This window comes from Streptomyces sp. NPDC001002 (assembly GCF_053599215.1).
In genome coordinates, this window is the sequence record NZ_JBSFLV010000008.1 from 57,315 (window position 1) to 142,682 (window position 85,368).

Annotated in this window: 70 protein-coding genes and 6 pseudogenes (1 of these 76 cut by a window edge); 50 read left to right on the forward strand and 26 right to left on the reverse strand. The window is 69.4% G+C overall.

Annotated elements, in window-relative coordinates; genetic code table 11:
• On the forward strand, window positions 1-905 hold the end of the coding sequence (locus ACWDR3_RS06540) for an AAA family ATPase (RefSeq protein ID WP_450351304.1). Its footprint begins 1,882 nt before the window's first position; only the last 905 of its 2,787 coding nucleotides appear in the window; its start codon lies beyond the left edge, outside the window; the stop codon is at window positions 903-905.
• Window positions 906-923: 18 nt separating this feature from the next.
• Here the strand turns inward: ACWDR3_RS06540 and ACWDR3_RS06545 are convergent, their stop codons facing one another.
• Window positions 924-1,724, reverse strand: a complete 801-nt coding sequence (locus ACWDR3_RS06545; protein WP_450351305.1) for an SDR family NAD(P)-dependent oxidoreductase — start codon at window positions 1,722-1,724, stop codon at window positions 924-926.
• Window positions 1,725-2,183: 459 nt separating this feature from the next.
• Here ACWDR3_RS06545 and ACWDR3_RS06550 point away from each other — a divergent pair, with 459 nt between their 5' ends.
• The 4 genes from ACWDR3_RS06550 (at window position 2,184) to ACWDR3_RS06565 (ending at window position 6,494) form a co-directional block, all read left to right on the forward strand.
• Complete coding sequence (locus ACWDR3_RS06550) at window positions 2,184-3,032, forward strand: alpha/beta fold hydrolase (RefSeq protein WP_450351307.1); 849 nt, start codon at window positions 2,184-2,186, stop codon at window positions 3,030-3,032.
• Between the two features lie 31 nt (window positions 3,033-3,063).
• Complete coding sequence (locus ACWDR3_RS06555; protein ID WP_450351309.1) at window positions 3,064-3,900, forward strand: alpha/beta fold hydrolase; 837 nt, start codon at window positions 3,064-3,066, stop codon at window positions 3,898-3,900.
• A 90-nt stretch (window positions 3,901-3,990) separates the two neighbouring features.
• Window positions 3,991-4,869 (forward strand): alpha/beta hydrolase, encoded by an 879-nt coding sequence (locus ACWDR3_RS06560; RefSeq protein ID WP_450351311.1) that lies wholly within the window; start codon window positions 3,991-3,993, stop codon window positions 4,867-4,869.
• A 113-nt stretch (window positions 4,870-4,982) separates the two neighbouring features.
• Window positions 4,983-6,494 (forward strand): GMC family oxidoreductase, encoded by a 1,512-nt coding sequence (locus ACWDR3_RS06565; protein ID WP_450351410.1) that lies wholly within the window; start codon window positions 4,983-4,985, stop codon window positions 6,492-6,494.
• 82 nt (window positions 6,495-6,576) lie between these two features.
• On the opposite strand, the gene ACWDR3_RS06570 is transcribed toward ACWDR3_RS06565, so the two are convergent.
• Window positions 6,577-8,022: an aldehyde dehydrogenase gene (locus ACWDR3_RS06570; protein ID WP_450351313.1), complete on the reverse strand. Its 1,446-nt coding sequence runs from the start codon at window positions 8,020-8,022 to the stop codon at window positions 6,577-6,579.
• 152 nt (window positions 8,023-8,174) lie between these two features.
• Between ACWDR3_RS06570 and ACWDR3_RS06575 the strand changes: the two genes are divergently transcribed.
• From ACWDR3_RS06575 to ACWDR3_RS06610, 8 genes are read left to right on the forward strand one after another with little or no spacing between them, the layout of a single operon-like run.
• Window positions 8,175-8,993, forward strand: coding sequence for a 2-keto-4-pentenoate hydratase (locus ACWDR3_RS06575; protein ID WP_450351315.1), 819 nt, complete (start codon window positions 8,175-8,177; stop codon window positions 8,991-8,993).
• Window positions 8,990-9,763: a 2-keto-4-pentenoate hydratase gene (locus tag ACWDR3_RS06580; RefSeq protein WP_450351316.1), complete on the forward strand. Its 774-nt coding sequence runs from the start codon at window positions 8,990-8,992 to the stop codon at window positions 9,761-9,763. Before ACWDR3_RS06575 ends, ACWDR3_RS06580 begins: the two co-directional genes overlap by 4 nt.
• Window positions 9,764-9,774: 11 nt before the next feature.
• Window positions 9,775-9,975, forward strand: a complete 201-nt coding sequence (locus tag ACWDR3_RS06585; RefSeq protein ID WP_450351317.1) for a tautomerase family protein — start codon at window positions 9,775-9,777, stop codon at window positions 9,973-9,975.
• On the forward strand, window positions 9,972-10,673 hold the full coding sequence (locus tag ACWDR3_RS06590) for an alpha/beta fold hydrolase (RefSeq protein WP_450351319.1): 702 nt from the start codon (window positions 9,972-9,974) through the stop codon (window positions 10,671-10,673). Before ACWDR3_RS06585 ends, ACWDR3_RS06590 begins: the two co-directional genes overlap by 4 nt.
• Window positions 10,674-10,687: 14 nt before the next feature.
• The gene (locus tag ACWDR3_RS06595) at window positions 10,688-11,194 is read left to right on the forward strand and encodes an aromatic-ring-hydroxylating dioxygenase subunit beta (protein WP_450351321.1); all 507 of its coding nucleotides are present in this window, start codon (window positions 10,688-10,690) and stop codon (window positions 11,192-11,194) included.
• Window positions 11,191-12,219, forward strand: a complete 1,029-nt coding sequence (locus ACWDR3_RS06600) for an amidohydrolase family protein (protein WP_450351322.1) — start codon at window positions 11,191-11,193, stop codon at window positions 12,217-12,219. Before ACWDR3_RS06595 ends, ACWDR3_RS06600 begins: the two co-directional genes overlap by 4 nt.
• On the forward strand, window positions 12,216-13,505 hold the full coding sequence (locus tag ACWDR3_RS06605; protein WP_450351324.1) for an aromatic ring-hydroxylating oxygenase subunit alpha: 1,290 nt from the start codon (window positions 12,216-12,218) through the stop codon (window positions 13,503-13,505). The genes ACWDR3_RS06600 and ACWDR3_RS06605 overlap by 4 nt, the downstream gene beginning before the upstream one ends.
• 9 nt (window positions 13,506-13,514) lie before the next feature.
• Entirely contained in the window at window positions 13,515-14,303 is a 789-nt protein-coding gene (locus ACWDR3_RS06610; RefSeq protein ID WP_450351326.1) for an IclR family transcriptional regulator, read from the forward strand.
• Here the strand turns inward: ACWDR3_RS06610 and ACWDR3_RS06615 are convergent.
• Window positions 14,269-15,153: a 2-keto-4-pentenoate hydratase gene (locus ACWDR3_RS06615; RefSeq protein ID WP_450351328.1), complete on the reverse strand. Its 885-nt coding sequence runs from the start codon at window positions 15,151-15,153 to the stop codon at window positions 14,269-14,271. The genes ACWDR3_RS06610 and ACWDR3_RS06615 overlap by 35 nt on opposite strands.
• A gap of 129 nt (window positions 15,154-15,282) precedes the next feature.
• Between ACWDR3_RS06615 and ACWDR3_RS06620 the strand changes: the two genes are divergently transcribed.
• The 4 genes from ACWDR3_RS06620 to ACWDR3_RS06635 are packed head-to-tail and all read left to right on the forward strand — an operon-like array spanning window position 15,283 to window position 19,231.
• Window positions 15,283-16,356 carry a DODA-type extradiol aromatic ring-opening family dioxygenase gene (locus tag ACWDR3_RS06620; protein WP_450351330.1) on the forward strand — a complete coding sequence of 358 codons (1,074 nt, stop codon included), beginning with the start codon at window positions 15,283-15,285 and terminating at the stop codon, window positions 16,354-16,356.
• Complete coding sequence (locus tag ACWDR3_RS06625) at window positions 16,353-17,342, forward strand: NAD(P)/FAD-dependent oxidoreductase (protein WP_450351332.1); 990 nt, start codon at window positions 16,353-16,355, stop codon at window positions 17,340-17,342. The genes ACWDR3_RS06620 and ACWDR3_RS06625 overlap by 4 nt, the downstream gene beginning before the upstream one ends.
• A gap of 16 nt (window positions 17,343-17,358) precedes the next feature.
• Window positions 17,359-17,700 carry a ferredoxin gene (fdxA, locus tag ACWDR3_RS06630; RefSeq protein ID WP_450351334.1) on the forward strand — a complete coding sequence of 114 codons (342 nt, stop codon included), beginning with the start codon at window positions 17,359-17,361 and terminating at the stop codon, window positions 17,698-17,700.
• Window positions 17,701-17,719: 19 nt separating this feature from the next.
• The gene (locus tag ACWDR3_RS06635) at window positions 17,720-19,231 is read left to right on the forward strand and encodes an aldehyde dehydrogenase (NADP(+)) (RefSeq protein ID WP_450351336.1); all 1,512 of its coding nucleotides are present in this window, start codon (window positions 17,720-17,722) and stop codon (window positions 19,229-19,231) included.
• Between the two features lie 455 nt (window positions 19,232-19,686).
• On the opposite strand, the gene ACWDR3_RS06640 is transcribed toward ACWDR3_RS06635, so the two are convergent.
• The 3 genes and pseudogenes from ACWDR3_RS06640 to ACWDR3_RS06650 form a co-directional block, all read right to left on the reverse strand.
• Complete coding sequence (locus ACWDR3_RS06640; RefSeq protein ID WP_450351338.1) at window positions 19,687-21,411, reverse strand: GMC family oxidoreductase; 1,725 nt, start codon at window positions 21,409-21,411, stop codon at window positions 19,687-19,689.
• Entirely contained in the window at window positions 21,399-22,091 is a 693-nt protein-coding gene (locus tag ACWDR3_RS06645; protein WP_450351340.1) for a transposase, read from the reverse strand. The genes ACWDR3_RS06640 and ACWDR3_RS06645 overlap by 13 nt, the downstream gene beginning before the upstream one ends.
• Window positions 22,088-22,618, reverse strand: a pseudogene (locus tag ACWDR3_RS06650) (IS110 family transposase). Before ACWDR3_RS06650 ends, ACWDR3_RS06645 begins: the two are co-directional and overlap by 4 nt.
• A 323-nt stretch (window positions 22,619-22,941) precedes the next feature.
• Here ACWDR3_RS06650 and ACWDR3_RS06655 point away from each other — a divergent pair.
• The 3 genes and pseudogenes from ACWDR3_RS06655 to ACWDR3_RS06665 form a co-directional block, all read left to right on the forward strand.
• Window positions 22,942-23,325, forward strand: a pseudogene (locus ACWDR3_RS06655) (helix-turn-helix domain-containing protein); the annotation flags it as partial.
• A 32-nt stretch (window positions 23,326-23,357) separates the two neighbouring features.
• Window positions 23,358-23,534, forward strand: a complete 177-nt coding sequence (locus ACWDR3_RS06660; protein ID WP_450351342.1) for a hypothetical protein — start codon at window positions 23,358-23,360, stop codon at window positions 23,532-23,534.
• A gap of 62 nt (window positions 23,535-23,596) precedes the next feature.
• Window positions 23,597-24,025 carry a hypothetical protein gene (locus tag ACWDR3_RS06665; RefSeq protein WP_450351344.1) on the forward strand — a complete coding sequence of 143 codons (429 nt, stop codon included), beginning with the start codon at window positions 23,597-23,599 and terminating at the stop codon, window positions 24,023-24,025.
• Here ACWDR3_RS06665 and ACWDR3_RS06670 read toward each other — a convergent pair.
• Both ACWDR3_RS06670 and ACWDR3_RS06675 read right to left on the reverse strand, forming a co-directional pair.
• Window positions 24,003-24,659 (reverse strand): hypothetical protein, encoded by a 657-nt coding sequence (locus ACWDR3_RS06670; protein ID WP_450351346.1) that lies wholly within the window; start codon window positions 24,657-24,659, stop codon window positions 24,003-24,005. The two genes, ACWDR3_RS06665 and ACWDR3_RS06670, sit on opposite strands and share 23 nt — an antisense overlap.
• Before the next feature lie 434 nt (window positions 24,660-25,093).
• Window positions 25,094-25,387, reverse strand: coding sequence for a hypothetical protein (locus ACWDR3_RS06675; protein ID WP_450351348.1), 294 nt, complete (start codon window positions 25,385-25,387; stop codon window positions 25,094-25,096).
• Between the two features lie 48 nt (window positions 25,388-25,435).
• Between ACWDR3_RS06675 and ACWDR3_RS06680 the strand changes: the two are divergent.
• Window positions 25,436-25,818 (forward strand): annotated as a pseudogene (locus ACWDR3_RS06680) (helix-turn-helix domain-containing protein); the annotation flags it as partial.
• Window positions 25,803-26,135 carry a hypothetical protein gene (locus ACWDR3_RS06685; protein ID WP_450351415.1) on the forward strand — a complete coding sequence of 111 codons (333 nt, stop codon included), beginning with the start codon at window positions 25,803-25,805 and terminating at the stop codon, window positions 26,133-26,135. The pseudogene ACWDR3_RS06680 and the gene ACWDR3_RS06685, both read left to right, overlap by 16 nt.
• A 461-nt stretch (window positions 26,136-26,596) precedes the next feature.
• Here the strand turns inward: ACWDR3_RS06685 and ACWDR3_RS06690 are convergent, their stop codons facing one another.
• Window positions 26,597-26,866, reverse strand: coding sequence for a phage capsid protein (locus ACWDR3_RS06690; RefSeq protein WP_450351350.1), 270 nt, complete (start codon window positions 26,864-26,866; stop codon window positions 26,597-26,599).
• 562 nt (window positions 26,867-27,428) lie between these two features.
• Between ACWDR3_RS06690 and ACWDR3_RS06695 the strand changes: the two genes are divergently transcribed.
• Complete coding sequence (locus ACWDR3_RS06695) at window positions 27,429-27,614, forward strand: hypothetical protein (protein ID WP_450351352.1); 186 nt, start codon at window positions 27,429-27,431, stop codon at window positions 27,612-27,614.
• A gap of 37 nt (window positions 27,615-27,651) precedes the next feature.
• Window positions 27,652-27,909 carry an acetyl-CoA synthetase gene (locus ACWDR3_RS06700; RefSeq protein ID WP_450351354.1) on the forward strand — a complete coding sequence of 86 codons (258 nt, stop codon included), beginning with the start codon at window positions 27,652-27,654 and terminating at the stop codon, window positions 27,907-27,909.
• 40 nt (window positions 27,910-27,949) lie between these two features.
• Here the strand turns inward: ACWDR3_RS06700 and ACWDR3_RS06705 are convergent, their stop codons facing one another.
• Window positions 27,950-30,598 carry a glycosyl hydrolase gene (locus ACWDR3_RS06705; protein ID WP_450351356.1) on the reverse strand — a complete coding sequence of 883 codons (2,649 nt, stop codon included), beginning with the start codon at window positions 30,596-30,598 and terminating at the stop codon, window positions 27,950-27,952.
• Window positions 30,599-30,803: 205 nt separating this feature from the next.
• Window positions 30,804-31,811, reverse strand: a complete 1,008-nt coding sequence (locus ACWDR3_RS06710; RefSeq protein WP_450351358.1) for a LacI family DNA-binding transcriptional regulator — start codon at window positions 31,809-31,811, stop codon at window positions 30,804-30,806.
• Window positions 31,812-32,335: 524 nt separating this feature from the next.
• Here ACWDR3_RS06710 and ACWDR3_RS06715 point away from each other — a divergent pair.
• The 4 genes from ACWDR3_RS06715 (at window position 32,336) to ACWDR3_RS06730 (ending at window position 37,959) form a co-directional block, all read left to right on the forward strand.
• Window positions 32,336-33,643: an extracellular solute-binding protein gene (locus tag ACWDR3_RS06715; protein WP_450351360.1), complete on the forward strand. Its 1,308-nt coding sequence runs from the start codon at window positions 32,336-32,338 to the stop codon at window positions 33,641-33,643.
• Window positions 33,640-34,542, forward strand: a complete 903-nt coding sequence (locus ACWDR3_RS06720) for a carbohydrate ABC transporter permease (protein ID WP_450351362.1) — start codon at window positions 33,640-33,642, stop codon at window positions 34,540-34,542. Before ACWDR3_RS06715 ends, ACWDR3_RS06720 begins: the two co-directional genes overlap by 4 nt.
• A gap of 1 nt (window position 34,543) precedes the next feature.
• The gene (locus tag ACWDR3_RS06725; RefSeq protein ID WP_450351364.1) at window positions 34,544-35,440 is read left to right on the forward strand and encodes a carbohydrate ABC transporter permease; all 897 of its coding nucleotides are present in this window, start codon (window positions 34,544-34,546) and stop codon (window positions 35,438-35,440) included.
• A gap of 137 nt (window positions 35,441-35,577) precedes the next feature.
• Complete coding sequence (locus ACWDR3_RS06730) at window positions 35,578-37,959, forward strand: beta-xylosidase/alpha-l-arabinosidase (RefSeq protein ID WP_450351366.1); 2,382 nt, start codon at window positions 35,578-35,580, stop codon at window positions 37,957-37,959.
• Window positions 37,960-38,052: 93 nt separating this feature from the next.
• On the opposite strand, the gene ACWDR3_RS06735 is transcribed toward ACWDR3_RS06730, so the two are convergent.
• The 4 genes from ACWDR3_RS06735 to ACWDR3_RS06750 all read right to left on the reverse strand — a co-directional run bounded on the left by ACWDR3_RS06735 (window position 38,053) and on the right by ACWDR3_RS06750 (window position 42,415).
• Window positions 38,053-39,240 (reverse strand): fumarylacetoacetate hydrolase family protein, encoded by a 1,188-nt coding sequence (locus tag ACWDR3_RS06735; protein ID WP_450351411.1) that lies wholly within the window; start codon window positions 39,238-39,240, stop codon window positions 38,053-38,055.
• A gap of 219 nt (window positions 39,241-39,459) precedes the next feature.
• On the reverse strand, window positions 39,460-40,233 hold the full coding sequence (locus ACWDR3_RS06740; protein ID WP_450351367.1) for an ATP-binding cassette domain-containing protein: 774 nt from the start codon (window positions 40,231-40,233) through the stop codon (window positions 39,460-39,462).
• A complete protein-coding gene (locus tag ACWDR3_RS06745) occupies window positions 40,230-41,279 on the reverse strand; it encodes an ABC transporter permease (protein WP_450351369.1) in 1,050 nt (349 codons plus the stop codon). The genes ACWDR3_RS06740 and ACWDR3_RS06745 overlap by 4 nt, the downstream gene beginning before the upstream one ends.
• A complete protein-coding gene (locus ACWDR3_RS06750) occupies window positions 41,276-42,415 on the reverse strand; it encodes a substrate-binding domain-containing protein (protein WP_450351371.1) in 1,140 nt (379 codons plus the stop codon). The genes ACWDR3_RS06745 and ACWDR3_RS06750 overlap by 4 nt, the downstream gene beginning before the upstream one ends.
• Before the next feature lie 292 nt (window positions 42,416-42,707).
• Between ACWDR3_RS06750 and ACWDR3_RS06755 the strand changes: the two genes are divergently transcribed.
• Window positions 42,708-43,403, forward strand: coding sequence for an alpha/beta fold hydrolase (locus tag ACWDR3_RS06755; RefSeq protein WP_450351373.1), 696 nt, complete (start codon window positions 42,708-42,710; stop codon window positions 43,401-43,403).
• Window positions 43,404-43,661: 258 nt separating this feature from the next.
• Here the strand turns inward: ACWDR3_RS06755 and ACWDR3_RS06760 are convergent, their stop codons facing one another.
• The gene (locus tag ACWDR3_RS06760; protein ID WP_450351375.1) at window positions 43,662-44,219 is read right to left on the reverse strand and encodes a TetR family transcriptional regulator; all 558 of its coding nucleotides are present in this window, start codon (window positions 44,217-44,219) and stop codon (window positions 43,662-43,664) included.
• 96 nt (window positions 44,220-44,315) lie between these two features.
• Between ACWDR3_RS06760 and ACWDR3_RS06765 the strand changes: the two genes are divergently transcribed.
• The 3 genes from ACWDR3_RS06765 to ACWDR3_RS06775 all read left to right on the forward strand — a co-directional run bounded on the left by ACWDR3_RS06765 (window position 44,316) and on the right by ACWDR3_RS06775 (window position 46,815).
• Window positions 44,316-45,224, forward strand: coding sequence for an oxidoreductase (locus ACWDR3_RS06765; protein ID WP_450351377.1), 909 nt, complete (start codon window positions 44,316-44,318; stop codon window positions 45,222-45,224).
• A 181-nt stretch (window positions 45,225-45,405) separates the two neighbouring features.
• On the forward strand, window positions 45,406-46,356 hold the full coding sequence (locus ACWDR3_RS06770; RefSeq protein ID WP_450351379.1) for an alpha/beta hydrolase: 951 nt from the start codon (window positions 45,406-45,408) through the stop codon (window positions 46,354-46,356).
• Between the two features lie 24 nt (window positions 46,357-46,380).
• Window positions 46,381-46,815: an ester cyclase gene (locus ACWDR3_RS06775; protein WP_450351381.1), complete on the forward strand. Its 435-nt coding sequence runs from the start codon at window positions 46,381-46,383 to the stop codon at window positions 46,813-46,815.
• 234 nt (window positions 46,816-47,049) lie between these two features.
• Here the strand turns inward: ACWDR3_RS06775 and ACWDR3_RS06780 are convergent, their stop codons facing one another.
• Both ACWDR3_RS06780 and ACWDR3_RS06785 read right to left on the reverse strand, forming a co-directional pair.
• Window positions 47,050-47,211 (reverse strand): hypothetical protein, encoded by a 162-nt coding sequence (locus ACWDR3_RS06780; protein WP_450351383.1) that lies wholly within the window; start codon window positions 47,209-47,211, stop codon window positions 47,050-47,052.
• A gap of 110 nt (window positions 47,212-47,321) precedes the next feature.
• Entirely contained in the window at window positions 47,322-48,314 is a 993-nt protein-coding gene (locus ACWDR3_RS06785; protein ID WP_450351385.1) for a LacI family DNA-binding transcriptional regulator, read from the reverse strand.
• Window positions 48,315-48,655: 341 nt separating this feature from the next.
• Here ACWDR3_RS06785 and ACWDR3_RS06790 point away from each other — a divergent pair, with 341 nt between their 5' ends.
• From ACWDR3_RS06790 to ACWDR3_RS06825, 8 genes and pseudogenes are all read left to right on the forward strand, one after another.
• Window positions 48,656-50,365 carry a discoidin domain-containing protein gene (locus ACWDR3_RS06790; protein WP_450351387.1) on the forward strand — a complete coding sequence of 570 codons (1,710 nt, stop codon included), beginning with the start codon at window positions 48,656-48,658 and terminating at the stop codon, window positions 50,363-50,365.
• Between the two features lie 80 nt (window positions 50,366-50,445).
• Window positions 50,446-51,678: pseudogene (locus tag ACWDR3_RS06795) on the forward strand (DUF1996 domain-containing protein); the annotation flags it as partial.
• Window positions 51,611-54,449: pseudogene (gene infB / locus ACWDR3_RS06800) on the forward strand (translation initiation factor IF-2); the annotation flags it as partial. The pseudogenes ACWDR3_RS06795 and infB, both read left to right, overlap by 68 nt.
• Before the next feature lie 137 nt (window positions 54,450-54,586).
• Window positions 54,587-54,880, forward strand: a complete 294-nt coding sequence (locus ACWDR3_RS06805; RefSeq protein ID WP_018531172.1) for a DUF503 domain-containing protein — start codon at window positions 54,587-54,589, stop codon at window positions 54,878-54,880.
• Window positions 54,881-54,918: 38 nt separating this feature from the next.
• Entirely contained in the window at window positions 54,919-55,368 is a 450-nt protein-coding gene (gene rbfA / locus ACWDR3_RS06810; RefSeq protein ID WP_123997352.1) for a 30S ribosome-binding factor RbfA, read from the forward strand.
• Window positions 55,365-56,270, forward strand: coding sequence for a tRNA pseudouridine(55) synthase TruB (gene truB / locus ACWDR3_RS06815; protein WP_450351389.1), 906 nt, complete (start codon window positions 55,365-55,367; stop codon window positions 56,268-56,270). Before rbfA ends, truB begins: the two co-directional genes overlap by 4 nt.
• 304 nt (window positions 56,271-56,574) lie before the next feature.
• A complete protein-coding gene (locus ACWDR3_RS06820) occupies window positions 56,575-60,171 on the forward strand; it encodes a trypsin-like peptidase domain-containing protein (protein WP_450351391.1) in 3,597 nt (1,198 codons plus the stop codon).
• Between the two features lie 127 nt (window positions 60,172-60,298).
• Complete coding sequence (locus ACWDR3_RS06825) at window positions 60,299-61,246, forward strand: bifunctional riboflavin kinase/FAD synthetase (protein WP_450351393.1); 948 nt, start codon at window positions 60,299-60,301, stop codon at window positions 61,244-61,246.
• 101 nt (window positions 61,247-61,347) lie between these two features.
• On the opposite strand, the gene ACWDR3_RS06830 is transcribed toward ACWDR3_RS06825, so the two are convergent.
• Entirely contained in the window at window positions 61,348-64,470 is a 3,123-nt protein-coding gene (locus ACWDR3_RS06830) for a nucleotide-binding protein (protein ID WP_450351412.1), read from the reverse strand.
• 846 nt (window positions 64,471-65,316) lie between these two features.
• Window positions 65,317-65,397: pseudogene (locus ACWDR3_RS06835) on the reverse strand (hypothetical protein); the annotation flags it as partial.
• A 458-nt stretch (window positions 65,398-65,855) separates the two neighbouring features.
• Here ACWDR3_RS06835 and ACWDR3_RS06840 point away from each other — a divergent pair.
• Window positions 65,856-67,352, forward strand: coding sequence for an outer membrane protein assembly factor BamB family protein (locus ACWDR3_RS06840; RefSeq protein ID WP_450351395.1), 1,497 nt, complete (start codon window positions 65,856-65,858; stop codon window positions 67,350-67,352).
• Between the two features lie 82 nt (window positions 67,353-67,434).
• Here ACWDR3_RS06840 and ACWDR3_RS06845 read toward each other — a convergent pair whose 3' ends face one another.
• Window positions 67,435-67,728, reverse strand: a complete 294-nt coding sequence (locus ACWDR3_RS06845) for a DUF397 domain-containing protein (protein ID WP_450351396.1) — start codon at window positions 67,726-67,728, stop codon at window positions 67,435-67,437.
• Window positions 67,729-67,947: 219 nt separating this feature from the next.
• On the opposite strand from ACWDR3_RS06845, the gene rpsO reads away from it, so the two are divergent.
• The 4 genes from rpsO (at window position 67,948) to ACWDR3_RS06865 (ending at window position 72,844) form a co-directional block, all read left to right on the forward strand.
• Window positions 67,948-68,235 (forward strand): 30S ribosomal protein S15, encoded by a 288-nt coding sequence (gene rpsO / locus ACWDR3_RS06850; protein ID WP_073494901.1) that lies wholly within the window; start codon window positions 67,948-67,950, stop codon window positions 68,233-68,235.
• 322 nt (window positions 68,236-68,557) lie between these two features.
• Window positions 68,558-70,777, forward strand: a complete 2,220-nt coding sequence (locus tag ACWDR3_RS06855) for a polyribonucleotide nucleotidyltransferase (protein WP_450351397.1) — start codon at window positions 68,558-68,560, stop codon at window positions 70,775-70,777.
• 175 nt (window positions 70,778-70,952) lie between these two features.
• Window positions 70,953-72,353, forward strand: coding sequence for a bifunctional transcriptional activator/DNA repair enzyme AdaA (locus ACWDR3_RS06860; protein ID WP_450351413.1), 1,401 nt, complete (start codon window positions 70,953-70,955; stop codon window positions 72,351-72,353).
• Window positions 72,353-72,844 carry a methylated-DNA--[protein]-cysteine S-methyltransferase gene (locus ACWDR3_RS06865; protein ID WP_450351398.1) on the forward strand — a complete coding sequence of 164 codons (492 nt, stop codon included), beginning with the start codon at window positions 72,353-72,355 and terminating at the stop codon, window positions 72,842-72,844. Before ACWDR3_RS06860 ends, ACWDR3_RS06865 begins: the two co-directional genes overlap by 1 nt.
• A 25-nt stretch (window positions 72,845-72,869) precedes the next feature.
• On the opposite strand, the gene ACWDR3_RS06870 is transcribed toward ACWDR3_RS06865, so the two are convergent.
• From ACWDR3_RS06870 to ACWDR3_RS06880, 3 genes are all read right to left on the reverse strand, one after another.
• Entirely contained in the window at window positions 72,870-73,253 is a 384-nt protein-coding gene (locus ACWDR3_RS06870) for a PPOX class F420-dependent oxidoreductase (RefSeq protein WP_450351399.1), read from the reverse strand.
• A 93-nt stretch (window positions 73,254-73,346) separates the two neighbouring features.
• Entirely contained in the window at window positions 73,347-73,829 is a 483-nt protein-coding gene (locus ACWDR3_RS06875) for a DUF456 domain-containing protein (RefSeq protein WP_450351400.1), read from the reverse strand.
• Between the two features lie 95 nt (window positions 73,830-73,924).
• A complete protein-coding gene (locus ACWDR3_RS06880; RefSeq protein ID WP_450351401.1) occupies window positions 73,925-74,914 on the reverse strand; it encodes a helix-turn-helix domain-containing protein in 990 nt (329 codons plus the stop codon).
• A gap of 452 nt (window positions 74,915-75,366) precedes the next feature.
• Here ACWDR3_RS06880 and ACWDR3_RS06885 point away from each other — a divergent pair, with 452 nt between their 5' ends.
• Together ACWDR3_RS06885 and ACWDR3_RS06890 are read left to right on the forward strand one after the other, a co-directional pair.
• Window positions 75,367-76,926, forward strand: a complete 1,560-nt coding sequence (locus tag ACWDR3_RS06885; protein WP_450351402.1) for a protein phosphatase 2C domain-containing protein — start codon at window positions 75,367-75,369, stop codon at window positions 76,924-76,926.
• Between the two features lie 84 nt (window positions 76,927-77,010).
• The gene (locus ACWDR3_RS06890) at window positions 77,011-78,753 is read left to right on the forward strand and encodes a pyruvate dehydrogenase (RefSeq protein ID WP_450351403.1); all 1,743 of its coding nucleotides are present in this window, start codon (window positions 77,011-77,013) and stop codon (window positions 78,751-78,753) included.
• Window positions 78,754-78,771: 18 nt separating this feature from the next.
• Here the strand turns inward: ACWDR3_RS06890 and ACWDR3_RS06895 are convergent, their stop codons facing one another.
• Window positions 78,772-80,070 (reverse strand): helix-turn-helix domain-containing protein, encoded by a 1,299-nt coding sequence (locus ACWDR3_RS06895; protein WP_450351404.1) that lies wholly within the window; start codon window positions 80,068-80,070, stop codon window positions 78,772-78,774.
• A 230-nt stretch (window positions 80,071-80,300) separates the two neighbouring features.
• Here ACWDR3_RS06895 and ACWDR3_RS06900 point away from each other — a divergent pair, with 230 nt between their 5' ends.
• Together ACWDR3_RS06900 and ACWDR3_RS06905 are read left to right on the forward strand one after the other, a co-directional pair.
• Window positions 80,301-80,915, forward strand: coding sequence for a hypothetical protein (locus tag ACWDR3_RS06900; RefSeq protein WP_450351405.1), 615 nt, complete (start codon window positions 80,301-80,303; stop codon window positions 80,913-80,915).
• A 128-nt stretch (window positions 80,916-81,043) separates the two neighbouring features.
• Window positions 81,044-81,514 carry a hypothetical protein gene (locus ACWDR3_RS06905; RefSeq protein WP_450351406.1) on the forward strand — a complete coding sequence of 157 codons (471 nt, stop codon included), beginning with the start codon at window positions 81,044-81,046 and terminating at the stop codon, window positions 81,512-81,514.
• Between the two features lie 12 nt (window positions 81,515-81,526).
• Here the strand turns inward: ACWDR3_RS06905 and ACWDR3_RS06910 are convergent, their stop codons facing one another.
• Window positions 81,527-84,562, reverse strand: coding sequence for an alpha-mannosidase (locus ACWDR3_RS06910; protein WP_450351407.1), 3,036 nt, complete (start codon window positions 84,560-84,562; stop codon window positions 81,527-81,529).
• Between the two features lie 271 nt (window positions 84,563-84,833).
• Between ACWDR3_RS06910 and ACWDR3_RS06915 the strand changes: the two genes are divergently transcribed.
• On the forward strand, window positions 84,834-85,235 hold the full coding sequence (locus tag ACWDR3_RS06915; RefSeq protein WP_450351414.1) for an ATP-binding protein: 402 nt from the start codon (window positions 84,834-84,836) through the stop codon (window positions 85,233-85,235).
• Window positions 85,236-85,368 lie beyond the last annotated feature (133 nt).

Consider the following 85,368-nt stretch of genomic DNA (forward strand, 5'->3'; position numbering starts at 1 on the left):
GCGTCGAACTGTCCGACGAGGGGGCCGAGTTGTGCCGCGTCTCCGGGTATCACTTCTTCACCTGGTACTTCTGGTATTGCCGGGCTGTGGTCGCGGCGGCGCGAGGTGATGGCGAGACGGTCGACCACCTGACGGACCAGATCGTCCACTGGGCCACCCCGAGAGGGGTCGGTACCGCCGTGCACTACGCACGTCAGGTGCGGGTCGTCGCGGCCGCCGGGCGTGGCGATTTCGAGCGCGCCTTCCACGACGCTTCGGCGATCAGCGCCGCGGGCACGCTCGCCTCCCATGTGCCGCATGCGTTGTGGGTGGCCTTCGACCTGGTCGAAGCCGCGGTGCGGACGGATCGGCACGCCGACGCGGTGGCGCACGTGCAGGCGATGAGGAAGGCGAACATCGCGGCGCTGTCACCAAGACTCGGTCTGCTCGTCGGAGGTGCGGCAGCGATCGCGACCGTGGCGGACGACGAAGCGGTGCGGTTGTTCGAAGCCGCTCTGGCGGTGCCGGGGTGTGAGCGGTGGCCCTTCGACCTGGCGCGCGTGCGCCTCGCCCACGGTGAACGACTTCGCCGAGCGCGTGCCAGTCACGACTCCAGAGAACCGCTGCGCCTGGCGCAGGACACGTTCGCGTGTCTGGGCGCGCTGCCCTGGGCCGAACGCGCCACGAAGGGGTTGCGTGCTACCGGATGGTCCGGGGACGGAGCCGGGTTCGAGACGAGTGTGTTGACACCGCAGGAAAGGGAAGTGGCGGATCTCGCTGCCACCGGGCTGAGCAACAAGCAGATCGCCGAGCGCCTCTACCTGTCGCATCGGACCGTGGGCGCGCACCTCTACCGGATCTTTCCGAAGTTGGGGATCACGTCGAGGGCCGCGCTTCGCGACGCGCTCGCGGCTCTTGACGTCTGACCCGGTGCCCGGTCCTGGTCAGAGCCAGGACCGGCTCGGGGTGATCCGCAGTGGCCGTGAACCCTTGGGGCTGCCCACCACGGCCGCGATGATCTCCGCGGTCAAGGTGATTTCCTCCTCAGTGAGAGCCTGATCGGCGAGAGTGGAGTCGACCTGATGGAACAGACCGGGATAGCGGCCTTCGTAGGCGTTTGCCGTGACCGTGTCATGTGGACGGACGGTGTTCCTGCGAGGCTCAACGGCCGGTATGTGCGAACCGGGGGTGACGATAGTGGTCTCGACGCCGAAGCCCGCCAACTCACGTGCGTAACTCGCTGCCAAGTGGTCGATGGTGATGACCGCTTCGGAATGCAGAGCCAGGTACGGGGCGATGGCAACGTTATCGGGCAGCGGTATCAGCCACACCAGCAGGCCGTCCCGTCGCGCGCGCATCTGCGGCAGCACCGAGCGGTTGATCCGTTGGGCGGAAAGCACGTGCGCGTCGTAGATCTGAGCCAGTTGAAAGGGAGTGAAGGACTCGACGGGGCCTCGGGGCACCGGACCCGAAGCGTGGACGACCGCGTCGATTCTCCCTGCCTCGGCGAGGATGCCATCGACCGCAGTGGAAACCGAGCGTTGGTCGGCCGTGTTCAGCAGGACGGTGTGCGCGCGCGTCTCGAGTTCATCAACCTGCGCTTGGCGCTCGGCGAAATCGCCCGCGGAACGGGCGGTGGGGGGAGCAACGCCGGCGTAGACGGTGTGGCCGTTGTCGGCCAACGCCTTCGCGGTGGCGGCTCCGAGGTCGCTGGAAGCCTCAGCGACAAGGATGATCCTCGACATGGCGCCCCTCGGCGGATGGTGGAAGCCGCATGACAAACGAGCACGGTGGGCTCTCGGTCCAGTCTCAATGACCGCTCGTCCGAACGCATAAGTCGAATGACTGCTCTCTACTCCCTGATCCGGACGCACTCCTGGCCGATGGGGACCGGCTGCCTGCCACGGAGGCGGGTCCAGGGAGCAGGAGGTCGCTCGCCGGGGTTGTGCGGTTACACGCGGCGAACCATCCGGCTCGTCCGGCTTGTGAGTTCAGGTGTCCTGTTGGCCCACCCCAAGGCCCCTGGCCTGCGGTGTCACCACAACGACGACGAAATGACTGCCCGGCGGAGTTCGCCTGTCCACACATGACCGGACATCTGACAGATGCGGCACACCATCAATCGCGGTCAGGCTTCGTCTGCCGCTCGCCGCCGGCTCAGCCTCCCGCTGGGCAGTCGGGCGGTCTCCCCGAAAGAGGTAGCAATGTCAAGACCGAGGCGCAGCACACTCAGAGCCGCGGTGCTCATCACGACCGGCATAGCCCTGACCGCCAGCATCGGTACGTTCGACTCAGCCGCGTCGTCCTCACCCACGACCCCGAAACCGACCGTGGTCCTTGTCAACGGGGCCTGGTCGGACTCCGCCAGCTGGAGCGGTGTCGTCAAGCGCCTGCGCAACGACGGCTACCCCGTCGTCGCGCCGCCGACCGGCTTGCGTGGCCTGACCGCCGACTCGGCCTACCTGTCGTCGTTCCTGAAGACCGTCCAGGGGCCGATCGTCCTGGTCGGACAGTCCTACGGCGGATCCGTCATCACCAATGCCGCTGCCGGCAACAGCGATGTCAAGGCACTGGTCTACATCTCCGCCTTCGCACCTGACCAGGGTGAGAGCGCCGCCGAGTTGACCGCGAAGTTCCCCGGCACTCACATCACCACCGACCCCACTGCCCCCGTTCCGACGGCGCTCACGCCTGTTCCCTTCACCCAGGCCGACGGCACCGTGGGAGTCGACCTCTACGCCAAGGCCAGCAACTACCGGGACGTCTTCCTCAGTGACCGGCTCAGCGAGAAAGAGTCCGCCGTCCTGGCAGCCACCCAGAGCCCGATCACCCCGCAGGCACTGGGCGAGCCGTCCGGTCCGCCGGCGTGGAAGTCCATCCCGTCCTGGTTCCTGGTCTCCAGGGCCGACCATGTGATTCCCGCGGAAGCCGAGCGTTTCATGGCCACCCGTGCGAAGGGGCGCGTCGTGGAGGCGAACACCCCGCACGCCGCTCAGGTGACCGACCCGGGCACCGTGACCAAGCTGATCGAACAGGCCGCGACCTCGCGTTGACGATGCGACCCTCACAAAGAAGGAACTGAACATGACCGTGCTCTTCAAGGACGCGCCGAACCAGACCATCGATGTCGACGGGACTCCGTTCGCGTATCGCGAGGTGGGCCCGAAGACCGGCGTCGCGCTGGTACTCCTGAACCACATCACCGCGGTGCTCGACGACTGGGACCCGGCGGTGATCGACGGGCTGGCGGCCGGGCGGCGTCTCGTCCTGGTGGACCTGCGCGGTGTCGGCGCCTCCGGTGGCACCACGCCCGACAACTTCGAGGCGATGGCCGTTGACGTCGCCGCTTTCGTCGCCGCGCTCGGTCTGGACACCGTCGACCTGCTTGGCTTCTCGCTGGGCGGCATGGTCGCTCAGGTCGTCGCGCAGCAGCAGCCCGACCTGGTCCGCCGGATCGTGCTGGCAGGCACCGGCCCCGCCGGTGACGAAGGTCCCGCGTCGTGGGGTGCGGGCCTGCAGACGGCCTTCGCCCGGGCCGACGCGGAGCAGAAGCACCCCAAGCACATCCTGTTCTTCTCGCAGACGGAGAACAGCCAGGCGGCCGCGAACGCGTTCCTTGCTCGCCTGGACGAGCGCGTCGACGACCGCGACACGCCCGTGACGAACGAGACGATCGGTGCTCAGCTGGCCGCGGCCGCGAAGTGGGAGCAGGGCACCTCGTCCGCCGGTCTGGCCACTGTGGACAAGCCCGTGCTGGTGGTCAACGGCGACAACGACATCATGGTGCCGACGATCAGCTCGTTCCACCTCGCGGAGCTGCTGCCCAATGCCCAGTTGGCGGTCTACCCGGACGCCGGCCACGGCGGCATCTTCCAGTACCACGAGCTCTTCGTGCGACAGGTGCTCGACTTCCTCGCCTGAGCACCCAGGCCAGTCGCCTGGCCGGCCGAACCGCCGGCTTGGCGACTGCCGGGGCAGTTCTCCCCGAATGCACAACAAAGGAACCAGGCAATGACACTCCCGCATCTCAGCGAGGAAATGAGCTTGGCGGTGCCGCGTGACATGAGCCGCCGGTCCTTCGCGGGCCTCGCGGCTCTGGGAACGGCCGGGCTCGCCCTGGCCGCGACCGGACCCGCGGTGGCTGCGGAGTCCTCCGCCGCAGAGCGCAGTTCCGCCGTACGGCGTTCCGTCGTCCTCGTCCACGGCGCCTACGCCGACGGCTCGTGCTGGTCCGACGTGATCCTGCGCCTTCAGGCCGCCGGTGTGACCGTGACGTCGGTCCAAAACCCGTTGACGTCGCTGAGCGACGACGTAGCCGCGACCCGGCGCGTGCTCGACCAGCAGACCGGCCCGTCCGTCCTGGTGGCGCACTCCTACGGCGGGGCGGTGATCAGCCAGGCCGGTGGACACCCGGCGGTCGACTCGCTGGTCTACCTCTCTGCGCGAGCCCCGCTGGCAGGTGAGGACTATCCAGCGCTCGCCGCGCGTTTTCCCACCGCGCCCGCCAACTCCGGCCTGTTCTTCGAAGGCGGCTTCGGCCGCCTGACCGAAGCCGCCTTCGTCAACGACTTCGCCAACGGCGTACCCATTGCCAGAGCGCGGGTTCTGTACGCCGCTCAAGGACGAGTCGCGCAGGACCTGTTCAGCACCAAGACAACTGCCGCCGCTTGGGAGACCAAGCCGAGCAGCTACGTCGTCACGACCAACGACCGCACGACGTCACCAGCGCTGCAGCGCTTCGTCGCGGCCCGGATGAAGGCCAGGACCACACTGGTGGACTCGGGGCATCTCTCGCTCATCACGCATCCGGACCTCATCGCACGGGTCATCTTGGACGCGGTCCACAGTGGACTGTCTCGCTCGTCGAACACCATCCCGCGGACATCCTGAGCCTTCCCGGCGGCGTGGGTCGACAGGAACCGCGACCGGCGGGATCGCTCTTCGATTGCTTGCCGCTCTTCACCGTGCCGCTCGTGCAGTGGCACCGAGTTAGGAAAACAAGTATGAGTGAATACGACTTCATCGTTGTCGGCGCGGGAACGGCAGGCAGCGTCCTGGCCGCTCGGCTGTCGGAGGACCCAAGCGCAAGCGTGCTCCTCCTCGAAGCGGGCAGCCGGGACGCCCACGACCTGTCGGCGGTCCCACCTGCCTGGCCGCTGCTCTTCGGCACCGAGGCCGACTGGGCCGACGTCACCGTGCCTCAGATCAACGGTGCGCCGATGCCTTTCCCTCATGGGCGCGCGCTCGGCGGTTCGTCCGCGATCAACGCCATGTTCTTCTTGCGGGGACACCGCTCCAGCTACGACGCGTGGGCGGCGGCCGGAGCGAAGGGGTGGGGCTTCGACGACCTGCTCCCGTACTTCCAGCGCAGTGAGGACATACCAGGCCGCGACCCGTCCGTCCGCGGCGTCGGGGGGCCGCTGACCCCCAGGCCCGCGGACCCCCTCCACCCGATCATCGCGGCAGGTCTCGCCGCCGCGCTCGAGGTCGGGCACCCGTCCGCCACCGACATCAGCGGTGGTCTGGAGGAAGGCTTCGGCCCGTCGGACCTCAGCATCGTCGACGGTAAGCGGCAGAGCGCGGCGGACGCCTACCTCCTGCCCGTCATGGCCCGTCCGAACCTGAGCGTGATCACGGGTGCGTTGGTGCACAAGGTCGTTATCCGCAACGGACGCGCCGTCGGTGTGGAGTACAGCGTCGCCGGCGAGGTGCTCACCGCCACGTCCCGCCAGGAGGTGGTGCTGAGCTCGGGCACGGTCGGATCCGCACACCTTCTCCTGCTGTCCGGTGTGGGGCCGAGGGCACACCTGAACGACATCGGCATCGACGTGGTTCGTGACCTGCCAGGAGTTGGGCTGAACCTGCACGACCACTCCCTGTCGCAGGTGGCCTACCGGCCGACGCGCCCGTTGCCTCCGATGGAGCACAACCACGGCGGGGTGATCGGCCTGACCCGTACCGAGGCCGGGCTCGACGGACCCGATCTGCAGTTCCTGTTCTCCGACATCCCGCTGTACGGTCCTGCTTTGCAAGGCCCGGAAGGGATGTACGCCGTCGTGTTCTCCGCGATGCTCCCGCGCAGCCGCGGCTCGCTGCGCCTGCTCTCGAGCGACCCGGCCGTCCGGCCCAGCATCGATCCCCGGTACTACGAGGACTCCCACGACCTGGACGTCATGGTCGAAGGAGTCCGGATGGCCCGCGAGATCGGGCGGGCAAAGGCCTTCGACGACTGGAGGGCCGAGGAGGTCCTGCCGGCTCCGGACATGACCAGCGCGGGCGAGATCCGCGACTACGTGAGGCAGAGCCTCCTGACCTACTTCCACCCGGTGGGTACCTGCCGGATCGGCGACGACGACACTGCTGTTGTGGACACCAATCTGCGCGTGCACGGCGTGGAGGGCCTTCGCGTGGCCGACGCTTCTGTGATGCCGTCGGTGCCGTCGGCCAACACCAATGCGACGGTCTACGCCATCGGTGAGCGGGCGGCGGACCTCATTCGCACAAGCCAGATATGACCCGCTGACTCAGTGCCCATGAATGAGGCGGGGGAGGGCCAAGTGCCCTCCCCCGCCTCATTGGTGGTGAGACCACGGCTCGTCACATGCGATAGATCGACTTGGATCGCTGGTAGGCGGCGAGACCGTCCGGTCCCAGTTCGCGACCGATTCCGCTGTACTTGACGCCACCGAAAGGAGCGTTGAGGTCGGGCAGGTAGCCGTTGATACCAACGCTTCCGGTGCGGATGCGGCGGGCCAGCGCCAGACCTCGTTCCGGCGAACTCGTCCACACACTGCCGGCGAGGCCGTAGTCGGAGTCGTTGGCCAGCGTCACCGCGTGCTCCTCGTCCTCGTACGGCGTGACCGTGATGACAGGGCCGAATACGTCCTCGCGGGCGATCGCCCAACTGTTGTCGACATCAGCGAGCACGGTCGGCTGGAAGTACCAGCCTTCGTCATGTCCTTCCGGTCGCCCACCGCCGACAACGAGCCGTGCGCCATCGGAGATGCCCTTCGCGACCGCGGCCTCGACCTCCTGCCGATGCCTTTCCGTCGCAAGTGGTCCGATCTGGGTGATCGGGTCCAGCGGGTCACCGACGGTGAGCGACTGGGCCAGTCCCGCTACCATGTCGACGACTTCCGCGTAGTGGCTCCTCGGGGCCAGCACGCGGTTGGAGAGAAAGCACGTTTGACCGTTGTTGATGAGCATCGCGCCGAACAGGGCTTCACCCATACGGCTCAGGTCGAGGTCCGCGTCGTCCAGGAAGACGGCGGCGGAGCGCCCGCCCAACTCCAGGATCGCTGGCCTCACCAAGGGGCCGCAGATCTGAGCGATGCGCTTCCCGATGGCGGTGGATCCCGTGAAGGCGACCATGTCGACACCGGGGTGGCCCACGAGGTAGGCGCTCGAGTCCGCTTCGGCCGGAACCACGTTGAGGACTCCTGGCGGAAGGCCAGCCTCCATCGCGGCCTCGGCGAACACGCCGGTGTCAAGGACCGTTTCCGGTGCAGGTTTCAGCACGACGGTGCAGCCCGCCGCGAGCGCGGCGGCGAACTTCTGCGCCGCCAGGGTCTGAGGGAAGTTCCACGGTGCGATCGCCGCGACGACACCGACCGGCTCGCGGTGGATTCGCGTCGTGCCGCCGAACATGCCGGGCTGACTGGTCTCGACGACCTGCTCGCGCACGAGGCCCGCGTAGTACCGCAGCAGGATCCCAGGAAACTGTCCCTCGATCTGGCCTGCCACCGCGATCGGCATGCCGTTCTGCTCACTCACGATCGGCACCGTCTGTTCGGATCGCTTGTCCAGCGCGTCGGCGAGGCGGTTGAGACAGGCCGCTCGGTCCTGCGGGGACCACGACGACCATCCGGCCGGATCGTCAAAGGCACGCCGGGCGGCTGTCACGGCCCGGTCGACGTCCTCGGTGGTCGCCGAGACCGTCGTACCCAGCGTTCTGCCGGTCCGCGCGGATCGCACGGTGATCTCCGCCGAGCCTGTCGACGCCGCCCAGCGGCCGTCGATGAATAGGGATTCACTGGTCGTCATTGTCCACTCCCTGAAGAACGGTTTGTCCGCGACTATTCGCCTGCGGTCGCGCCGGGTCCACGGGTCGGTCCACTGGGCGGCCTGCGATCCCGTCGGTCCACTGGCCGGACCGTTGTGCTGACCTCGCTGATTTGGAAGTTCACAGTGGCGGCATGGCACTCAGTGAAGAGGACGTCGACCGGCTGGCGGGTGAGCTGTGGAACGCCGAGCGGAGCTCAGCCCCGATCCAGCCCATCAGCGCCAGGCACCCTGACGCGGACATCGACGACGCTTACCGGATCCAGCTCGCGGGTGTCCGCCTCCGTGTGGACGGCGGGGATCGCGTACGCGGGCACAAGGTCGGGCTCACCGCTCGGGTGATGCGGCAGCAGTTCGGCGTCAGCCGGCCCGACTTCGGGCACCTGCTGGCATCGATGTTCCACGCCGAGGGAGAACCGCTCCCGATCGACGAGCTCATCGCACCGCGGGTCGAGCCCGAGGTCGCCTTCGTGCTCAACGCCCCGCTGCGCGGTCCCGGGGTCACAGTTGCGGACGTGCTCGCGGCCACGGCGTTCGTGCTGCCCGCATTGGAGATCATCGACTCGCGGATCGAGGACTGGCGCATCGGCATTGTCGACACCGTGGCCGACAACGCGTCCTCGGCGAGGGTGGTGCTCGGCGGCAAGCGGACCTCGGTGTCCGAAGTGGATCCCCGGCTCCTCGGAGTCGTGCTGCGGCGCAACGGTGAGGTCGTGGAGACGGGAGCGACTGGTGCTGTGCTCGGCAACCCGGCGCAGGCCGTCGCATGGCTCGCCAACACGATCGCGAGTCACGGCGGAGTCCTGAACGCCGGAGACCTGATCATGCCGGGCACCTGTACGCGCGCTGTGGCCATGGAGCCCGGCGACACCGTGCGGGCGGACTTCGAGCAGCTCGGTCATGTCGGCGTTTCCTTCAGCACCGCGGCGAGCACCGAGAAGGGAGCGGCATGAGCGACGAGGTGACCAAGTGGGCGGTGCGTCTCGACGAGGCGGCGAACGCCCGGACGCCCGTGAGCCCGCTGACCAGTGATGGGCTCGACGACCTCGAGACGGCGTACAGCGTGCAGACCGAGCTCGTCCGGCAGCGGACCAGCAGGGGCGAGCGGGTGATCGGCGGCAAACTCGGTCTGACGAGCAAGGCCAAGCAGCGTGCCATGGGCGTGGACAAGCCCCTCTACGGGCAGATCACCGCCGGCATGGCCCGCCAGTCGGGCACGCGCCTAGCGCTCGGGGAACTGATCCATCCGCGAGTCGAGCCAGAGATCGCGTTCGTGCTCGGTGAGGCCCTGGAGGGTCCCGGCGTGACGGTGGCCGACGTGCTCGCGGCGACCCGCTACGTCTGCCCGGCGCTCGATGTCATCGACAGCCGGTACGAGGGCTTCTCCTTCACTCACCTCGACGCGATCGCGGACAACGCGTCGTCGGCGTTCTTCGCGCTCGGAGACGACTTCACCGCGACACAGATGGATCTCACTCTCGCCGGCTGTGTGCTGGAGGTCGACGGACAGGTCGTCGAGTCGGCGGCAGGAGCGGCCGTGATGGGACATCCGGCGGCGGCAGTCGCCTTCATGGCGAACCAGGCGGCGCTGCGGGGACTGCGGCTGGAAGCGGGCTGGGTGGTGCTGTCGGGTGGCCTGACCGCACCGGTGCCGCTCAAGGCAGGCAGCACCGTGACCGCGACGATCAACGGACTCGGCAGCGTCACCCTCGGCGCGGAGTAGAAGGAGCAGCCATGCCGTTCATTCAGGTAAACCTCGGTGCCGGCCGGACCGCTGAGCAGAAGGACGCTCTGATCAAGGGCATCTCCGCCGCGGCGGCCACGGCGATCTCCGTGCCGGAGGCTTCGGTGCGAGTCTGGATCGTGGAGATCCCGGCGACGGAGGTCCTCGTCGGGGGACAGACGCTCGCCGAGCGACAGGCGCAGTCACGGTGACGCACTTCGTGCTGGTCCACGGCGGCTGGCACGACGCCTGGTGCTGGACGGACGCGATCGCGGCGCTGCAGCGGCAGGGGCACAGCGCCTCCGCAGTCAGCCTGCCGTCCGACGACCTGACCGCGGGCGCGTGGCGGTACGCGGAGGTGATCGCCGCCGCGGTGCGGGATCCTGGTACCGATGTCGTCGTGGGCCACTCACTCGCGGGCCTCGCCATTCCACTCGTGCCGCAGCTGGTTCCGGTGGGGGCGCTGGTCTTCCTGGCGTCACTGCTGCCGGAGCCGGGACGTTCGTGGCGGGAACAGCTCGCGGGTGGCCGTCCGATGGCGGACTGGTTCTACGACGAGGCGCTGCCGCATCAGGGACGGGACGAACTGGGCAGGTCGACCTGGCCGCCGTCGATCGCTGCCGGTCTGTTCTACCAGGACTGTCCACGTGAGACCGCTGAGGGCGCGGCCGCCCGGTTGCGCCCTCAGTCGCCGGCGCCGATCGCCGAGACGACGCCCCTGACAGCCTTCCCCGATGTTCCCCTGCACTACGTCGGATGCCGCGCCGACCGTGCGGTGTCCCAGGCGTGGGCCGAACGAACCGTTCGCGAGCGCCTCGGAACCGAAGTCACCTGGCTCGCCGGCTCGCACAGCCCGTTCCTGGCCCGCCCGGACGAGCTGGCCGATGTTCTTGTCACCTTCAGACCCTGAGTCCGGGAGGACTGATGACCGGCACCGTCGCCGTGTTCAGCACGGCAGCTGAAACTCAACATCAGGTGGAGCAGTTCCTCTACCGCGAGGCCGCGTTGCTGGACGAATGGCAGCTGGACGACTGGCTCGCCTTGATGCACCCCGACGTGGAGTACCGGGTGCCGGCCCCCGGCTCGGACCACCTCGATCCGCGGAACACCCTCCAAGTGATCCACGACAACCACCTCCGGATGCAGGGACGCGTCACCCGCCTGAAGAGCAAGCACGCCCACGCGGAGAGTCCTCATTCGCGCACGCGCCGGCTCATCACCAACGTCGTTGTGGAGAGCCTCGCAGAGGACCTCGTCGTGCAAGCCAACTTCCACGTGGTGCGCACCCGGCTCGGTCAGCTCGACCACTTTCTCGGCGCGTACCGGTACGTGCTGGTCCGGGTGGGGGAGAGCTTCCTCATCCGGGAACGGGTGGCGGTCCTGGACCACGGCATCGTCGAGGCCGGCGGCACCGTCTCCATCATTCTGTGACGGGAAGCAGCGCCGTGCTTGATCTGCACACCCACGTCGTGCCCGCCTCGACGCCGTTCCTGGAGAGGCTCTCCTCTACCGACCCCCGCTGGGCTCGGCTCGAGGAGGGTCCGGAAACCGGTGACGTGATGGTGGCCGGCAAGCTGTTCCGCACCGTCCGGCGGGTGGCGTGGGACCTCGACCACCGGCTGGAGACGGCGATCGAGGCGGGGGCGACCGGTCAGTTGCTGTCAGCCATGCCCGAACTCCTGGCTCCGTGGGCATCCCCCGCGCAGGGCCGTGACTTCGCCCGGGCGTTCAACGAATGGCTCGCTTCGGAGCTGCCGCGGCATGGTGGGTTCTACGAAGGACTGGGAGTTGTTCCCCTCGCCGACCCCGAGGCGGCGGCCGCCCTGCTCCAAGAGGTCGCGGACCTGGGCCTGGTCGGCGTGGAAGTGCCGTCCACTCCGCCAGGGGCCCCGCTGCACACGACGTCGTGGTCGAGTTTGCTGGACGAGGCCGAGCGGCTCGGACTGCTGCTGTTCGTGCACGCCGTCGGAGGACCTGAGGCCGCGTACTACCCGCATCCGATGGCGGCCAACGGAGTTCTGTTCCCGGCGAGCATCGGTGCGGCCGTGGCGGGACTGATCACGAGTGGTGCGCTGTCCGCTCGTCCGAGGCTTCAGGTGCTCGCCAGTCACGGAGGCGGCTCGCTGATCACGCAGCTACCGCGCATCGATTTCCTGCGGGACACCACGCCCGAACTGCGTGCCCTGATGCCTGAGGCCGCGGTGGCCTCTGCCCGACGGCTTTGGTACGACCCCCTGCTGTTCGACGCCGGACTGCTCAGACACCTGGCACGCACCGTCGGCACCGACCGGATCGTCCTCGGCACCGACTACCCGTTCATGCCGGCCGATCCGGTGCGATTCCTCGACGACCCGGACCTGCTGGATGGTCTGGCGCACTCGGTCAGGTTTACCAACCCGGCGGCGCTGCTCGCAGCGCTCGGCCGCACCCCCAGCAAAGGAGCTGAAGCACGATGACCGCCGAACCCCTCACGTCACCGATCCACGACCCGCACGGGAACGGAATGGTCGACGACCGGCCCGCTGACGGCCTCTTCCGAGTGAACCGCGCCGCGCTGGTGTCCGAGGATGTCTTCGCCCAGGAGCAGAGGGCCATCTTCGACCGCTGCTGGCTCTACGTCGGACACGCGTCCGAGGTGCCGAACGCGGGAGACTTCCGCGCCAGAACGGTGGCGGGCCGGCCGCTCGTGCTGTGGCGTGGTTCCGACGGGGAGGTCCGCGTCTTCCTCAACGCGTGCCGCCACCGCGGCGCCCAGTTGTGCCGGGTCCCCGAGGGTAACGCCCGAGGGATGTCGTGCTTCTACCACGCCTGGACGTACTCCAGCGACGGCACGCTCACAGGGCTGCCCGACGCCGACGGCTACGGACCGGACTTCGACCGCTCGCGGTTCGGCCTGAACACGCCGCCGCTCGTCGCCGAGTACCGCGGGTTCGTGTTCTGCTGCTTCGATCCGCACGCGGTGTCGTTGCCGGAGTACCTCGGCGAGGCGTGCGAGTACCTCGACCTGGTCGCGGACCAGTCCCCGGAGATGGAGGTGGTCGACGGTGTCCACGAGTACTCGATGGACGCGAACTGGAAGCTGTTCGTGGAGAACAGCCTCGACGGTTACCACCTCATTCCATTGCACCGGACCTACTTCGACTACCTGAAGTCCACCGAGGACTCCTACCTGGACCCCCGCAAGGCGACCCGGGCAGAGGACCTGGGCAACGGGCACGCGGTGATCACGGTGGAGGGGCCGTGGGCTCGCCCGGTGGCGCGGTGGACTCCTTCCCTGGGGGAGGAGAACCGCGCCTACGTGGACGAGCAGCGTGCCGTTTTGGAGCAACGCTTCGACGCCGATCGCGCCCGGCGCATCGCCACCACGGACCGCAACCTTCTCGTCTTCCCCAACCTGATAGTCAACGACATCATGGGCGTGGTGATCCGCACGATCACTCCGACCGCGGCGGGACGCACCCTGATCTCGCAGTGGACGCTGGCCACCAAGGGCGAACCGGAGTCGGTTCGTGCTCGCCGCCTGGACTCGTACGTGACGTTCCAGGGGCCGGGCGGGCTCGCGACTCCGGATGACATGGAAGCCTGCGAGTCCTGTCAGACGGGGTTGGCGGTCGTGGCCGAATCGCCGTGGTCCGACATCTCCCGGGGCATTCACAAGGAAGCGGCCGGCGGCCCGTTCGTGGCTTCGGACGAAGTACAGCAACGAGCTTTCTGGCGGCACTGGCAGAAGTTGCTCGGTTAGGCTGCCGTGGTGCGCATCAGTGCTGATGAGAATGCTGAGCACCGGTCGGTCGTCGACCGGATGCAGCTCATTCTCGACACGGTCGCGACCTCGGCCGGTGAGATAGGGCTCAGCGAGTTGGCCAGGCAGACCGGCCTGAAGAAGACCACTGTCCACCGGCTGGCCACGGACCTGGTCGCCCACCGGATGCTGGAACGCGGCGGTTACGGATACCGGCTCGGACTACACCTGTTCGAGCTGGGGCAGCGGGTGCCGGCCTCGCGGCGGTTGCGGGCGACGGCACTGCCGTTCATGGCGGACCTGCTGGCCGCCACGGGCGAGGTGGTGCAACTCGGCGTCCTGGACGGGACAGAGATCGTCTACGTCGAGAAGCTCGTGGGGAGGAACAGCGTGGCGGTGCCGTCATCGGTGGGCTCGCGGTTGCCCGCCTACTGCAGCGGGCTGGGCAAGGCCATCCTGGCCTTCGAGGACTCCTCCGCGGTCGACCTCGTGCTCGCTGCTCCGATGCCTGCCCGCACCAGCACCACCATCACGGACGGCCGGCGGTTCCTCCGCGAGCTGGAGACCATTGCGGACAGTGGTGTCGCCTATGACCGTGAGGAGGGCACGAAAGGGATCGTCTGCGTGGCGGCACCGATCGTCGTCGAGAGCTACGTCGGCCGGACCGGACACCGCGCTGTGGCGGGACTGTCCGTGACAGGGCCCGCACAGCGCCTGCAACCCGCGCGCCTGGCGGCGGCCGTGAGGACCGCCGCACTGAGCATCAGCCGTCTGCTCGGCCCGCCGTCGCTGCGCTGAAATCGAGCGCTGTTGTCTCTGGCCTGCCGTGATGGCTCGGCTGTGCGTCGGTCGCGTCGGCCGGCCTGCGGATCGACACCGTGGTGTCGCGGCCGAACCGTGCGGCGACGATCCCGCCGGGCCGCAGCGGCATGGCGGCGGTGAGCCCGCCGGTGATCACGAGTTCGCCCTTGCGCAGATGCTGTCCCCGCGCCGCGAGCGCGTCCGCGAGCCAGGCGATGCTGTACAGCGGATGCCCGCCGGCCGCAGCCGATGTGGCCGTTGCGAGCGATGTCCCGTCTCCGGTCAGTTCGACGGTGACACGATGGCTGTCGAGCGGTGCCACGTCGAGCTCAGGCCCGAGAACGACGCCCGCGGCGGACGAACCGTCCGCCGTGTTCTGCTCGGCGGTGAACTTGTAGTCGTGCCAGACGGAGTCGACGACCTCCAGGCACGCGTGAACGGCTGCGACCGCGTCGGCGATCTCCGGCAGCAGCAAGCCGGTTCCTGGCAGATCTTTCGAGAGGACGATGCCGATCTCCGGCTCGACGCGGGGGTGCAGGAAGTCCTTCACCCACGCGTTGTCACGCAGGATCATGTCGTCCAGGAGCGGTCCGTAGTTGGGGGACTGGACGCCCATCTGCTCACGCATCGCCGCCGACGTGTAGCCGAGTTTGTAGCCGACGTGACAGCGCCCTTCGGCCAGCCGCAGGGCAGTCAGCCGTTCCTGGACGTCGTAGGCGCGTTCCATGGTCAGCGTCGTCGCGATCCTGCTGCCGTCCAGGACCGTGCGTGCTACGCGGGCGTGGTGCAGCTCATGGGCGAGTTCGTCCGCACCCTGGCCGCTGGGAATGTGTTCGGTTTGCCTCACTCCCACATCCTGGCGCGGTCTCGAACACGAGGTGTGCCGACGGTTCACTGGGCGGTCCGCACGATGGCCCCTCCACCGTTCCGCTGGTGAAACTCATCTCGTCACCACTCAAGGACGAGGAGGTCTGTGATGGGCGAGGTTCTGGGTCTAGGAGTCACGCACTACCCGCCGCTCAGCGGCACAGACGACAACCTGACGCGGGTCTTCCGCGGTGCCCTGGCGGATCCGTCGCTGCCGCCCGAACTGCGCGACCCGGCGTCGTGGCCCGAGCGGGCCCGTCAGGAATGGGCAGAGGATTCCGGTGTGGCAGCGGGGAAAGCCCACCGCGAGATGCTGCGCGAGGGATTCCGGCGCACTCGTGAGGCGCTGGACGAGTTCCAGCCGGACGTCGTGCTCATCTGGGGCGACGACCAGTACGAGAACTTCCGCGAGGACATCGTGCCGCCCTACGCGGTTCTCGCCTACGAGGACACGGTGGTTCACCCCTGGCGGCACGCGGACGAGTCCTCCAACATGAAGGGCAAGCCGAACATCTGGGGTGAGGGTGAGAACACCGAACGGACGATCCGTGGGCACCGGCCTTTCGCCCTGCACCTGACCGAGCAATTGCTCGGCCGCGGCATCGACACCCCGTACGCCTACCGGCCGCTGCACCATCCCGGTTTCGCCCACGCGTTCCTGAACACCGTGCTGTACCTGGACTACGACCGTCGCGGGTTCGACTATCCGGTCGTCGCCTTCCCGATCAACTGCTACGGCCGCAAGGTGATCAGCTTCCAGGGCAACATCAGCCCGCTGGGTGTGGAGCGCGAGCTGGACCCGCCATCGCCGACCCCCGCGCGCATCATGGACGTCGGCGCCGCCGTCGCCCGGATCTGCGCGGACAGTCCTTACCGGGTCGCACTGGTCGCGAGCTCCAGCTGGTCGCACAGCTTCCTGGTCGACTCGACCTTCCGGCTCTTCCCGGACTCCGCTGCCGACACGCGGATGTACGACGCGCTGGTGGCCGGCGACTACTCGGTGTGGGAGAACACCTCCCTGGCCGAGGCGGAGAAGGCGGGCCAGCAGGAGCTGCTGAACTGGTGGGCTCTGCTCGGAGCCATGCGGGAGCTGGGACGCACGCCGAGTTGGACGTCCTTTGCCGCGTCGAACATCTTCGTGTCCAACAAGGTCTTCGCGATCTACGACGGGGACTCGCGGTGACCCGCTTCGACGTCGCGGTGATCGGTGCCGGGCCGGCAGGGCTGTTCGCCGCCTTCTACGCCGGTATGAGAGGTCTCTCTGTGGCGCTGGTCGACGCCCTGCCCGAGCCGGGTGGTCAGATCACCGCGCTGTACCCGGAGAAGTTCATCCGCGACGTGGCCGGGTTCCCGGCCATCCGCGGCCGCGAACTGGTGGCAGAGCTGGTGGCACAGGGAGAACCGTTCGCCCCCGAGGTCTTCCTGGGGCGCCAGGCCACCGAGCTCGACGACCTGCCGGGCGGCAGGTTCCGGTTGGGGCTCGCGGGCGGTCCCGATCTCGACGCGGGCGCCGTCGTGGTGACCGGCGGGGTCGGTACCTTCACGCCGAGGCGGTTGCCCTGCGGTGAAACGTTCCTGGGGCGCGGGCTGAGCTACTTCGTCCGTGCCCCGGAGGAACTGGCCGGCAAGCGGGTCCTCGTGGTGGGAGGCGGGGACTCCGCCTTCGACTGGGCTGACGCCCTGCAGGGCAGCGCCGATGTGACGCTGGTGCACCGGCGAGCGAGTTTCCGGGCACATCAGTACACAGTGGAGCGTGTGCTGGGCGGTCCCGCCTCGGTGCTGACCAACACCGTGGTCGAGCATCTCGCCGGCGACAGTCACCTTCGCCGGGCGACACTGCGCGACACCGTCTCGGACTCCCGCGTCGAGATCGAGTGCGACCACGTCGTCGCCGCTCTGGGTTTCGTCGCGAGCCCAGGGCCTCTGTTGCAGTGGCGACTCGAGATGCGCGATCGCAAGATCCTGGTGGACCACGCGATGCACACCAGCCGCCCCGGTGTCTTCGCCGCCGGAGACGTGTGCACGCACGACGGCCGGGTCCCGCTCATCGCGGTCGGGTTCGGCGAGGCGGCGACCGCCGTCAACCACGCGGCGGCATGGCTGGACCCCACAGTGTCGATCTTCCCAGGGCATTCGACCGACAGCACCCCAGTCGCCAGCCCCGCTTGAACCCAGGAGAACGTTCATGACTTTCGTCATCACCGAGGCGTGCGTCGACGTCCTCGATCGGTCCTGCATGGAGGAGTGCCCGGTCGACTGCATCTACGAGGGCGACCGCAAGCTGTACATCAACCCTGTGGAGTGCATCGACTGCGGGGCGTGCGAACAGGCTTGCCCCACAGCCGCAGCCATTTCGGACCGCGCACTGCAGGGCACCGACGCGGCGTGGAACACCCAGGACAACGCCACTTTCTTCAGTGAGCTCCTGCCGGGACGCGACACCGCCCTCGGTACCCCTGGAGGCGCTTCCCACCTGGGGCGGTTGGGCGTCGACACTCCCACCGTCGCCGCGTTGCCCCATGCCTGAGAGGACATCAGTGACTGTCATGAACGCCAGGACGGCGAGTTACGATCCGCGCACCGGCCAGGAGTTGCCTGGCGGAGAGGCCATGAGCGACAGCGACGACGTCGAAAGGATCGTCGCCGCGGCAGCCGCCGCCGCGCCTGGCCTGGAAGACCTCGGCCGGTCCGGTCGTGCCGGCCTGCTGCGCGACCTCGCCGGCGCGCTCGACGCCCGGCGTGAAGACGTGGTTGCCCATGCCAACAGTGAGACCGCCCTCGGCCGTCAGAGGCTTTCCGCGGAGCTCAACCGCACCGTCTACCAGCTTGGCTTCTTCGCTGACGTGATCGAGGAGGGCAGCTACCTCGAAGCGACCATCGACCGTCCCGGGCCGACCCCGATGGGCCCGCGTCCGGATCTCAGGCGCATGCTGGTGCCGCTCGGTCCGGTCGCTGTGTTCGGCGCGAGCAACTTCCCGCTCGCCTTCTCCGTGCCCGGTGGTGACACCGCTTCCGCGCTCGCGGCCGGCAATCCCGTTGTGGTCAAGGCACATGGCTCCCACCCCGGAACCTCCCGCCTCGTGTACGAGATCCTCCGTGAAGCGGCCGCATCCTCCGGTGCCCCGGACGGCACGATCGGAATCGTCTTCGGGCGAGAGGCGGGAGAACGCCTCGTGCGGCACCCAGCCGTGCGGGCAGTCGGCTTCACCGGCTCGTTGAGCGGCGGCCGTGCCCTGCTCGACGCGATCAACGGACGCGACGAGCCCATCCCGTTCTACGGCGAGCTGTCCAGTTTGAACGCGCTTGTCGTCACCGAGGGCGCGGCCCGCGAGCGGGCAGCCGAGATCGGAGCGGGACTCGTGAGCTCCGTTACGGGATCGGCGGGTCAGTTGTGCACCAAACCGGGTCTCGTCCTGATACCCGCAGGAGCGGCAGGTGATGAGGTAGTGACAGCAGCGGCAGCCGCCTTGCCCGGCGTGGACGTCATTCCCCTTCTCAGCCAGCGAATTCAGCAGTCCTACCTCGACGACACCCGGCAACTGCATGCTCAGGCGGGTGTGTCCACAGTGGCCGGCGGAGGACCCGTGCGCGAGGGATTCCGCGTGCCGTCGCTCTTGGTGACCGTGAACGCCGCCGGCGTCCCCGACGAGGCATTCGCCGAGTACTTCGGCCCGGCGGCGGTGATCGTGCGTTACTCGAGCGTCGCGGAGCTCACCGACGTGATCCGCCGGCTGCCGTCCTCGCTCACCGCGACCGTTCACCTCGGCGGCCAGGAAGCGGTTCCCCCCTGGCTGGAAGGGCTCCGGCGCAGCGCGGGACGGCTCGTGTTCAACGGGTATCCGACCGGCGTCGCGGTGAGCTGGGCTCAGCACCACGGTGGGCCGTGGCCGGCGACGAACAGTCTGTTCAGCTCCGTGGGAGCGACCGCGATTCGCAGATTCCTCCGTCCCGTCACCTGGCAGGACGCTCCGGCCGAGTACCTGCCGGAGGAACTGAAGGACAGCCCCGCGGACGCCGTGCCGCGCCGGGTCGACGGTGCTCTCGAACTACCGGCCTGACGTCGCGTCCCCGCGCCCGGACGCGACGAGCAGGAAGCGCCGCCAGCTCGTCGTCCTGGCGGCGCTTCTGCTTCTTCCCCTGCTGGTGCTTCAACTTCGTGTTGCGGAGCCGTTTCTGACGCCGAGCGTCGCGGCGACCGTCGCGACGGTGCTGCGGGACCCGTTCCGCTACGCCGGCACCCGGCGGAGGATCGCCCGGTCGTACGCGCTGGCCGTCGCTGTGGCCGTGCCCGTGTCAGCCCTGGGTGCCCTGTTGGCGCTGCCGACCGTGGTCACGGTCGCGGTCGCGGTGGTCGTCGCGTTGAGCAGCGGGCGGGTGAGGTTCCACCCGCCCGCCGTGGGCCTGCCGTTGTCGGTGCAGACCGGTCAGATCGTGTCGGTCGGCATCAGCTGGTCGGTGATCGTTCTGTCCACCGCGTACATCTTGCTGGCCCTGGTGCTGGTGTCCCGGTTGCTCAACCCTGCGACAACCACTCCGCCGCTCGTTCGGCGATGGCGACCACGGTGGCGTTGGTGTTGGCGGAGACGATGGTGGGCAGCACCGAGGCGTCGACCACACGCAGCCCGTCGATCCCGTTGACCCGCAGCTGGAGGTCGACGACGGCACCGTCGTCGGAACCGAGGCGGCAGGTGCCCACCGGGTGGAAGTACGTTCCGGTGGTGCTCCGGACGAAATCGCGCATCGCCGCGGGATCCTGGACAGCGGTACCCGGCAGAGCCTCCTCACCACGCCAGGACGTCAGTGCGGCCGTCTCGCCCACTCGTCTTGCGAGCGCCAGCGCGTCCACCATGGTGTCCAGGTCCCGCTCGTCACTGTAGAACGACGGATCGACGAGCGGAGGGGTGAACGGATCGTCGGAGCTCAACCGCACCTCTCCTTTGCTGTGGGGCCTCAGCAGGGCGTACCCGATCGTGTAGCCCGTCGCCGGTCCGCTCATGGTGGGCGGGTGAAACGGGATGTCCATGAACAGCAGCTGGACGTCGGGGCGGGCCAGCTCCGCCCGGGTCGGCAGCATCGCGACAGCGTCGGCGTGGTTGTTCACACCCGGTGGAAAGCCCGGCAGGGCCGAGTAGACCAGACCTGCGAGGGGGTGGTCCTGCAGGTTCTGTCCCACCTCTGGTGCGTCGAGCACGACGGGCACTCCCAGCCGGGCCAGTTCGGCCGCTGGTCCGACACCCGAAAGCATGAGCAGCTGCGGCGAACTGATCGCTCCCGCGGACAAGACGACCTGATCCGCGGTGACATGCTCGATGGCTCCGTCGCGCAGGTACTCGACGCCGACACAACGCCCATCGCGAATCGCGAGCGACCGCACGTGCGCGTCGGTGACCACGTGTAGGTTCTCGCGCCAGGTTGCCGGCGCCAGGTACGCCTCGTAGGCGGACCATCGGACACCGTCGATCGCGGACATCTCCAGCAGGCTGCCGCCAGTCTGGCACTGTCCGTTGAGATCTGCGGACAGCGGGTAGCCGAGCTCGGTGAGCGCGGAGAGGCCGGCGGTCGCCACTGGATGTGGCGTGCTTGCGGTCGCCACGTGCAGCGGTCCTCCTGACCCGCGGTAGCGGGGGTCGCCTTCCTTGGCGTGCTCGCTCCGCATGAAGTAGGGCAGCAGGTCCTCGTATGCCCAACCGGTCGCACCATTCGCGGCCCAGCCGTCGTAGTCGGCCCGGTGTCCACGCAGGTGGGCCATCGCGTTTATCCGGCCCGACCCGCCCAGGACCTTGCCCTGCGGGTACGGCACCACCCCGCCACCCAGCCCCGGTTGTGCTGTGGTGGCGTACTTCCAGTCCACCGGTCCACCCATCAGGGCGGGCCAGGCAGGAACCACCGACAATTCCGCCGGCCCGGAGGCCGGACCTGCCTCGATCAGCAGGACCTGAACGTCGTGCTGCTCTGACAATCGAGCCGCGAGAACGCATCCCGCGCTTCCTCCGCCAACGATCACCACGTTGTAACCGTTCAACGCCATCGGTTGCTCCTGTCGACATCCGTGGATCGACAACAAGTCAGTCAACCGGAGGCTGTTCAGTCCTCTATGGGCGGTTGTCTGACGATCGTGACCCGCACTGTGACATCGGCTTTGTGGCCTGCGCCACAGTCCGATCCACTGGGCGGTCCGACCCGTCCTGGCGTCATGCGGAGCGGTATTGCAGGCAGTGAGGGTTTTCAGGGCGGCCACTGATTCCTAATGCTGTCTGTCAAGCCGCGAGAGCGGTGGGCGGCACGAGTTCGTAGGTCCGTCCCTCGCGTAGGAGGGCCCAGAGGACGTTGACGCGGCGGCGGGCCAGGGCGAGGACGGCCTGGATGTGGCGCTTGCCCGGCACGTTTGCGGTCGTAGAACCGGCGGGAGCTCTCGCAGTACCGGATGCTGAACAGCGCCGAGATGTAGAAGACACGCTGGAGTCTGCGGTTGTAGCGCCGCGGTCGGCGCAGGTTGCCGCTGATCTTCCCGGAGTCGCGGGGAACCGGGGCGACGCCGCCGAAGCCAGCGAGGCGGTCGGCAGTGCCGAAGACGGTCATGTCGCCGCCGGTGGCGGCCAGGAACTCGGTGCCGAGGATGACACCCAGGCCGGGCATGCTGGTGACCACGTCGAAGGTGTGATGCTCTCGAAACCGGGCTTCGATGGCCTTGTCGAGCTCGGCGATCTGCTGGGTAAGGCTGATCACCTCCATCGCCAGCGTGCGTACCAGTTCGGCGGTCAGCCTCTCGCCGGGAAGGCTGGTGTGCTGGCGTTCGGCGGCCAGCAGGGCAGTCTCGGCGAGCTGGTTGGCACGGAGGACCTTGCCGTTGCGGAGCCAGGTGGTCAGGCGTTTCCCGCCGAGCCGGCGAAGGGCGGCCGGGGTCTGGTAGCCCGTCATAACGTGAGCGGGCCGGCGGTGGTTAGATCCAACGCCCGTTCCAGGCCGGGGAAGATGCCTGTGAGGTGAGCGCGGAGGCGGTAGACGGTGCGGGTGCGGTCGGCGACCAGGTCCATGCGGCGGCCAATGAGGAGCTTGAGGTCGGTGATCGTGTCGTCGCTGGTGCGTACGGGGTGCAAGTCGCGTCGGCCCCGGACCTGGTCGGCGATGACGGCGGCGTCCTTGGCGTCGGTCTTGCCTTCGCCGCCATAGCTCTCGGAGGCGCGATGGATGGCCCGGCCGGAGAGGTAAGTGCACCGGCTGGTCGTGATGGAGGAGGAGCGCGATGATCAGGGCGGCCCCACCGTCGGCCTGGTCGATGCCCAGGCCACCTCATCGCCCAGAACCAGGACGTCGGCGAGGAGTTCGAGCAGTTCGGGCTCGTCGTTGGCGACGCGACGTGACAGCAGCCGATGGCCGCTCTCGTCGATCGCGACGCATTGGTGGTGGGTTTTCCCTGCGTCGATGCCGGCCCAGATGGTGATCATGTGGTGCCTCCGTGCGGTGTAGTACTGATCCCTCCCACGGACGACCTCGCTGTCGGTTCCCTACTCAGCGATCATTCGCATTTCCTAATTGGCAGCCGAGTCGTCGTGGAGTGCCGGGCGGCCAATCATTGGGAGCCACGTCATCGGCTATCAGGTGACAGCCACACCCGGCACTCCTGGGTGGGTGAACCGTACGAAGGGCTCACCGCCTCCCACAGGGAAACGTAGGGATCGGGTGACGACGTCTGCGCCCGCAACGGACAAGGTTCCTGTGCCGTTAAGGGAGGTGTTCGACGTATCAACTCGTTGGCACAGGAGCCTTGTTGGTTCCCTGTTCTGCAGCACTCGCTCTGCCGCATACGCTGGTCGAGTGGGTCACGATGCTCATCGTCACCAGCGAGGGTGACCGTCGCGGCAAGCTCCCGCCGCACCAGCGTGCGCTGGTCGGCCTGGTGTACCTGCGCCGCCACGACACCCTCGCACAGATCGCGGCCGGCTTCGGCATCTCCGTCGGCACCGCCCACGCCTACACCACAGCCGTCGTCGACCTGCTCGCCGACCGCGCGCCCGGCCTGCTGCGGGCCCTGCGCGAGGCCGACCCGGACTACGTCCTCCTCGACGGCACCCTGGCGGAGTGCGACCGGGTTGGCGACAGCCGGGCCGACTTCTCCCACAAGCACCGTCGGCACGGGGTGAACGTGCAGGTGGCTCTCGAACAGCGCAGGCCATCAAGCCCATCATGAACCTCGGACTCACGCTGGTTGCCGAAGACGAAGGTCGGCCCATGGCGCTCTTCAAAGAAGTGCATCGTCCCTATCGACAGCGACACCGCCCGCGTGCGCTGCTCGCCGGGCGGGTCGCTCCCAAAGCCGCCTATTACGTAGAGGCTGACGTGGGCTCCGATGTGGATGGGTGAACTGCTGGTCACCCCAGGGTGGGGTTTCCGCTGGTGGGGATAGCAGTGGTGATTCGTGGGAGTTGTGGCCTGTCGGGCTGTCGCTCTCCGGGAGGTCATGGCTGCCGTCAGTCGTCGGGCTGCTGGAACAGTGCGAGCTCGCTGCTCGTCGCGAATCGAGGGGCTACGGAAGGAGGGCCGACTGTATCCAGGCCGAACTGGCCGCGGCCGAGGAGGAATGGCGAGAGCGGGCGATTGATCGCACGCAGGTCGACACGGTGCTGGCGCCGCACGACGGCAACATCGCCGCCACGGAGGTCACTGAGGATCCGCGGGATGCGGACGCATCGCCGGAACCCCGGCATGCGGCGACGCGGGAGTCGCAGGTGCCGGGGTGGCGGGAGGGGCTGGCCTGGCCGGCGCTGGCGGTGGTCTACCAGCGCATCCTTGCAACGCTCGCGGGCCGGCAGCGGCTCCGTCAAGGGGCGCTCACCCAGTCAGGCGCAACGTGATGGGGCTGACCTCGTGGGCCAGGGGATGCTTGGCGCGCAGCGTCCTGATCACGCTTTCGCCGCGGCGGGCGAAGTCCCATGTCCAGTCAGGGTCTATGTTGTCTGTGCGGCCGCCCAGGGCGCGGACCCGATCGACGAGATCGTTTCCCCCGAGCAGCAGAGCTTGCTCCTGGTTGAAATCCCGCGCCGCCTCGCGTAGTTGGTTCCGGGTGAAGCTAGCCTCCAAGTCTGGGTGTTCGGCGAAGCCGCCGTCGAGACTTGCACGATCCAGGATGGACACCGTCACAGACTGACCGTTGGCAAGGTTGTTCACGAAGGTCCGCTCGGACGTGGTCAGCGTGCACGGCACCACGAGCGTCCATTCCACCGGCTCGTGCTGCATGGCCCGCTTGAAGGACTTCTTGATCGCCGCCCTGCGGCTCTTGAGGGATCCGGGGAATCCGTCGGGAAAGTACTTCAGCTGGAAGATCCGCAGACCGGCGCCGGCGGTGACCTGCACATCGATGCCGCCGTCACCACCACGGCCGTTGACGGCGATCACGCGTCCACTGCTGCCGTCGAACATGCGGTACAGCAGCGCCTCGACGTGACGGTCGAAACTCGGCTGTCCGAGCCGGTCCCATTCGATTGCCATACCGGGCGCCTCCTGTCCCCACATGGAATCCTCACATGCGCGAGGACACCAATGCGCGCGACGGCTTCAGCTTCTCCTCCACGACATGGGGGCCTACGCTCCAGCCCCACCCGGAGCAGAGCAGGATGAGTTCTCCCCGGCCTGCCACCATTCGCCGTCACGAGTCGGTATCCCACGTCTCGGAAGTGGTCTGGCGGGGCGTCCCGCAGCGGTGTGTCTATCCTCCTGTATTCCTAGTCCAGGGCCGGACCGTTCACCGAGCTGATTCTGGCTCAGACGACTTACATGGCGGCGGAGCTCGCGGGGCCAAGGTTTGGCCCACTAAGAGTTTTCCCGCAACACCGGGCTCGACCTCAGCGACTGCTGTGCTGCCGATTCTCGTCTCTTCGTACTGGGCCTGTAGGAAGGTACGTTGGGCGGCGTGAGGGAGGCGCTCAGTCCAGAGCAGCGATCACCGCCTCAGACACCATCGCTCCTGCTTCCTGGATCCGCTGACGCTCGTCCCCTTCGTACAGCCAGGCGCAAGCCTCGATGGCTGGAAAGAGTTCGGCGAGGATCAACGCCGCACGCTTCGGTACATGGGTCCCCTCCCTCCATGCCGTCCCGCAGCGATCGATCTCCTCCTGTAGCTGAAGGAGCGCCTGCTCATCGAACCCCTCGTTCATACGCAGGGGGATCACGAAGCGATTCGCCGCCTCATCCAGACGACTGACCAGATCCGTCTCCATGTGTGCCTCCGTCTCGGGCAGTTCGCAGCGCGGTGGGACGATCTTCTCGTGGCTGGTGTGATCACGGCGTCGCAGCCGTCATGGATAGGCCCGTTCACCGGGCTGAGCCCGCGCTGCTTCGCGGCAAGCTGGTGACCGCCCTGCGCCGCGAGGGAGCGGACGCAGTCCGCCGAGGCCGGCCGTGGAGCCTGCTCCTGGAGGACCGCGTCCTGTTGGTTGCGGCGTACTGGCGCACCAACTTGACGCTGCGCCAGCTCGCGCCACTGTTCGGAATCTCGAAGTCTGCGGCCGACCGCATCATCAACCGCCTCGCACCCCTGCTCGCACTGCGGCCACGGCGACGATTCCGTAAGGACACCGTGCTCATCGTGGACGGCACCCTGCCCACACGTGACCACACGATGGCAGAGAAGTCGTGCAGCGCACGCTGCAGGTCGGCCACGCTCGGCGCTCCTTCGGCGCGCCCGTCCTGGCCCCGGTAAAGGCGACAGGAGACAGAGGCTTTAACCCCCGGGCGCGTCGACGACAGCCTGCGCGGCGCAGGGGGCTGAATGTCGCGCAGCTTGTTGACGCCCACCCCGGGAGCGTCGAACCCGTCGGCCAACTGTCGGGCGACGATGCCCAGCAGGCCATGCTCGGCATCGTCGTACAGGTCGCGAACGCCGACCGAGTGGTCCTCGACCGTTCCGGGGTGGATCGGCACGGCCCACCCCCGGCCGTGATCTGCGTCACGCTTTGCATCACGTGAGGCAAGGTTGACGCATGCGGCAACCCTTGGCATTCTCCCGGAGGCCAAGTGGTAAGCCTTCGAGAAGAAGGTTCATTAAAGGATAGTACCCCCCTAGGGGGCTACATTAGTGAATTCACGCCTGCGATTCAAAGGGTGTCGTCTGGCAGTATGGGGCTCGGAACGTGCGCACGTCTCCGAAACCCTTGACGCCAACTCCCTTAAGGAAAAGCTGAGTTGAAAAACGGCGAGGCGGTCAAACAAGGTGTGCGCAGAGGCGGCGATCTCGTCCTGCGAGTCCCACGGCTCGCGATCAGGTGGAGCGCGATAAGCGGCGGTGGAATTGCGGTGACCATCGCAACCGGACATTTACAAGACCCCGGAACCGTATGGGCTTTGGTGACCCTGGGCGCCGTCGGGCAGTGTTGCGACGCGGTCCTCGCGTGGTCCGACGCACGCCGGGCGCGCGAGACGTAGCCGGATCACGGCAAGAGGCCGGTCTGCATCGGGTCGGGCACGGTGGCGCCGGTCTCAATGAGGATGCGGTCGACCTCAGCCTGCACGGCGCTGTCGTCCCAATCGAGGTGCAGCCAACGCACCTTGGTGTCGATGCTGACCGCTTGCGCCTGCTGGAGCAGGGACAGGGTCTGTGCGGTGCTGGTCGGGTCCTCGCTGACGGAGTCGCCGAACGTGATCCGGGGCCGCTCGGGCACCGGGCCGGAGGTGAACAGGGCGCGGTCGAGCCGCAGCATGACGAACAAGATCTGCGAGAGGGAGGGTTGTGCGATGCCCCCGGATCAGCGGTGCTGCATAAACAGCATCTCCTTGCGGCTGACGCCCGACGAGGGATGAGCGGGACCGCAGGTTCGAACCCTGGGCGAGGCACCGACAGCATTTGTACGGTCGCGTGGTCGTCGTGAGCTGGTGCTTTCCGGGATGGTGGCTGTGCCGCGAGTGCGGCGGCGCCGTCGCAGGGGTGGTTCCCGGTGAGCGCCCGAGGCGAAACGGCGCACGGCGAGTCTGCGGGTCTTCGTGACGCTCCCTCAGCGCCTGTGGGTGGTGGTGCCGGGTTTGAGGTGTGGGCGAAGGGGTGCGTTGGTCATGAGTAGCCAGCAGATTCCCTGGCTCCGGTGCCCTTGTTGCGCTCCCCGTTGTGGCAACGCCTTTGCGCGGAGATGGGCGAAAGGAAACAGGCAGCATGTGTCGGCTTGCGTGCCGACGGGAGACGCTGTGGTGCACGCACACACCGGGAGGCGCTGGGATGCGATGGTGGGCCGGGGTGCCGACAGCCGTCGGAGTGGTCGTCCTTGCCGCGTGCAGCGGATCGACGGGCGGTGGGTCGGCGGGAGCGTCGTCCGGAAGCCCCGGCTCCGCACGGCCGTCGGCCTCTGCACAGACGCCTGCGCCGTCCTCGGCCTCGTCCGCATCGCCCTCCGCGTCCTCCTCTTCGACTGGGAGTTGCGCCGCTGGGCACACCGACATCACCGTCAGTCCTGGTGACGACGTCCAACGACGGCTGTGCGTACGGCCCGGGACCGTGGTGACCCTCGTCCTCGAACCCCGTATCGACGACAAGAGGTGGACGGCCGTGCGGACTTCCGCGCCGGTTTTCGTCCTGGCTTCCGGCTGGCGGGTGGACTCGGACGGTACGGCCCACGCCTCGCTGCGGTGCGCGGGGGCCCGGGCCGGTGCGTCCGTGGTCACCGTGTCGGCGAAGGCGCCGGATGTGGCGGGCGCGGCGAGCGTCGCCTTCACGCTGCATGTGACTGTGGTGCCGTACACGACGCGGGGGTGATCCCGGGAACCCCCGGGATCACCCCTCCGACGTCGCTGCGTCAGTCGCAATCACGCACCTTGATCGTGTAGATGCCACGTCCGTGTGTGGCCGCGTAGAGAGTGGTGCCGTCAGGGCTCAGCTTGAGCTGGAGCACGGCAACGGCGGGGAGATTCCCGACGCGCTTCCACGTGGATCGGCCCGGCGCGCGGTAGACGACGCCGAGATCGGTGGCGACGGCGAGGCCGCCGTTCGGTGTGGCGACCGCGGAGTCGGCCGGCACGTCGGGCAGGTTCTTCGAGATGTCCTTCCAGGTGGTGCCGCCGTCCTTGGACTCGAAGACGTGGCCGACGCCGGCGCCGGGGCCCTCGGTCCACTGGCGGGAGAAGCCGTTGACGGTCAGGTAGACGTGGTCGGCGTTCTTGGGATCGATGGCGAAGCCGCTGAGGTAGCGGTTGGGCACCGTACCGTCCACCGGCAGGGTGATGTCGTGCCAGCCGGTGCCGTCCGCGTTGCCGACCGAAATGCCGCGGGCGAAGCCCTGGTTGTTGCAGGGGCCGCACCAGGCCGCGTACACCTTGCCGCCGGAGGCCGCGACGGCGGTCGCGGTGCGGCCTTCACCGAGGTCGTACAGGTTGGTCCACTCGTCGCCGCTGCGGATGGCGTAGCCGTGGGTCTGCACCCACACGTGACGGCCGCCGGCGATCCACGTCGAGCTGTTCTTTGCGTCGGCGGCCAGTGGGGCGATGAAGCGGGCCTCTCCGGTGGCGTTGTCGGCCGGAGCGACGTTGTACGAAGTGATCTTGCTGGGGTCGGTGACCCAACTGCCGTCGTTCACCGCACAGTTCTGGGTCACCTGGATCGCCAGGTAGACGTACTCCTCGGCGATGTCGCAGCCGTTGGCAGGGTCGGTGAGGGTGTCGCCGCCGTCGCCGCCGAAGTTGGAACCCATGACCTTGTCGTTGCTGCGCAGGATGGACTGGCCGTTGTCCTGGAGGCCGCCGGTGACGGAGACGCCGCCATGGGCCAGGTCCTTGCCGACGCCGACCGAGTAGTACTGGAGGGTGTCGATGGTTCCGTCGTTGAGCGAGGTCCAGTCGGTGGCGTGCCCGGAGGCGTCCTGGGAGCCGTTGAGCGGGCGCTTGTAGACGCCGCCGTCGTTGCCGACGTAGACGAAGCTCTTGCCGTGGTAGCTGCCGATCGCGACGCCGTGCTGGTCGGAGTGGGTGGTCGGGCTGCAGTCGCCCGTCTGCTTGGTGGGGTCGATGCTCCAGCAGGGGAAGCCGAAGTTCCAATACGGGCCGACCGTCGACCAGTTGGTGCCGCCGTCCTTGGTCTCGTAGACCTCCTCCAGGCCCGCGTAGACGTGCTCCGCGTTGGCCGGGTCGACGGTCAGGAACTGGTTGTACCAAGCCTGCACGCCGGGCATGTAGCCGCTGGACGTGAGTGCCGAACCGTCGGCGGCCAGGCCCTGGTAGTCGGCGATCTTCGTCCAAGGGCCAGTGGGCGAACCGGACTTGGAGACGTAGATGCCCTCCAGGCCGCTGTCCGGGTTGGTGTTCAACTGCTCCGGGGACTGGTCGATGGCGTAATAGCGCGAGCCGTCGGCGGAGCGGGCGAAAGTGACGTTGCCGACGTCGTCCGCGTCGGCCGGCAGGTCGCCCAGGCCGGCCGTGATCCGGGTCCAGGTGCCGTTCACTTTGGTGTAGAAGCCGTTGTAGTCGTCGCCGCTGCGCCAGCCGACCGCGAGGACCACCCTGGAGGGGTTCTTCGGATCGATCGCGATGTCGTTCGCGATGTTCTTGTACGGCGCGGACGGGTCGCTCGCCAGTGAACCGTTCGGCAGATAGGCGGGGTTGGGCGCGAACTCCAGCTTCCAGGCGCCCTTCAGCGTCTTCGTCGAGTGGCTCCACACGCCCTCGCTGGTCGCCGCCCACACCTTGCCGCCGCCGAAGCGCAGTTCGTGGATGGTGGTGGACTCCAGTTCGTCGCCGCCGACCCGGCTGCGGGAGGAGAAGGTGCCGTGGTGCGGGTCGGACAGGACGTAGACACCGCTGCCGAGATAGGCGTCCGCGTTGGTCGTCGCCTCGCCGGTGCCCAGCCACAGCCGCCCGGCGGCGTCCAGCGCGAGCGCGCCGGTGGACTGCGAGGACAGCTTGTCGCTGATGGGTTGCCAGTGGCCGCCGCCGGACCTGGACCGCCAGACGCCGCCGCCCGCGCTGCCCGCGTACACGTATCCGTCGTCATCGGCCGCCATCGCCGCCATTCGGCCGGTCACGTTGCCCGAGCCACCACTGGAGTTGGAGTCGTAGTCGCGGTAGCGGGGGTCGTCGGAGTTGTATGGCAGGTTCGTGGCGTTGTGCCAACTGCCGCCGGTGCTCGGTAGGTTGGTCAGACTGGTCCAGGCGGCGCCGTACGCGCCCGGTGCGACGATGCCGGGTGAGGTGCGGGCCTCCGCGTACTGGTCCGCGCCCTCCGCTATCTCGTCGGCCTCGTTGCCGTCGTCACCGCCGTCGTCCTGGACTTTCGCCTTGGGGCTGACGACGCTTGCCGAATGGGTGCGTTCGGCGGCGAGTCGGGCGAGTGCGCGGGCGCCGAAGGGGCTGCTGTTGCCGCTCGGCGCGGCGCCGGCGGGTATCGCGACGAGTGCGACGGATGCGGTGATGGCGCAGATCGCGAACCATCGTCTCTTGCGGGTAGCTGCTGACACCAGGTCCTCCCAAACGGGTACAGATACAGCCGTCGCAGGGACCCGACCACGCGAGAGAGAAAGCGTCCGACACTTGGACAGTCTTTGACCAGAACCTGTCACTTCGTGTATGGGGCGTGACGATACGGCGCGGGAGACGTCTCCGACCGGTTCGCCAAGTCTGTCCGAAGGCCTCTCACTTGAGTTGCCCGCGCCCCGAAGTCCGTCAGCGGGGCGGCGCCGTCGAGGCCCGAACCACGAGTTCGGTGGCGAGTTCGATGTGGTGGGACTCGATCTTTTCGCCGTTGACCAGTCGGAGCGCGGTGCGGAGGGCGGCACCGCCCATCTCCCGTAGTGGCTGGCGCACGGTGGTCAGCGGCGGTGAGGCCATCTGGGCGAGGCTTGTGTCGTCGAAGCCGACCACGCTCAGGTCTTCGGGGGTGCGCAGACCTCGGGCGCGGGCGGTCTCGATGACGCCGAGGGCGATCTCGTCGTTGCCTGCGAAGATCGCGGTCGGTGACTCTTCCAGGCCCAGGAGCGCCGTGGCGCCGAGCAACCCCGTCTCGTAAGTGAATTCTCCCGGCCGGACATAGGCGTTGGGTACCTGTATTCCTTCCGCCTCCATGGAGGCGCGGTAGCCGTGCATGCGTGCCTGGTTGCACACGGCCATGGCCGGTCCGCCGAGATAGGCGATGCGGTGGTGGCCCAGCGAGAGCAGGTGCCGGGTCGCGGCCAGGCCGCCGGCGAAGTTGGTCGCCCCGACGCTGTTGACCCGGCTGTCCGGCAGGTGCAGTGGGTCCAGCACCACCAACGGCAGCCCGGCCCGGGCCAGTTCGTTGAGGTGCGTAGCGGTGTACACGCTGGTGACCGCGATGACGGCGCGCCGTCCGGCTGAGACCAGATCCCGGGCCCAGTGCGGGGCACGGGACGCCTTGCTGATCACCACCGAGGCCCCCAGTTCGGCGGCGGAGTCGATGATGCCTTCCAGGGTCTCGGCCACGTACGACTTGAGGCCGCCCTGGAACTGCACCTCGATGGTCGGGATTTCGACAGCCTCGGTGTGACGGAACACCGGCGCGAGGTAGTCGTGCTGATGCAGCAACTCCTGTACCCGCGTGCGGGTCTGAGGTGCCACGTCACCGCGGCCGTTGACCACTTTGGACACGGTCGCGACGGAAACCCCGGCCGCTTGGGCGATGTCCGCCAAGGTGGTGCGCCTGGCGTTCGGTCGCATCGGTTTCTCCCAGCTGTACGTCCACCGGTGTGGTGAGCCGCCGGTCGGACCGGCAACGCGGGTGGAACCGGTCAACCGTACGGTAGCCCGGCACCGAGATCGTCCGGGGAGGTGCTGACGGGCTCCTCGATCCGGACCCGTCCGACGATCTGCGTGAGACCGCGTCCGGTGACACCCGGCCGAGGCGACCGGGAGCATGCCGGGCAGCCCAGCGGCTGCCGAGCCGTGCGACTGTGCACCGCACGACCTGCACCGGCAGTGAGGCAGACGCAGCGATCGCATTGCCTCCCGCCATCCGTCAGACGATTTCGAAACAGTTTCGATCCCTGCCGAGGTCTCTCGGAGGTGGCTTCTGCTCGATGCTACGGGGCTGAATGCGGACCGACAATGCGTCGCTGCACATGTCTTGACAGGGCTTCAGGCCGAAACCTAGCTTGCACGGACAGAGCAACAAGAAGGTTCTTTCGAAAACCTTTCACCATGACTCACGAGAAGCCTGTGGCTCTCGAGTGCGGAGAAAAGACATGGCGCTCTCCCGACGTACCCTCCTAGGCCTGGCCGTCGGTGTGCCGGCCTCCGCGGCGCTGGCGGCCTGCGGCTCGTCCGGTCCCGGCAAGAGCGGCGGGGCCACGTACTGGTACCTGAACGGTCAGCCGCAGGAAGGCGTCAGGGCCGGCGCGGTGGACGCGTTCAACAAGGCCCACCCCAAGGAGCAGATCAAGGACACCACCTTTCAGAACGACGCGTACAAGACGAAGATCAAGACCTCCATCGGTGCCGGAACGGCGCCCACCATCATCTGGGGCTGGGGCGGCGGGACGCTGCGCACCTACGCGGAGGCGGACCAGGTCGAGGACCTCACCTCGTGGTTCGACGAGCACCCCGAGGTCAAGAAGGGGCTGTTCCCGTCCTCGTTCGGCGCGGCGACCGTGGACGGAAAGATCTACGCGATGCCGGTCGAGACCGTGCAGCCGATCATCCTCTACTACAACAAGAAGGTCTTCGACCAGGTCGGCGTGGAACCGCCCAAGTCCTGGGACGACATCATGGCGCTGGTGCCCAGGTTCAACGCGAAGGGCATAGCGCCGTTCTCCCTCGGGGGCCAGTCCCGGTGGACGAACATGATGTGGCTTGAGTTCCTGTTCGACCGCATCGGCGGTTCCGAGGTGTTCCAGGCCATCATCGAAGGTGAGAAGAACGCCTGGTCCAACCCGGACGCCATCACCGCGCTGACCAAGGTGCAGGAGCTCGTCAAGGCCCGCGGGTTCGTCAAGGGCTTCTCCTCGATCACCGCCGACTCCAACGCCGACCAGGCGCTGCTGTACACCGGCAGGGCCGCGATGATGCTGCACGGGGCCTGGTCGTACGGCATCCAGCAGGCGGACGGCGGGGACTTCGTCTCCAGCGGCTCGCTGGGCTACATGACCTTCCCGCCCGTGGAAGGCGGCAAGGGCGATCCGAGCGACACGGTCGGCAACCCGGCCCAGTACCTGTCGATCTCCTCGAAGGCCAGCGCCGAGCAGAAGAAGGTCGCCAAGGACTTCTTCGCCAAAGGCGTCCTCCAGGAAGAGGAGGTGAAGGCGTGGATCGACAACGGGTCGGTCCCGATCCGGATGGGCACGGAGAAGCTGCTGGCCGCCTCCAAGAGCGCCGACTTCCTGCAGTTCACCTACGACATCGCCAGCAAGGCCAAGGTGTTCGGGCAGTCCTGGGACCAGGCACTCAGCCCGACGGCCGCCGAGACCCTGCTGGACAACATCGTCAAGTTGTTCCAACTGTCCATCTCACCCAAGCAGTTCGCCGGCAACCTCAACGCGGTCATCGGCAAATGAGTTCACTCATCGGCCAGCGGCCGCGTCGCGAACCGCGCAGCATCCTGCCCTGGCTGGCGGTGCCGGCGCTGGTGGTCTTCGTCGGCTTCGCCGTGGTTCCGCTCGTCGGTGTCTTCGCGCTGAGCTTCACCACGTGGGACGGGATCGGCGCCATCCACCCCTCGGGACTGACCAGTTGGCGTACGGTGCTCACCGATCCCGGGCTGCCGCACGCCCTGTGGGTGACGTTTCTGGTGATGGCCGTGTCCTGGGCCGTTCAGACACCGCTGAGCATTCTGCTGGGCACGTTCATGGCAGGTCGCCAGCGCTACCGCGCGGTGCTGGGCGTCGTGTACTTCATCCCGCTGATGCTCAGCTCCGCGGCCATCGCGATCGCGTACAAGGCCCTGCTGGACCCCAACTTCGGGCTCGGCGCCGGACTGAACATCCAGGCGCTGAGCAAGGACTGGCTCGGGCGGCCCGGGCTCGCCTTCGGAGTCGTCATCTTCGTCGTCTCCTGGCAGTTCGTACCGTTCCACTCCCTGATCTACCAGGGTGGTGTCCAGCAGATCCCGAAGTCCCTTTACGAAGCGGCGCAGTTGGACGGAGCCGGACGGATCCGGCAGTTCTTCAGCATCACGCTGCCCCAGCTGAAATACACCATCATCACCTCGTCCACGCTGATGGTGGTCGGGTCGCTGACCTTCTTCGACCTCATCTTCATCCTCACCGAGGGCGGCCCGGCCGACGCCACCCGGGTCCTCGCACTGGACATGTACAAGCGCGGGTTCCAGGCCAGCCTGATGGGACCGGCCAGCGCCATCGCGGTCATCCTGGTCCTGGTGGGTCTGGCCCTCGCTCTGCTGCTGCGCCGGCTCGGCGGCCGGGACGCCGGCGCGAGCCAACTCGAAGGGGCCTGACGTGACCACCACCCTGACCGAGTCGCGACAACCACAGAAGACCACCCACCGCGAGCGGCAACGCCGCCCGCGTCGGACGGCCGGCCGCCGCAACTGGGCCGGCGGCCTGGCCGGCTGGCTTTGGCTCGTCATCGTCGCCGTACCCCTGTACTGGACCCTCATCACCAGCTTCAAGGCCAAGAGCCGCTACTACGCGAGCAACCCACTGGTGCCTTCGAGCGACCCGACGCTGGACAACTACCGGTTCGTCATGGAGAACGACTTCCTCCGCTACTTCCTGAACAGCGTCGTGGTCACCGCCGGCGCCGTGGTGCCGGCGGTCGTGATCTCCTTCATGGCGGCCTACGCGATCGTTCGCGGTTGGCGCATGCGGGTCCTTCGCGTGATGAACGGGCTGTTTCTCATGGGCCTGGCCATCCCGCTGCAGGCGACGGTGATCCCGGTCTACCTGATCATCATCAAAATGCACCTCTATGACAATCTGCTGGCACTGATCCTCCCGTCGATCGCCTTCGCGATCCCGCTGTCGGTGCTGGTGCTCACCAACTTCATCCGCGACGTGCCCAAAGAGCTGTTCGACTCGATGCGGGTCGACGGCGCCAGCGAATGGACGACCCTGTGGCGGCTGGCGGCACCGCTGACCCGGCCGGCCATCCTCACCGTGACCATCTTCAACTCGCTGACCATCTGGAACGGGTTCCTGCTGCCGCTGATCCTCACCCAGAGCCCGGACCGCCGGACCCTGCCGCTGGCGCTGTGGACCTTCCAGGGTCAGTACGGGGTCAATGTCCCCGCCGTTCTCGCCGCCGTCGTCCTCACCACGCTGCCCGTCCTGGTGCTGTACGCGTTCGGCCGCCGCCAGCTGCTGAGCGGACTGACCGCCGGATTCAGCCGTTGACCGACCGATGGCCCGGCGACGCACGGATCCGGGCCTCTGCCGGAGGCCCGGACGCGATCTGCCCCGTCCTGAGTCCTGCTCGTCCACCTGTTCGCCCGTCGCGTCCCGGCCAAGGGTCTGACGCACGTGGGAGGAAAGTGAACGCCAACGTGGCCGTAGAGAACATCCCCGGAATCTCCCTCTGGAACGACCCCGGCGTGCCCGTCGCCACAAGAGTCGACGCTCTGATCGACGCGATGACCCTTCAGGAGAAGACCGCCCAGCTGTACGGAGTGTGGGTGGGCGCCTCCGACCAGGGCGGTGAAGTGGCGCCCCACCAGCACGACATGGAGGAGGCCGTCGATCTTGACGCACTCCTGCCCACGGGACTGGGCCAGCTGACCCGGCCCTTCGGCACGGTCCCGGTCGACCCCGCCCTGGGCGCGCTCTCCCTGGCCCGTACCCAGACCCGTATCGCCGCCACGAACCGGTTCGGCATCCCTGCTCTCGCGCACGACGAATGTCTGGCCGGCTTCGCGGCCTGGGGGGCGACTGCCTACCCCGTTCCGCTGTCCTGGGGGGCCACCTTCGATCCCGACACGGTGCGGCGCATGGCCGCGGCCATCGGCCGCGACATGCGTGCCGTCGGCGTCCACCAGGGACTCGCGCCCGTACTCGACGTCGTACGCGATGCCCGCTGGGGCCGGGTCGAGGAGACCATCGGCGAGGACCCGTACCTCGTCGGCACCATCGCGACGGCATACGTGCAGGGCCTCGAATCCGCCGGAATCGTCGCCACCCTCAAGCACTTCGTCGGATACTCGGCCTCTCGCGCCGGGCGCAACCTCGCCCCCTCCTCCATGGGGCCGCGCGAGCGCGCCGACGTTCTGCTGCCACCTTTCGAGATGGCGATCCGTGAAAGCGGCGCCCGGTCGGTGATGAACGCCTACACCGACACCGACGGCATGCCCTCCGCGGCCGACGAGGATCTGCTCACCGGGCTGCTGCGCGACACGTGGGGCTTCGACGGCACCGTCGTCGCCGACTACTTCGCCATCGCCTTCCTCAAGACCCTGCACGGTGTCGCGGCCGACTGGTCCGGCGCCGCCGGCACGGCGCTGTGTGCGGGCATCGACGTCGAACTGCCCAACGTCAAGACATACGGCGCGCCCCTGGCCGAGGCCGTGGCCGACGGCCGTGTCCCGGAGGCGCTGGTCGATCGCGCCCTGCGTCGGACACTCACCCAGAAGGCGATGCTCGGCCTGCTCGACCCGGACTGGAACCCCGTGCCGGCCGCCCTCGACGGGGCGGACCTGGCCGATCCGGCCGCCCTGCGCGGTCGCATCGACCTGGACGGCCCGGAGAACCGCGCGCTGGCCCGCACGGTCGCCGAGAAGGCGGTCGTGCTGCTCAGCAACGACGGCACCCTGCCGCTCGGAAGGCCGCGCCGCATCGCGCTGCTGGGCCCCAACGCCGACGAGCCCGTCGCCGTACTGGGCTGCTACTCCTTCCCCCAGCACATCGGCGTCCGCCACCCCGACACCCCACTCGGCATCGAACTGCCCACACTGCGCGACACACTCGCCGCCGAGTTCCCCGACGCCGAGATCACGGTCGTCCGCGGCACCGGAATCGACGACGGAGACCTCTCCGGCATCGACGAGGCCGCCCAGGCGGCTCGTGAGGCCGACGTCGCCCTGGTGGTACTCGGCGATCGCGCCGGGCTCTTCGGGCGGGGCACGAGTGGTGAGGGATGCGATGTCGAGGCGCTGGTGCTGCCCGGTGCGCAGCAGCAACTCCTCGACGCCCTGCTCGACTTGGAGACACCCGTGGTCACCGTCCTGCTCGCGGGACGCCCGTACGCCCTGGGCCGCGCCGTGGAGGAGTCCGCTGCGATCGTGCAGTCCTTCTTTCCGGGGGAGGAGGGGACCCACGCGATCGCCGGGGTGCTCAGCGGGCGGACCAATCCCTCCGGACGTCTCCCGGTCAGCGTGCCGCGCGGGCCGGGCTCCCAGCCGGCCACATACCTCGGGGCGCGGCTCGCGCATGCCAATGAGGTCTCCAGCATGGACCCGACCCCCGCGTTCGCCTTCGGCCACGGCCTGTCCTATACACGGTTCGACTGGACGGACCTGAACGTGGACTCCCAAGAGGCCCCGACGGACGGCGAGTTCGCCCTCGCCTTCACCGTCCGCAACACAGGCGGGCGGTCCGGAACCGAGGTCGTCCAGCTCTATCTGCACGACCCGGTTGCCTCCGTCGTCCAGCCCGTGCAGCGTCTCGTCGGCTACACCCGGGTCGAACTGGAGCCGGGCGAGGCCCGCCGCATCCACGTCACGGTCCCGGCCGAACTCGCCTCCTTCACCGGACGCGACGGCCGGCGCGTCGTCGAACCGGGCGAGCTGGAACTGCGGCTGGCCGCCTCCAGCGCGGACCCGCGCCTGACAGCCCAGGTCACGTTGACCGGAGCCGAGCGCCACGTGGATCACACACGGCGCCTGCACACCACGATCGGGCAGGAGCCGGTCGCCCGGGCATGAACGGGGGGTGCGCAGCGCGCGTCGCAGGATCGGCGGCGCGCGCTGCGCCCACGGCCCCCGAACGCGGTGACGGCCACAGGAGCCCTGGTCCGCTCAGAGCACGCCGCGCCGGGCGAGGTTGCGCATCAGCGCCCGTACGCCGGACGTCCACGGAGCGGCCTGCTCGCTGGTGACGACGGTGTTGACCAGAGCGCCGAGCCGCGGGCTGGAGATCCGCACGACGTCGCCGTACTCGTGGGTGAATCCCGCGCCAGGTGCCCTTCGGTCCTCGGTGGGAGCGAACAGTGTTCCGGTGAACAGTACGAAGCCGTCCGGGTACTGGTGATGCGGACCGCGTGTGGCGGCCACCAGGTCCAGTACGTCGCGGCTGATCTCCCGCATGGAACTGCTGCCGTGCAGTACGTAGCCGTCCGTGCCGTCGATCCGCAGGTCGATGTCGAGCTCTCGCACGGTGTCGAGGTCGAAGCCCTCGTCGAGCAGGCGCAGGAACGGGCCGATCGCGCAGGAGGCGTTGTTGTCCTTCGCGCGCGACAGCAGCAGGGCGCTGCGGCCCTCGATGTCGCGGAGGTTGACGTCGTTGCCGAGCGTCGCGCCGCGTACCCGGCCGTGTGAGTCCACGACGAGGACGACCTCGGGCTCGGGGTTGTTCCACACCGAGGCGCCGAGCACTCCCACGTCGGCGCCGGTGCCGACCGCGGACAGTACAGGCGCCTTGGTGAACACCTCGGGGTCCGGCCCGATCCCGACCTCCAGGTACTGCGACCACAGCCCTTCGGCGACGAGGAGTTCCTTGGCCTTGTCCGCTTCGGGCGATCCGGGACGGATGCCGGCGAGCGTTCCGCCCACCACCTGCCCGACGCGGGCCCGCACCCGCGCGGCCTGCGCCGGATCGCCGCCCGTGCGCTCTTCGATGACGCGTTCCAGCAGACTCCCGGCGAAGGTCACGCCCGCGGCCTTGATCACCTGCAGGTCGATGGGGGCCAGCAGATGCGGAACGTCACGGCGCCCGGCCGGTGCCTCCAACAGCTGCTCCAGACGCCAGACTTGTCCGCCGACGGTCTCGCGGACGACTGCCGCCGCGTCGTCGCGATCCACGAGGTCGGAGACGGTGGGTGTCACGGCCGTCAGGTCGACGACCTCCTCGCCGCGGACCGCGGCCACACACGGTCCGTCGCATTCCGGGTCGTGGACGCGCGCCACGAGGGCGGCCCGGTCGGCGTCCTCCGGCAGGACGGAGCCGGGTGTGAGGACGGGACGAGGGCGCGCTGCTGCCGATTCCACGATCGATGCTCTCCTGTGGATCAAAGGGATACGGTCCCCGCGCGCGGGCTCGGTGGGGGAGTCACGAGGGACCTCGTGTCCACGGCTGCCGCGCAGGAAACCGAAGTCGGCACCCTGGTCGGCCTGTTCCACGGTCGGGATGCCGGGATCCTGGCCCGGCGAACGCCGGCTTCCCGACCTCCGGCGCACTCGCTGCGGCGCGGCTCCGCCCGAAGACGCCTATCTGGTACGCGACTTGCGGTACTCCTCGACCACCAGGTCGGTCAGTTCGGCCACCGACGTCTCCGACGTGCGCTTGTCGAAGGTGATCTCGCCGTGCTGAAGCAGGTTGACCCGGTCGCAGACCTCGAAGACCTGGGCGTAGTTGTGAGCGATGATGATGACGGAGACCTCGCCGCGGGCCTTGAGGTCGTTGACCAGGTCGAGAATGAGTGCGCCCTCCTTGGCGCCCATCGCGGCCAGGGGTTCGTCGAGCAGGAGGACCCTGGCCTCGGAATAGACCGAGCGGGCCACGGCGATGGCCTGGCGCTGTCCGCCGGAGAGCTTGGCGACCTCGACATCGACCGACGGGATGTTCACCCCCATCTCGTCCAGGTGCTCCTGGGCGATCCTGCGCATCGCGCGATTGTTCAACAGCCGGGTGGGGCCGATCTTCTCCCGGTTCAGGAACATGTTGTGGTAGACCGTCAGCTCGTTCACCAGCGCCAGGTCCTGGTACACCGCGTCGATGCCGAGCGAGCGGGCATGGTCGACCGACTTGAGCGTCACCTCCTCGCCGTTCAGGAGGATGCGGCCGGCATCGGGCCGGTGGAAGCCGCAGAGGATCTTCAACAGGGTTGACTTTCCGGCGCCGTTGTCACCGACAAGGGCGAGTACTTCGCCCTTGTCCAGGCGCAGGTTCACGTCCCGTAGCGCGGTGACCGCGCCGAAGCCCTTGCTCATGTGCTCCACGGAGAGCGCCGGCGGCGGCGTCGGCCCGGTCGTCCCGCTCATCGGCGGCCTGCCCTTCGCAGTCCGGCCAGGTACACGTTGAGCACCATGGAGAGGATGATCGCCGCACCGAGGATGATGTTGAACGGGTTGGCGTTGATGCCGATGAAGTTCAGTCCGTTGCGCAGCTCCGCGAGGACGAGCGCGCCGAGCAGTGCTCCGACGACCGTCCCCGAGCCGCCGGCCAGCGCCGTACCGCCGATGACCGCGGCGGAGACGGCGGTGAACATGGGGGAGGCGCCGTCCGCACCCGCGGAGGTCGGGTCGATCGAGTCGACGCGGAAGGCCTCCAGGATGCCGGCGAAGGCGCCGAGGGCGCTGGTGGCCATGAAGTTGCCGAACTTGATGCGGCCGGTCTTGATGCCGGCCTCGCTCGCGCCGAGCGGATTGCCGCCGGTGGCTATGGTGTGCAGGCCCCAGCGCGAACGGGTGAGTACCACGTGGAAGAACGCGACGATGATCAGGCACCAGATCAGTTCCGACCAGTCCGACTGTCCGAACCAGCCGCGCACCCCGTGCGCCGCCTCGGGGATCTGCGCCGGGTAGGCGTGCGACGTGGTCAGCATGATGCCCAGGATGAAGAAGAGCATGCCCAGCGTGGCGACGAACGACGGCACCTTGAGCACGACCACCACGAAGCCGTTGGCGAGACCGATGACGGCGCCGGCCAGTACCGAGCCAATGATGGCGATGATCGGGTACGTGCCGTAGTAGTCGATCATGTAGTGCATCAGGAACGGCGACAGCGCGAAGACGGCGCCCACCGACAGATCGATCTCCCCGCTGACCAGGAGCAGCACCATGCCCGCCGCGATGATCGCGTACGGCGCCGTCTGCTGGGAGAGGTTGACCAGGTTGCTGCGGGCCAGGAAGTCGGAGTTGTTGGACCAGAAGTACACCAGCAGGGCCACCGCGATGATGAAGATGGTGGCCTCGCGGCGGATGACGAACGTCTCGAAGGCCAGGCGCAGCGGACCGGACCGCCTCACCGGCGGGGTGCCGGCGGCGGTCTTCCCGCCGGTCGCGTGCTGCACGACCCGCTCGCTCATGCGTGTCCTATGGCGCCGGAGCGCTTGATCAGCTGCTGCTTCGTGCTGGAACCCTCGTAGCGGGTCTTGGTCTGCAGATACGGGTCGACGTTGTCCTTGGTCACGAAGAGCAGCCCGGTGTCGGTGACACTCGGGATCACCAGGCCGCCGGACAGCTTGTACATCCACAGGTACAGCACGCTCAGGAAGCCCTGCAGATAGGGCTGTTGATCGATGGTGAAGTCGAGGTCACCCGCTTTGATTGCGGTGAGGGTGTTCGGGTTCAGGTCGAAGCCGCCCGCGACCACGCCCTTCTTCTTGAGGCCGTACTTCTTCACGACCTTCCCGACGCTCTCCGTCGAGCCCGCGTCGACCGCGAACAGGCCCTTGAGACCTTTGTGTCCGCTGGCGTACGCGTCGATGGTCGACAGCTCCTGAGGCAGCTCCGCGCCGCTGGCGACCGACTTGAAGTTGATGGACTTGCCGGACGCCTTGATCGCGTCGGTGGCCCCGTCGATGCGCGGCTGGATGTTGAGCGCGCCCGGGGTGGCGATGAACCCGACCGCGTCTCCGCCGGAAGGCATCACCGAGGCGATGCGGCGGCCCAGCTCGACCCCGGACTGATAGAGGTCCTGGCCGATGTAACAGAGTCGGCTCGTCCCCGGATCCCCCTTCGCGCCGTCCGCGTTGTAGGAGACGGTCGGGATTCCGGCGTCCAGGGCTTTGTCGACGGGCGACTTGAAGGCGTTCTTGTCGACGACCGCCACCGCGATGCCGTCGGCCTTCGCGGAGACGGCCGAGGACATGGTGCTGACCATTTCCGGGACGCTCGAGTCCTTCGAGCCGGTCCACTGGAACGAGGCGCCCAGAAGCGCGCAGGCGTCGCCCGCGCCGTATTGCGTCGGAGTGAAGAACGGGTTCGTCGTGACGTGGTTGACGAACACGAACCTCCACTTCGGTGTCTTCGGGAAGTCGCCGACACCGTCGCCGGACTTGTTGTCGTCGCTCTTGTTGCTGGCTGAGCAGGCGGACAACAAGGCAGCCGCGGCGGCCGAGGCGCTCACCATTCCGGCGCCGCTCAGTAGCCGCCGTCTTGCCAGCCCGTTCAGGCTGAGCGTGTCGACGGCCTCTTCCACCTGCGGATCGATCTTCTTCATGATCACCCCGGCGTGTTCAGCCGCGCTGTCCGATATGCCGAACGGCGTTCGGATCGGTTGGTGCGGCTGAACGTAGAGCCGGCCTGATGGGTCGTCAAGGTCCTGAGCGGGCTACGGTTTCGTCAACATTCGTACATGGATCGTCCACTCCGCCATGGCTACGTCGCCATCGGCGCGACCGCATCCAACAGATCCGAGTCTTGGCTTCTCCTTGCTTGCTCTGCCGCAAGCCTCCACAGCTGAACTGAATTCAGTTACGGTTCGGTTGGTGTTGCTGACGAGGAGGTCGATCATGGCGTTCGTGCTCATCCATGGGGCAGGCTTTGGTGCGAACTGTTGGGACGAGCTGATCCCCCATCTCAGTGCGGAAGCGTTGGCGGTCGACCTTCCTGGGCGCGGGACCAGGGCCGACGTCGACCTGGGCTCGGTCACGCTCGCGGACTGCGCCGATGCGGTCTACGAGGACGTCGAAGCGAAGGATCTGCGCGACGTGGTACTGGTCGGTCACTCCTTCGCGGGCGTAACGGTGCCGCGTGTCCTGGACCTCACGCCTGACCGGATCCGCCACGTCGTCCTCGTGTCGGCCGTGGTGCCGGCGGACAGGTCTCGGGTGCTCGACCAGATCGATCCCGGAGTGCGGGGTCTGGTGGAGCAGTCCATTGCCGACGGCGTCTACCACCAGACCCGCGAGGGTGCCGCCGCCATGCTGTGCAACGACATGGACGAGGCGACCACCGCATCCACCCTGGCCCGACTCGCCGACGACTCGGCCGCCCTGCTGCGCGAGCCCGTGAACCTCAGTGGCTACAGACGCGAGATCCCCCGAACGTACGTGCACCTCACGCGCGACCAGTGCTACGTCGAGGAACTCCAGCAGCGATCCATTGCGCTGCTTCGGCCCGAGGTCATCGATCTCGACACCGGCCACATGGCCATGATCAGTGCACCCGAAAAACTTGCCGCCGTCCTCAACGCCATCCACGGCTGATCGCGCCAGTTCTACGAGCCGGGAACTGTGTCCAGGTCCACATTAGCCAGTGCTCTGAGAAGGTCCGTGAGAACGCCCGGCGGACGTGCTCCGTCAATGCTTACTTCGACGTCGCGCGCACCCACCGGGTAGGCGTTGCGCAGCCGACCGGCGGCGCAACGCCGGGGAGTGCGGCAGCGCGATCGCGTTGGCGTCGTGAGGCTCTGAAGTGGCGCAACCTCCCTCGTGAGGCGGCCATTTGTGGTTCGTGAGGTTGAATCAGGGCGCGACCAACGCCTCCACCGCAGATGTCACCAATGCGCGCCGGTCAGGTTCGGGTACGAGGCTTGCCAGGTCCTCCCCGGGCAGGTGCCACATGTTCGCCAAGGTCAGCACCAGAGCGAGGATCTGTGCGGCGGGCCGCGCAGCCGTTACCGTTCCGCGATGTTGTGCCGCAGTGATGGCCGCGACCTTTTCCGACATGGAGGTGGCCACGGCAGCGCGCTGTGAGGAATCGCCGAGTTCGAGGTGGTACCACTTGAGAAACCGTATGACCTCGGGGTATGCCGTGCCTGCGTCGTGCAGTTTGCCCGCGTACTCGGGAAGTCGATCAGCGTCGATCGGTACGGACGCGACGATCATGTCGACTATCTGGTCGAAGACCGCGTCGAACAGTTCGGCCTTGCCTTCGTAGAACGAGTACACCAGCCCGGGGCTGATGCCCGCGCGTTTGGCCATCCGGTCGATCCGTGCTCCTGCTCGGCCGAACTCGGCGAACTCAGCCAACGCGGCCTCGAAGAGCAACTGCTTCTTGGCTTCGGGATCCCTGGTGCGCATCTGGCCAGTCTAGGTAATGAACGTTCATTTGACAAAGACCAACCCGGCCTGCTTCATTGGTAATGAAGGTTCATTCAATAAGGGAGTATGGTCACGATGAGTCATTGGACCCCAGATTCCATCCCCGACCAGGCTGGACGCACAGCCCTGATCACCGGCGGCAACAGTGGCGTCGGACTCGAGACCGCGCGTGCGCTCGCGGTGCACGGCGCGCGGATCATCCTGGCTGGACGCAGCCAGGCCAATCTCGACCGAGCGGTTCAGGAGGTGCTCGCTGCCGCGCCGAAGGCGGAGGTCGACACCCTGGTCGTCGACCTGTCGGACCTCAGCTCGGTTCGTGGTGCGGCCAACCGCGTCGCCGAGACCGAAACCATCGACCTGTTGTTCAACAACGCCGGGGTCATGAACCTGCCCACCCGGCAGAGCACCCGCGACGGGTTCGAGATGACCTTCGGCACCAACCACCTCGGCCACTTCGCATTCGATGCCCAACTTTGGCCTGCCGTTCTGCGTTCCCCGGCTCCTCGGGTGGTCACTGTCAGCGCGATCGCCGCGCGCTGGCCCATCGGGCGCCTGGAGGACCTGATGAGCGAGAAGAGCTATCGGGGGATGGGGGCCTATGCCAAATCCAAGCGCGCCAACATCGTCTACACCCTGGAACTCGCCCGGCGTACGGGTGGCACGCCCCTGAAGGCCTTGGTGGTTCACCCGGGATCTGCGATGACCAACCTTCAGCAGCACGGCGACGGAGCCCTCGCCAAGATGCTCACCCCGCTGGCCGAGCGCGTCCTCATGGGCTCGTCCGAGGGCGCCGCATGGCCTTCGCTGTACGCGGCCACGGCAGCTGAAGTCGAGAGCGGTCAGTTCATCGGCCCGGCAGGACGCGACCAGACCTCCGGCACGCCGAAGCCGGCCAAGCTCCCCCGCGGCGCGGACGACGCGCAGCAGGGTGCCCGTTTGTGGGCGGACAGTGAACGGCTGACGGGCGTCGCCTTCCAGCCCTGATGTGAGCACCGAATCCGCACTGGACTCCTGGCGGCGATCAATCATCCATGACGCTCAAGAGTCTCCGGGTCCGCGGCTTTCGGCAACAGACCTGCGGTCCCTTAAGTATGTGGCACGCATTCGATCGGCCCCAGGACATGCGGATTCCAGCAGCGGTCCTGTCACCAAAGGAGACAACTCCATGACCAGCTCTGACGGATTCGTCCCGAACCCCGACGCGGCCGAACTCGCGGCCGTCAACCAGCAACTCGCCGCGTCCATGCAGTATCCCGACGTCACCACCAGCGAAGGCCTCGCAGCGATTCGCGGAATGGACTATGCGCTCACTCGCGACCTGAAGCAGTCGGTGAGCGAGCGGACAATAGCCGGGCCGGACGGGGAACTCGTGCTCCGGATCATCCGGCCGGAGGGACCGGTCAAAGCTGTCATGATCGACATTCACGGCGGCGGTTGGTGCATCGGCACGCCCCAAGAAGACGACTGGATCAACGACTACTACGCCGACCACTCCCGGATCGCAACGGTCAGCATCGACTACCGGCTCGCCCCCGAGCACCCCTTCCCGGCTCCGATCGACGACTGCATGGCAGGAGCCTTGTGGGTCGCGGAGAACGCCGTCGCAGAGTTCGGCACGGATCGGCTCCTCCTGCACGGCGCCTCGGCCGGCGGCCACCTGGCAGCGGTGACCTTGCTGCGGCTGCGTGACCAGCACCCCGAGGTGGCAGAGCGTGTTGCCGGGGTCAGCCTGGTGTACGGCGCATACGACATCAGTGGCACTCCGAGCCGCCGCCTCGCCGACCACACCACCCTCGTCCTCCCCAGCCACTGGATCCGCGGCTTCATCGCCAATGCCTTTCCTGACCTTGATGACGAACAGAGGCGTGACCCGTCTGTCTCTCCGCTCTTCGCGGAGCTGGACGACCTGCCGCCCGCCCTCTTCACTGTGGGCTCACTCGATCCGCTTCTGGACGACAGCCTGTTCATGTCCGCCCGTTGGCAGGCCGCCGGCAGCCATGCCGACCTCGATGTCTGGCCCAATGGCGTCCACGGCTTCAACAACATGGCTCCCCACACCGGCCGCGCCGTCGTCGAGCGCATCTCGTCATGGTTCAACGACCGTCTCTCCGTCTGATCCACCGACCGCAAGGGCAACATCATGAGCGCACAGGGCAACATCAGCGTCGTCCAGGGATTCATCGACAACGTCTTGAACAGGGGGGATCTCACCGCCCTGGAGCAGTACTGGACCGAGGACATGGTCTGGCGTGGAGGTAGCCTTGGCGAATACCACGGCCTGGCGAACTTCAGGAAGTTCGCCGAGGCCAACGCCGCCGGCGCATTCACCGGTATGCATCTGGAACCGCAGAGGTTCCTGACCGACGGCGACACCGTCGTCGCGCTGTTCACCAACAGTGGCACCAACACCGGTCCGTTCATGGGGATGCAGGCCACGGGCAAGCCGGCCAAGTGGAACGGTGTGGGGATCTACCGTATCCACGACGGCAAGATCGCCGAGGCGACCTTCGTCGAGGACATCCTCGCCATGCTCCTGCAACTCGGCATCACCAGCCTGCCGTCAGCGGTCGGTTGATCGAGACACTCAACGACTTCTGGGACGCGGTGAGCGAGCCGTGCGGGCTGCCGGAGTGGTTGGGCCGGAATCTGGACGCGTGGTCGGACACGATCGAGACCCGGGGTATCTCTGAGGTGATCGACAGCCACGACTTTCTGACCGTGCATGTCGACCAGCGGGGTTCCACGCCCTGCTCGCCGATGCCAGGGTCACTCCGACACGACCCCGCACCGGGTACGGACAGGAGCGGGGTCACCGTGGGACCCGGGAGGCGATGTCCACCAGGGCGCGCAGTTCCTGCGGAGCGTGCACGGTGCCGGTCGGGTTCAGCGGGTTGCACAGCCGGTAGGCGTCTAGGTGCCGCAGTGTGGCGTCGAGACGGCCGATGTCGAGCCGATGACCGCACAGAGGCACGTCGACCAGTTCGGACCCGGCCTCAACCGCCCAATCAAGGAACTGTTCCTGACCTCCGTTCGCAACAGACCAGTGCTCGACCCTCCAGAGGGACACCAAAGCAGGGGGCTTCAGGTCGATTCGCGTATCACGAGTTCGTTCGGCATGATCACCGGTTCCGTCGGGCCGCCGTTGATGAGGCCGAGGAGCAGGTGGACGGCGGCGGTCGCCTGGTCGGCCATCGGGCTGCGGACCGAGGTGAGCGCGGGGGTGGTGTACGACGCGGCCTCGATGTCGTCGAAGCCGACAACGGCCACGTCTTCGGGGACGCGGCGTCCGGCTTGGCGGAGAGTGCGCAGGGCTCCGATCGCCATCAGGTCGTTGGCCGTGAAGACCGCGTCGAGGTCGGGCTCGTCGTCCAGGAGCTGTTGCATGGCTTCGGCACCGGAGACTCTGGTGAAATCGCCCAGCGCCACGATGGGGCGGCGGCCGGCGTCGCGCAGCGTCCGGCGGTAGCCGTCGAGGCGTTCGCGCGCCTCGTAGAGTTCGAGCGGTCCGGTGATGGTTGCGATCCTGCGCCGACCGCGCTCCAGAAGGTGACGTACGGCCAGCGCTGCCCCGCCGGCGTTGTCCAGGGCCACGTACGGGACGTCCTGTGCGGAGGTGCGGTTGAAGGAGACGAGGGGCAGACCCTGCCTGGCCAGCGCGGCCGGCAGTGGATCCGTACCGTGCAGGGCGACGAGGAGCACGCCGTCCACATGCCCGCCGGCGATGTACTGCTCCACTCTGGTTCGACTCTCGTCCGATTCCGCGAGCATGAGCACGAGTCGTTTGCCCGCGGCCTCCAGTTCTCGGCTGACCTGGCGAACGACGGCTGAGAAGAGGGGGTCGTCGGAGACGACTCCTTGCGGCGGGTCGGAGACGACCAGGGCGAGGGTGTCCGTGCGGCGCGTGACGAGATTGCGTGCCGCCCCGTTCGGCACGTACCCGAGTTCGCGTACAGCGCGCAGGACCACGTCTCGGATCTGCGGTGCGACGGTCGCCTCGCCGTTGATGACGCGGGAGACACTCGACTTGGACACACCCGCCCGGGCGGCGACCACTTCGAGAGTGGGGCGTTTCATGCCGGGCCGTCCTCCATGCCGCCGGCCAGGTGCGTGCCCGGGAAGGGTTTTCTCATCGAAGGCGACCTCCGGCTCTGCGTCACGGCGATGCCAGCAGCGTATCCGCAGGCCGGGCGGCATAAGCCTGCTCCGCGATCCGATTCACTTTGCGGAACAGGATGCCTGTTCGCCTTGATCGATCCTAGCTGAGGAACCGCTCCCTCAATTCAGCAACCGATCATCTCACCCATTTTTCGCTGTGGTTGAGAGCCTTGACAGTGCATGACGCCCCATCCATTCTCCCCTCAGGGAACGCTCCCTCGCCTCAATCCCCACTTGAGGAGTCGCAGGTGCAAACACTCGTGCGCAGATTTGCCCTGTTCTGGGCAGTCGCTGCTTCACTGATCGCTTTCGTCGCGCTGCCGGCCCCACCCGCTCAGGCGGCAGAGGTCCTGGTCTCGCAAGGCAAGCCCGCCACCGCCTCAAGCACTGAGGGCCCCTTCGACGCCCGCAACGCCGTCGACGGCGACCCCGGGACCCGGTGGTCCAGCGCTTTCGCCGATCCTCAGTGGATCCAGATCGACCTCGGGGCCAGCACGAAGATCAGCCGCGTCGCCCTCAACTGGGAGGCCGCGTACGGCAAAGCATTCAGGATCGAGACGTCGACCGACGCGCAGGACTGGACGACGGTCCATGAGACGGCTGCAGGCCCAGGCGGCATACAGAGCCTGACCGTGACCGGCACGGGCCGCTACGTCCGGATGTACGGCACGCAGCGCGGCACCCAGTACGGCTACTCCCTGTGGGAGTTCCAGGTGTACGGCGCCGACGGCTCCGGTGGTCCTGGAGATGCCGGCACTCTCCTCTCCTACGGCAGGACGGGCGCGGCCTCCTCGTCCCAGAGCGACCAGAACTGCTGGGAGTGCACACCGGCCAGGGCTTTCGACCGCGATCCGGCCTCCCGCTGGGCGACCAGCTCCACCACGGGATGGACCGATCCGGGCTGGATCTCCGTCGATCTGGGCGCGACCGCGCAGATCGACAAGGTCGTCCTGCAGTGGGATCCCGCCTACGCCAAGTCCTTCCAGATCCAGGTCTCGCCGAACGGACAGGACTGGGCGCCCATCTACTCGACCACGTCCGGCACGGGATTCAAACAGACGCTGGCCGTCTCCGGCACCGGCCGCTACGTGCGCATGTACGGCACAGAACGCGCCACCCCCTACGGCTACTCCCTGTGGGAGTTCCAGGTGTACGGCACCGGCGGCGATCCGACACCGGCCCCACCCCTGCCGAGCGACCCCGCGAACCCGCCGCGGCTGGTGTGGAGCGACGACTTCGACGGCGCCGCGGGCAACACACCTGACGCCTCGAAGTGGCGAGCCGATCCGGGGACCGGGCCGAACAACGAGCTGGAGTACTACACCGACCACCGCAACGCGGCACTGGACGGCGCGGGACACCTGGTGATGGAAGCGCGCAAGGAGGCCACCGCGGGATCGTCGTGCCCGCCCGACCCCCTGAGCGGCAGCACCACATGCCAGTACACCTCCGCGCGCATGAACACCGGCGCCACCTTCCAGTTCACCTACGGACGCGTCGAAGCCCGTATCAAGGTGCCCAAGGGCAACGGACTGTGGCCCGCCTTCTGGATGATGGGCGCCGACTTCCTGACCGGCCGGCCGTGGCCGTACAACGGCGAGGTCGACATCATGGAAGTCCTCGGCAAGGACGTGAAGACCGCGTACTCGACGGTCCACGCACCGGCCTACAACGGCGCAGGCGGCATCGGCTCCCCGTACAAGCTGCCCTCGGACGCCGACTTCTCCGACGACTTCCACACCTGGGCCGCCGACTGGAACAGCACGGGCATCACCTTCAGCCTCGACGGCCGGACCGTTCTCGCCCTGGACAAGGCCCAGGTGGAGCAGACCCGGGGGCCGTGGATCTTCGACCACCCGCACTACATGATCCTCAACCTTGCGGTCGGCGGGGACTGGCCCGGCCCGACCGACTCCAGCACTCCTTTCCCGTCCAGGATGCTCGTCGACTACGTGCGGGTCTTCCAGTAGACGCCCGCCGGCGTCCGCGAGACCCCCGGCCGACCGCTGCTCGCCGGCTCTCCACCCCCGACGCTCGTGAAGGAAGTGAGATGCACAGATATCCCGCACGTCTGTACACGCTGTTAGTAGGAACGCTGGTGGTCGCATTGGCCGCGGCCCTGAGCCTCACCGTCTCGGCCCAGCAGGCGCGGGCCGCCACGGTCACTGTCCAGGCCGAGTCCTACGCCGCCCAGTCGGGCGTCACGTTGGAGGCGACCGCGGACGCGGGAGGCGGCCAGAACGCGGCCTTCCTCGCCGACGGCGACTGGATGCGCTTCGACAACGTCGACCTCGGCACCGCCGGCCGGTTGACCGTGTCCGCCCGGGTCGCCTCCGCGGTCGGCTCGGGCACCATCGAACTGCGCACCACCAGTGCGACCGGACCGCTGCTCGCCGTCATACAGGTCGCCCCGACCGGCGGCTGGCAGAACTGGGCGACCAGGACCACTGACGTCACCACCCACCCCACCGGCGCACAGACAGTGTTCGCCGTGCTGCGCAGCACCGAGCCCGGCGACTTCGTCAACATCAACTGGTTCTCCTTCGTGGGCGAAGGAAGCGGCCCGGCCGCAGGATGGGTCCCCATCGACCAGGCCAAGTGGGACGCCCAGGTGGCGCAGTTCCGTGCGATGACGCCGGCCGCCGTGCCCGGCAACGTGGTCCGGGTTCCGGAGTTCAACGCCACCTGCGACTACAGCCACTCCAAGCAGGACGACCCCATCGTGCTGCCGAACCTCGCCGGCGCGTCCCACATGCACAGCTTCTTCGGAAACGAGAGCACCGACGCGTTCTCCACGGCCCAGTCCCTGCGCAGCAACACCGCGACCACCTGCGCACCTGCCGAGGACCTCTCGGCGTACTGGATCCCCACCCTGTACCAGGGCAACACGGCCATCGAGCCCGAGAACATGATCGTCTACTACGGTTCCCGGCTGCCCGACCCCTCGGCGACCCTGCCCTTCCCGGAGGGCTTCCGCATGATCTCGGGCGACGCCAAGGCGCAGACACCCACTCCGGCGGGTTCTCCCGGCCAGTACTGGTGCGCCGGCGCAGGCGGCGAGATCGGCCGCAGCACCGACGGCAACTGGCCGGTCTGCGCCCCGACCGCACATCTCACCCACCAACTCGTGTTCCCTGACTGCTGGGACGGCAAGAACCTGGACAGTCCCGACCACAAGTCGCATGTCGCCAACACCTACGACGGCAAGTGCAGTGGCGCCTACCCCGTCGCCATCCCCAATCTCTCCTTCGTGGTCAGCTACCCGACCAGCGGCAACGCGGCAGGCTTCCGACTGGCCTCGGGCATGGCCTCATCCATCCACGGCGACTTCTTCAACGCGTGGGCGCACCCGCCGCGGGTCCCCGTCCGGGCGCTCCGCGTCCGGCCGGCCAGGCTCCGCGTCCGGGTTCCCGCCCGAGCGGTCCCGGCCAGGACCGTGGCGAGCGCGGTGGCGACCGCGGCCAGGGTGCCCGTCCCGGTGCTCCGCGTCCGAGTGGCCAGGGCGCACGCCCCGGTGCTCGTCCGGCCGGTCCCCGTCCGGGCAACAACCCCTTCACCTCCGGTGGCTCCACCGGCATGGCGCGCCCCGGTGCGCCGCGTCCGGGTGGCGCACCGCGTCCCGGCGGCCAGGACCGCCCGGGTGGCGCTCCCGGCGGCGCTCCGCGTCCGCAGGGCGCCGGTCAGGGCGGTCCCCGTCCCCAGGGTGCTTCGGGCGGTCCCCGTCCCGGTGCTCCGGGTGGCGCGCGTCCGAGCCCGGGCGGCATGCCCCGTCCGCAGGGCGGCGCTCCGCGTCCGGGCGGTGGCCCCGGTGGCAACCGTCCCAACCCCGGCATGATGCCGCAGCGTCCCGCTGCGGGTAACCCGCGTCCCGGCGGCGGCCCCGGTGGCCGTGGTCCCGGCGGTGGCGGCGGCGGTCGTCCCGGCGGTCCCGGTGGCGGCGGCGGTCGTCCCGGTGGCGGCGGTTTCGCCGGTCGTCCCGGTGGCGGCGGTGGCGGTTTCGCCGGTCGTCCCGCGGGTCCCGGTGGCGGTGGCGGCGGTTTCGCCGGCCGTCCGGGTGCTCCGGCGGGTGGCGGCGGTGGCCGTCCCGGCTTCGGCGGTCGTCCCGGTGGTCCGGGTGGCCGTGGTGGCACACAGGGCGCCTTCGGTCGTCCCGGTGGTCCCGCGCGTCGCGGTCGCAAGTCGAAGCGGCAGAGGCGCCAGGAGTACGAGGCCATGCAGGCCCCGTCGGTCGGCGGTGTGATGCTGCCTCGTGGCAACGGACAGTCCGTCCGTCTGTCGCGCGGTGCCTCGCTCACCGACTTCGCCGAGAAGATCAACGCCAACCCGGCGTCGCTCGTCGGCGTGATGATGAACCTCGGCGAGATGGTCACTGCCACGCAGTCCGTCTCCGACGAGACGCTGAAGCTCCTCGCGGACGAGATGAACTTCGTCCTGGAGATCGTCAGCCCCGAGGAGGAGGACCGCGAGCTGCTCGAGTCCTTCGACATCGAGTTCGGCGAGGACGAGGGTGGCGAGGAGTTCCTCGTCGCGCGTCCGCCGGTCGTGACCGTCATGGGTCACGTCGACCACGGTAAGACCCGACTCCTCGACACCATCCGCAAGACGAACGTCGTCGCGGGCGAGGCCGGCGGTATCACGCAGCACATCGGCGCGTACCAGGTCACGACCGAGGTCAACGACGAAGAGCGCAAGATCACCTTCATCGACACCCCGGGTCACGAGGCGTTCACCGCCATGCGTGCCCGTGGTGCCAAGTCGACCGACATCGCGATCCTCGTGGTGGCGGCCAACGACGGTGTGATGCCCCAGACGATCGAGGCGTTGAACCACGCCAAGGCGGCCGACGTGCCGATCGTGGTCGCGGTCAACAAGATCGACGTCGAGGGCGCCGACCCGACCAAGGTGCGCGGTCAGCTCACCGAGTTCGGTCTGGTGGCCGAGGAGTACGGCGGCGACACGATGTTCGTCGACATCTCCGCCAAGCAGGGTCTGAACATCGACCAGCTCCTTGAGGCCGTGGTCCTGACCGCGGACGCCTCGCTCGACCTGCGGGCCAACCCGGAGCAGGACGCGCAGGGCATCGCGATCGAGTCCCACCTCGACCGTGGCCGCGGCGCCGTCGCGACCGTCCTGGTCCAGCGCGGCACCCTGCGGGTCGGCGACACCATGGTGGTCGGCGACGCCTACGGCCGTGTCCGCGCGATGCTCGACGACAAGGGCGACAACGTGGAAGAGGCGGGTCCCTCGACCCCGGTCCTCGTCCTCGGTCTCACCAACGTCCCGGGCGCCGGCGACAACTTCCTGGTTGTCGACGAGGACCGCACGGCACGTCAGATCGCCGAGAAGCGCGCGGCGCGCGAGCGCAACGCCAACTTCGCCCGGCGCGGAGTCCGGTTCTCCCTGGAGAACCTGGACGAGGCCCTCAAGGCCGGTCTGGTGCAGGAACTCAACCTCATCATCAAGGGCGACGCGTCCGGTTCGGTGGAGGCCCTCGAGTCCTCGCTGCTCCAGCTCGACGTCGGCGAAGAGGTCGACATCCGCGTCCTGCACCGCGGCGTGGGTGCGGTCACCGAGTCGGACATCGACCTGGCGACCGGCTCCGACGCGATCGTCATCGGCTTCAACGTCCGCGCAGCGGGCCGAGCGGCGCAGATGGCGGAGCGCGAGGGCGTCGACGTCCGGTACTACTCGGTGATCTACCAGGCCATCGAGGAGATCGAGGCGGCCCTGAAGGGCATGCTCAAGCCGGAGTACGAGGAGGTCGAGCTCGGCACGGCGGAGATCCGCGAGGTCTTCAAGTCGTCCAAGCTGGGCAACATCGCCGGTGTCCTGGTCCGCTCGGGCGAGGTCAAGCGCAACACCAAGGCGCGCCTCGTCCGCGACGGCAAGGTCATCGCGGAGAGCCTCAACATCTCCGGGCTGCGTCGCTTCAAGGACGACGTCACCGAGATCCGCGAAGGGTTCGAGGGCGGTATCAACCTCGGCAACTTCAACGACATCAAGGTCGACGACGTCATCGCGACGTACGAGATGCGCGAGAAGCCGCGCGTCTGACCGGTGCAGCACGCGATCGGGGCCGATCGGCGGAGAGAATATTTCCGTCGATCGGCCCCGGCCGTTGCGTGTACGGTTCCGGTATCGGCGCCCAGGAAGGCGCCCATACCCCGAACCGGCGGGACATCCGGGCACACATGTATGTGGGGACTCTGTCCTTCGATCTGCTCCTCGGCGACGTCCACTCGCTGAAGGAGAAACGCTCTCTCGTCCGTCCGATCGTGGCCGAACTCCAGCGCAAGTACGCGGTGAGCGCGGCGGAGACGGGCAATCAGGACCTCCACCGCAGGGCCGAGATCGGGCTCGCGGTGGTCTCCGGGGACACGGGACACCTCACCGACGTACTGGACCGCTGTGAACGGCTGGTCGCCGGGCGGCCCGAGGTGGAACTGCTCTCGGTTCGACGCAGGCTCCACAGCGACGAAGACTGAAGCAAGCAGCACGACGTAGTTACTAAGGAGACGGACCAGTGGCCGACAACGCGCGCGCCAAGAGGCTGGCGGACCTCATCCGAGAGGTGGTGGCCCAGAAGCTGCAGCGCGGGATCAAGGACCCGCGGCTCGGCTCGCACGTCACCATCACGGACACCCGGGTCACCGGGGACCTGAGGGAGGCGACCGTCTTCTACACCGTGTACGGGGACGACGAGGACCGCGCGGCAGCGGCCGCAGGGCTGGAGAGCGCCAAGGGCGTGCTCCGCTCGGCCGTCGGCGCGGCGGCCGGCGTGAAGTTCACGCCGACGCTCGCCTTCGTCGCGGACGCCCTGCCGGACAACGCCAAGACCATCGAGGACCTCCTCGACCGGGCCCGGCAGTCCGACGAGAAGGTCCGCGAGGTCTCGGCGGGCGCCGCCTACGCCGGTGACGCCGACCCGTACAAGAAGCCGGGCGAGGACGACGAGGACGACGCCGCCGAATGACCGAGAAGATCCGGACGCCCGACGGCCTTGTCATCGTGGACAAGCCGTCGGGCTTCACCTCGCACGACGTGGTCGCCAAGATGCGGGGTATCGCCCGCACCCGCCGCGTCGGGCACGCGGGAACGCTCGACCCCATGGCGACGGGCGTGCTCGTCCTCGGAGTCGAGAAGGCGACAAAGCTCCTCGGCCATCTGGCACTGACGGAGAAGGAGTACCTGGGCACGATCCGGCTCGGGCAGACGACGGTCACGGACGACGCCGAGGGCGAGATCACGGGGTCGGTCGACGCCTCGAAGGTCACCCGCGAGGCCGTCGACGCCGGGATCGCCGAGCTCAGCGGCGAGATCATGCAGGTGCCGTCCAAGGTCAGCGCCATCAAGATCGACGGCGTGCGCTCCTACAAGCGCGCCCGTGACGGCGAGGACTTCGAGATCCCGGCCCGCCCGGTCACCATCTCCTCCTTCGCGGTGTACGACGTCCGGGAGGCCGTCGCCGAGGACGGCACCCCCGTCCTCGACCTGGTCGTCTCCGTCGTCTGCTCCTCCGGCACCTACATCCGCGCCCTCGCCCGTGACCTGGGCGCCGGGCTCGGTGTCGGCGGCCATCTGACCGCGCTGCGCCGCACCCGCGTCGGCCCCTACAAGCTGGACACCGCGAAGACGCTGGACCAGCTCCAGCAGGAGCTGACCGTGCTGCCGCTCGCCGAGGCGGCCGCGGCCGCGTTCCCGCGCTGGGACGTGGACACGAGAAGGGCCCGGCTGCTCACCAACGGCGTACGGCTGGAGCTGCCCGAGGAGTACGCGGGCCGGGGCGCCGTCGCCGTCTTCGACCCCGCGGGCACCTTCCTCGCGCTGGTGGAGGAGCAGAACGGCAAGGCGAAGAGCCTGGCCGTCTTCGGCTGAGGCACGGTCGCTTTTTGCTGATGCCCGGCCGTCTTCCGCTGACGCACGGCCGGGCCGGGTCGGTCCTACCCCGCCCGTGGAGCGGCGATCACGGGGTCGAAATGTGCCGCCGCTCCACGGTCCCCCTCGGTTCCCCCACCCCTAGGGTGTATCCATCGCCCCCTGCCTATTCACCCGTCCGGGCAGGCGCTCGGAGTGAACCGAGGGAGCGGAAGGGGGCGCTTTCGACACGCGATCTGTCCCGCCGATCACCCCGCGCCTACCGTCGAAGACAGGGCACAGGTGTACGGCGGGGAGGTCGATCATGGCGGGACGGGGCCCGCGGCCCGCGGCACGCGACAGGGCCCGCGAGGAGGAGCCGGCGCCGGGCGGCGACGACTCCCTGATCCGCGTACGCGACCTCGCCGGACGCCCCCGCGGCACCGGCTTCCTGGCCGACCACCACGGCACGGTGATCACCAGTCACGAAGCGGTCGACGGCCTGTCCCGGCTGATCCTGTACGCCGCCGGCGACCGCAGCTGCCTGGTGACCGCGGACGCGGTGACCGCGCTGCCCGACCTGAACCTCGCCCTGGTCCGCACCGAGGGCCTCGGCGCGGACCCGCTGCCGGTCAGCGCGCGGGACGACATCGAGACCGGCGCGTACGTCCGGATCGCCGCCGGCTGCTGGCGCGAGGCGCGGGTGCTGGGCACGACGTCCGTGACGTACACCGCGACCGACCGCTTCCATCTCCTGGACGACGCCCTGGAGTTGGCCATCGGCACGACGGGCCGGGACGCGCTGCGGCTGGGCGGCGGGGCGGCCGGCGGACCGGTCCTCGACCCCGCGACCGGCGCCGTGCTCGGCGTCCTGGGCACCGCCCTGCACAACGGCCACCGGGACACGGGTTTCGCCGTGCCCCTGCGCCCCGTAGCGGGCCCGCTCGCCGACCTGCTCACCGAGAACGCGGCCACCGTGCCTGCCTACGGCGCCGACCTCAACCTCGCCGGTGTCCTCGAACTGACGGCCACCTCGGTCGGCCAGGACGGCCCACCGGGCACCCTCGCCGGATACGTCGGCCGCGCGGACGCCGACGCCCTCGGCTCGGTGGAACCGGTCGAACGGGCGGCCACGGCAAGGGAGTTCACCGCCTTCGCGCGGGGCCCGGCCACGGTCCTCGCCCTCGTCGGAGCACCGGGCAGCGGCCGTACGACGGAACTCGCGGCCCTCGCCGCCCGCCGCCACCGCGCATCTGAACCGGCCCCCACGTTGTGGCTGCGCGGGGCGGATCTGCACGACGAGGACGTGTCGCTCGCGGACGCGGTGACGCGGGCGCTGGCTCGGGCGGGGCGGATCGTGGCGGCGGGGGAGGGGCGCTTCGGGAGCGTGGGGCGTTCGGCGGGCGATGCGGGCGGCGGTGCCGTCGAGGGAGTCTCGCTCGGCGAACTCGGTGACATCACGCCCCACCGCCTGGCCCGCGTCGCCCGCGCGGCGGGCCGCCCCCTGCTGCTCCTCCTCGACGGTCCCGAGGAGATGCCGTCGGTCCTGGCGCACCGGTTGGGGGAGTGGACGAGGGGGACCGCGGAGTGGCTGGGGGAGACCGGGGCGCGGTTGGTGGTGGCGTGCCGGGCGGAGTACTGGGAGGGGGCGGGGGCGGAGTTTCCGGGGGAGGTTCTGCATCGTCGGGCGTTGTCCGGTGGGCCCGACGGACCTGAAAGCCAAGTCGAGGGCGCTGAGAGCGAAGGGTGTGACGCCCCGCGCCTCCCACCCTGCGTCCACCTCGACGACCTCACCCCCGACGAAGCCGAGCGCGCCCGTGCCCGTTACGGCATCCCGGAAGGTGTCCTGGACGCACCCGATGCCCGGCACCCCCTCACCCTCCGCTTGCTCTCAGAGGTCCGCGCCGCTCTCCCCGACGCCCCGCACGCACGCGTGGATCGCGACGAGGTCTTCTCGGCCTACCTGGACCTGATGTGCCTGCGGATCGCCGTCCGCCTCGCCGCCGAGAACGGCCTGCGCGGGACCGCCGTACGCCGGCTCGCCGCCAAGGTCTCCGGGCAGGTGCACGAGGCGGCCCGGCGCAGTCTCGGGCCGGGGCAGGGGGAGTTGGACCGACGGTCGTTCGAGGCGGTGTTCCCCTGGGGACCGGCCCCGGCACGGCTCGGTGGCGGTACCGGGTGGGCGTCCGCCGTCCTCACCGAAGGCCTCCTCGTGCCGGCCGGCGGTGGCTACCGCTTCGCCCACGAGGAGCTCGCCGACTGGATCCAAGGCGTCCACCTCGACCTGGACGGGGCTCTGCGCGCGCTGGTCCACCGTCGCCGCACCCCGCAGAACATCCGCCCCCTGCCCGTCCCGCACCACCGCATCGGCCCCGTCGTCCAGTCCCTGCTCCTCCTGGCCCGCCAGCACGGCACGCCCCAACTCGCCCTCCGCCTCGACGAGTTGACCCAGGCTTTGGAGACTGACCCGGACTCGTGGTGGGCCATCGCACTCCTCGCGGAGACTCTGACGCGGGTACCGGACGCGACCCCCTATCTGGAGCCGTTGCGGTCGCTGGCGGAGCTGGTGGTGAGGGCGCGCGGGGAGGGCGGCAGCCAGGCCCTGACTCCCGCTTTCTGGACCGGCCTGCGCCTCTCGGACGCCGATCAATTCGACCTGCTCCGACGGCTCGTGCTCGCCGACGGCCCACCGAAGGAAGGCAGTTCGGGCAACGGTCCGGACACCGCGCCCCGCTTCCTCGACGAGACCTCCCGGCTGCTCGCCGCCGACCCCACCGTCGTACAACCGCTGCTCACCCGCTGGTTCGACGACGACCGGTCGTTGCCCGCGACCCCGCACGCGAGTGTCGCGAAGGCCGCGCAGGCGTTGTTGCACACGCACCGGCATCTCGCCCTCGACGACTTGACCGAGGTGCTCGTCGAGAGTGCGCATCGGCGGGCGGACGAGTTGCTGGCCGTGCTGGCGGAGGACGAACCGTCGGCCGTGTGCCGGGCCGTGGACCGGTGGGCGCATGACGAGCGGCCGTCGCGGCGGGTGGCGGCGATCGCCTACGGGCTGCGCGCCGCCCCGCACGTACGGACCGAGGCCGACCGTGAACTCCTGCGCTACGCGGCCCAGTTCCTCCTCGCCCGGCCCGCCGACTGCACCCTGCACGGCGGCGCACTCGCCCTCCTGGTCCGCGATCCACGCACGCGTGCCCGTCATCTCCCGCAGGCACTGCGGCACTTCGCGGCCGGCGACCCGCACCTCCCGCCGAACGCGCTGATCGCCGCCCTCACCACCCACCCCGAGCCGGTCCTGGACGCCTTCCGGGAACGGCTGCGGCGCGCCGACGGCGGACACGCGCTGCGCACCCTCGCCGATGTCACCACGCCCCCGCTGGCCCGCCGGGTCGCCGACCTCGTCCGCGAGGCCGTCGAGCGGCGCCCGGAGACGGCCGCCGATGTGGCCGCGTACGTGGACCGGTGCCTGGACCAGGGTCCGGCGGCCCGGTCCGTGCTGCAGCCGCTGGTCACCGGTCTGCTGGACGGCGGTCAGGAGGGCGTGCGGGCCGCGCTGGCCGCCGTACTCGCCGCCCCGGGCACCCCGGTCTCCCGCCCCCTGCGCCACGAACTCCTCGAATTCCTCCTGGCCCACGAACACGCCCCGGCCGTCCTCGACGCACTGCTGCACGCCACCGCCCGGCAGGACGGCGACGACGTGCGCGACCTCGTCCATCGCACCGGCCTCCTCCTGGTCCGCACCCCGGACGGCGCGGCCCGTTTCGACCGCGGCCTGGTCGACCTGGGCCGGCATGTGCCCGGCTTCGCGGCGCGGATGGCGGGCTGGCTGACCGACACCCCGCAGGCCTGGGCCGCCGTGGTCGGCCCGAGCACCCGCCGCATGATCGAGAACCTGTCCGGCGTCCGCGTGCCCGCCTGAGCCCCTCGCCGCGTGCATCGGGTCACAGCCCCTATGCCGATGCGGGCGGGCGGCGCCCGGCATGGCACCCTTAGACCTGCGTAACAGGTCGGTAGATACGGACACGGGTTCGAGGAGAGCGGTCACAGTGCAGCGCTGGCGTGGCTTGGAGGACATCCCCGAGGACTGGGGGCGCAGCGTCGTCACCATCGGTTCCTACGACGGGGTCCACCGCGGGCACCAGCTGATCATCCGGCATGCCGTGGAACGCGCCCGTGAGCTGGGCGTCCCCTCCGTCGTCGTCACCTTCGACCCGCACCCCAGCGAGGTCGTCCGCCCCGGCAGCCACCCCCCGCTGCTCGCCCCGCACCACCGCCGCGCCGAACTCATGGCCGAGCTGGGCGTGGACGAGCTGCTGATCCTCCCCTTCACCACCGAGTTCTCGAAGCTCACGCCCGCCGACTTCGTCGTCAAGGTCCTGGTCGACAAGCTGCACGCCAAGGCGGTCGTCGAGGGCCCGAACTTCCGCTTCGGCCACAAGGCCGCCGGAAACGTGGAGTTCCTGATCGAGCGGGGCAAGGTCTACGACTTCGAGGTCGAGGTCGTAGACCTATACGTGACCGGCGAGGCGGGCGGCGGCGAGCCCTTCTCCTCCACCCTGACCCGGCGCCTGGTGGCCGAGGGCGAGGTCGAGGGCGCCGCCGAGATCCTGGGCCGCCCGCACCGCGTGGAGGGCGTGGTCGTACGCGGCGCCCAGCGCGGCCGCGAACTCGGCTTCCCCACGGCCAACGTCGAGACCCTGCCGCACACCGCCATCCCCGCCGACGGCGTCTATGCCGGCTGGCTGCACGCGCAGGGCGAGGCGATGCCGGCCGCGATCTCCGTCGGCACGAACCCGCAGTTCGACGGCACCGAGCGCACGGTGGAGGCGTACGCCATCGACCGCGTCGGCCTCGACCTGTACGGCCTGCACGTCGCCGTGGACTTCCTCGCCTTCGTGCGCGGCCAGGCGAAGTTCGCGTCCCTCGACGCGCTGCTCGTGCAGATGGCGGAGGACGTGAAGCGGTGCCGGGAGCTGATCTCGGCGGCGGAGTAGCCGCTCCCGCTCCCTGAGCGGCACGGAACGGAACGGAACGAACGCCGAAGGGCGGCCGATGTCTTGATGACACCGGCCGCCCTTCGTCTGTCCGTGCCCGCCTACTGCTGGGGCGGCGGGGGCGGTACCTGCCCGTCCGGCTGCTGCGGGTAACCGTAACCGGCCGGCGGATACGGCTGTCCCGGCTGCTGCGGGGGATAGGGCTGCCCCGGCTGGGCGTACGGCTGACCGGGCTGCGGCTGGCCGGGCTGGGGCGGCTGGGGCTGCTGCGGCGGGTACGGGCCCGGCTGCGCGGGAGGCTGCTGCTGCCCCGGGTAGGGCGGCTGCCCCTGCTGCGGATAGGGCTGCTGGCCCGGAACCTGCTGGTACTGCTGTCCCGGCAGCGGCGGGGCCGCGACCGGCGGCGGGTTCCCGTCGCTGGTCCACAGGCCGTGCGCCTGCTGGTGGCGGACGAAGTCCTCGGCGACCATCGCGGCGAGGTTGAAGTACGACTCGCGCACCTTCGGCCGCATCATGTCGAGGTCGACCTCGGCACCGGCGGCGAGATGCTCGTCGAAGGGCACGACCACGACACCGCGGCAGCGCGTCTCGAAATGGCTGACGATGTCCTCGACCTTGATCATCTTGCCGGTCTCGCGCACACCGGAGATGACGGTGATGGACCGCGACACGAGATCCGCGTACCCGTGCGCGGAAAGCCAGTCCAGCGTCGTACTGGCGCTGCTCGCCCCGTCCACCGACGGCGTCGAGATGATGATGAGCTGGTCGGCGAGGTCGAGCACCCCGCGCATGGCGCTGTAGAGCAGACCGGTGCCCGAGTCGGTGAGGATCACCGGGTACTGCTTGCCGAGCACGTCGATCGCGCGCCGGTAGTCCTCGTCGTTGAACGTGGTCGACACGGCCGGGTCGACGTCGTTGGCGATGATCTCCAGACCGGACGAGGCCTGGGACGTGAACCGCCGGATGTCCATATAGGAGTTGAGGTACGGGATCGCCTGGACGAGGTCACGGATGGTGGCCCCGGTCTCCCGCCGCACGCGGCGACCGAGCGTACCGGCGTCCGGGTTGGCGTCGATGGCGAGGATCTTGTCCTGCCGTTCGGTGGCGAGCGTCGAGCCGAGCGCGGTGGTGGTCGTGGTCTTGCCGACACCGCCCTTGAGGCTGATGACGGCGATCCGGTAGCAGGACAGCACGGGCGTGCGGATCAGCTCCAACTTCCGCTGCCGCTCGGCCTCTTCCTTCTTCCCGCCGATCTTGAACCGCGACGGCGCGGCCCCCGGCCGACCGCTCTTCGCCTTCTGCTTCTTGTTGTTGAGCAGCCGATCGGACGACAGCTCCACGGCAGCGGTGTAACCCAGCGGCGCGGCCCCGGGGTTGGTCATCTGCCGCTGATCGTGCTGCATGGGCTGCGGCCAGGAGGTGCCGGTGCGGGGGTCGACGGGGGGTTGCTGGGGCTGCGGCGCGTGGGGAGCCTGCGCAGCGTGCGGGTCCTGGGGCGCGGGCTGGGCAGCCTGCGGGGGTTGGGGAGTGTGGGGCGCTTGCGGGTGTTGGGGGTCCTGCGGGTTCTGGGGCGCGTGAGGGGCCTGCGGGAACTGGGGGTTCTGCGGAGGCTGCGCGGCCTGCGGGTGAGCCTGCGGCTGCGCGTGCGGGGGGACGCCCGGTTGGGGCTGGGGCTGGGGCTGGGGCTGGGCTTGGGGCGCGGGCGGCTGCGGGAAGCCGTAACCGCCGGGCGCGTTGGGGGTGTTGGGTGCCGGGGGCTGCGGGAATCCGTAGCCGCTCGGGGGTACGTCGGCGGGAGCCTGCGGCGCTGCGGGGGCAGGCGCGGGCGGGACGGCCGCCGTGTTGGGAACCGGCGGCTGGGGGAAGCCGTAGCCGCCGGGGGGCGCGTCCGCGGGAGGCTGCGGCGCCGCGGGCGCCTGCGCGGGCGCTCCGGGGTGCGGGAAGCCGTAGCCGTTGGGCGGGGGTGCGTCGGCCTGTGCCTGCGGGGCCGCAGGGGTGGGCTGGGCGGGCGGTGTGTTGGCGGCCGGGGGCTGCGGGAAGCCGTAACCGCTAGGTGCGTTGGGGGTGTTGGGCGCCGGCGGTTGCGGGAAGCCGTAGCCGTTCGGCGGGGGTGCGTCGGCGGGAGCCTGAGGGGCCGCAGGGGCGCCCGGGTGCGGAAAGCCGTACGCGCCGGAGGTGTTGGGGGCGGGCGGGGTCGGCTGGGGGTGGCCCTCGCCGGCCGGCTGTTGGGTCGGGGGCTGCTGCGGCGGCGGGTTCCAGGCCGCGGGGGCGGGCTGCGGGGCCTGCGGCTGGAACGGCGGCACGGGCGGCTGGGCCTGTGCGGCGGCCGGCTCCGGCTGCGCGGGCGCGACCGGCTCCGCCTGCTGTGGCGGCTGAGGCTGCGCGGGCCACTCGGCCGCCGGTGCGGGCGCGGCGAGTTGGTACGACGGCGGCAGGGGCGGCAACCCGCTCTGCGGCGCCGGCGGGGGAGTCCAGACGGGCGGCCCGGTCGGCGGAGCGTCCTGCGGTTCTGCCGCGGCGGCCTGGGGAGCGTCGGCTTGCGGCTGCTCCTCGTTCGGGGCGTCGTCCTGCGACTCGTTGTCCTGAGCGACGGCGTCTGCGGGTGCGGCTTCTTCGTCTACGGCGTTCTCGGCTACCGGGTTCTCGTCTACGAGGTCTTCGTCTACGACGTCCTCGGCGGGGGAGTCTTCGGCGACGGAGCCTTCGGCGACCGGGTCCTCGGTCGTCGCATCGTCGGTCGCCGGGCCCGAGAGCTCGGTGTCGGTAGGTGCCGTGTTTTGGGGTTCGGCCTCTGCCGGCTCGGCCTTGGTCTCCGCAGCGGGCTCAGTCTCGGTGTCCGACGCGATGTCGGTCTCGACCTCGACGTCAGCGTCGGCGTCAGCGTCCGGAGTGACTTCCGCGTCCGCCTCGGGCTCGTCCCCGGCGTCAGCCTCCGCCTCCGCTTCCGCTTCCTCCGGCTCAACCGCCGAAGGCTCCGCGGCCTGGGCTTCGTCCTGTCCGTCGGTCGCAACGACCTCTCCGGCACCCTCCGCCTCCTCCTCGGCGGCAGCAGCAGCGGCAGCGGCAGCGGCGCGTTCCGCGAAGTCCCGCTTCAGGGCGACGGGCGAGATGCGCATGGTCGCGCCGCTCTCCAGATCACCGTTCTCGGACTCGTCCCCGGAAGCCGAGGCCGCGTCGGAAGGACCAACGAGCGGCTGGACTCCGACGACGGGAATGTTCGGCACGGCAGTCGGAGAAGAGACGTCCACGATCGGAGCCGGAGCCGGAGCCGGAGTTGTCGTCGGAGCCGGAGCCGGAGCCGGAGCGGGAACCGGAGCAGCGGAGGGCACGGCCCCCGGCGTCGGCTGCGACCCCTGCGGCTCGAATCCACTGCCCGTCGGAAGCTTGGGCACCGCCCCCGGCCCGCCGATCACCGGCGCGGCCGGCGTGACGGGCGGCGCGAAAGGAGCCCCCGGCACAGGTGCGGGCGGCGCAGGGGGAGCGGCCGGGGGAGTGAAGGCACCCCCAGGCGCCGGCGCGGGCGGCGCAGGCGGCGTGAAAGGAGCTCCTGGCGCGGGCGCAGGCGGCGCAGGCGGCGTGAACGGAGCCCCCGGAGCCGGAGCCGGAATGGAGGCCGGACCACTGGAGGCACCAGACCTGGGCGGCTGCGGCAGCGAATGCGCAGGCGGAGTCAGCCCCGGCAGCGCGGAGTAGTCCGCCGGAGAGAGCCCGACGGCCGGCGCACCGGGGTTGGCCCCGCGTCCGGGCACTTGCCCAGGCACCTGCCCGGACCCCTGACCAGGAACCTGCCCCGGCCCCTGCCCGGAACCCTGCCCCTGCCCGGAACCCTGCCCCTGCCCGGAACCCTGCCCCTGCGCCTCTTGCGAGCCTGAATCCGATCCCGATCCCGATCCCGATCCCGATCCCGATCCCGATCCCGATCCCGATCCCGATCCCGATCCCGATCCCGATCCCGAATCCGAGCCTGATCCGGATGCCGATCCCGATCCGGATGCCGACCCCGACCCCCCGGACGCGTTCTGCGTGTACCAGGCGGGCGGCGCGTAATCGATGGTGAACTCGCCGGTCGTCTCGACGGAGGCCTCCGCGTCGGGCTGGTCGTCGCCGGGTGTGGCCCAGCCCCCGCGGTTCCCGTCCCGATCGCTGCTCACAATTCCTCCTGGTGTGGTCGAGCACCCTCATGCCATGCCGGGGCGACCATCGCTTGTCGTCCTTACGTTGTCCGAGGTAGTCCGATCCACCGGCTCTCCCCCTGGGACACCGCCGCCCGTCCACGGGTCATGGCGACGCGCCCCCTCCCAGCCTAATCACCAGGGGCCACACCTCGGCAGGCCCGTCCACCCCTGAGCGCCTTCCCGGTGTGTCACAACCAGCCCAGAAGTGCCGTACCCAGCTGCCGTATCGGTGAACAAACCGGGCACGAACCGTGAACGTGCCGGACAGGAATCGACACCGCGGTGCCTGCGCTTACACCCGAAGAGGCGTTCCCTGCAAGGGTGTTGAGGAAACGCCGTCCCACCCCGCGCCGGGCGCTCCACCAGGCGGCGGGCATAGTGGGGGCCGCTCCGACCACCCCCCGACGGAATCTGACCGAAAAGGACTTCTCCGCGTGAGCTTCGGCCCACCTCCCTCGATCTACACCCAGTCCACGCTGGCGGCCGACCGGGCCCGCAGGCATCGCCGTATCCGTCTGCTGGGCGCCGTGACGGCCGCCGTGGTCGCCGTCGGAGGCCTCGGCGGCTGGCTCCTGATGTCAGGCGACGACGGGCCGGACGACCAGAAGACGGCCGCGGTCGTGCAGGCCCCGGACGACGTCAGGGAAACGGTCGAGAAGCGCCCCGTGTCGCCCGAGGGGCAGAACGTGCTGGAGTTCAGCGAGGAGGGCCTCGCCGATCGCCCCGACACCGATCCCCGCTACGCACCCGGCACTTGGGCCACCGGCACGATCCTCGCCAAGGGCATCGCCACCCGCGTCGACGGCTACCGCATCGGCGACGAGAGCGGCGACAAGGCCTGGACCCTCGACCTGGGCGGCCATCTCTGCGCGGTCACCGACCACGTCACCGCCGACGGCCGTACCGCGGTCGTCGTCCAGCCCCCGCAGCCCGAGGGCGCCAAGTCCGAGGGCGTGTGCGACCAGGTCGTCCTCCTCGACCTCGACACCGGCAAGAAGCTCTGGCAGAAGACGATGCCGTCGGCCCGCGCCGCGTTCGTGACCAACACGAACATCACCCTGGCCAAGGGTGTCGTCGCGGTGGGCTGGGGGCGCGGCTCGGTGGCGTACGACATGAAGAGCGGCAAGCAGCTCTGGAACGGCACCTCCACGTCCGAGTGCGAGGACAAGGGCTTCGCCGGCGGGCGCGAGCTCCTCGCGCTCGAAGCCTGCGGCGAGCTGCCCGACACGCGGTACGAGGTGCAGCGGCTGGACCCGCGCACCGGCAAGGCGCAGTGGACGTACCGACTCGCGAGCGGTGTGCAGGACGTCTATCTGCCCTCGTCGGACCCGCCCGTCCTCGCCGTGGCGGCCGGTGACAGCCTGGTCACCGACCTGATCACGCTCGACGACGACGGCAAGCACCGGGCGACCATCTCGCTGGGCGGCTACGACGCGAAGTGCGACGACCGGTACTTCGGCAGCTCGTACTTCGGCACGCTGGAGAACTGCGACGGCGTGGTCGTGGGTCCCACCCAGGCATACGTCACCAGCAAGGAGGGCACCGACGTCGACCAGCCCGCGGACTGGATCGTGGCGTTCGACCTCAAGACCGGCCGGGGGCAGGGGAAGTTCGACGGACGCCCGTTCCAGCAGGTCTTCCCGCTCCGGATGAACGGCGACGAGCTGTTGATCTTCCGCCAGGGCCGCACCGGCTTCCAGTCGGCGGCCGTGGTGAGCTGGAACGCCCGTACGGACCGGGAGACCCCGCTGCTGCTGTTCAGCCTGCCGGAGGACGACGACTCCGCACTCGGCGACCCGGAACAGTCGGACATGGTCTACGAACAGGGCCGTGTCTTCTTCGCCAAGCGCGAACTCTCCCGCGACGACAAGTCCCCGAAGGACCCGGTCCTGGTGACCGTCGGCTACGGCACCGCGGGGCTGAAGCACTGAGGGCCGTAGGAGAAGGAGTAAGGGGCGGCACCCGTGGGTGCCGCCCCTTACTCCTTCTCGCGTTCGCCTTACGCGCGCGTGCTCACTCCGCCGGCAGGCCACCGTTGCGCGTGGTCGGCTCCAGGTCGAACTCGCCGTCCCGCGCGCCGAGCACGAAGGCCCGCCACTCCGCCTCGGTGTAGCGCAGCACGGTGTCCGGGTCGAGCGAGGACCGCATGGCGACCGCCCCGTCGGGAAGGTCGGCGATCTCGACCCGCTCCTCGTGCTCCTCGGTACCGGGCGCGCTGCGCCACTCGACGCCGGAGATGTCGAGCGCGTACAGCTCGTCGCGCTCCCGCTCCTTGCGTGCCTTGATCTGGTCTTCCGTCTCCGCCATGCCGCAGCGACCCCTTCCCGACGTGATCCGTGTGTCAACCTTAGTGACCTGGTACGCCCGTCCTCCGGGGTTCGCGGAGCTGGTAAGGGCGCCCACCGGCTGCTGGTACCCTGAGTGACGGCCGTTTGTGTCACGGCCTTTCCGCCTGACGAGTCACCGAAGCTCCCCCGAGACTTAGACCGGGGGCACTCGAAGGCACACAGACCATGAGGAGTACGCGTGTCGCTCGACGCCGCCACGAAGAAGCAGATCATCGGTGAGTTCGGCCAGAAGGAGGGCGACACCGGCTCCCCCGAGGTCCAGGTCGCCATGCTCTCGCGCCGCATCTCGGACCTGACCGAGCACCTCAAGACCCACAAGCACGACCACCACTCCCGTCGTGGTCTGCTGATCCTGGTCGGTCAGCGCCGCCGGCTGCTGCAGTACCTGGCCAAGAAGGACATCCAGCGCTTCCGTGCGCTGGTCGACCGCCTGGGCATCCGCCGCGGTGCGGCGGGCGCCAAGTAGGACGCCGTGAAGGGAGCGGTTCCCGAAGCGATCGGGGACCGCTCCCTTTGCCGTATATGCCGCCGCACATGTCGCCGTGCGTGCGGAAACGTGCGGAGTGTCACACCCGCTTTGTAGTGTGGTAGCACAACGCAACAGCACGAGGAGAAGTGCACCGCGCCGCCGGTCCTCGGTAGTGGCCCCCGGGCAATGCGAACCCGGGTGCTTCGATCGAAGACCGGCCCGCAAAAGACGGAGCGCTTCTCCGCTCATGTCCCCCCGCCACACGGGCGGATCGGGACAAAAGACGAAAAGCAGACGAAAAGTAACGGAGAAAACGCTAGTGGAGAACGAGACCCACTACGCCGAGGCCGTCATTGACAACGGTTCCTTCGGCACCCGCACCATCCGCTTCGAGACGGGCCGCCTGGCCAAGCAGGCCGCCGGCTCCGCCGTGGCGTACCTGGACGACGACACCATGGTGCTGTCGGCCACCACCGCCTCCAAGAACCCCAAGGACCAGCTCGACTTCTTCCCCCTCACGGTGGACGTCGAGGAGCGGATGTACGCCGCCGGCAAGATCCCCGGCAGCTTCTTCCGCCGTGAGGGCCGTCCCTCCGAGGACGCCATCCTCACCTGCCGCCTGATCGACCGCCCGCTGCGCCCGTCCTTCAAGAAGGGCCTTCGCAACGAGATCCAGGTCGTCGCCACGATCATGGCGCTCAACCCCGACCACCTGTACGACGTCGTCGCGATCAACGCGGCCTCCGCGTCCACCCAGCTGGCCGGCCTGCCCTTCTCCGGCCCGATCGGCGGCGTCCGCGTCGCGCTGATCAACGGCCAGTGGGTCGCCTTCCCGACGCACACCGAGCTCGAGGACGCCGTCTTCGACATGGTCGTCGCCGGTCGCGTCCTGGAGGACGGCGACGTCGCGATCATGATGGTCGAGGCCGAGGCCACCGAGAAGACCATCCAGCTGGTCGCGGGCGGCGCCGAGGCGCCCACCGAGGAGGTCGTCGCCTCCGGTCTGGACGCCGCGAAGCCCTTCATCAAGGTGCTCTGCAAGGCCCAGGCCGACCTCGCCGCCAAGGCCGCCAAGCCCACCGGCGAGTTCCCGGTCTTCCTCGACTACCAGGACGACGTCCTGGAGGCGCTCACCGCCGCCGTCAAGGACGAGCTCTCCCAGGCGCTCACCATCGCCGGCAAGCAGGACCGCGAGGCCGAGCTGGACCGCGTCAAGGGTCTCGCCGCCGAGAAGCTGCTCCCGCAGTTCGAGGGCCGCGAGAAGGAGATCTCCGCCGCGTACCGCTCGCTGACCAAGTCCCTGGTCCGTGAGCGCGTCATCAAGGAGAAGAAGCGCATCGACGGCCGCGGTGTCACCGACATCCGCACCCTGGCCGCCGAGGTCGAGGCCATCCCGCGCGTGCACGGTTCCGCGCTGTTCGAGCGTGGCGAGACCCAGATCCTGGGCGTCACCACCCTGAACATGCTCCGCATGGAGCAGCAGCTGGACACCCTCTCCCCGGTGACCCGCAAGCGCTACATGCACAACTACAACTTCCCGCCGTACTCCGTCGGTGAGACCGGCCGCGTCGGCTCCCCCAAGCGCCGCGAGATCGGCCACGGCGCGCTCGCCGAGCGCGCCCTGGTCCCGGTCCTGCCGACGCGCGAGGAGTTCCCCTACGCGATCCGTCAGGTCTCCGAGGCCCTCGGCTCCAACGGTTCGACGTCCATGGGCTCGGTCTGCGCCTCCACCATGTCGCTGCTGAACGCCGGTGTGCCCCTCAAGGCCCCCGTCGCCGGTATCGCCATGGGCCTGATCTCCCAGGAGATCAACGGCGAGACGCACTACGTCGCCCTCACCGACATCCTCGGTGCGGAGGACGCCTTCGGTGACATGGACTTCAAGGTCGCCGGCACCAAGGAGTTCGTGACCGCCCTCCAGCTCGACACCAAGCTGGACGGCATCCCGGCCTCCGTCCTGGCCGCGGCCCTCAAGCAGGCCCGTGACGCCCGCCTCCACATCCTCGACGTGATGATGGAAGCGATCGACACGCCGGACGAGATGTCCCCCAACGCCCCGCGGATCATCACCGTCAAGATCCCCGTGGACAAGATCGGCGAGGTCATCGGCCCGAAGGGCAAGATGATCAACCAGATCCAGGAGGACACCGGCGCCGAGATCACGATCGAGGACGACGGCACCATCTACATCGGTGCCCAGGTCGGCTCGCAGGCCGAGGCCGCCCGCGCCACGATCAACGGCATCGCCAACCCGACCATGCCGGAGGTCGGCGAGCGTTACCTGGGTACGGTCGTCAAGACCACCACCTTCGGTGCGTTCGTGTCCCTGCTCCCGGGCAAGGACGGTCTGCTGCACATCTCCCAGATCCGCAAGCTCGCCGGCGGCAAGCGCGTGGAGAACGTCGAGGACGTGCTCGGTGTGGGCGCCAAGGTCCAGGTCGAGATCGCCGAGATCGACTCCCGCGGCAAGCTCTCCCTGATCCCCGTGATCGAGGGCGAAGGCGACGAGGACGAGAAGAAGGACGACACCGACCAGTGACGTCGCCCAGGCCCCCGCTATCGGCCCTGAAGGGGCCTCGTCCTCAAACGCCGGACGGGCTGAGAGATGCGGACCGGCGTTGAGGAGGACCGCCCAGACTCGGCGAAGACTCCGAAGCTTCACGTCCGTTTTCCGCTAGCCCGGTCTCCTCTCCCGGCGGAGACTTGGTTCCGTGATGGACGACGACAGCAGGTACGAAGCCGTGCGGAGCAGGGACGGGCGGTTCGACGGGGAGTTCTTCTTCGCCGTGCTGACCACCGGGATCTACTGTCGGCCCAGCTGCCCGGCGGTCACGCCCAAGCGGCGGAACGTGCGGTTCTTCGCCACGGCCGCCGCCGCGCAGGGGTCGGGGTTCCGGGCCTGCCGGCGGTGTCGGCCCGACGCCGTGCCGGGGTCCGCCGACTGGAACGTACGGGCGGACGTCGTGGGGCGGGCGATGCGGCTGATCGGCGACGGGGTCGTCGACCGGGAAGGGGTCGCCGGGCTCGCGACACGGCTCGGGTACAGCGCTCGGCAGGTGCAGCGGCAGCTCACCGCCGAGCTCGGTGCCGGGCCCGTCGCGCTCGCCCGGGCCCAGCGGGCGCACACCGCGCGGGTGCTCGTACAGACCACCGACCTGCCGATCACGGAGATCGCGTTCGCGTCCGGGTTCGCGAGTGTGCGGCAGTTCAACGACACCGTCCGGGCCGTGTACGCGGCCACGCCCAGCGCCCTGCGGGCCGCCGCACCCCAGGGCGGAAGGGGTGGGCTGAGGGTTGCCACTCCCACGGCCGGAATCCCGTTGAGGCTTGCCCATCGCGGGCCCTATCAGGCCGGTGCCGTCTTCGATCTGCTCGCCGCCGAGGCCGTGGCCGGTGTGGAGGACGTCAGTGGGGTGCCGGGGCGGCGCGTGTACCGGCGTACTCTCCGGCTTCCGCACGGCACCGGCATCGTCGCCGTCGATGAGCGGGGCGGTACGGTCCGGTCCACGACCGGCGCTCACCCGGGTGGGTGGCTCGACGCCCGGCTGCACCTCACCGACCCCCGCGACCTGACCACCGCCGTGCAGCGGCTGCGGCTGCTGTTCGACCTCGACGCCGATCCGTACGCCGTCGACGAGCGGCTCGGCGGCGACGAGCGGCTCGCGCCCATGGTCGCCGCGCGGCCGGGGATACGGTCGCCCGGTGCCGCCGATCCCGCCGAACTGGCGGTGCGCGCACTGGTCGGACGGGACGCGGCCGAACGGCTCGTCCAGCGGTACGGCAAGCGGCTCGACGCGCCCTGCGACAGCCTCACCCACCTCTTTCCCGAACCGGCGGTCCTCGCGGAGGCCGAACCGCACGGCACCCTGGGCGCGCTCACCGCAGCCCTCGCCGACGGCGCCGTACGCCTCGATGCCGGCGTCGACCGGGACGACGCGGCGGCGGCCCTGCTCGCCCTGCCCGGCATGGACGCGGCCACGGTCGCCACGATCCGCGCCCGCGCCCTCGGCGACCCCGATGTCGCGCCGCCCGCCCTCGACGTACCCGACAGCTGGCGCCCCTGGCGCTCGTACGCCTTGCAACACCTGCGTGCCGCAGGGGAGTTGGAGTTCTGATGACTGGCCTTGTGCGCTACGCGAGTGTCGACAGCCCTGTCGGGCCGCTGCTTCTCACGGCCGACGGAGCCGACGGCACGCTGACCTCTCTTTCCGTGCCGGGGCAGAAGAACGGCCGTACGGTTCAAGAAGGTTGGCTGCACACGCCCGACCTCTTCCGTGCCGCCGGCGAACAGCTCGACGCCTACTTCGGTGGTGAACTCAAGGAGTTCGAGCTGGAGTTGCGCAGCGAGGGGAGCGAGTTCCGGGAGCGGGTGTGGGGTGCGCTCGGGTCCGTGCCGTACGGGGAGACCACGACCTACGGTGAGATCGCCGCGCGTATCGGGGCCTCCCGGGCCGCCGTGCGGGCTGTGGGTGGTGCGATCGGTGCCAATCCCTTGCTGATTGTGCGGCCCTGCCATCGGGTGATCGGCGCGGACGGCTCCCTGACCGGGTATGCCGGTGGTTTGGAGCGCAAGACCGTATTGCTGTCCCTGGAGGGCGTGCTCTAGGGCTGCGTCGTATCGAAGGTCTGCCTCAGTCCTCCGCGTGCACCTCGTCCAGGCCCCAGCTGTGGATCCGGCGTGGGTGGACGCGGATCACCTCCTCGCTGAAGTGCGGGCCCAACTCGTGCGGGCCGGTGAGGAGTTCGGCCTCGCCGCGGATGTCCACGCCGCGTACCCGCCACGGGCGCAGGCTCGCGATGTCGTCGACGACCAGGGCGACCTTCGGGTTCTTCAGGAGGTTGCGCCACTTCTTGGTGGCGCCCATCGCGTAGCCGCCGATCAGGACGGTGCCGTCGTCCTGGAGGAAGAAGCCGACCGGGTTCGCCTGCGGCTGCCCGTGCGGGTCGACGGTGGCCAGCCGGCCCAGCCGCTGCGACCTCAGATACGTACGCTCCGCCTCGCTGAATTCGGTCATGGCAGCAAGCCAAGCACCCGGCGCCGGTCCGCACATCGGCCGCACGGACCAGGACCGGGGGACTACGTCCGGTACAGCGGGCGGGGCGTGCCGTCAGCCCCAGATCACCGCCCCCAGCCATGCCCCCGCGATCAGCAGGCAGGTGAACAGCTCCGCCAGCACACTGGAGCCGCCCGAGCGCATCGCCGTCCGCAGTGCCGCCCGCGCCTCGCCGTGGCCGCCCAGGCGGAGCCGTTCGCCGACGTAGATGCCGCCCATGAAGCCGGGTATCGCGCCCAGTACGGGGATCAGGACGAAGCCCAGGAGCGCACCGGTGCCCGCGTACACCGCCATCCGGGGGGTGGCGCCGCTCGCGCGCAGCCGTCTCGGGGGCAGCATCCAGCGCACCACCTGGCAGACGAGGAGCGCGATGGTGGCGCCCACCAGTACGCCCCATGCCACCGGCTGCGGGTCCTTCAGCGCCCACCACAGAACCGCGGCCCATACGAGCCACGATCCCGGCACCCCGGGCACGAGTACTCCACACAGGCCGAGCAGGAGGACCAGGCCGACCAGCAGGAGGTCCCACACTCCCATCTGACCAGAGTGCCGGAGGGGAGACGAAGCCGCAGATCAGGCCTGGCCGGGGAGGGGCAGACGGCCCGGGACCGGAACGATCGGGTGATTCCCGGTCAGAAGGACCCGTCCCTGGTCACCCAGCCCCGTTCGTACGCGTGCCAGCCCAGCTGGAGGCGGGTCGTCACGCCGGTCAGTTCCATCAGGCGCTTCACTCGGCGCTGCACGGTCCGCAGGCCCAGGTCGAGCTGTTTGGCGACGCTCGCGTCGGTCAGGCCGGCCAGGAGGAGAGACAGCACCTCCAGGTCGGTGGTGTCGGGGCCGTCCGGCTGCTCCTCGGTGACCCCGGACGTGCCGAGGCGCAGCGGCAGGGCCTCCCGCCACACCGACTCGAACAGGCCGGAGAGCAGTTCCAGGAGCCCGCTCGCGTGCACGACCAGCGCGGCGGGCTCCGCGGTGTGCGAGGTGAGCGGCACCAGGGCGGTCGTCCGGTCGGCCACCACCAGCTTGGTCGGCACCCGCTCCACCACCCGGATCCGCTCCTCGCGGGCGAGCGCGGCGGACAACTCGGTCATGCCGTCCGGCAGGTCGAGGACGGACCGCTCGACCACCACCCGGTAGACCACGCCCCGATCGGTCGCCTGCTCCTCCGCCTCGTTCTCGACGCCCGAGACGACGGCCGGATTGCCGGTGACCAGCGCGCACACCTCCTCGCTCGCGCCGAGCTGGAGCTGGAGGAAGCGCTGAGCGACCGCCGCCGCGCCGATCACCACCTCGACCAGGTCGTGCACGGCGGGCTCGGCCGCCGTCGCCCGGTACTCCTCGGCCAGCAGGGCGGCCGCCAGTTCCGCCTTCTCCAGCTCGTGCCGCTGCTGGGTGAGGAGCGCGCCCAGGGCCACGCCGGGCGGGGCGGCGACCCAGCGGCCGGGGCGGGCCGAGGACTGGGCGGCGAGCCCGTGCCGTTCGAGGCGGCGCAGGGTGCGTTCCGTGTCGTGCTCGCCGAGCGTCAGCCGCCGGGCCAGGTCGGACACGTCGGCGGCGCCCACGGACACCAGGGCGCGGTACGCCGACTCGTGCGTCTCGTCCAGCCCCAGTACTCCCAGCATCAGCTGTCGCCCTCCCCGTCGAACCAACCTCGCGCGTGCCCACGTATGGCGGAAAACAGCCATGGCGCAAACCCGCCTCCGCACATCATCGCCGTACCACCCGGCACTCTGCCAAGGTGGCGCCACCGCGGACGCATTCCTGGATCACAGCTGGTCTTCAGGGTGCGGGGGCACAATCAGGCCGGTCCGGCAGGCGCGGGGCGGGACGCGGTCGCTCAGAACGTGATCCGGGCCCGAGACGTGTCGCCGGCACGCAGGGGATCCGGGCCCGGGTCACCTCGGTGTCGCCGGGCGGTTCTCCCGTGGGGGGTGGAACCGTCCGGCGGCTTCAACTCGCCACTCCCGCATCACTGTTCGACAGGTAACTCGACACGCCGTTCGATGCGCCATGTCGCGCCGGTTTTTCCTGATGCCCCGTTTTCATCCGGCCCGCGCGGTGGACAATTAGGGGCATGAGCCAGCAGGGGGGAAGTCCCACCGGTCACGAGGACGACTGGTGGGGACAGCTGTACGACGACGCCACCGAGGACACGGGCCCGGCGGGCGCCGCCGACTCCCTCGACGACCGTTTCGCGTCGGCGACGGAAGCGGTGACGGACGGTTCCGGTGAGACCGCCGACGCGGGTGCCGGCGGCCATGGCGGTGCGGGTTCCGGTGGCGGTGTCGCCGGCAATGGCGGTGCGAGTGCCGGTGCCGGTGCCGGTGCCGTGGCGTGGAGTGCCGGTGACCGTGCGGGGACCGGCGTTCCCCCGCAGCGTCCGGCGCTCGCCGACACCCCTGAGCCGCCTCGCACGGAGCCCGTCCGGGACCGCGTCCCCTGGGAACCACCGCTCGCCGCACCCCAGAGGCCGGAGCCCTTGTCGGCGGCCCCGCCGGCCCCCACGGCACCGCCTCCCGAACCCCGCACACCGCCCGGCACCCCCGCGACCCCGCCAGGGCCCCCACCGGCGGGTTTCGTCGCCGCCGTCCAGGACGCCCCGCCCGCCCCCTCCACCTCCCCGGTCCTCCGCACCGCCACCCACCTGGACCTCCCCACCCTCCCCCCGCCCCACGTCGACTACGTCGGCTCAGGACCGCCCACCTACGACGCCGAGCCCACCGCCCTGCCGCTCGCCGACCCGGACGACCTCGACGATCTGGTCGCGGACACCGTGCTGGACGGCGCCCGGTACGGGGCCTGCACGCTGCGGGCCGTGTCCGTGCGCGGGGACTCCGCCCGGTTCCGGGGCGAGCCGCGCCGTGACTCGTTGCTCACCGCCCGGTTCGGCACCGGCGAGCACGCGCTGGTGCTGGTGGCGATGGCGACCGGTGCCCGGGCCACTCCGGGTGCGCACCAGGCCGCCGCCGAGGCCTGCCACTGGATCGGGCGGGCAGTCGGCCGCAGCCATGCCCGGCTCGCGGAGGACATCCGGTCCGGCCGGCGCGGTGACCTGAAGTCGGGGCTGCACCGGCTGACCGACCGCAGCCTCGGCAAGCTCCGGGCGGGCGCCGCCGAGCAGGGCATCGACCCGGAGGAGTACTCCGCGACCCTGCGCTGTCTGCTGCTGCCGGCCGACCCCGAGTGCCGTACGCGCGTCTTCTTCGGCGTCGGCTCCGGCGGACTTTTCCGGCTCCGGGACGGCGAGTGGCAGGACATCGAGCCGCGCGTCACCGATGTCACCGGTGACGCCGTCGTCGGCTTCGGCTCGCTGCCCTCCGAGACGCCCGAGGGCGACCGGCTCACCATGGACCTCGGTATCCCGACCCCGCCGAGCCCGTACGAGCCCGCCCCCGAGCCGCCCCACGAACCCTTCCGCTTCCGCGCCTCGGTGGCCCAACCGGGTGACACGCTCCTGATGTGCACCGGCGGACTGGCCGAGCCGTTGCGCGGGGAGCCCGATCTGTGCCGGTATCTCACCGGCCGGTGGTCCGGGGGCGGCGCACCCGGTCTCGCCGCCTTCCTCGCCGACACCCAAGTCAGGGTCAAGGGTTACGCGGACGACCGGACCGCCGCGGCCGTTTGGGAGGCGTGAGGCTTCGGGCTGTGAATTCATGGAACCCAGGGGGACCGGACAGATCGCAGAGATCCAGCGGAGACCTAAGGGGCGCCCAGAGCCATGGCCAAGCAGAACGTCGCCGAACAGTTTGTCGACATCCTCGTCCGCGCCGGAGTCAAACGCCTCTACGGAGTCGTCGGCGACAGCCTCAACCCGGTCGTGGACGCGATCCGCCGCAACTCCGCCATCGACTGGGTGCATGTGCGCCACGAGGAGACCGCCGCCTTCGCCGCCGGCGCGGAGGCCCAGATCACCGGGAAGCTCGCCGCCTGCGCCGGTTCCTGCGGGCCCGGCAACCTCCACCTCATCAACGGTCTCTACGACGCCCACCGCTCGATGGCCCCCGTGCTCGCCCTCGCCTCGCAGATCCCGTCCAGCGAGATCGGCCTGGGCTACTTCCAGGAGACCCACCCCGAGCGGCTGTTCACCGAGTGCAGCCACTACAGCGAGCTGATCTCCAGCCCGAAACAGATGCCGCGGCTGCTGCAGACCGCGATCCAGCACGCCGTCGGCCAGTCGGGCGTCAGCGTCGTCTCCCTCCCCGGTGACATCGCCGCCGAACCCGCCCCGGACAAGGCCGTCGAGACCGCCCTCGTCACCTCCCGGCCCACTGTCCGGCCCGGCGACGCCGAGATCGACAAGCTCGTCGACCTGATCGACCGGGCCGAGAAGGTCACCCTCTTCTGCGGCAGCGGCACGGCGGGCGCGCACGCCGAGGTGATGGAGTTCGCGGAGAAGATCAAGTCGCCCATCGGCCACGCGCTGCGCGGAAAGGAGTGGATCCAGTACGACAACAAATTCGATGTGGGCATGAGCGGTCTGCTCGGCTACGGCGCCGCCTACGAGGCCACCCACGAGTGCGACCTGCTGATCCTGCTCGGCACCGACTTCCCGTACAACGCCTTCCTCCCCGACGATGTGACGATCGCTCAGGTCGACGTCAGGCCCGAGCACTTGGGGCGCCGCTCCAAGCTCGACCTGGCCGTGTGGGGCGATGTGAAGGAGACCCTGCGCTGTCTGACCCCGCGGGTGAAGCCCAAGGAGAACCGGCGCTTCCTCGACAAGATGCTCAAGAAGCACGCGGACGCGCTCGAAGGCGTGGTCAAGGCCTACACCCGCAAGGTCGAGAAGCACACCCCGATCCACCCCGAGTACGTGGCCTCCGTACTGGACGAACTCGCCGACGAGGACGCCGTGTTCACCGTCGACACCGGCATGTGCAACGTCTGGGCCGCCCGCTACATCACCCCCAACGGCCGCCGCCGCGTGATCGGTTCGTTCTCCCACGGTTCGATGGCGAACGCGCTGCCCATGGCGATCGGCGCCCAGTTCACCGACCGGGAGCGGCAGGTCGTGTCGATGTCCGGGGACGGCGGATTCTCCATGCTGATGGGGGACTTCCTCACGCTGGTCCAGTACGACCTCCCCGTGAAGGTCGTCCTCTTCAACAACTCCTCCCTCGGCATGGTCGAGTTGGAGATGCTGGTCGCCGGACTGCCCTCCTACGGCACCACCAACAAGAACCCCGACTTCGCGGCCGTGGCCCGCGCCTGCGGTGCCTACGGCGTGCGGGTGGAGAAGCCCAAGGACCTGGCAGGGGCTCTGAAGGACGCCCTCAAGCACAAGGGCCCGGCCCTCGTCGACGTCGTCACCGACCCCAACGCCCTGTCCATCCCGCCGAAGATCAGCGCCGAGATGGTGACCGGCTTCGCCCTGTCCGCCTCGAAGATCGTCCTGGACGGAGGCGTCGGCCGCATGCTCACGATGGCCCGCTCCAACCTGCGCAACGTGCCCCGGCCGTAAGGGCGGTCCGACCGCTTCCTAGTAACCCTCGGTCGGCACCCACGCCCGGGCGCCGGCGTCGTTCGTCCCGTACCAGTAGCGCGGCAGGCCCTTGGCGCTGGTGGTACGGAACGGGCTGCCGTGGTCGTCGATGCGGATCGTGCCGGTGCGGCCCTCGGAGGACCATTCGAGCTCCAGGTACCAGCTGCAGTCACAGGTCGAGGTGGTCGCGTCGACCAGCAGCACCTCGGGGTCCTGGGCGGAGACCTTGTAGGGGAACTTCACCGCCGGGAGAACCGTCCCGTTGACACCGTCGTTGCCGGCCTGCGCGTGGGCGACGGGGCGGTCCTTGTCGAGGTTCACGGAGAAGTAGCGGGGGCTGAGTCCGCCGCCGCAGCCCTGGTCCATGGCGTAGTCGATGCCGGCCATCGGGGCGGCGCGGCCGACGACACGGACCCGCAGGCCTTCGAGGACCACTGCGGTCGAGGACCGTCCCTGCACCGTGATCTGCACCTTGGTCAGCCGCCCGTGCACCGCGCCCTGGGTCGCCGCCCACACACCGGCGTCCTGCTGGGCCGGCGGCGGCGGGACCTCGGTGATGGGCTTGTCGATGACGTAGTCGTGACCGCAGGTGCCCTCCCAGATCTGGTCGTCGGCCGTCCAGGTCAACGGCGTACCACTGCCGCCCGAGGCGGGTCCGTTGGTGCCCTTGCCCGTCGGACCCTCCTTCTTGGGGGTCGGGGAGGCCGAGGACTTCTTGCCGGACGACGGCGACGACGACGCCGAGCGGCTGGGGGAGGGGCTGCCGCTCGGGGTCGCCGAGCGGGTGGCGGTGCCGGCCTCCGTCGTACGGGACGTGTCCGGCGTACTGGCCGACTTGGCCGGGGGACGGTCGTCCGACAGGGCGGACAGGCTGCCCAGCGTGAGCATCAGGACGGAGGCCGCGGCGGCGCCGACCAGGATGCGGCGCTTGCCGTACCAGGGGTGGGCCGGCGCGGGGGCGGAGCCCGGTCCGGGCAGCCCGCCCTCGGCGCTCGCGATCACTTCGGTGTCCTCGGCCGCCGCCGCTTCGGCGGCCCGCGGGCGCTGCCGGGCCGCCACGGCGAGCAGCCACAGGCGGTGCAGTTCGTGCCGCTCCTCGGGCGTCGCCGCGCAGAACGCGGCGAACCGCTCCACCGGAGCGAAGTCCGTCGGCACCGCTTCGCCCGCGCAGTAGCGGTGCAGCGTGGAGGTGTTCATGTTCAGCCGGCGGGCCAGTGAGCCATAGCTCCGGTCCGTGCGCGCCTTCAGCAGGCGCAGCAGCGCCGCGAACTCCTCGACGTCGTCCCGAGTCGACACCGTACCCCCGTCATATGTCGGATCCCAGGCTCGGACCCGTATCCCAGGCACTCCATATACCTGCACGTCAGATGGGCTGGGATGGTTCCATCATGGTGCATCGGGCGTCGGCGCTTGCAGCCGGCCGAGGTGACGGCCGATGCTCTTGGTGTCGCACCGACCAGGGCCGGACCGACCATCCGCCGCCGGTACGACTCCGACACCCATGCACTCATCCACGGGGGACACCCATGCCCAAGCGCACCAGAGCCGGCGCGCTCACCGTACTCGCCATCGCGGGTCTCGCTCTCGGTACCGGACTCGCCGCACCGGCGAGCGCCGCTCCGAAGGCGCCCGGCTTCCTCGCGGCCAAGGAGCTGCCGCCGCACCCCAGCTCCGCCTGGACGGCCGACAAGGTCACCGCCGGCTTGCCGGAGGAGACGGAGTGGGACACCTGCCTGCGGGCCCTGCCGGGCCAGAAGAACGCCTGGCACCGTGACTTCCGGACCGACCTGGACACGAACGCCCGCCAGATCTCCGTCACCCTGGCGAACACCAAGGCGGCCAAGGCCCTGGTCTCGAAGCTGAACAAGGACCTCAAGTCCTGCCCGACGCGGCTCGACGCCGACCCGGACATCAAGGCCTCCGGCAAGGACTACGGGACGCTCGCCGTCGAAGAGGGCGCCCACGTCTACGGCGTGCACACCGAGGCCTCCTGGGGCGCCAGCGACGTCCGTCTCGTCTCGGTCGGCCGGGACGGAAAGACGGTCACGGTCGTGAACTGGGCCCAGATGGGCGACCTCACGGACGCGCCCGTGAAGGCCTTCAAGAAGACGACGGTCACCGCGGTCAACAAGCTCCACTGACCGCCACCACAGACCGGGGCCGCCCTCCCGCACGGGGGTCGGGCGGGCGGCCCCGCACCTCTCATCGCACACAGAGCACGACAGCGACTCACGATCAGCGACGCACGACCAAAAACGGGGAAACAGACATGAGCAGCAAGAAGAGCATCGCCCGCCGTTCCACCGTGGCCGCCGGCCTCGCCCTGGCCCTCGGCCTCGGCATCACGGCCCAGGCCTCCGCCGGAGCGCCGCGCAGCGTCAGCGGGACGCCGTCCGACAACATCACCCGCATCGCCGACTTCTACGGCGCCTACATCGACGCCGTGACCGACGAGGGCAGCGGCGACCTCGGCGACACGCTGCGGGGGCACTACCTGACGGCCGCCTACCAGAAGCAGCTGTCCGCCTGGGAGGACCGGGAGCACGCCGACGGCGTCCTGCGCGCCCAGAACGTCCCGCTCTCCTGGAAGGTCACCGACAACGGCTCCACGAAGAAGTACACGGAGGCCGTCGTCACCCTCACCTGGAGCAAGAACAGCACCACCAAGGTCGTCGTCGACATGGCCCGCGACAGCCGCGAGATCTACCACATCGGCGCCAAGGGCCTGGCCAAGAAGTAGGCCGGGTGGGCGTCACTCCGGGCGCAGGCGCAGGGTGAGGATCTGGAACGGCCGCAGTTCGAAGGTCAAGTCGCTCTCGTGCAGCGGCCGTTCCAGCAGGTCCGTCACCTCGGCGCGGGCCACCGGGAATCCGGCGCTCAGTGTGGCCCGCGCCCGGCCGCCCCGGGACTCGTAGAGCCGGACGACCACATCGCCGCTCCGGTCCTCCGCGAGCTTGACCGACTCGACGGTCACGCCCGGGTGGTCGACCCGCACCAGCGGCGCCACGACCGGCCCCTCGGCCACCCGCAGCGGCAGGTTCAGGGCGAGCCCCTCGGCGACCGCGTGCACGACGTCCCCACCGGGCAACAGCGCGTAGGTGAGCCGGTGTTGGCCCAGGTCCGTCTCCGGATCCGGGCTGTGCGGCGCGCGCAGCAGGGTCAGGCGTACGGTCGTGCCGAGGCCGTCGGCGTGCGGGCTGCGGGTCACGTCGTGGCCGTACGTCGAGTCGTTGAGGACCGCGACGCCGTACCCCTCCTCCGCGACCCGGATCCAGCGGTGCGCGCAGATCTCGAAACGGGCCGCGTCCCAGGACGTGTTGGCGTGCGTGGGACGGTGGACGTGCCCGAACTGGATCTCCGCGGTGGAGCGTTCGGCGTGCACGTCGAGCGGGAAGGCGGCCTTGAGCACCTTCTCCGACTCCTGCCAGTCGACGTCCGTGACGACGTCCACCCGGCGGCCGGCCGCGGCCAGCCGGATCTCCTGCGTGATCCGCGACTTCCCGAAGGTCCGCGTCACCCGCACCGCCGCGAGCAGCGGCCCGGCCGCCACCAGCTCCACCGACTCGACGTCCGTCAGGTCCGTGTGCCGGCGCCGGTAGTGCCGGTCGATGTCCCAGGCGTCCCAGGCGTTGGGGTGGTCGGGATGCAACTGGAGGAGATTGCCGGGTCCGGACAGCACCTCGCGGTCGACGCCCAGGTTCCGGACCGAGGTGAGAAGACCGCGGGCGTCGACGGTGACCCGGAGCCGGGAGTTCTCCAACACATGGGTGTCACCCACCCGTTGGGCACGGACGCTCTCGTCCGCCGTGTCCGGCACCGGCGCGCTGCCCAGCCCGGGCACGGTCACCAGACCGTCCCCCACGACCTCGGTGCGTGCGTACGGCGAGGCGTTGAAGACACTCGGCCCCTCACTCGACCCAGTGCTCGGGCCGCCGCCCGACCCCAGCGCGGTCACCGCCGCGGCCGTGATCTCCTCGACCTCCGCCAGCACGCGCGCGTACGTCTCCCGTGCCTCCCGGTGCACCCACGCGATCGAGGAGCCGGGCAGGATGTCGTGGAACTGGTGCAGCAGCACCGTCTTCCACAGCCGGTCAAGGGCGTCGTACGGGTAGGCGTACGAGGGATCCCGCACCGCCGCCGTCGCGCACCACAACTCGGCCTCGCGCAGGGCGTGTTCGGAGCGTCGGTTGCCCTGTTTGGTCTTGGCCTGGGTGGTGTACGTGGCCCGGTGCAGCTCCAGATACAGCTCGCCGGACCACACCGGCGCCTGGGGACCGTACTCCTCCTCGGCGGCGGCGAAGAAGGCGGACGGCTTCTCGACCGTGACCCGCGGTGAGCCCTCCAGGGAGCGCAACCGCCGTGCCTTCTCCAGCATTTCGCGGGTCGGACCGCCACCGCCGTCGCCCCAGCCGAAGGGGACCAGGGAGCGGGTCGCCCGGCCCTTGTCGGCGAAGTTGCGTTCCGCGTGCGCGAGTTCGCGACCGTGCAGTTGCGAGTTGTACGTGTCGACCGGCGGGAAGTGGGTGAAGACGCGCGTGCCGTCGATGCCCTCCCACCAGAAAGTGTGGTGGGGCATCCGGTTCGACTGGTTCCAGCTCAGTTTCTGGGTCAGGAACCAACGGATTCCGGCCAGTTTCGCGAGCTGCGGGAAGGCGGCCGTGTAGCCGAAGGAGTCCGGCAGCCAGACCTCCTCGGTCTCGGTGCCCAGTTCCTCGGCGAAGAACCTTTTGCCGTGCACGAGTTGGCGGGCCAGTGCCTCGCCGCCGGGCATGTTGGCGTCCGACTCGACCCACATCGAGCCCACGGGCGCCCAGTTGCCCTCCCGCACGGCTTTCTTGATCCGCTCCCAGATGTGCGGCTGGTGCTCCTTCACCCACGCGTACTGCTGGGCCTGCGAGCAGGAGAAGACCAGCTCGGGGTAGTCGGCGGCGAGCGCGGTGACGTTGGCGAAGGTGCGCGAGGCCTTGCGGACCGTCTCGCGCAGCGGCCACAGCCAGGCCGAGTCGATGTGCGCGTGTCCGGTCGCGAAGACCCGGTGCGCGCTCGCCGACGCCGGCCGGGACAGCACGTCCGCGAGCGCCGAACGGGCCGCCGGCGCCGTGCCGGACACGTCGTGCAGGTCGAGTGCGTCGAGCATGTCCTCCAGGGCGCGCAGCACCTCGTGCCGCCGCGCCCGGTCCATCGGCAGCTCGTGCATCAGCTCCGACAACACCTCGATGTCGAGGCCCAACTGCCACACCTCTTCGTCGAGTACGGCCAGGTCGGCAGCCCGGAATCGGTAGATGGGCGCATCGCCGGCGGTCAGGACGTCGCCGAGGTGCGTAGGCTCGAAGCCGTGCAGTACGGCCGGATTGGCGGCCGCCTCCAGGAGCAGATGCACCGGTTCGCCTCCGCCCGCCGGGGTCCCGAGGGTCAGGTGGCGATTGCGCGGGTGAACACCTTTGAGGGGGACGCCGGCGGCGTCGTACAGCAGTCCCTCCGCCTGGAAACCCGGTCCGTCGCCGGTGAATCCGGGGTCGATCACCGCCTCGACCGTTCGTCCCGCCCACTCCTCGGGCACCCGTCCGGTCAACCGGAACCAACTCGTCGACCAGGGCTTTCCCCACCGAGTGCCGGTCGTGAAGGGCTCGTAGGCGGCCTGCAGCGCCTGGTCCACCGGCACCGGCTCGCCCGGCACATGCCACACGGACAGGGCCAGAGGCACGCGCGCCGCGTACTGCGCGGGCTGCACGAACTGCCGTACCGCGCGCTCCAGTCGGGCCTCAACCAACAGTCGGTCGTCGTGCACGGCGGCTCCCTCGACGCTCGGACGGCTCGGTCCAGGGTGTCATCTACCCGACGGGCAGGGCCGCATCCGTGGCCGAACACCCGGTCGTCCAGGATTGGACATGACTGGCGCGTGTCCCAGAGGGCATGGATCCCCGTGAACGTGTTCGACAAGGAGGGGAACCGACATCGGCACGCGGGCGGGGGTCATGAAGAGGTACGCACGAGGGGGCGGTCCTGTGGCGATCGGGGCCTCCTCGGCCAGGACAGTGGAGGACGAGGACGACAGCGCCATGGAGCAGGCGCGGTCGCCACAGCTTCGGCGCCGACTCGGGCGCGCCGATCTGAAAGAGGTGCCCGAGGCACGCCGGGCCCTGCGCGAGCTGCTGCGGCAGTGGGGCAGGCCCGGACGATCGGAGATAGCGGAGCTGCTCACCAGCGAGCTCGTCACCAACGCACTCATCCACACCGACCACGACGCGGTCCTCACGGCGACCGTCGGACCGCACGGACTACGGGTGGAGGTACGGGACTTCGTGGCCCGCAGGCCGAGGCTGCGCGTGCCGAGCGCCGACGAGGGCACGCACGGCAGAGGCCTGATCCTGGTGCAGTCCCTCGCGGACGCCTGGGGGGTGCGGGCCCACGCGGTGGGCAAGGCGGTGTGGTTCGAACTGGACGACGCCGAGGCCGTCTGAGGTCCGCGGACCGATGTGTCCGACGGACGTGAGAAGGGGCGCGACCCGTGGGCTGCGGACCACGGCCACCCAGGACCTCGGCACGATCAACGCGGCCCATCTGCGCGAGGCGCACCGGATCCTGGAGTCCGGC

Excerpts from the sequence above, each read along its gene's own strand:
- ACWDR3_RS06720 (WP_450351362.1), top strand. The coding sequence starts at position 33,640 with ATGAGTTCACTCATCGGCCAGCGGCCGCGTCGCGAACCGCGCAGCATC.
- ACWDR3_RS06785 (WP_450351385.1), bottom strand. The coding sequence starts at position 48,314 with ATGAAACGCCCCACTCTCGAAGTGGTCGCCGCCCGGGCGGGTGTGTCC.
- ACWDR3_RS06745 (WP_450351369.1), bottom strand. The coding sequence starts at position 41,279 with ATGAGCGAGCGGGTCGTGCAGCACGCGACCGGCGGGAAGACCGCCGCC.
- ACWDR3_RS06710 (WP_450351358.1), bottom strand. The coding sequence starts at position 31,811 with ATGCGACCGAACGCCAGGCGCACCACCTTGGCGGACATCGCCCAAGCG.
- ACWDR3_RS06860 (WP_450351413.1), top strand. The coding sequence starts at position 70,953 with ATGGACGACGACAGCAGGTACGAAGCCGTGCGGAGCAGGGACGGGCGG.
- ACWDR3_RS06670 (WP_450351346.1), bottom strand. The coding sequence starts at position 24,659 with ATGGCAATCGAATGGGACCGGCTCGGACAGCCGAGTTTCGACCGTCAC.
- ACWDR3_RS06750 (WP_450351371.1), bottom strand. The coding sequence starts at position 42,415 with ATGAAGAAGATCGATCCGCAGGTGGAAGAGGCCGTCGACACGCTCAGC.
- ACWDR3_RS06880 (WP_450351401.1), bottom strand. The coding sequence starts at position 74,914 with ATGCTGGGAGTACTGGGGCTGGACGAGACGCACGAGTCGGCGTACCGC.
- ACWDR3_RS06560 (WP_450351311.1), top strand. The coding sequence starts at position 3,991 with ATGACACTCCCGCATCTCAGCGAGGAAATGAGCTTGGCGGTGCCGCGT.
- ACWDR3_RS06805 (WP_018531172.1), top strand. The coding sequence starts at position 54,587 with ATGTATGTGGGGACTCTGTCCTTCGATCTGCTCCTCGGCGACGTCCAC.
- ACWDR3_RS06890 (WP_450351403.1), top strand. The coding sequence starts at position 77,011 with ATGGCCAAGCAGAACGTCGCCGAACAGTTTGTCGACATCCTCGTCCGC.
- ACWDR3_RS06595 (WP_450351321.1), top strand. The coding sequence starts at position 10,688 with ATGACCGGCACCGTCGCCGTGTTCAGCACGGCAGCTGAAACTCAACAT.
- ACWDR3_RS06820 (WP_450351391.1), top strand. The coding sequence starts at position 56,575 with ATGGCGGGACGGGGCCCGCGGCCCGCGGCACGCGACAGGGCCCGCGAG.
- ACWDR3_RS06740 (WP_450351367.1), bottom strand. The coding sequence starts at position 40,233 with ATGAGCGGGACGACCGGGCCGACGCCGCCGCCGGCGCTCTCCGTGGAG.
- ACWDR3_RS06885 (WP_450351402.1), top strand. The coding sequence starts at position 75,367 with ATGAGCCAGCAGGGGGGAAGTCCCACCGGTCACGAGGACGACTGGTGG.
- ACWDR3_RS06635 (WP_450351336.1), top strand. The coding sequence starts at position 17,720 with ATGAACGCCAGGACGGCGAGTTACGATCCGCGCACCGGCCAGGAGTTG.
- ACWDR3_RS06585 (WP_450351317.1), top strand. The coding sequence starts at position 9,775 with ATGCCGTTCATTCAGGTAAACCTCGGTGCCGGCCGGACCGCTGAGCAG.
- ACWDR3_RS06580 (WP_450351316.1), top strand. The coding sequence starts at position 8,990 with ATGAGCGACGAGGTGACCAAGTGGGCGGTGCGTCTCGACGAGGCGGCG.
- ACWDR3_RS06770 (WP_450351379.1), top strand. The coding sequence starts at position 45,406 with ATGACCAGCTCTGACGGATTCGTCCCGAACCCCGACGCGGCCGAACTC.
- ACWDR3_RS06645 (WP_450351340.1), bottom strand. The coding sequence starts at position 22,091 with ATGACGGGCTACCAGACCCCGGCCGCCCTTCGCCGGCTCGGCGGGAAA.
- ACWDR3_RS06775 (WP_450351381.1), top strand. The coding sequence starts at position 46,381 with ATGAGCGCACAGGGCAACATCAGCGTCGTCCAGGGATTCATCGACAAC.
- ACWDR3_RS06675 (WP_450351348.1), bottom strand. The coding sequence starts at position 25,387 with ATGGAGACGGATCTGGTCAGTCGTCTGGATGAGGCGGCGAATCGCTTC.
- ACWDR3_RS06620 (WP_450351330.1), top strand. The coding sequence starts at position 15,283 with ATGGGCGAGGTTCTGGGTCTAGGAGTCACGCACTACCCGCCGCTCAGC.
- ACWDR3_RS06575 (WP_450351315.1), top strand. The coding sequence starts at position 8,175 with ATGGCACTCAGTGAAGAGGACGTCGACCGGCTGGCGGGTGAGCTGTGG.
- ACWDR3_RS06870 (WP_450351399.1), bottom strand. The coding sequence starts at position 73,253 with ATGACCGAATTCAGCGAGGCGGAGCGTACGTATCTGAGGTCGCAGCGG.
- ACWDR3_RS06755 (WP_450351373.1), top strand. The coding sequence starts at position 42,708 with ATGGCGTTCGTGCTCATCCATGGGGCAGGCTTTGGTGCGAACTGTTGG.
- ACWDR3_RS06865 (WP_450351398.1), top strand. The coding sequence starts at position 72,353 with ATGACTGGCCTTGTGCGCTACGCGAGTGTCGACAGCCCTGTCGGGCCG.
- ACWDR3_RS06905 (WP_450351406.1), top strand. The coding sequence starts at position 81,044 with ATGAGCAGCAAGAAGAGCATCGCCCGCCGTTCCACCGTGGCCGCCGGC.
- ACWDR3_RS06845 (WP_450351396.1), bottom strand. The coding sequence starts at position 67,728 with ATGGCGGAGACGGAAGACCAGATCAAGGCACGCAAGGAGCGGGAGCGC.
- ACWDR3_RS06875 (WP_450351400.1), bottom strand. The coding sequence starts at position 73,829 with ATGGGAGTGTGGGACCTCCTGCTGGTCGGCCTGGTCCTCCTGCTCGGC.
- fdxA (WP_450351334.1), top strand. The coding sequence starts at position 17,359 with ATGACTTTCGTCATCACCGAGGCGTGCGTCGACGTCCTCGATCGGTCC.
- ACWDR3_RS06660 (WP_450351342.1), top strand. The coding sequence starts at position 23,358 with ATGAACCTCGGACTCACGCTGGTTGCCGAAGACGAAGGTCGGCCCATG.
- ACWDR3_RS06555 (WP_450351309.1), top strand. The coding sequence starts at position 3,064 with ATGACCGTGCTCTTCAAGGACGCGCCGAACCAGACCATCGATGTCGAC.
- ACWDR3_RS06545 (WP_450351305.1), bottom strand. The coding sequence starts at position 1,724 with ATGTCGAGGATCATCCTTGTCGCTGAGGCTTCCAGCGACCTCGGAGCC.
- ACWDR3_RS06760 (WP_450351375.1), bottom strand. The coding sequence starts at position 44,219 with ATGCGCACCAGGGATCCCGAAGCCAAGAAGCAGTTGCTCTTCGAGGCC.
- ACWDR3_RS06605 (WP_450351324.1), top strand. The coding sequence starts at position 12,216 with ATGACCGCCGAACCCCTCACGTCACCGATCCACGACCCGCACGGGAAC.
- ACWDR3_RS06570 (WP_450351313.1), bottom strand. The coding sequence starts at position 8,022 with ATGACGACCAGTGAATCCCTATTCATCGACGGCCGCTGGGCGGCGTCG.
- ACWDR3_RS06565 (WP_450351410.1), top strand. The coding sequence starts at position 4,983 with ATGAGTGAATACGACTTCATCGTTGTCGGCGCGGGAACGGCAGGCAGC.
- ACWDR3_RS06715 (WP_450351360.1), top strand. The coding sequence starts at position 32,336 with ATGGCGCTCTCCCGACGTACCCTCCTAGGCCTGGCCGTCGGTGTGCCG.
- ACWDR3_RS06915 (WP_450351414.1), top strand. The coding sequence starts at position 84,834 with ATGGAGCAGGCGCGGTCGCCACAGCTTCGGCGCCGACTCGGGCGCGCC.
- ACWDR3_RS06900 (WP_450351405.1), top strand. The coding sequence starts at position 80,301 with ATGCCCAAGCGCACCAGAGCCGGCGCGCTCACCGTACTCGCCATCGCG.
- ACWDR3_RS06550 (WP_450351307.1), top strand. The coding sequence starts at position 2,184 with ATGTCAAGACCGAGGCGCAGCACACTCAGAGCCGCGGTGCTCATCACG.
- ACWDR3_RS06690 (WP_450351350.1), bottom strand. The coding sequence starts at position 26,866 with ATGCTGCGGCTCGACCGCGCCCTGTTCACCTCCGGCCCGGTGCCCGAG.
- ACWDR3_RS06765 (WP_450351377.1), top strand. The coding sequence starts at position 44,316 with ATGAGTCATTGGACCCCAGATTCCATCCCCGACCAGGCTGGACGCACA.
- truB (WP_450351389.1), top strand. The coding sequence starts at position 55,365 with ATGACCGAGAAGATCCGGACGCCCGACGGCCTTGTCATCGTGGACAAG.